Source organism: Streptomyces odontomachicola (assembly GCF_039605595.1).
Classification (GTDB): domain Bacteria; phylum Actinomycetota; class Actinomycetes; order Streptomycetales; family Streptomycetaceae; genus Streptomyces.
This window is the reverse complement of the sequence record NZ_JBCFOK010000010.1, coordinates 221,801-311,692: the sequence shown is the minus strand read 5'-3', so window position 1 is coordinate 311,692 and position 89,892 is coordinate 221,801. Positions and strand designations below refer to the sequence as shown.

Annotated in this window: 82 protein-coding genes (1 of these 82 running past the window's edge); 51 read left to right on the top strand and 31 right to left on the bottom strand. The window is 71.8% G+C overall.

The genetic code is table 11. From position 1 onward, the window contains the following. Positions 1 to 134: 134 nt before the first annotated feature. The 16 genes from ABEE00_RS20630 to ABEE00_RS20555 all read left to right on the top strand — a co-directional run bounded on the left by ABEE00_RS20630 (position 135) and on the right by ABEE00_RS20555 (position 16,659). A complete protein-coding gene (locus ABEE00_RS20630; protein ID WP_345747053.1) occupies positions 135 to 884 on the top strand; it encodes a CBS domain-containing protein in 750 nt (249 codons plus the stop codon). A 152-nt stretch (positions 885 to 1,036) separates the two neighbouring features. Further along, positions 1,037 to 2,200, top strand: a complete 1,164-nt coding sequence (locus tag ABEE00_RS20625; RefSeq protein WP_345747052.1) for a 4Fe-4S dicluster domain-containing protein — start codon at positions 1,037 to 1,039, stop codon at positions 2,198 to 2,200. After that, a complete protein-coding gene (locus tag ABEE00_RS20620) occupies positions 2,197 to 2,670 on the top strand; it encodes a cyclic nucleotide-binding domain-containing protein (protein WP_345747051.1) in 474 nt (157 codons plus the stop codon). The genes ABEE00_RS20625 and ABEE00_RS20620 overlap by 4 nt, the downstream gene beginning before the upstream one ends. Continuing rightward, a complete protein-coding gene (locus ABEE00_RS20615; RefSeq protein ID WP_345747050.1) occupies positions 2,667 to 3,524 on the top strand; it encodes an FAD/NAD(P)-binding protein in 858 nt (285 codons plus the stop codon). The genes ABEE00_RS20620 and ABEE00_RS20615 overlap by 4 nt, the downstream gene beginning before the upstream one ends. Further along, positions 3,525 to 4,313: an NADH-quinone oxidoreductase subunit B family protein gene (locus ABEE00_RS20610; protein ID WP_345747049.1), complete on the top strand. Its 789-nt coding sequence runs from the start codon at positions 3,525 to 3,527 to the stop codon at positions 4,311 to 4,313. It begins immediately after the preceding gene. Next, entirely contained in the window at positions 4,310 to 5,647 is a 1,338-nt protein-coding gene (locus ABEE00_RS20605; RefSeq protein ID WP_345747048.1) for a Ni/Fe hydrogenase subunit alpha, read from the top strand. Before ABEE00_RS20610 ends, ABEE00_RS20605 begins: the two co-directional genes overlap by 4 nt. Positions 5,648 to 5,689: 42 nt before the next feature. Next, complete coding sequence (locus ABEE00_RS20600) at positions 5,690 to 6,430, top strand: CBS domain-containing protein (protein ID WP_345747047.1); 741 nt, start codon at positions 5,690 to 5,692, stop codon at positions 6,428 to 6,430. Positions 6,431 to 6,434: 4 nt separating this feature from the next. Beyond that, positions 6,435 to 7,586: a hydrogenase formation protein HypD gene (hypD, locus tag ABEE00_RS20595; RefSeq protein ID WP_345747046.1), complete on the top strand. Its 1,152-nt coding sequence runs from the start codon at positions 6,435 to 6,437 to the stop codon at positions 7,584 to 7,586. A gap of 15 nt (positions 7,587 to 7,601) precedes the next feature. Beyond that, complete coding sequence (hypE, locus tag ABEE00_RS20590; RefSeq protein WP_345747045.1) at positions 7,602 to 8,636, top strand: hydrogenase expression/formation protein HypE; 1,035 nt, start codon at positions 7,602 to 7,604, stop codon at positions 8,634 to 8,636. Positions 8,637 to 9,321: 685 nt separating this feature from the next. After that, complete coding sequence (locus ABEE00_RS20585; protein WP_345747044.1) at positions 9,322 to 11,466, top strand: hypothetical protein; 2,145 nt, start codon at positions 9,322 to 9,324, stop codon at positions 11,464 to 11,466. Between the two features lie 329 nt (positions 11,467 to 11,795). Further along, positions 11,796 to 12,020 carry a hypothetical protein gene (locus ABEE00_RS20580; RefSeq protein WP_345747043.1) on the top strand — a complete coding sequence of 75 codons (225 nt, stop codon included), beginning with the start codon at positions 11,796 to 11,798 and terminating at the stop codon, positions 12,018 to 12,020. Positions 12,021 to 12,049: 29 nt separating this feature from the next. Continuing rightward, a complete protein-coding gene (locus ABEE00_RS20575) occupies positions 12,050 to 13,012 on the top strand; it encodes an ABC transporter ATP-binding protein (RefSeq protein WP_345747042.1) in 963 nt (320 codons plus the stop codon). A gap of 5 nt (positions 13,013 to 13,017) precedes the next feature. Further along, complete coding sequence (locus ABEE00_RS20570; protein ID WP_345747041.1) at positions 13,018 to 14,223, top strand: ABC transporter permease; 1,206 nt, start codon at positions 13,018 to 13,020, stop codon at positions 14,221 to 14,223. Then, positions 14,220 to 15,410 carry an ABC transporter permease gene (locus ABEE00_RS20565; RefSeq protein WP_345747040.1) on the top strand — a complete coding sequence of 397 codons (1,191 nt, stop codon included), beginning with the start codon at positions 14,220 to 14,222 and terminating at the stop codon, positions 15,408 to 15,410. The genes ABEE00_RS20570 and ABEE00_RS20565 overlap by 4 nt, the downstream gene beginning before the upstream one ends. A 154-nt stretch (positions 15,411 to 15,564) precedes the next feature. Beyond that, positions 15,565 to 16,050 carry a hypothetical protein gene (locus ABEE00_RS20560; RefSeq protein ID WP_345747039.1) on the top strand — a complete coding sequence of 162 codons (486 nt, stop codon included), beginning with the start codon at positions 15,565 to 15,567 and terminating at the stop codon, positions 16,048 to 16,050. A 189-nt stretch (positions 16,051 to 16,239) separates the two neighbouring features. Further along, positions 16,240 to 16,659, top strand: a complete 420-nt coding sequence (locus ABEE00_RS20555; protein WP_345747038.1) for a hypothetical protein — start codon at positions 16,240 to 16,242, stop codon at positions 16,657 to 16,659. A gap of 50 nt (positions 16,660 to 16,709) precedes the next feature. Here the strand turns inward: ABEE00_RS20555 and ABEE00_RS20550 are convergent, their stop codons facing one another. From ABEE00_RS20550 to ABEE00_RS20535, 4 genes are all read right to left on the bottom strand, one after another. Further along, the gene (locus ABEE00_RS20550; RefSeq protein ID WP_345747037.1) at positions 16,710 to 17,837 is read right to left on the bottom strand and encodes a three-Cys-motif partner protein TcmP; all 1,128 of its coding nucleotides are present in this window, start codon (positions 17,835 to 17,837) and stop codon (positions 16,710 to 16,712) included. A 103-nt stretch (positions 17,838 to 17,940) separates the two neighbouring features. Then, positions 17,941 to 18,696: a DUF5131 family protein gene (locus tag ABEE00_RS20545; RefSeq protein ID WP_345747036.1), complete on the bottom strand. Its 756-nt coding sequence runs from the start codon at positions 18,694 to 18,696 to the stop codon at positions 17,941 to 17,943. A gap of 480 nt (positions 18,697 to 19,176) precedes the next feature. Further along, positions 19,177 to 19,680 (bottom strand): flavodoxin domain-containing protein, encoded by a 504-nt coding sequence (locus ABEE00_RS20540; protein WP_345747035.1) that lies wholly within the window; start codon positions 19,678 to 19,680, stop codon positions 19,177 to 19,179. A gap of 56 nt (positions 19,681 to 19,736) precedes the next feature. Continuing rightward, on the bottom strand, positions 19,737 to 20,015 hold the full coding sequence (locus ABEE00_RS20535; protein ID WP_345747034.1) for a 2TM domain-containing protein: 279 nt from the start codon (positions 20,013 to 20,015) through the stop codon (positions 19,737 to 19,739). Positions 20,016 to 20,297: 282 nt separating this feature from the next. Between ABEE00_RS20535 and ABEE00_RS20530 the strand changes: the two genes are divergently transcribed. The 3 genes from ABEE00_RS20530 (at position 20,298) to ABEE00_RS20520 (ending at position 21,837) form a co-directional block, all read left to right on the top strand. Next, positions 20,298 to 20,567, top strand: a complete 270-nt coding sequence (locus tag ABEE00_RS20530; RefSeq protein ID WP_345747033.1) for an SHOCT domain-containing protein — start codon at positions 20,298 to 20,300, stop codon at positions 20,565 to 20,567. Positions 20,568 to 20,723: 156 nt separating this feature from the next. Next, on the top strand, positions 20,724 to 21,308 hold the full coding sequence (locus ABEE00_RS20525; protein ID WP_345747032.1) for an Rv1733c family protein: 585 nt from the start codon (positions 20,724 to 20,726) through the stop codon (positions 21,306 to 21,308). Positions 21,309 to 21,366: 58 nt separating this feature from the next. Continuing rightward, on the top strand, positions 21,367 to 21,837 hold the full coding sequence (locus tag ABEE00_RS20520; RefSeq protein WP_345747031.1) for a Crp/Fnr family transcriptional regulator: 471 nt from the start codon (positions 21,367 to 21,369) through the stop codon (positions 21,835 to 21,837). A gap of 40 nt (positions 21,838 to 21,877) precedes the next feature. On the opposite strand, the gene ABEE00_RS20515 is transcribed toward ABEE00_RS20520, so the two are convergent. From ABEE00_RS20515 to ABEE00_RS20505, 3 genes are all read right to left on the bottom strand, one after another. Further along, positions 21,878 to 22,138 carry a hypothetical protein gene (locus tag ABEE00_RS20515; RefSeq protein ID WP_345747030.1) on the bottom strand — a complete coding sequence of 87 codons (261 nt, stop codon included), beginning with the start codon at positions 22,136 to 22,138 and terminating at the stop codon, positions 21,878 to 21,880. A gap of 459 nt (positions 22,139 to 22,597) precedes the next feature. Then, positions 22,598 to 24,925, bottom strand: coding sequence for a heavy metal translocating P-type ATPase (locus ABEE00_RS20510; RefSeq protein WP_345747029.1), 2,328 nt, complete (start codon positions 24,923 to 24,925; stop codon positions 22,598 to 22,600). Between the two features lie 150 nt (positions 24,926 to 25,075). Next, positions 25,076 to 26,089: a zinc-binding dehydrogenase gene (locus ABEE00_RS20505; RefSeq protein WP_345747028.1), complete on the bottom strand. Its 1,014-nt coding sequence runs from the start codon at positions 26,087 to 26,089 to the stop codon at positions 25,076 to 25,078. 252 nt (positions 26,090 to 26,341) lie between these two features. Between ABEE00_RS20505 and ABEE00_RS20500 the strand changes: the two genes are divergently transcribed. Beyond that, on the top strand, positions 26,342 to 27,451 hold the full coding sequence (locus ABEE00_RS20500) for an SDH family Clp fold serine proteinase (protein ID WP_345747027.1): 1,110 nt from the start codon (positions 26,342 to 26,344) through the stop codon (positions 27,449 to 27,451). Between the two features lie 6 nt (positions 27,452 to 27,457). Further along, positions 27,458 to 28,504 carry a hypothetical protein gene (locus ABEE00_RS20495; protein WP_345747026.1) on the top strand — a complete coding sequence of 349 codons (1,047 nt, stop codon included), beginning with the start codon at positions 27,458 to 27,460 and terminating at the stop codon, positions 28,502 to 28,504. Between the two features lie 542 nt (positions 28,505 to 29,046). Here ABEE00_RS20495 and ABEE00_RS20490 read toward each other — a convergent pair. Genes ABEE00_RS20490 through ABEE00_RS20480 form a run of 3 tightly spaced genes read right to left on the bottom strand, consistent with a single transcriptional unit; the run spans position 29,047 to position 31,631 of the window. Continuing rightward, positions 29,047 to 29,820 carry an FAD:protein FMN transferase gene (locus ABEE00_RS20490; RefSeq protein ID WP_345747025.1) on the bottom strand — a complete coding sequence of 258 codons (774 nt, stop codon included), beginning with the start codon at positions 29,818 to 29,820 and terminating at the stop codon, positions 29,047 to 29,049. Beyond that, the gene (locus ABEE00_RS20485) at positions 29,813 to 30,265 is read right to left on the bottom strand and encodes an FMN-binding protein (protein ID WP_345747024.1); all 453 of its coding nucleotides are present in this window, start codon (positions 30,263 to 30,265) and stop codon (positions 29,813 to 29,815) included. Before ABEE00_RS20485 ends, ABEE00_RS20490 begins: the two co-directional genes overlap by 8 nt. A gap of 43 nt (positions 30,266 to 30,308) precedes the next feature. Next, a complete protein-coding gene (locus tag ABEE00_RS20480) occupies positions 30,309 to 31,631 on the bottom strand; it encodes a ferredoxin reductase family protein (RefSeq protein WP_345747067.1) in 1,323 nt (440 codons plus the stop codon). A 238-nt stretch (positions 31,632 to 31,869) separates the two neighbouring features. Here ABEE00_RS20480 and ABEE00_RS20475 point away from each other — a divergent pair, with 238 nt between their 5' ends. From ABEE00_RS20475 to ABEE00_RS20445, 7 genes are all read left to right on the top strand, one after another. Beyond that, positions 31,870 to 32,739 carry a response regulator transcription factor gene (locus tag ABEE00_RS20475; RefSeq protein ID WP_345747023.1) on the top strand — a complete coding sequence of 290 codons (870 nt, stop codon included), beginning with the start codon at positions 31,870 to 31,872 and terminating at the stop codon, positions 32,737 to 32,739. Next, entirely contained in the window at positions 32,736 to 34,160 is a 1,425-nt protein-coding gene (locus tag ABEE00_RS20470; RefSeq protein WP_345747022.1) for a sensor histidine kinase, read from the top strand. The genes ABEE00_RS20475 and ABEE00_RS20470 overlap by 4 nt, the downstream gene beginning before the upstream one ends. A gap of 288 nt (positions 34,161 to 34,448) precedes the next feature. Beyond that, positions 34,449 to 35,801 carry an HAD-IC family P-type ATPase gene (locus tag ABEE00_RS20465; protein ID WP_345747021.1) on the top strand — a complete coding sequence of 451 codons (1,353 nt, stop codon included), beginning with the start codon at positions 34,449 to 34,451 and terminating at the stop codon, positions 35,799 to 35,801. After that, complete coding sequence (locus ABEE00_RS20460) at positions 35,708 to 37,258, top strand: cation-translocating P-type ATPase (protein ID WP_345747020.1); 1,551 nt, start codon at positions 35,708 to 35,710, stop codon at positions 37,256 to 37,258. Before ABEE00_RS20465 ends, ABEE00_RS20460 begins: the two co-directional genes overlap by 94 nt. Further along, on the top strand, positions 37,255 to 37,914 hold the full coding sequence (locus ABEE00_RS20455) for a potassium channel family protein (protein WP_345747019.1): 660 nt from the start codon (positions 37,255 to 37,257) through the stop codon (positions 37,912 to 37,914). The genes ABEE00_RS20460 and ABEE00_RS20455 overlap by 4 nt, the downstream gene beginning before the upstream one ends. A 40-nt stretch (positions 37,915 to 37,954) precedes the next feature. Further along, entirely contained in the window at positions 37,955 to 38,611 is a 657-nt protein-coding gene (locus ABEE00_RS20450; RefSeq protein WP_345747018.1) for a potassium channel family protein, read from the top strand. A 188-nt stretch (positions 38,612 to 38,799) separates the two neighbouring features. Beyond that, positions 38,800 to 39,093 carry a dsRBD fold-containing protein gene (locus ABEE00_RS20445; RefSeq protein ID WP_345747017.1) on the top strand — a complete coding sequence of 98 codons (294 nt, stop codon included), beginning with the start codon at positions 38,800 to 38,802 and terminating at the stop codon, positions 39,091 to 39,093. Positions 39,094 to 39,148: 55 nt separating this feature from the next. On the opposite strand, the gene ABEE00_RS20440 is transcribed toward ABEE00_RS20445, so the two are convergent. Then, positions 39,149 to 40,078 carry a universal stress protein gene (locus ABEE00_RS20440; protein WP_345747016.1) on the bottom strand — a complete coding sequence of 310 codons (930 nt, stop codon included), beginning with the start codon at positions 40,076 to 40,078 and terminating at the stop codon, positions 39,149 to 39,151. Between the two features lie 373 nt (positions 40,079 to 40,451). Between ABEE00_RS20440 and ABEE00_RS20435 the strand changes: the two genes are divergently transcribed. The 5 genes from ABEE00_RS20435 to ABEE00_RS20415 all read left to right on the top strand — a co-directional run bounded on the left by ABEE00_RS20435 (position 40,452) and on the right by ABEE00_RS20415 (position 45,594). Further along, positions 40,452 to 41,669 (top strand): globin domain-containing protein, encoded by a 1,218-nt coding sequence (locus ABEE00_RS20435; RefSeq protein WP_345747015.1) that lies wholly within the window; start codon positions 40,452 to 40,454, stop codon positions 41,667 to 41,669. A gap of 156 nt (positions 41,670 to 41,825) precedes the next feature. Beyond that, on the top strand, positions 41,826 to 42,317 hold the full coding sequence (locus ABEE00_RS20430; protein WP_345747014.1) for a Gmad2 immunoglobulin-like domain-containing protein: 492 nt from the start codon (positions 41,826 to 41,828) through the stop codon (positions 42,315 to 42,317). A 192-nt stretch (positions 42,318 to 42,509) separates the two neighbouring features. Continuing rightward, the gene (locus ABEE00_RS20425) at positions 42,510 to 43,241 is read left to right on the top strand and encodes a response regulator transcription factor (RefSeq protein WP_345747013.1); all 732 of its coding nucleotides are present in this window, start codon (positions 42,510 to 42,512) and stop codon (positions 43,239 to 43,241) included. Between the two features lie 175 nt (positions 43,242 to 43,416). Continuing rightward, a complete protein-coding gene (locus tag ABEE00_RS20420; RefSeq protein ID WP_345747012.1) occupies positions 43,417 to 44,412 on the top strand; it encodes an Acg family FMN-binding oxidoreductase in 996 nt (331 codons plus the stop codon). A 585-nt stretch (positions 44,413 to 44,997) separates the two neighbouring features. Further along, positions 44,998 to 45,594 (top strand): response regulator transcription factor, encoded by a 597-nt coding sequence (locus ABEE00_RS20415; RefSeq protein ID WP_345747011.1) that lies wholly within the window; start codon positions 44,998 to 45,000, stop codon positions 45,592 to 45,594. A gap of 563 nt (positions 45,595 to 46,157) precedes the next feature. Here the strand turns inward: ABEE00_RS20415 and ABEE00_RS20410 are convergent. After that, positions 46,158 to 47,135 carry a pirin family protein gene (locus tag ABEE00_RS20410; protein WP_345747010.1) on the bottom strand — a complete coding sequence of 326 codons (978 nt, stop codon included), beginning with the start codon at positions 47,133 to 47,135 and terminating at the stop codon, positions 46,158 to 46,160. A 125-nt stretch (positions 47,136 to 47,260) separates the two neighbouring features. On the opposite strand from ABEE00_RS20410, the gene ABEE00_RS20405 reads away from it, so the two are divergent. From ABEE00_RS20405 to ABEE00_RS20395, 3 genes are all read left to right on the top strand, one after another. Next, positions 47,261 to 48,076, top strand: a complete 816-nt coding sequence (locus ABEE00_RS20405) for a FadR/GntR family transcriptional regulator (RefSeq protein WP_345747009.1) — start codon at positions 47,261 to 47,263, stop codon at positions 48,074 to 48,076. 269 nt (positions 48,077 to 48,345) lie between these two features. Further along, the gene (locus tag ABEE00_RS20400) at positions 48,346 to 49,305 is read left to right on the top strand and encodes a dihydrodipicolinate synthase family protein (protein WP_345747008.1); all 960 of its coding nucleotides are present in this window, start codon (positions 48,346 to 48,348) and stop codon (positions 49,303 to 49,305) included. An 83-nt stretch (positions 49,306 to 49,388) separates the two neighbouring features. Then, the gene (locus tag ABEE00_RS20395; protein ID WP_345747007.1) at positions 49,389 to 50,888 is read left to right on the top strand and encodes a sialate:H+ symport family MFS transporter; all 1,500 of its coding nucleotides are present in this window, start codon (positions 49,389 to 49,391) and stop codon (positions 50,886 to 50,888) included. A gap of 96 nt (positions 50,889 to 50,984) precedes the next feature. On the opposite strand, the gene ABEE00_RS20390 is transcribed toward ABEE00_RS20395, so the two are convergent. Continuing rightward, positions 50,985 to 52,034 carry a zinc-binding dehydrogenase gene (locus tag ABEE00_RS20390; protein WP_345747066.1) on the bottom strand — a complete coding sequence of 350 codons (1,050 nt, stop codon included), beginning with the start codon at positions 52,032 to 52,034 and terminating at the stop codon, positions 50,985 to 50,987. Positions 52,035 to 52,210: 176 nt separating this feature from the next. Here ABEE00_RS20390 and ABEE00_RS20385 point away from each other — a divergent pair, with 176 nt between their 5' ends. Further along, positions 52,211 to 52,759 carry a TetR/AcrR family transcriptional regulator gene (locus ABEE00_RS20385; protein ID WP_345747065.1) on the top strand — a complete coding sequence of 183 codons (549 nt, stop codon included), beginning with the start codon at positions 52,211 to 52,213 and terminating at the stop codon, positions 52,757 to 52,759. A gap of 152 nt (positions 52,760 to 52,911) precedes the next feature. On the opposite strand, the gene ABEE00_RS20380 is transcribed toward ABEE00_RS20385, so the two are convergent. Continuing rightward, positions 52,912 to 53,385: a winged helix-turn-helix transcriptional regulator gene (locus ABEE00_RS20380; RefSeq protein WP_345747006.1), complete on the bottom strand. Its 474-nt coding sequence runs from the start codon at positions 53,383 to 53,385 to the stop codon at positions 52,912 to 52,914. A 113-nt stretch (positions 53,386 to 53,498) separates the two neighbouring features. Here ABEE00_RS20380 and ABEE00_RS20375 point away from each other — a divergent pair, with 113 nt between their 5' ends. Then, entirely contained in the window at positions 53,499 to 54,785 is a 1,287-nt protein-coding gene (locus ABEE00_RS20375) for an MFS transporter (protein WP_345747005.1), read from the top strand. An 81-nt stretch (positions 54,786 to 54,866) separates the two neighbouring features. On the opposite strand, the gene ABEE00_RS20370 is transcribed toward ABEE00_RS20375, so the two are convergent. From ABEE00_RS20370 to ABEE00_RS20335, 8 genes are all read right to left on the bottom strand, one after another. Continuing rightward, on the bottom strand, positions 54,867 to 55,610 hold the full coding sequence (locus ABEE00_RS20370; protein WP_345747004.1) for an enoyl-CoA hydratase/isomerase family protein: 744 nt from the start codon (positions 55,608 to 55,610) through the stop codon (positions 54,867 to 54,869). A 175-nt stretch (positions 55,611 to 55,785) separates the two neighbouring features. Next, complete coding sequence (locus tag ABEE00_RS20365; protein WP_345747003.1) at positions 55,786 to 56,247, bottom strand: PaaI family thioesterase; 462 nt, start codon at positions 56,245 to 56,247, stop codon at positions 55,786 to 55,788. Positions 56,248 to 56,336: 89 nt separating this feature from the next. Continuing rightward, the gene (locus ABEE00_RS20360) at positions 56,337 to 57,749 is read right to left on the bottom strand and encodes a beta-ketoacyl-[acyl-carrier-protein] synthase family protein (protein ID WP_345747002.1); all 1,413 of its coding nucleotides are present in this window, start codon (positions 57,747 to 57,749) and stop codon (positions 56,337 to 56,339) included. Beyond that, complete coding sequence (locus tag ABEE00_RS20355) at positions 57,727 to 58,017, bottom strand: acyl carrier protein (RefSeq protein WP_345747001.1); 291 nt, start codon at positions 58,015 to 58,017, stop codon at positions 57,727 to 57,729. Before ABEE00_RS20355 ends, ABEE00_RS20360 begins: the two co-directional genes overlap by 23 nt. Positions 58,018 to 58,033: 16 nt before the next feature. Beyond that, positions 58,034 to 59,779 carry an AMP-binding protein gene (locus ABEE00_RS20350; RefSeq protein WP_345747000.1) on the bottom strand — a complete coding sequence of 582 codons (1,746 nt, stop codon included), beginning with the start codon at positions 59,777 to 59,779 and terminating at the stop codon, positions 58,034 to 58,036. Beyond that, positions 59,776 to 61,359 carry a B12-binding domain-containing radical SAM protein gene (locus tag ABEE00_RS20345; protein WP_345746999.1) on the bottom strand — a complete coding sequence of 528 codons (1,584 nt, stop codon included), beginning with the start codon at positions 61,357 to 61,359 and terminating at the stop codon, positions 59,776 to 59,778. Before ABEE00_RS20345 ends, ABEE00_RS20350 begins: the two co-directional genes overlap by 4 nt. Further along, entirely contained in the window at positions 61,356 to 62,714 is a 1,359-nt protein-coding gene (locus ABEE00_RS20340; RefSeq protein ID WP_345746998.1) for a B12-binding domain-containing radical SAM protein, read from the bottom strand. Before ABEE00_RS20340 ends, ABEE00_RS20345 begins: the two co-directional genes overlap by 4 nt. 263 nt (positions 62,715 to 62,977) lie before the next feature. Next, positions 62,978 to 63,517 (bottom strand): heme-binding beta-barrel domain-containing protein, encoded by a 540-nt coding sequence (locus ABEE00_RS20335; RefSeq protein WP_345746997.1) that lies wholly within the window; start codon positions 63,515 to 63,517, stop codon positions 62,978 to 62,980. Between the two features lie 223 nt (positions 63,518 to 63,740). Between ABEE00_RS20335 and ABEE00_RS20330 the strand changes: the two genes are divergently transcribed. Further along, positions 63,741 to 64,982, top strand: a complete 1,242-nt coding sequence (locus tag ABEE00_RS20330) for a cytochrome P450 family protein (RefSeq protein WP_345746996.1) — start codon at positions 63,741 to 63,743, stop codon at positions 64,980 to 64,982. Positions 64,983 to 65,071: 89 nt separating this feature from the next. Here ABEE00_RS20330 and ABEE00_RS20325 read toward each other — a convergent pair whose 3' ends face one another. Next, positions 65,072 to 65,542: a MarR family winged helix-turn-helix transcriptional regulator gene (locus ABEE00_RS20325; protein ID WP_345746995.1), complete on the bottom strand. Its 471-nt coding sequence runs from the start codon at positions 65,540 to 65,542 to the stop codon at positions 65,072 to 65,074. 278 nt (positions 65,543 to 65,820) lie between these two features. On the opposite strand from ABEE00_RS20325, the gene ABEE00_RS20320 reads away from it, so the two are divergent. From ABEE00_RS20320 to ABEE00_RS20305, 4 genes are all read left to right on the top strand, one after another. Continuing rightward, on the top strand, positions 65,821 to 67,122 hold the full coding sequence (locus tag ABEE00_RS20320) for a cytochrome P450 (protein ID WP_345747064.1): 1,302 nt from the start codon (positions 65,821 to 65,823) through the stop codon (positions 67,120 to 67,122). Between the two features lie 97 nt (positions 67,123 to 67,219). Then, the gene (locus ABEE00_RS20315; protein WP_345747063.1) at positions 67,220 to 67,420 is read left to right on the top strand and encodes a ferredoxin; all 201 of its coding nucleotides are present in this window, start codon (positions 67,220 to 67,222) and stop codon (positions 67,418 to 67,420) included. A gap of 20 nt (positions 67,421 to 67,440) precedes the next feature. Next, entirely contained in the window at positions 67,441 to 68,034 is a 594-nt protein-coding gene (locus ABEE00_RS20310) for a pyridoxamine 5'-phosphate oxidase family protein (RefSeq protein ID WP_345746994.1), read from the top strand. Between the two features lie 121 nt (positions 68,035 to 68,155). Then, positions 68,156 to 69,304, top strand: a complete 1,149-nt coding sequence (locus ABEE00_RS20305) for an NAD(P)/FAD-dependent oxidoreductase (RefSeq protein WP_345746993.1) — start codon at positions 68,156 to 68,158, stop codon at positions 69,302 to 69,304. Between the two features lie 89 nt (positions 69,305 to 69,393). On the opposite strand, the gene ABEE00_RS20300 is transcribed toward ABEE00_RS20305, so the two are convergent. Next, positions 69,394 to 69,615, bottom strand: a complete 222-nt coding sequence (locus ABEE00_RS20300) for a hypothetical protein (RefSeq protein ID WP_345746992.1) — start codon at positions 69,613 to 69,615, stop codon at positions 69,394 to 69,396. A gap of 112 nt (positions 69,616 to 69,727) precedes the next feature. On the opposite strand from ABEE00_RS20300, the gene ABEE00_RS20295 reads away from it, so the two are divergent. Together ABEE00_RS20295 and ABEE00_RS20290 are read left to right on the top strand one after the other, a co-directional pair. Continuing rightward, the gene (locus tag ABEE00_RS20295; RefSeq protein WP_345746991.1) at positions 69,728 to 70,570 is read left to right on the top strand and encodes a TetR/AcrR family transcriptional regulator; all 843 of its coding nucleotides are present in this window, start codon (positions 69,728 to 69,730) and stop codon (positions 70,568 to 70,570) included. Between the two features lie 90 nt (positions 70,571 to 70,660). Beyond that, positions 70,661 to 71,305: a dihydrofolate reductase family protein gene (locus ABEE00_RS20290; RefSeq protein ID WP_345746990.1), complete on the top strand. Its 645-nt coding sequence runs from the start codon at positions 70,661 to 70,663 to the stop codon at positions 71,303 to 71,305. Positions 71,306 to 71,311: 6 nt separating this feature from the next. Here the strand turns inward: ABEE00_RS20290 and ABEE00_RS20285 are convergent, their stop codons facing one another. Next, positions 71,312 to 71,974 (bottom strand): hypothetical protein, encoded by a 663-nt coding sequence (locus tag ABEE00_RS20285; RefSeq protein WP_345746989.1) that lies wholly within the window; start codon positions 71,972 to 71,974, stop codon positions 71,312 to 71,314. Between the two features lie 442 nt (positions 71,975 to 72,416). On the opposite strand from ABEE00_RS20285, the gene ABEE00_RS20280 reads away from it, so the two are divergent. Continuing rightward, on the top strand, positions 72,417 to 74,003 hold the full coding sequence (locus ABEE00_RS20280) for a M1 family metallopeptidase (protein WP_345746988.1): 1,587 nt from the start codon (positions 72,417 to 72,419) through the stop codon (positions 74,001 to 74,003). An 85-nt stretch (positions 74,004 to 74,088) separates the two neighbouring features. On the opposite strand, the gene ABEE00_RS20275 is transcribed toward ABEE00_RS20280, so the two are convergent. From ABEE00_RS20275 to ABEE00_RS20265, 3 genes are all read right to left on the bottom strand, one after another. After that, a complete protein-coding gene (locus tag ABEE00_RS20275) occupies positions 74,089 to 75,303 on the bottom strand; it encodes an acyltransferase family protein (protein ID WP_345746987.1) in 1,215 nt (404 codons plus the stop codon). Positions 75,304 to 75,325: 22 nt separating this feature from the next. After that, positions 75,326 to 76,012, bottom strand: a complete 687-nt coding sequence (locus tag ABEE00_RS20270; RefSeq protein WP_345746986.1) for a TetR/AcrR family transcriptional regulator — start codon at positions 76,010 to 76,012, stop codon at positions 75,326 to 75,328. A gap of 211 nt (positions 76,013 to 76,223) precedes the next feature. Continuing rightward, positions 76,224 to 77,201, bottom strand: coding sequence for a LysR family transcriptional regulator (locus ABEE00_RS20265; protein ID WP_345746985.1), 978 nt, complete (start codon positions 77,199 to 77,201; stop codon positions 76,224 to 76,226). A gap of 116 nt (positions 77,202 to 77,317) precedes the next feature. On the opposite strand from ABEE00_RS20265, the gene ABEE00_RS20260 reads away from it, so the two are divergent. After that, positions 77,318 to 78,079: a sulfite exporter TauE/SafE family protein gene (locus ABEE00_RS20260; RefSeq protein ID WP_345746984.1), complete on the top strand. Its 762-nt coding sequence runs from the start codon at positions 77,318 to 77,320 to the stop codon at positions 78,077 to 78,079. 299 nt (positions 78,080 to 78,378) lie between these two features. Here the strand turns inward: ABEE00_RS20260 and ABEE00_RS20255 are convergent, their stop codons facing one another. After that, the gene (locus ABEE00_RS20255) at positions 78,379 to 81,753 is read right to left on the bottom strand and encodes a pyruvate carboxylase (RefSeq protein WP_345746983.1); all 3,375 of its coding nucleotides are present in this window, start codon (positions 81,751 to 81,753) and stop codon (positions 78,379 to 78,381) included. 570 nt (positions 81,754 to 82,323) lie between these two features. Here ABEE00_RS20255 and ABEE00_RS20250 point away from each other — a divergent pair. Together ABEE00_RS20250 and ABEE00_RS20245 are read left to right on the top strand one after the other, a co-directional pair. Continuing rightward, positions 82,324 to 83,721, top strand: coding sequence for an FAD-dependent oxidoreductase (locus tag ABEE00_RS20250; protein WP_345746982.1), 1,398 nt, complete (start codon positions 82,324 to 82,326; stop codon positions 83,719 to 83,721). An 82-nt stretch (positions 83,722 to 83,803) separates the two neighbouring features. Then, positions 83,804 to 85,165, top strand: a complete 1,362-nt coding sequence (locus ABEE00_RS20245; protein WP_345746981.1) for a cytochrome P450 — start codon at positions 83,804 to 83,806, stop codon at positions 85,163 to 85,165. 135 nt (positions 85,166 to 85,300) lie between these two features. On the opposite strand, the gene ABEE00_RS20240 is transcribed toward ABEE00_RS20245, so the two are convergent. Then, on the bottom strand, positions 85,301 to 86,383 hold the full coding sequence (locus ABEE00_RS20240; RefSeq protein WP_345746980.1) for a terpene synthase family protein: 1,083 nt from the start codon (positions 86,381 to 86,383) through the stop codon (positions 85,301 to 85,303). 456 nt (positions 86,384 to 86,839) lie between these two features. On the opposite strand from ABEE00_RS20240, the gene ABEE00_RS20235 reads away from it, so the two are divergent. Beyond that, entirely contained in the window at positions 86,840 to 89,227 is a 2,388-nt protein-coding gene (locus ABEE00_RS20235; RefSeq protein ID WP_345746979.1) for a xanthine dehydrogenase family protein molybdopterin-binding subunit, read from the top strand. Positions 89,228 to 89,276: 49 nt separating this feature from the next. Further along, positions 89,277 to 89,753, top strand: a complete 477-nt coding sequence (locus tag ABEE00_RS20230; protein ID WP_345746978.1) for a (2Fe-2S)-binding protein — start codon at positions 89,277 to 89,279, stop codon at positions 89,751 to 89,753. Here ABEE00_RS20230 and ABEE00_RS20225 read toward each other — a convergent pair. Further along, positions 89,728 to 89,892, bottom strand: the end of a protein-coding gene (locus ABEE00_RS20225) for a serine hydrolase domain-containing protein (protein ID WP_345746977.1). It continues 927 nt past the right edge of the window; 165 of the gene's 1,092 nt are visible here — the last part of the coding sequence; the start codon falls outside the window, past its right edge — the gene reads right to left on this strand; its stop codon occupies positions 89,728 to 89,730. The two genes, ABEE00_RS20230 and ABEE00_RS20225, sit on opposite strands and share 26 nt — an antisense overlap.

The window sequence follows — 89,892 nt, the reverse complement described above, 5'->3', positions numbered from 1 at the left end:
ACTCGCCCTCGACGCCCGCGTCCGCCTGATGCCGCGCGCCCACCGCGACCCGCACCTGCGCAAGCTCCGCTCCGCGCCCAAGCCCCGCTGAACGCGCAGCCCCACCGAGGAGATTCCGCCGAGGAGACCCCGCCATGAAGCACCGCACGATCCAGAACGTCATGACCTCCGACGTCGTACACGCCACTCCCGGCACCCCCTTCAAGGAGGTCGCGGAACTGCTCGCCGTCAACCGCATCAGCGGACTGCCCGTCATCAACGAGAACAAGCGAGTCGTCGGCGTCGTCTCCGAAACCGACCTGATGGAGCGACAGGCCGCGCAGAGCAACCGCGAGGAGCGCGACCGCAAGCACGTCCGCTCCTCCTGGCTCGGCCGCCCCCTGCGCCGCCACCTGCCCCAGCGCGCCAACGCCAAGGCCCACGCGATCACCGCCAACCAGCTCATGTCCGCACCGCCGGTGACCGTGCGCCCCTCCCAGACCGTGACGGAGGCGGCACGCATCATGTCCGAACACGGCGTAGAGCGTCTCCCCGTGATCGACGACGACGGCCGCCTCCTGGGCATCGTCACCCGGCACGACCTGCTGCGGGTCTTCCTGCGCCGGGACGAGGAGATCCGCGCCGAAGTCGTCAACGAGGTGCTCATCCGCACTCTCTGGCTGACCAGCAGGTCGCTGGAGGTCACCGTCCACAAAGGCGTGGTCACCCTGGAGGGGCAGCTGGAGCGCAGCAGCGAGATCCCCATCGCCCTGCGCATGACCGCCCGCATCGACGGCGTCGTCTCCGTGGTCGACAAGCTCACCTACCGCCTCGACGACAGCCACACCCAGCCCACCGAACAGGCGCTGCAAGGCATCGCCGACGACTGGCTGCGCAAGCTGTGAGAAGGGGAGCCCCGGCCTCAACGGCCCTGCCGCGTACCGGAGATGTGCCCCGGGCGGCTCCGCCGAAAGGGCCGGACGGCCCCGCTCCCCCGCCGCGGCGCGCACTGAGGATGAAACGGGTACGAAGCGCCACCCGCCCGGGAGGGACAGCGATGACGGACTCCGCGCCCCATGAGGCCGTGCTCGACACGGCAGGGCTGGAAACGCTGGTGCGGGAACTCGCGGCGCGCGGCCGTACCGTGGTCGGGCCGACCGTGCGCGACGGCGCCATCGTGCTCGCGGAGCTGGAGTCGGCGGCCCAATTGCCCTACGGCTGGGGCGTGGAGCTGGAGGCCGGGCACTACCGGCTGCGGCGGCGCGAGGACGGCGCGGCCTTCGCGCACAGCGCGGGCCCGCAGTCGTGGAAGACCTTCCTGCACCCCGAGCGGGTGCGCCAGTGGAGCGCGGAGCGGGACGCGGACGGCGCCATGACGGTGACCCCCGAGCGCGCCGAGCAGCCCCGCTACGCCTTCCTCGGCGTACGGCCCTGCGACCTGCGGGCCATCGCCATCCAGGACCGCGTGCTGGCAGGGGGCCGGTACGCGGATGACGGCTACCGGGAGCGCAGGAGGGGGGCGTTCCTGGTAGCCGTCGAATGCACCGAGTCCGGGGCCACCTGCTTCTGCGTCTCCATGGGCACGGGACCGGGTACGGACGCCGGTTTCGACCTCGCCCTGACCGAGGTGATCGACGCGGACGGGCACCGCTTCCTGGTACGCGCCGGCAGCGCGGAGGGCGCCGACGTACTCGCCGCCCTCCCGCAACGGCAGGCCGACGCGGCCACCCGCGACGGCGCGCAGGCCGCGGTGGCTGCCGCCGCCGAGCGCATGGGCCGCTCCATGCCGCCGGTGAGCCTGCGCGCGCTGATGGGCGAAAGCCTGGAGGCCGAGCGCTGGAACGACGTGGCCGCGCGCTGCCTGACCTGCGGCAACTGCACCATGGTGTGCCCCACCTGCTTCTGCACCACCACCGAGGACGTCACCGACCTGACCGGCGACCACGCCGAGCGCTGGCGGCGCTGGGACTCCTGCTTCGACCTGGACTTCTCCTATCTGCACGGCGGGCCCGTACGCGCCTCGGGACGCAGCCGCTACCGCCAGTGGCTCACCCACAAACTCGGCACCTGGCACGAGCAGTTCGGCAGCTCGGGCTGCGTGGGCTGCGGTCGCTGCATCGTGTGGTGCCCGGTCGGCATCGACATCACCGAGGAGGCGTGGGCCCTGCACGCGGAGAACCCACAGAACGCGGAGAACCCACACAGCGAGGGACCCCGATGAGCCACACCTCGGCGTTGCTCGCCGAACTGCCGCCCCACCGGGCCGAGCAGTTGATGCGGGCCGCCCGCGAGGTGACCTTCCCCGCGGGCACCCGCATCTTCGCCGAGGGCCACCGTGCCCAGCGCTTCTGGGTGCTGCGCAGCGGCACGGTCGCCCTCGACTCACACGTGCCCGGCCGCCGCGCCCCCGTCGTCGAGACACTGAGCCACGGCGACCTGCTCGGCTGGTCCTGGCTCTTCCCGCCCTACACCTGGCACCTGGGCGCCAGAGCGGTCACGGAGGTGCGCGCGTACGAGTTCGACGCAGGGGCCGTACGGGTGCTGATGCGGGACGATCCGGGGCTGGACGCCGCGGTCACGCGCTACGTGGCCGAGGTCGTCGCGGAGCGGCTGAAGGCCACCCGGATGCGGCTGCTCGACCTGTACGGGCCGCACGGCAGCGGACCGCACGGCAGCGGAACCGCGATATGACCGGCGTCGCAGGCCCAGCCACGGGCTCCGCCGCCCCACGCTCGGAGGCCGGAGCCGCCCTCCCCCTGCCGCACCGTGTCCTGTGGTCGCGGCAGGAGAGCGCGGACACCGTCTCCTTCCGGCTGGAGCCCGTGGCCGAGACGCTTCCGGCCTTCGCGCCGGGGCAGTTCGCGATGGTGTACGCGTTCGGCGTCGGCGAGATCCCGGTGTCCGTGTCCGGCATCGCGGGCCCCGGCGTGATCCACACGGTGCGGGGCGTGGGCGCCGTCTCGGAAGCACTGTGCCGGCTGCGGGCGGGGGACGTCGTGGGGCTGCGCGGTCCTTTCGGTACCGACTGGGGACTGGATAGGGCCGCGGGACACGACCTGCTGATCCTCGCCGGAGGAATCGGCCTGGCCCCGCTGCGCCCCCTGGTACAGGCCGTGCTCGACAGCCCCCGCCGCTACGGCCGCGCGCACCTCCTCATCGGCGCCCGCACACCAGCCGATCTGCTCTACCGCGAAGAGCTGCACCGCTGGCGCACCGCACACCCCCGGGTCACCGTCGACCGGCCCGACGCGCACTGGAGCGGGCATGTCGGGGTGGTCACCGGTCTCCTCGCCCTCGCCGACTTCGCCCCGCACAACACCACCGCTTTCGTCTGCGGCCCCGAGGCCATGATCCGCGCCAGCGCGAACGCGCTGATCCAGGGCGGGGTGCCCGCACACCGCGTCCGCGTCTCCCTGGAGCGCAACATGCGCTGCGCCACCGGCCATTGCGGCCACTGCCAGCTCGGCCCGCTCCTGCTGTGCCGCGACGGCCCGGTCATCGGCTGGGACCGCGCGCAACCCCTGCTGACCGTACGGGAGCTGTAGATGAGCGAGCACGCACGACCCACCTTGGCCGTCTTCAAGTTCGCCTCCTGCGACGGCTGCCAGCTCACCCTCCTGGACTGCGAGGACGAACTCCTCCCCCTAGCCGAGCAGATCGACATCGCGCACTTCACCGAGGCCACCAGCGCCAGCCGCCCTGGCCCGTACGACCTGGCCCTGGTCGAGGGCTCGGTGACCACCGCGGCCGACGCCGAGCGCATCCGCGTCGTACGGGAGCAGGCCCGGCATCTGGTGACCATCGGCGCCTGCGCCACCGCCGGCGGCATCCAGGCCCTGCGCGACTTCGCCGACATCGAGGAGTTCCGCAACGTCGTATACGCACGCCCTGACTACATCGACAGCCTCGCCACCTCCACTCCCGTCTCCGCCCACGTCGAGGTGGACTTCGAGCTGCGCGGATGCCCCATCGACCGCGGCCAGCTCCTGGAGGTGATCACCGCGTTCCTGGCGGGCCGCAGGCCCGGCATCCCCGACCACAGCGTCTGCTTCGCCTGCAAGCGGCGCGGCACCGTGTGCGTCACCGTCGCCCACGGCACGCCCTGCCTGGGCCCGGTCACCCACGCCGGGTGCGGCGCGATCTGCCCCGCCTATGGACGCGGCTGCTACGGCTGCTTCGGCCCCTCCGGGTCGGTCAACCTCCCCGCACAGATCCCCCTCTTGCGCCGCGACGGCATGTCGGAGCGGGACGTGGAGCGCTTCCTGCACACCTTCAACGCCGCCGCCTTCGCCCGCTACGACACCGGCGACGGGGTGCGGGAGGAGCGGCCATGACCCACCGAGGCTCACGCGTGCTGCACGTCGGCTCCCTCGCCCGCGTCGAGGGCGAGGGGTCGCTGAACCTGCGCGTCCACGACGGCACCGTCACCGAGGCGCAGTTGGCGATCTACGAACCGCCCCGCTTCTTCGAGGCGCTCCTGCGCGGCCGCGCCCACACCGAGCCGCCCGACATCACCGCCCGCATCTGCGGCATCTGCCCCGTCGCCTACCAGATGAGCGCCTGCGCCGCGGTCGAGGACGCCTGCGGCGTCGAGGTCGGCGGGCAACTGGCGGCGCTGCGCCGCCTGCTGTACTGCGGCGAGTGGATCGAAAGCCACGCCCTGCACCTGTACCTGCTACACGCCCCCGACTTCCTCGGCCGCGACAGCGCCGTCGAGCTGGCCCGCACCCACCGCGCCGAGGTCGAACGCGGCCTGCGCCTCAAGCAGGCCGGCAACGCCCTCATGGAGCTGCTGGGTGGCCGCGCCATCCACCCCGTGAACGTGTGCTTGGGCGGCTTCCACCGCGTACCCGCCCCCGATGAACTGCGCCCGCTGGCCGAGCAGTTGCGCCGCGCGGAAGAGGACGCCTGGGAGACGGTGCGCTGGGTCGCCGGTTTCGAGGTCCCGTACGCGCGCTGCGATGCCGATCTGCTGGCGCTGACCTGCCCGGATACGTACGCGATCGAGGCGGGCACCCCGACCGTGCTGCCCGCGGACGACGGGCCCCGGCGCACCTTCCCCACCGCCGAGTTCTCCCAGCACGTGGTGGAGGAGCAGGTGCCGCACTCCACCGCGCTGCAATCACGTCTGGACGGACGGCTGCATCTGACGGGGCCGCTGGCCCGCTTCGCCCTCAGCGGCCACCTCCTGCCCGACACCGCGCGGGAGGCCGCCCGCGCCGCCGGCATCGGCGATCCCCGCGAGGGCGCGGTGTGCCGCAACCCCTACCGCAGCGCGGCCATCCGCGCGGTCGAGGTCTTCTACGCCGTCGGCGAGGCGCGGCGCCTCATCGAGGCCTACGAGCGGCCCTCCCCCGCCCGGCTGGAGGTACCGCCGCGTGCCGCCACAGGGCACGGCGCCACCGAGGCACCGCGCGGGCTGCTCTACCACCGCTACGCGCTGACGGCCGAGGGCACCGTGGCCGACGCCGTCATCGTCCCGCCCACCGCGCAGAACCAGGCCGCCATCGAGGAGGACCTGCGCCAACACGTGCAGGCGGCGCTGGACGCCCACTCCCCTGCCACCGACGCGGAGTTGTCCGCCCTGTGCGAGCGGGCGATCCGCAACTACGACCCGTGCATCTCCTGCTCCACCCACTTCCTCGACCTGACGGTCGAGCGCACCTGAGAGCAGCCGCATACATGGAGTGGCCGCCCCGAGGAGGCCCCGATGGAACACACGCCGCACACCGTCAACGATGTCATGACGCACACCGTCATCGCCGTGGGCCGGCACGCCGCCTTCAAGGAGATCGTGCGGACCATGGAGCAGTGGAAGGTCAGCGCTCTCCCCGTCCTGGCCGGCGACGGGCGGGTCATCGGCGTCGTCTCCGAGGCCGACCTGCTGCACAAGGAGGAATTCCACGACCGCGAACCGGAACGGATAGAGACCAACCGCCGCCTCGCCGCCCTGGGCAAGTCCGGCGGCATGACGGCCTGGGAGCTGATGACGGCGCCCGCCGTGTGCGTGCACGCCGACGCCGCCCTGCCCGAGGCTGCCCGGATCATGGCGCTCCAGGAGGTCAAACGCCTGCCGGTGGTCAATGACGAAGGGGCGCTGGAGGGCATCGTGAGCCGCAGCGACCTGCTGAAGGTCTTCCTGCGCGGCGACGACGAACTCGCCCACGAGGTGCGGGAGCATCTGCACCGCCTCTTTCCCGGCCCCCTCGACCCGCTCGACGTCACCGTCGAGGAAGGTGTCGTCACCGTGACCGGCGTCGTACGCGATGCGTCCTTCATCCCCGTGGCCGGGCGCCTGATCCGCGGCGTCGAGGGCGTCGTCGGTGTCCACTGCCGGCTGGCCGGCGCCCATGACGCTGCCGCTGCAGCCACGGCCAGGGCCGCCGTCGCCGAATCCACCTCCGCTTCCGCCTCCGACCCCGGCGAAGGGCAGGAGCCGAAGGGGACGTGACCGGATGAAGTACCTCGACGAATACCGCGATCCCGCCCTCGCCCGCACGCTCCTGGAGGAGCTGGGCCGCACCGCCACCCACCCCTGGCAGATCATGGAGGTGTGCGGCGGTCAGACGCACACCCTGGTCAAGCAGGGCATCGACGAACTGCTGCCCTCGGGCGTCCGCATGGTGCACGGCCCCGGCTGCCCCGTGTGCGTCACCCCGCTGGAAACCCTGGACCGCGCCCTCGCCCTCGCCGCACGCCCCGAAGTCACCCTCACCAGCTTCGGCGACATGCTGCGCGTCCCCGGCTCGGACTGCGACCTGCTCGCCCTGCGGGCCAGGGGCGCCGACGTACGGGTCGTCTACTCCCCCATGGAGGCGGTGCGCCTGGCCGCCGAACATCCCGAGCGCGACGTGGTGTTCCTCGCGGTGGGCTTCGAGACCACCGCACCCGCCAACGCCATGGCCGTGCTGCACGCCGAGCACCTGGGCCTGCCCAACTTCAGCCTGCTGGTCAGCCACGTCCTGGTGCCGCCCGCCATGACCGCGCTGCTGGAGTCCCCGGAGTGCGCGGTCCAGGCGTTCCTGGCTGCGGGGCACGTGTGCACGGTCATGGGCTGGACCGAGTACGAGCCGCTGGCCGCCCGCTACCGCGTGCCCATCGTGGTCACCGGCTTCGAGCCGCTGGACCTGCTGGAGGGCATCCTCCTCGCCGTCCGGCAGCTGGAGCAGGGCAGGGCCGAGGTGGAGAACCAGTACGCCCGCGCGGTCCGCCGCACCGGCAACCGGCAGGCCCGCTCGGTCGTGGAACGGGTCTTCACCGTCACCGACCGGCCCTGGCGCGGCCTGGGCACGCTCCCCGCCAGCGGGCTCCAACTGCGCCCCGAATACGCCGCGTTCGACGCCGCCCGCCGCTACGACATCGGCGGCCTGCACCCCGCCGAGCACCCGGAGTGCATCGCCGGGGACATCCTCACCGGCGCCCGGCTGCCCACCGACTGCACCGCCTACGGCACCCGCTGCACGCCCCGCACACCGCTCGGCGCGCCCATGGTCTCGGCCGAGGGCACCTGCGCCGCCTTCCACAGCGCGGGCCGCGCTCCCTCGGCCGCTCCGGTCCCTCGGGCGCACGAAGTGCGAGCCCACCGGGCGGACGAGGCCCGCCACTGACCCCAGGAGCCCGTCATGACCACCGACTGCCCCCTCCCCCACACCGAGAGCGAGCGCACCCTGCTCGGTCACGGCGCCGGGGGACGCCTCGGCGCCGAGCTGCTGGAGGCACTGGTACTGCCGGCCCTGGGCGGCCCGCAAGGACCGCTGGAGGACGCCGCGTTACTGCCGGGGCACCCTCAACTCGTCGTCTCCACGGACAGCTTCGTGGTCAGCCCCCTCTTCTACCCCGGCGGGGACATCGGCTCCCTCGCCGTGCACGGCACCGTGAACGACCTGGCCATGCGCGGCGCCCAGCCACTCGCCCTCTCCCTGGCGCTGATCATCGAGGAGGGCCTGCCGCTGGCCGAGCTCCGCGCGGTCCTGGACTCGGCGGGCAAGGCCGCGCACGAGGTGGGCGTCCCCGTCATCACCGGGGACACCAAGGTGGTGGGCCGCGGCGCAGCCGACCGGCTCTTCCTCAACACCACCGGGATCGGCCACCGCACCGACGGCCTGCGCCCCTCAGCCGCCCGCGCACAACCGGGCGACGCGGTCCTGCTCTCCGGCCCCCTCGGCCTGCACGGCACCGCCGTTCTCAGCACCCGCGAGGGGCTCGGCTTCGAGACCGACATCGCCTCCGACAGCCGCCCCCTGCACCGCCTCGTACGGGCGATGTCCCCCCTCGGCGGCGACCTGCACACCCTGCGCGACCCCACTCGCGGCGGGCTCGCCGCGGCCCTCAACGAAATCTCCCGCGACGCCGGTGTGGCCGTACGCATCGAGGAGAGCGCCCTGCCCGTCCCCGCCCCCGTGGCCGCCGCCTGCGAACTTTTGGGCCTGGATGTGCTGCACGTGGCCAACGAGGGCTGCCTCGTCGCCTTCGTACCCGAGCAGTACGCCGGGACCGCGCTGACCGCGATGCGCGCTCTCCCCGAAGGGGCGGGCGCGGTACGCATCGGAGAGGTGCTCCCCGCCGAAGGGCCCTGCCGGGTCACCCTGCGCACCACGATCGGCGCCACCCGTGTCCTGGACATGCCGCTCGGGGAGCTCCTCCCGCGCATCTGCTGATCGTGATCCGGATACTTCCGGTGCACGATGCGGAGCTCCTCAGGTGCGGACTGGCAGCGCTGATCAAGAGTGCACTCGATATGACCAGCACGGCACTGCCCCGGCGCGAAGCACTTCGCCACTTTGGTACGGCCTCAGCAGACATCTACGTGGACCGCATCGACGCCACCCGCATCGCCCGGGAGCGAGCAGGTTGGCACTATGCGCCCTGCAGGCGTGCGCTGGATGCAGTAGTTCTGGGTCCGCTGGTTCCCCTGTTCGGAGGCGAACCAGCTGCACCTGGGTCGGCGGGCGGGACAGTCCAGCACCCAGTATCAAATGAGGGGGCATCGCCACCCGAGGCTTGGCCCGGCAGGCTCCGGCGGAGTGCTCGACTGCTGACACAGCACCGCAGAACAGCGGCGGAGGAAGGGGGCTCATCGTGGTGAACTTGGTCCTGCGGCTGACAGAACACGCTCGGCGTGGCCGGTGGTTGGACTTGGCCGGCGATGAGGTGGTTACCGAAGCTGCGATGCGTACCTGGCGCCGCTCCCGCACGCTCCGAGCCTCGGCGATCAGAGACCTCCTGCGGGGTCGACACCCCGTTTCGGGTGACGAGCTTTCCCTCGACCCCCATGGGGTGCGCCTCCGCGGCGCGCGCATCACAGGCTGCATTGACCTGGACGGTCTCACGGGTGAGCGCCGCTTGGAGCTGAACGCTTGCTGGCTGACGGACGGCCTGACCGCTCAAGGCGTCAAGCTCCCGGAAATCAGCCTGGACGAATGCCTCATCGAACGGGCGCAGGCAGCGCCCGTGAACTGCCAGCGCGCATGCGTCTCAAGGCTCAGCATGTCCGGGACAACAGTGATCGGCACGTGTGAAGACGGCGCGGTCTGGTTGGAAGACGCCGAAATGTCCCGGATGAGCCTTGAGAAGGCCCGGCTCCGCAACACCACTGGACCTGCCCTCGATGCAGACGGCGCACACATCACCGGCAACGCCTACCTCGACGATCTCAAGGCCACCAGCGAGAGCAGTGTGGGGACGGTCCTACTGTGCAGGGTTTGCATCGGCGGCGTACTCGATTGCAGCGAAGCCCGTCTGCGCAATACATCCACCGGCCCAGCCCTCGCGGCCGACGGCGCCAGCATCACTGACAACATCTACCTGAGCAGGCTCAAGGCATCCAGTGCGAGCAGTCGGGGAACAATCCGGCTAATAGGCACTCAAGTCGGCGGCCAACTCTCCTGCCAGGAATCCAGGCTCCGCAACGCCGACGGGCCCGCCCTCCAGGCCGACGGGCTAAAGATCGAACACAACATGTGGCTCACGGGGCTCAAGGCATGGAGTAAGAGCAGCGAGGGCACCATCCGACTGCGGAGCGCTCGGGTCGGTGGCCAATTCGGCTGCGAAAACGCCAGGTTCCACAGCACCGCCGGATCCGCTCTCGACGCCCCCTACCTCAATGTCGGCGGTACCGCCTTCTCCCAAGGGCTCAGAGCGACCAGCAAAGGCAGAAAACACTCTGCCGATTTAGAAATGGCCCGCATCGCGGAAACCTTCGACTGCCGCGAATCCCGACTACGCAACACCACCGGCTCAGCACTCAATGCGGAAGGACTGGAAGTCGGCCAGGACTTCCTGTTCAACGGCTCAGTAGCGACCAGCAGAGGCGAGTACGGCACGGTGCGGTTGCTAGGGGCCCGTATCGGTCACCAGCTCCACTTCTTCCGAGCTCGCCTGCACAACACCTCCACCGGCCCCGCCCTTACCGCCGATGGTCTGCGCGTTACAGGGAAAGCGAGTTTCGACAGCATCGTAGCGAGCAGCAAGAGCGAGCACGGAACGCTCCGGCTGGCCGGAGCCCGCTTGGGCGGTCAACTGGTGTGCGTCGACGCACGGTTACGCTGCTCCTCCGGACCAGCAGTGATGGGACAAGACCTTCACGTCACTCAAAGCTTCTTCCTCAGAGGAAAATTCACGGCAGCATGCGCCGACGACGGCACCATGAATTTGAATGGCGCGAGCATCACCGGCCGCCTTTCCTGTAACAGCGTCCAATTGCGCAATTCATCGGGACCGGCACTGGTCGCCATAAGCATGTGCGTCGGTAAGGACCTCATACTGGCAGGCGATTTTGAGGCACGCGGCAGCGGCGAAGCGTGGGAGACTCTGGTTCTGCGGGGAGCATGCATCACCGGCCGTCTGGAGTTCGCACCTGCGCGCCTGGAGAACACTGCATCCAGCAGGCACCTCCTCGATATCGACGGAATGACCTATACAGGTCTCCCCCTCAGCGCTCCCCTGCACCGATGGCTGGACTGGCTGCGGCGGGGCACCGGCGAGTACGCCGCCCAGCCGTATCAACAGTTGGCCGCAGTCCACCGGGCGGCCGGCCACGACCACGACGTACGGCGCATTCTGATGACCCAGCGTGAGGACCAACTGGCCCGCGGACGGGCGCTGTCGGGGAGATGGGATCGGGCGTGGGGACGGCTGACCGGGCTTACGCTCGGCTACGGCTACCAGCCCTGGCGGGCCCTGCTGTTCCTGCTGGCCGTGGCCCTCATAGCCCTGACGCTGGCACTGTCCCTGGGCACGCACGGCGCACTGGTCCGGGCTGCCGGGCCCGGGAAAGGCACGGTGGAGTGTTCAACGGTGCAGCAGGTATCGGTCGGACTGGAACTCGGGCTGCCGCTGGTGAAGGCAGGCATCCGACGCTGCGTCGTCACCGACAGTGGTACAGGGCAGGCTCTGGCCGCTAGTGGCTTGGCGCTCCAAGGGCTGTCCTGGGCGTTCGCGACCCTGTTCGTAGCCGGCTTCACCGGGGCAGTCCGCAAGTCACCCTGAACCGCTAGCTCGAGCGCGGCTTTGCGGCATGCCCGTCTACGGGGACGAGAGGCTTCCTTCCCACCCCTTCCGCTGGATGACGAGAGCACCGGGGCACCGCTCTCCAGGCTGGCCAGGAGGCCCTTTTGTTGCTGTGCGCGCTTCCTCTGACCCGGCGCCGCAACCTGTCCGCAGCCGCATGGAGTTGCGAAGGCGGCCTCCCATGTGCAGCGGCTGCTGCCGCGGGACCCTCGGCCCCACTGTGCCCCGCTCGGCCCGCAGCGCTCCGGGCGCGGGCGCGGCAGCATGCCCCCAAGGACACGGGATGCTCTCCGCGGGAGGTGGGCCCGATGATCCCCCTGGTTCTCCTCGCCGCCGCCGTCATCGGGGCGGTGCTCATCTTCGGCCCCAGCAGCTTCGTCGTCGGGGTCATGCTGCTGGGCGGCGGCCTGCTGGGACTGATGGTCTTCGTCGCCACCACGAGCGCGCACGGCCGCCCCGGCGAGACCGGCTCCGTGGTCGAGGAGCGGCACTACATCGGCAACGTCCCCGAGCGCGAGCGGCGCCGGCGGTGACCGCTCCCGGGTCCGCGGACCGCACGGCGGTGCGGGCGGACTCTGACGGGGAACTCCTGCGCTGCGACGGCTTGGTGCGCCGCTTCGGCGAGCGGGTGGCGGTGGACGGCGTGAGCCTGACCGTCGCGCCGGGCGAGACCTACGGCCTGCTCGGCCCCAACGGCGCGGGCAAGACCACCGCCATCCGCATGGTGTGCGGACTGCTGCGCCCGGACGGCGGGGAGGTGCGCGTCTCCGGGCACCGCGTCGGCACGGGCGCCGGGCCGGCCAAGCGGCTGATCGGCTACGTGCCGCAGGACGTGGCCCTCTACCCGGACCTGACGGTGCGTGAGAACCTGCGCTTCTTCGGCCGCCTGCACTCCCTCCCCCGCCGCCGCCTGGAACAGCGCGTGCACGAGGTACTGGACCTCATCGAGCTCGCCGACCGGGCGGGAGACCGGGTCGAGTCGCTGTCCGGCGGCATGCGCAGGCGGCTCAACATCGGCGCCGCGCTGGTGCATTCGCCCGCGCTGCTGGTGCTGGACGAACCCACCGTCGGCGTCGACCCGCAAAGCCGCCACGCGATCCTGGGCAGCGTGCGCCGCTTCGGCGCCGAGGGCATGGCCGTGCTCTACACCACGCACTACATGGAGGAGGCCGAGCGGCTGTGCGACCGCATCGGCATCATCGACCACGGAAAGCTGATCGCGGAGGGCACCTCGCGTGAGCTGGTGGCACTGGTGGGCGAGCGCGACCGGGTGCTGCTGACCGCCGCCGGAGACCTGAGCGGCTACGCGGCCGCATGCCGTCAACTGCCCCGCGTGGACAGGGCGGACGTGGGCGGCGAGCGGCACGACACCGTACAGGCCCTTGTGCGTGACGCGCGCAGCCTCCTGCCCGACCTCCTCGACCTGGCCCGCCGCGACGGGCTGCAGATCCGCGGCGTACGCATCGAAGAGCCCGACCTGGAGGCGGTCTTCCTCCACCTGACCGGCACCGCGCTGCGGGAGTGAGCTCCATGTACGCGGCCCTGCGCTCCACCGTTCCCGCCGCCCTGCGCGCCGCCCTCGCCATCGCGCTGAAGGACCTGCGCCAACGGGTGCGCGACCGCTCCGCGTTCATCCTCTTCCTGCTCGCCCCCGTCCTCGTGTCCGGCCTGATGGCGATGGCCTTCTCCCGTACCGACCTGCACGCGGACGTGGGCGTGGTCAACCTCGACCACGGACCGGCGGCCACCGGGCTGGTGCGGGTCCTGAACGGGCGCGAGCTGCGGAACCTGGTGGACGTGCGCCCCTACGCAGACCGTACGGAAGCAGCACGGGCCGTCGAGGGCGAAAAGGTGGACGCCGCCGTGGTCATCCCCGCCGGATTCACCTCCGCGCTGGGCGGCCGCGGCAGCCCGCCCCCACTCACCGTCCTCGACCACGTGGACCAGCCGCTGGCCGCGCAGATCGTGCGCGCCGTGAGCCAGTCCTACGTGGCCCAGGTCAACGCCGACCGGCTCTCGGTGCGTACCGCCCTCGCCGCAGGCGCGCCCGCCGACCGCACCGCCCGGCTCGCCGCGGCGACGGGCAGGCTGGCGGTGCCCGAGCGCGTACGGGCGCTCGGGCTGAGCGACCACCGGCTGGAGACCATCAGCTACTTCGCCCCGGGAATGGGGATGTTCTTCGTGCTGTTCATGGTCGGCTTCGGCGCCCGCGGCTACTTCACCGAGCAGCGCCAGGGCACCCTGGACCGGATCGCGGCGGCTCCGGTGGGCCACCGCACGGTGCTGCTCGGCAAGTCCCTGAGCACCTTCGCCTACAGCCTGGCCTGCCTCTCTGCCGTGCTGGCCATCTCCTGGCTCGCCTTCGGCGCCCACTTCTCCGACCTCTGGGCCGTGGGCGCGCTGTGCGTCGCGATGGCCGTGGCGGTGGTGTGCCTGACCGCGCTGGTCATCACCCTGGCCCGCACCGAGCGGCAGGCGGACGCCATCGGCTCGCTGCTCACCTTCGTACTGGCGCTGATGGGCGGCAACTTCATCTTCGCCGCAGCCGGCCCTCCCCTGCTGCGGAAGCTGGCACTCTTCACCCCCAACGGCTGGGCCCTGCGCGGCTTCACCGACCTGGGCACCGGCGTACGCGGGCTGGCGGCCGTGGGAGCGCCGCTGATGGGCATCGGGATCTTCTGCCTGGGGGTGACCGCGGTGACGCTCGCGGTCAGCGGCCTGAGGAGGGCGCCGTGAACATCCCACGGCGGCCCGCGCCGCCTCCCGCGCTCGCGGTCACCCGTGCCAGCCTGACGCGGATGCTGCGCGACCGCACCGCGCTGTTCTTCATGGTGCTGCTCCCGGTCGCCGTCATCCTCGTCATCGGCGCCACCGTCAGCGACTTCGACCGCTTCCGCGTCGGCGTCGTCTCCGCTCCCTCCGGCCCCGTGGCGGCCGAGCTCACCGCGGCGCTCGACGCCTCCCCGGGCCTCAAGACCCGCCACTACGCCGACACCGGCGCGGCGCGCACCGCCCTGCGCCGCGTGGAACTCGACGCCGTCGTGGTCGTCCCGCGCCACCTGGACGCGGCGGTACGCGGCGGACGCGAGGTCACCGTCCCGGTCCTGGTCGAGCCGCACGGCAGCGCGGGCCCGGCCGCCGTCTCCTCGGTCTCCGCCGCCATCGCCCAGCACGCCGGGCGCCTGCAGGCCGCCCGCTTCGCCGTACGGGAGACGGGCGGAAGCTTCCAGGAGCGGCTGGCGACGGCACACCAAGCCCAGCGGCACACCGACCCGGTGCGGGTGGTCACGCACACGGCGGGTGGCAGCAGCAGGTTCCTGCCCCTCGGCTACAGCTACAGCACCCCCACCATGCTGGTGCTGTTCGTGTTCATCAACGCCCTCGCCTTCGGCTCGGCCCTCGTACAGACCCGCCAACTCGGCGTCCACGCACGCGCCCTGGCCGCACCGCTCGGCGCGCGCTCGATCGTCCTCGGCGAGACCCTGGCCTACGCCGCCCTCGCCCTCCTCCAGTCCCTGCTCATCGTCGCCGTCGGCACCCTGGTCTTCGGCATCTCCTGGGGCGACCCGCTCGCCGCCGGCGCGCTCCTGCTGGTGTGGGCGCTGGTGGGCACCGGTGCCGGGATGCTCTCCGGCGCCGCCTTCCGCACCCCCGAACAGGCCGGCGCGATCGGCCCCGCGCTCGGCATCGGCCTGGGGATGCTCGGCGGCTGCATGTGGCCGCTGGCCGTGGTGCCCGGCTGGCTGCGCGCCGCCGGCCACGCGGCCCCGCACGCGTGGGCCGTCGACGGCTGGACCGAGATCCTCTCGCACGGCGCCGGGCTCTCGGGCGTCGCGCACCAGTTGGGTGTCCTGGCCGCCTTCGCCGCTGGCCTTCTGTCGCTCGCTGCCGTACTGCTCCACCGCAGGCTCACCCGGGCGTGACACGGGGAAGTGGCGCATCACCGCTGCCGCGGGAGGACCCCGATCGGCCCTCCAGCACGGCCAGTTGACCCACCTCTCCTCCACCCTCGATGCGCTGTACTGGGAGAACGAGGCACATTCCCGCGCTTCTTCACAGCGAAAGGAGAAGAAGACCATGGGCACCTCTCGCACCCTGCGATACACCGCACTGGGCGCCCTCGCCCTCCTCGCCGCCCTGCCGGTCACCACGACCGGCAGTCGTGTCGCGGACGCCGCATCACGCTCCGCCACTCCGGCCCGCAGCGGCGCTCCCCAGTCCACACTCGACCGGGTCGCCGACTTCTACGGCTCCTACGTCGACGGCCTGTACGACTCCGGCCGCAGCCCTCTCACCCACGCTCTGCGTCGGCACTATCTGACGGCTGACCTACGCCGTGACCTGGCCCGCTGGGAGGCGACCCACCACCAGGACGGCGTGGTACGCGGCGAGGGCGTCCCCGTGCGGTGGTCCGTCGTCTACAACGACAGCGGCACGGGCCACACGTGGAGCCGCGTCACCCTCACCTGGGAGGATGCCGAGCACCGGACCCGCACCAGCCGTCTGCTGGTCCAGTCCGACCTGGAGACCAAGCTCATCTCCGGCATCGAGACCATCACCTAGCCGCTCCCTCGCACCGGTGGAGACCGGCCGGGCCGACAACGGCTCACCGGCCCCTGCCGGAAGCGCGACAGCCAGCCGGCGCGCCGCCCTTGCCGCTCTGCGGATACGACCCGACGCTGGCGGCTCCCACGACTACGGCGAGAGAATCGCCGGTGCGACGGTTTCCGCACTCCACTCAAGGAGGGTGCCGTGCACGTCACCACCATCACGGCCACCGTGTCCACGGCGGACAGAGAGGGCGCCGACACGCACGGCGGCGTGCATCTGGGCATCTGCGGGCGCGAGTTCACGCTGGAGAGCGGGGTGGACGACTTCGCGCGCGGGATGACCCGCACGTTCGTCCTCGGCGCGGGCTCCAACGCGCTCAACCCGGCGGGCAACGACCCCCGCACGCCGCCGCTGAGCACCGGCGACCTGGCGCACTTCCCGGTCTACCTACGCTTCGGCCCGCGCGACCCCCGGGACACCTGGTGCCTGGAGAACGTCACCGTGGCCGTCAACCCCGGTTCGGGCGACCTCGGTTACGGCAACGTGCCCCTGCTGGGCGGCGACAAGCGCCTGTGGCTCGCGGACGACAGCGGCCGCACGGTGTACCTCAAGGAGCAGTAGGAGCCCGGGAATCACGGATCACCCGACTATGCGGTGATCCACTCCGGAACTCACCAGATGGTTTCCTGTTCGCCCGTGCTGGGCGGCGCCGACGACTCGTCGGCGACCTTCACCTGCGTCCCATTGGCAACTGCCCAGGGCTCCGTCGACACCGTTCCGGCGTCCCTCATTCGGCGAATTACCCTGATCACTTGGGTGGGGCGGTATACGGTCTCCAGGAGTGTGTAACGCTTCAGTTCCGCTACGGAAAGGCCCTTGGGCGACTCTGTGATACAGCCGTGCAAGATCCGCCGCAGTGGTGCCGTATCCGGTTCGAGCTGCAGGTCAAGCATCTGCTGCTGCGAGTCTTTGGGGTCTCGGTATCGGATGCCGTATGCGGGATCGACCATCCACATGGCTTCCTTCATCTTCTCCAGGCCGCGTTCATGCTGGGTCCCGTAGATCAGGTAGAGCATCCTGCCGCCCTCATCGACCATCTCGAAGTAGAGCGTGTGGGTGAAGCCAGCGCGGTGCAGGGTCTCTCGGTACTGCTCGCGGAGGAAGGCGAACTTCGTTGACGAAGGCTGTTGGAAGACCGACTGCCAGTCCTGGCTGCCAAATGCCTCGTCACCGCGTTGTCGGTGTCCGTCATGGCTCTCGGCGAACCGGCTGAGGAAGCTGGGCTCAAAGGTCACCATGACTTCGGTGCTGCGGCACCGTCCAAGCTCGAGCAACAGCGAATAGGGAATGTCAGGCCCACCGAAGCTGTCCAGGAGCACGAAGAGAGGCTTCCCCAGAGCCCCGGCACTCTGCAGTCGTTGAAAGAGGGCCGGATGGAAACTCCCCAGCGCCGTGTCCACCGAGATGCGCTCGGCGATGTACTGTCCGTGCTTGGAGCTCACGCCCGCCATCTGATGCTCCAACTCGCGGACTCGCCTGGGGTCTTCCTCCATGAGGACCATGCGTATGCGCTTCGGAGTTTTGTGGAGCGCCCCTGCGAAGACGTCGTAGGCGATGACGGGAGAGCCGGGTTCGCCTCCCTTGTAGACACCGGCTCCCGCGAACCCCTCGGCGTAGGTGATCACTTCGTGCCGGGACAGGAGAATCGGGGCCCAGGCAGCCAAGTACCGCTTGAGTAAGTCGTGTTTCGCCGCTGTGTGCGGATCACGCTTCCACACGGCTTCCTTCGGCACAGCCATGACCGCTCCCCCTGATCCCTCCACGACCCGCCAAGGGTGAGGATCACACAAGGTGGTCACGTATGACCAGTATGCGAACAAGGCTCGCCGGAAGTTGTCTCGGCTACAGCGCCGGCACCGGCCGCCTGGGCGGCATCTCGTCCCACGTGGCCCCTTCGAGCTCCCGCCCACCGGTCTTGGGGGTACGTCCCCCCCATTGCTTGAAGAAGAACGGTACGTCAGCTTCGTTGCATACGTCGCGGAGCTCGAGCAGCCACTCTTCGCGCACTGGGCGGTGCCGCGGCCCGGACTCCCCGCCTGCGATGACCCAATTGACGCCCTCAAGGCGCAAGTTTGTCAGCGGCCCCAGGAGCGGTTCGCAGGACAGAAAGCGCACCGCTGCAGGGACGCGGCGGAGGTCATCAACGCGATCGAGCTGACCGGCGTCTTCGACTGAAACTCCCATCCACAGATTGGAAGGCCAGTCAAGGTCTCCCGCAACCCGTCGAAGCCTCCTCGCCCTCTTGGTCAGCAACTGATACGTATGCTGAGGCGTATCGGCGATCACTTGGAATACTTGCTGCACAAAGTCCAACGGGACCTTCGCGTGGAAAAGGTCGCTCATGGAGTTGACGAAGACCATTCGAGGAGCCTTCCACTGATGCGGAACATCGAGAGCGTCCGGGTGCACGGTCAGCCCGAACCCCGGCCCGGAGGTCCTGGGATCCCCATCCACCTGGTACTTCTCAGCCCCCATGGCCTTCAGGCGTCTCGATAAGGCCAAGGCGTAACAGTTGTCGCAACCAGAGGTAACTCGGTCACATCCTGTCGTAGGGTTCCAAGTCGCCTCAGTCCACTCAATTGTGCTGCGATCGCCCATGAATACCCTCCTGAGATGCGCGTACAAGGGAGCAAACCTGCTACTCACGCGACGCTTAAGCTCTACTGCATAACGAGCGGTGCGCCGAACTGATGCGTGATCCCTCACATCCTTCATGTCGAACACTTGTTCTGTGAAGGGGGTGTGCCACATGAAATTGAGGGTCTGATCCGCTGAGGTAGCGAGCGTAAGGGGCAATCTTTTGCTGTGTGCCCGGAGCCGCCGGCAGAGCTTGCTACTACCTGCCAAGGTCAAAGTCGTCGATGTTTTGGGGCTTTTGCCAACTCCGCCGCCTGCGGTTGCGCATGGGGATACAGAGGCTGCTGGTGGGTCACGCTCCTGCCCAGCGCGCTCCGAGGTTGAGCGGCCGGCGTCCGAGGCTGGGTGCGGGACGGTCGGCGGTCGCCGGGCCATGCGGCGGTGTGACCGCCGAGGCTCGCGGCTGCGGGCCACGCCTGCGGCGAAGGCGCGGGCTCAGGCTCACTGCATCTGCCGCGCGATCCGCACTCCCCACGCGTCGATCTCCCCCTCGTCGCGGAAATCGCCGTAACGGCAGCCGAGCAGGCGGAAGATGACGCGCCCGGTGCGGTTGAGGTGTGCGGGGCGTATGGCGCCCGAGAAGCGGTGGTAGTCCCTCGGGTCCAGGGTCTCCCGCAGGCGCGCGATCGCGGGCTGCTCGCTGCGGGAGGCGAGGCGACGCAGGGGCCGGGGCAGCGCGGCGGTCATTCCGACGCTGAACATCCACACCGGGCGGGAGCCGAGCGCGTCCCGGTACCGCCGCACGAACTCCGCGGCGGGCGGCAGCCACGCCCCGCTGTGCACCGCGCTGCCGAGCACCACCGCCGGATACTCCTCGGCGGAGGGCCGTGTCTCCAGGCTCCTCAAGTCCACGGAGTGGCCGCGCTCTTGAAGGCGGGCCGCGAGGCGTTCGGCGATCTGCCTCGTGGAGCCGTGCTCACTGGCGTACCCGAGCAGAATCTCCATGCCACCGGCCCTCCTTCACCGCCACGGGGTGCATCCGCTGTGCGCGGTACGCGTCGTCAGCCGCTCTTGCGCAGCGCGCGGTCCACGTCCTCCTCGGTGACCGGCCCGTGGACGCTCAGGGCCTGGATGATCAGCAGCACGCCCCAGCCGGCCAGCACCCAGCCGGGCCAGAAGTAACCGGACCCGGTTGCGAGCCAGATGACGATCAGCACCGCGTTCACGAAGAGGTATCCCGATACGGAACCCATCAACTGCCGCCTGCGCTCCAGCCTCTTGCGCACCACTGCCCGCCTCGTGTCCGCAGACGGGTAGTCGTGCCCGGGCGGGACAGTCATCACGCACCTCCTCGTGGGAGCCTCCTGGTCCTTCGCCCTTCATCCTGCTGCGCCCCGCGGCACGGGCCCACGGGCCGACAGGTCCCCGCACAAGTGCCGGACGCCTCTGCTCGCCCCACGGGGCACTTCCCCCTTCGGACTCGTACGGAGGCGGTATGGCCCGGGGCCGGGCCCCGGCCATCCCCTGGGCGTCCGCATACCGATGAGCAATAGTGCGGAAGACGAAACGTCCAGCGCGGCGGTGGCCGCCGCTGCCGGAGCCGACCGAGGAAGTGACCCACCATGTACTGGCACGACAACGGCATGAACGGCTGGGGCTGGTTCGGCATGATCCTGAGCACCGTCCTGGTGCTGGTGGTGATCATCGGTGTCGTGGTGCTGTTGGCCCGCGCGTCCGGCTGGAGCCGCGGGGACGACTCCGGTACGCGGCCCGCCCCGTCGCCGGAGCAGCTGCTGGCCGAGCGGTTCGCTCGGGGAGAGATCGACGAGGAGGAGTACCAGCGGCGGCTGACCACGCTGCGGGCCACGGCTCCGCCCACCTCCAGGCGGTAACCCCGTCCACCCGCCTCGATGCGGTGACGTACCGGGGGCGGCGGGGGCTCAACAGCCCTGCCGTTCCTGCCCCGAACCGCCCTGCGCAGCAGCCGTTGGGCCCCTCCTGCCGGGCACGTCGCGAGAGCAGCGTGGTGAGGAGAAGGGAGCGTCCTCGTGCGCGGTACCGGATGGCGGTGGCGGTGGCGGCGCAGTCCGCTGCGGCGCCGTTGGGATGTGCGCGATGCCTGGCTGGGGCTGCTGGCCGCGTTGGCCCTGCTCCTCGGCGCTCCCGCGGCGGGCGCCGCCGCGGGCATGTTCATGTATGAGGCCAAGAGCGACGCCCGGCAAGTCCAGCTGTACGAGCGCCACCGGGTGGACGGCGTACTCCTGGAGGCCGTCCCCCGCAGTCCGCTGCGACAGGCCGACGGAACGGTCGACGATCCCACGGCCCATGTGCGGTGGAGGACCGCCCGCGGGCAGGTGCACACGGCCACCGTCCGGGTCACGGCGGACCAGCCCAAGGGGGCTTCCGTCCCCGTGTGGCTCGACCGTGAAGGCCGCCCGGCAGAAGCGCCGTTGACGCGGCAAGAGGTGCAGGACGCCGCCGTCACCAGTGGCCTGGCCACCGGGGTCGCGGCGATGGGCGCGCTGTTCGTCGTCCGCTGGGTGCTGCGCCGTTCCCTGGACCGCGCGCGGCTGGCGGCATGGGAGCAGGAGTGGGCCGTGGTGGGGCCGCAGTGGGGGCGGCGGCACATATGACGCCGTTCGCGCACCACAACAGCGCGTCACCAGAGGTTGAGAACGGGAGGGAGTAGCCATGCGCACAAGCACTGGTTTTCTGGGAGCACTTCCGGACGACCATCAGGCACGGTTGAAGGCGGTCGCCAAGGACGTCGGCTTCCCTTCCGGCACCCGAATCTTCGAGGAGGGTGAACCGGCCGACCGCTTCTGGGTCATCCGCACGGGTGCGGTCACTCTCGACATGAAGGTGCCGGGACACCGGCTGCTCTCCCAGGTCCCCATTGCCATCGAGAGCGTCGGGCCGGGACAGCTGCTGGGCTGGTCCTGGCTGTTCCCGCCGTACGTGTGCCGCCTGGGCGCCGAGACGGTCAGCCCCGTGCGCGCGCTGGAGTTCGACGCCGAGACGGTGCGGGTGCTGTGCGATGAGGACCACCGGCTGGGCCATGCGCTGACGCTGTCCGTCGCCCAGATCATCGGGCATCGGCTCCAGGCGTCGCGGGTCCGCCTGCTCGACACCTGCGCCCCGCCGACCGCGGCTCCCCGGTGAATAGGGCGCTGCAGGACGAGCGTCTCCATGAGTACGCCGGTTACGGTGGCGCGCTGATCAGCGAAGCCCGGTTGGCGAGGTAGGTCTCGTTCCATTCGCTGTCGCGTGCGGCCAACTCGCCGTAGGTGGTGGGCTTCGGGGGCTGTGCACGCAGACGCTCGGCGTCTTCGAGCAGGATGCCGGCGAGCTGGGCGCAGCGCCCGATTCCGGCAGCCCGTCTGCCGTGGTCCGCTGGGTGGATGGAAGTCGTACTGGCTGCCGCCGTGGCGGTGTTCGGGACCTTGATGGGTTCAGTGATCACACACCTGCTCCAAGCGCGCTCCGCTGCGCACGCTGAACGAAGCCGCAGCAGGGAAGTGCTCAGACAAGAGCAACTCGCAGCGTTCTGCGCTGTCGCGGACGCCTTGCACAGCGTTCGCCGCGCGGAACACGACCGGTGGAGACACGAGCGGGAGAGTCCCGAGGGAGCCGAGGCCGTCGCGGCGCGGGAGAGGTCGATCCAGGTTCGCCCCGGTGCCTGGTCCGCACTCACCCGCCTGCAACTGCTGGTGAACACACCCGAGTTGGTGCAGTCTGCCCGGAGCGCGTACCAGACCGTCAGGGCCATCCACTGGGCCCAGGACGAAGATGACCTGTGGGCCAGAGACCAGACCTCCCTCACTGCCATCGATACGTTCCTGTCGGCTGGGGCGGAGTACATGCACGGATCCACGGTCTGGTGGCCCGGGAACGGCAAGTAGCGGCGGCGCGGCAGGCCGGGCTAAGGCGCGAGGGAGAAGTAGTTCTCTTCTTCCTGGGTGAAGTGCAGGCGCAGGACGGTGTTCAGGCCGTAGAGGCTGGAGCGCAGGTCATCGAGCTGTTCGGGAGCCAAGACGCCCGCGGCGCGGGCCAGTTGCAGGTGGGTGGCGATGCGACGGGAGAGGCGCTCGATCTCAGTGTGGGCGCGGCTCATGGTGGCAGTAGCTTCGGGGCCGCCGAGCGAGGGAGCCAGGGCCGGATACAGCTGGTGCTCCTCCGCGTACTCGTGGGGCAGCAGCCGCTCGGTCAGCAGCCGGTGCGTCTCCTCGACGGACGACAGAGCGTCGGGGCCAGGGGCGCCGCACAGGCGGTCGGCGGAATCGCGCACCGCGTCCAGGACGTCCTGGAGGTCGTCGTGCTCGGCGGCGAAACGGTGGACGAGCGCCTCGGCAGCGGGACTGAGGGCGGGACGCGCAGCCCGGCTCAGGCGCAGGGCGCGCAGGGCGTTGAGGAGGACCGCCACGTCGATGCCCTCCTGAAGCAGCGCCCCGGCGGCGGGCGGCAGCAGCCCGAAGGCGGCGGCGACCATGGCGGCCAGCGACAACAGCATGCCGCCGAGGGCGCTTTGCACGGCGATACGGCGGGCGCGGCGGGCGATGGTGACGGCGTCGGCGAGGCGGTCGACGCGGTCGTCGGTCACCACGATGCCGGCCGCCTCGGAGGCCGCGGTGGAGCCGCGCGCTCCCATGGCCACGCCCACGTCGGCGGCGGCGAGGGCCGGGGCGTCGTTGACGCCGTCGCCGACCATGACGGTCACGGCGCGTTCGCGCTCGGCGCGCACGGCGGCGACCTTGCCCGCCGGGTCGAGTCCGGTGTGTACGTCGTCCAGGCCGAGGACGGCGGCGACCTCACGGGCGGGTGCCGCGCGGTCGCCGGTGAGCATCAGCAGCCGCTCGAAACCCACCGCACGCAGGTGGCGCAGGGTGCGCGGGGCGTCGGGACGCAGCGGGTCGTGCAGCAGCACGGCCCCCGACAGGCGCCCATCGAGTGTGAGCCAGGCGATCGCCGCGCCGTCGAGCAGCGCGCGGTTCTCTGCCGAGCGGGCCCAGGCAGGCCGCGCGAGGGAGGCCTCGGCGCGACCGATGCGGACCTGGCATCCGTCCACGGTGCCGGAGGCGCCCCGGCCAGGTTCTTCGGTGACATCGGTGGGGGTGGAGAGCTCCAGCTTGCGCTCGTGCGCGGTCTCGACGATCGCCTGCGCCAGAACGTGGGGCGAGTACTGGTCCAACGAGGCGGCCAGGCGCAGCACTTCGGCGGCCGTGACATTCCCGGCGGAGATCACGTCCAGGACGCGGGGACGGCCCCGGGTCAGGGTGCCGGTCTTGTCCAGCAGGAGGGTGCGGGCGCGGCCCAGGCTCTCCAGCGCGCCGCCGTCGCGCACGACCACGCCCAGGCGCAGGGCGCGGGAGAGGCCGGAGACGATGGCGACCGGAGCCGCCAGCAGCAGGGGGCAGGGCGTGGCGACCACCAGCACCGCGACAGCGCGCACCGCGGAGCCGCTGATCAGCCACGCCAGTCCCGCCACGGCCAGCGACAGGGGCAGGAACCAGGCCGCGTACCGGTCGGCCAGGCGCACCACCGGCGCGGACTCGGCCCCCGCCTCACGGGCCAGCCGCACGATCCCCGCGTAGGTGCTCTCCTGCTCGGTGGCGGTAGCGCGCAGCTCGAAGGCACCGCCGGCGTTCACTGCGCCGCTGCGCACCGGATCGCCCCGTGGGCGCTCGATGTGGAGGGATTCCCCGGTGAGCACCGACTCGTCCAGGACCGCGGCGGTGTCCTCCACCCGCCCGTCCACGGGGACGACCTCTCCGGGGCCGACGACCAGTAGGTCGCCCACGGTGACCTCCCCCAGCGACACGGTCGCCACTCCCTCCCGCGTACGACGTCGTGCCGAGCGCGGCGCGTGCTCCAGCACGGCGCGCAGGTCGTGGGAGGCGCGCCGCCGGGCGACGGCCTCCAGGGCGCGTCCGGTGGCGAGCATCAGCGCGATCAGCGCGCCCGCCAGGTACTCGCTCACGGCCAGGGTGCCGCCGAGCGCGAGGACGGCGATCACGTCCACGCCCGCCTGCCCGCGCCGCAACGCGGCCAGCACCCACACCACGGCGGGGATGGCAGCACCCACGGTCCCCAGGCCCCACAACAGGTCGGCGATGTCAGGGGAGTCGGCGAGCCAGGCGAAACCGCCACCGGCCAGAGCCGCTCCGGTCACGGCCAGGAGGACCGGCTCAAGCCGGAGCGAAGCCGGCGCGGGGAGACGGCGAAACCATGCGGTGAAGGCGGAGCGGTTCATGACGCACCTCGGTCACACATCGAGTCCGGCGGGACCCGTCCGGTCCCCGCCCATCGCATCGCGGCACGCCGCCCCGCGGCAGGGGACGACCGGTCCACACCGAAGCCCGATGGCCGGGCGCGTACGGGCAGTTCAGCGGGGGTGCGTCACTCAGGGCAGGAGTACGAGCTTGCCCCGGGCAGCGGTGCTCTCCAGCATCTCGTGGGCCCTGCGCGCGTCGGTCAAGGGCATCCGCTCGGCGATCACCGGCCGCACGGTGCCCTCCCGCAGCAGGCGGATCAGTTCGCGCAGATCCTCCCGGAACCACTCCGGGTGGCGGTCGCGCATCTGCACAACCCGGTAGCCGAGCACCTTCCGCCGTGGCGCGAGCAGTCCGGCCGCCTCCACGGCCGCGGCTGCCGCGTACCACTCCAGCCATCCGCGCGGGCTGCGGCGACCGCCGGAGAGGGTGGAGAGATGCCCGTAGAGGACCAGCCGCCCGCCGGGACCCAGCGCGCGATAGGAGCGCAGGGATACCGCGCCGCCGATGCCGTCGAGTGCGATGTCCACGCCGGCCGGGCTCAGTTCGCGCACCCGCCGCGCCATGCCCCGGCTCCGGTAGTCGAGGGCGAGCGCGCCCGCGCGTTCGACGCGGGCGCGGTCCTCGGCCGAGGCAGTGCCGATCACGCGCAGCCCGGCCGGGCCGGCGAGCTCCAGCACAGCGCTGCCCACGCGCCCCGCCGCCCCGTGCAGCAGGACCGTCTCCCCCTTGTTTGCTCCCGCCGCACGGTGGAGTAGCTGATACGCCGTCATATACGGCAGGAGGAGGCCGACCAGCTGTGCGGCGTCCAGGTCTTCCGGCACGGGTACGGCCGACTGCTCGGCGAGGCAGACCTGTTCCGCGTACCCGCCCCACACGATCAGCGCCGCGACCCGCTCCCCCACGCGCAGCGCTTCGCACCCGGGGCCCGTCTCCCGCACCGTGCCGACGATCTCATACCCGGGAGTGCACGGCGCCTTCGGCCCGCCGAGGTAGCTTCCGGCCCGCACCAGCGCATCGGTGAACGAGGCCCCCGCCGCCTCCACTTCGACGCACGCCTGCCCCGGCCCCGGCCGCGGAGCGGGCTCCTCGATCACACGCAGGACCTCCGGACCGCCGAAGCGATCCGCGACGACGCGCTTCATGCCTCCAGAGTAGGAAGCGCGCCGTCCACCTCAATACGCCGTACAAAACAGACGCCTGCACGCGCCGCAGGGAGCGTGGCCCGACGGCCCCGTCAGCGGGGCCCGTTCGGCCCCTGCCCGGTGTGCGCGGGCCCTGGTCACGCTGGTGGAAAACACCACGCCCCGGAGGCACCGCAAGGCGCCGCCGCACAGGCCCAGGCGGACGGTGGCGCGTGCGCCGCCCCCTGCGCGCAGCGGTTGAAGGGGACTCCGATGACCGGATACAGGGACCGTGAGCGGCTGTTCGCGAACGAGACGGCGAACGCGCTCGACATCAGTTCGCACCTGAGCGACAGGGAGATGACGGCGGCCGAACGCGAGGTGGTGGAGGCGCTGGGCGCCGAGTTCTCCGAGCAGGTCGGCGGCGTGTGGCTGCTGGCCTCCGGTCGCTTCACGGCGAACAACGGCAACGGGATGGAATCCCTCATCAAGCGCAAGCTCCACGACGTCTTCGGCTACCCGCCTCCGGAACGGCCCGAGAGGCCGCTACACCTCCTGCTCGACTCCCCCGGCGGGAGCCTGGACAGCGCGTACACCACCGTGCTCTACCTCTCCGCGTACACCGCCGATCTGCGGGTCTACGTGCCCGACCGGGCCAAGAGCGCCGCGACGCTGGTGGCCGTGGGCGCGGACAGGCTCTACCTGTCGGCCTTCGGCGAACTGGGGCCGCTCGACACGCAGATACCCGATCCGCGCAACCCGGCGAACACGCTCTCAGCCCTCGACTGCTACCAAAGCGTGGACTACGTACGGGACTTCGGCATCAAGACGATCTCCGCCACGCTCCCGAAGCTGGTCAACTCCACCGAACGGCAGATCCCGATCAGCACACTGCTCGACAGCGCCACCTCCTTCGCCCTGGGCGCGATCGCCCCCATGCTCCACAGCGTCACCGCGCTGGACTTCGGGGGCTGGGGCCGCAGCCTCATGATCGGGGAGCACTACGCGCGCAAGCTCCTGGAGTCCAAGGCCGAGGACGTCCACCGGCCCGGCGTGGAGGGCATCGCCTGGCAGCTCGTCTACGGCTACACCCACCACCTCTTCCCGATCGACTTCCACGAGGCGCAGCGGATCGGCCTGGGAGTCGAGCTGATGGACCAGCAGACCTACGAGGGAGCCAGCAAGGTGGTCGGGGCCTGCCGCGGAAAGAGCTTCGCCGGATTCCTCAGCAAGGACGAGGCGAAGCTGGAGAAGGAGGCCGAGGCCCGCCGGGCGGCCGAGGCGCTCCCCGAGGCGCAGCAGGCGCGCGCCGACGGTGCCGGGACCGACCGCGCTCAAGCGGAGGCGGACCGGGTCAGGGAGATCGACTACGAGGAGAAGTAGCCCGCCATGCGGCTGCGCACTCCCCGCTTCGTGCGCGGGGTGGGCCGCAACTGGCCCTACTTGCTGTTCCTCGTCTTCATCGTCATCCCGCTGTGGTGGATGGCGGCGACCCTGGCCATACGCAGCGGGGTGTACGGCTTCTCCGGGCGCCCCGACCCGGCGCAGGTGAAGACGTTCCTGACGTTCGTCGGCGGTGGCCTGGCCACGGCGGCGACCCTGTTCGGCGCCTTGATCACGCGGGAGCACAACGCCCGTGAACGGCGGCGCCTGGGGCTGGACACCTTGCTGAAGAGCCTGGACTCCTTCTCCCCCGGCACGCCCCAGCGGGTCGCCGCTGTCCTCTCGACGATGATCCTGCTCGGGCATCCCCGCGTCGTCCTGCGCGTCCTCGAACCCGCCTGGAAGGCAGAGGAAGTGGACCATGCGACGGCCACCTGGTGCATCGGCCAGGTGCTCGCCGGCGCGGAAACGTCCTCCACCGGCAGGCGGGACGCCCGCGCCGATCCCGTCATCAACGAGGCCACGGTGCTGCTGCGATCCCACACACACCAACTGACCGACCGCGCCACAGGCGGCCTCTTCTTTCCCGGCGACTTCCTGTCGGGCTGGCGCGGCGACCTGCCGCACACAGCGAAGAACGACTTGCTACTGGCCATGGGCGAAACGTTGCTCTCCCAGGACAAGAGGTGGTGGTGCCCTGGCGGCGCCCCTCCCCACTGGCCGACCCGAGTCTGGATGAAGTGCGCCGAGCAGGACCCGGACCCCGACATCCGGCTGTCGGCTGCCGTACTGGTGGACGCTCTGTGCTCGTGCTTCCCGCAGCAGATGACGGCGCATCCGGCGTTCAGGGACAGGGTCGCGCGCCTTCTCCGGCAGGCCGAGACGGTGACGGGAAGGCCGCACGGGAGCATCCCGGGGGACTGCGCGCTGCTCGCACACAAAATCACCGAGGAGTGGGGCCGCCACCCAGCACCCGTCTCCATCCCCTCACACCGGAGGTGGCTCCCCGGACGACGCCGGCCTGGAGCCCTCCGCGCCGACTGCTCCTCCTGACAGCCGCACGGCGGAGGCCCGCTGGAGCCGCATCACCGACCCACGCGGCTCCAGCCATGTCCTCCCGGCTGTCCCAGAGCGGAGGCACGCCCAGCACCTCCCTGCCGGTGAGGCCCCTGCGCGAGGAGCCGGGGGGAGCCTGCGGCTCCTCGCGTCCCCCTGGCTGCCCCCGTCCGAAAGGGCGGCCGTCTCCTTCCCGAACCCGAGATGACAGCGCGGACCTGTTCCGCCGCACATCGGCTCGCGGGGAACCCCGTTACGTACCGGATGGCACAAGAACTGCACAGTCCGGCTCAGGGATACAGGACGGTGACGGGACCATGGCGCCCCCTCTGAACCCACGGCATCACGGTCGGTCCGAATGGCCCGGCCGCCCGGGTGCGGGCCGCCTGTGACGCAGGCGGTCTCACACCCTCGGCATATCGCATCGCCAGAGTGCCAGGCAGGGCCTGACGGCCCGTTCAGGGACGCTGTCCGGCCTCTTCTGCGGGGTCGTTCGGGGCGCCGGGCCGTCCCGAACGCGGCGCACCGCTCCCGTTCCCTCACTCCCCGAACCCCGGTGTGCGCCGCACCCGCCCCTCGGGCAGGACCGCCAGCCCCTCGTACCCCTCCAAGGTCTCCAGCCACTCCAGCGCGCTCTCGCCCCGCGCGAAGGCGGCGGTCGCGTAGGCGTCGGTCAGGGCCAGTCGGGGGCCGGTCACGGTGAGCGAGGCGAGGCCCTGGGCCGGAGCGCCGGAGTCGGGGTGCAGGATGTGCGCGCCGCGCTCGGCGGTACCCGAGGTCGCGACAGCCAGGTCTTCGGCTGCGGTGGCGGTGGCGGCCAGGTGTCCGGGGCGCAGCGGGTGGGCGATGCCGACGCGCCAGGGCGTATCGGGGGCCGCACGGCCGCGCACGCGCAGGTCGCCGGCGCCGTTGACGCAGGTGTTGCGGGCTCCCGCGGCGTGCAGCAGGTCGGAGGCGGCGTCCACGGACCAGCCCTTGACCAGCCCGGAGGGGTCGAGGAAGCCGCCGGCGGTGATGCTGAACCAGCCCTCGCTGACCCGGGCGGCGTGCGCGCACAGCGACAGCACCTCCTCGACCTCTGGCGGACACAGGGCGATGGGCAGTTCGCCGCGGCCGAGTCGGCTGATGGCGCTGTCGGTCCTGTAGGTGGAGAAGACGGCGTCCACCCGGTGCAACAGCCGTGCCGCCTCGGCGAGGGCGCGCCGGATGGCGGGTGTGGGCTCATCGCGGATGTCGAAGGAGAAGACGGTGCCCATGACGGGTTCGGTGTGGCGCAGGCCCGGCTCCGACACCGGCGCCGGGCCGTCAGCCATGGGAGCGGTCCAGGGCGCTCTGGAGGGAGCGGGTGTAGCCGTCGCTGGTGTAACTGGCGCCGGAGACCGTGTGGATGTGGGCGCTCTGGGCTGTCATGGCCTCCTGATTGAGGCTCGGCAGGGACTGCGCGGCGATCTCGCGGGACCTGCCGTTGTCGTGGGGAGCCTGGAGGACCTTCACTCCGGTGAGGCGGCCCCGGTTGAGGGTGGCGGCCACCTGCACGGTGCCGTACTGCGTGGCGATGGGGTCCCCGGTGAAGGTGCCCGTGCCGGAGTGGGATCGCGGGGAGGCGTGCGCGCTCGTACTCGGCGAGGGGGAGGCAGCCGAGCCCCCCGGTGCCGAGCCCGGAAGGCCGCCCTGCGACGGAAGTTGATGGGGTTTCAGGGCGAGCAGGGCGACGATCAGCGCGGTGATCGAGGCGGAGGCGGCGAAGGCTCGGCGCACGGCGGGAATCTCCTCGGGGCTGGTCGGCCGTCGGCCGGCGGGGTCAGAGTGCGAAGGTCTCGTGGTGGATGCGGCGTCCGGGTACGCCCGCCGCGCGCAGGGCCCGTCGCACGGCCTCCGTCATCGCCGGTGGGCCGCACACGTACACGTCGTGCTCCGCCAGTTCCGGCACCAGGCGGCGCAGCTCGGGCGCGGTGAGCGGCGAGAAGTGCTGGGCGGGCTCGTCCACCACGTAGTGCACGATCGCGTGGCGGCGATGGGCGATCGCCTCGATCTCCCGCCACAGGGCGAGGTCTTCGGCGCGTCGGGCGCGGTAGATCAGCGTCACCTGGCCCTTCAGCGTCTCGAAGAGGGAGCGCAGGGGCGTGATGCCGATGCCGCCCGCCAGGAGCAGCACCTTGGGCGCCGTACGGCGGTTGGCGGTGAAGCCACCGTAGGGGCCCTCGGCCCACACCCGGGTGCCGGGGGCGAGGCGGGCGAGCGCGGCGCTGTGCCGTCCGGCCGCCTTCACGGTGATGCGCAGCTGCCGCGGATGGGCGGGCGCGGACAGCGAGTACGGGTTGGCGGTCCACCACAGGCCGCGGGTGAGGAAGCGCCAGCGCAGGAACTGCCCGGGCACGCCGCCCAGTTCGTCCAAGTGCTCACCGCTGAGGTGGACTGAGACGACACCCGGGGCTTCGGGCACGACGGCGGCCACCCGCAGCCGGTGCCGCAGGCCGCGTCGTACGGGGGTGAGGAAGCGGTACCAGGCGAGCAGTGCGGCGACCGTTCCGTACAGCGTGTACCAGGCGGCCTGCGCATACGGGTGACCCACGAAGTCGGCGCCGTTGGAGAGCTGGTGGCTGAAGGCCAGAAAGATCGCCAGGTACGTGGCGAAGTGCAGGTAGTGCCAGGTCTCGTAGCTCAGCCTGCGGCGCGCGGCGCGGGCGGAGAGTACGGCGGTGGCGAGGAAGAGGAGGAAGCCGGCCGTACCCGCGAGGAGGTCGGGATAGTGGAAGACCAGCGTGCCGGTCTGCTGGACCACGGTGGTGTGGGAGGTCAGCGAGTAGCCCCAGATGATCAGCAGGGCGTGGGCCAGGATCAGCGAGATGGTGCAGCGCCCGCCCCAGGCGTGCCAGCGCGCGAGCCGGTCGCTGCCGACGCTGTGGTCCAGCAGCGGCATGCGGGCCATGAGCGCGAGCAGCACGGCGCAGGCGTAACCGGCGAGCAGCCCCGTGATGCGCCCGGCGCCGGTCAGCCAGTCCGCCGGCCCGACCACGGCGGCGGTGTCGCTCCACCACAGGGCCAGCACGCCCGCGGCGCCCGCCCAGATGACCAGTGGGAGGAGGCGCGGGAGGAGGGCATGGTGCGCCCGGCGGTAGCGCATGCCGCGGGCGGCGTAGGTCGTGGTGGCGTGGATCGTGGAGGTGGAAGTGGTTGTCACGGCGCCCTCCTCGGCGGCCGGTCCGGCGGTCGGTTCCCCGGTGAGCGGCCCACCGTCACAGCCGAACCTCTGCGGACCTTCTGAAACCGCCTCCGGAAGGCCGCCGCAGACCGGATTCAGAGGAAACTCAGAGCTGCCGCAGAGGTCCGCAGGACCCGCGGGGCGCGATGCTGGAGGGGCTATGGAAGAGCAGCGCAGCACTCCCGCACCGCACCGGCCCGACGCAGGGCCTGTACCGCACCACCCCGGCACAGGCCCCGTACCGCACCGCCCCGCCACGGAACCCGTGCTGCACCGCCCCGGCGGAGACCCCGTGCGGATCCTGGTGGTGGACGACGAGCCCGATGTCACCGAGGTCCTGGCCGGAGTGCTGGCCAAGGAGGGCTGGGAGGTGCGCACGGCCGCCGACGGAGCCTCGGCGCTGGAGACGGCGCGCGCCTTCCGCCCCGACGCGGTCGTCCTGGACTGGATGCTGCCCGACGCCGACGGGCTGTGGGTGCTGGCCGCGCTGCGGCGCGAGGCGCAGCGCGTGTGCGTGCTGTTCCTGACCGCGCGCGATGCGGTGGAGGACCGGATCGCGGGCATCACGGCGGGCGGCGACGACTACGTCACCAAGCCCTACAGCCTCGAAGAGGTCCTGGCCCGGCTGCGCGGGCTGCTGCGCCGTGCCGGGATGACCGCGCAGGCGGGCGCCGACCTGCTGAGCGTCGGCGATCTGACGATGGACGAGGAGGCGCGCGAGGTACGGCGGGCAGGGAGCGTGGTGGAGCTCTCGCGCACCGAGTTCGAGCTGCTGCGCTTCCTGATGCGCAATCCGCGCCGCGTGCTGTCCAAGGACCAGATCCTCGACCGGGTGTGGTCCTACGACTTCGGCGGTCGGGCCCACATCGTCGAGCTCTACATCAGCTACCTGCGCAAGAAGATCGACGCTGGCCGCCCGCCGATGATCCACACGGTGCGCGGAGTGGGCTACGTCCTCAAACCGGCGGCCCCGCGTGGTCCGGCGGCCCCGCGCGGCCCGGCGGATCCGCGCGCCCCGGCGGCCCCGTGAGGCGCCCGCCGCCGCGCACGCTGCGCGGCCAGCTCACCGCCGGGCTCCTCGTGCTGCTGGCCCTGGCCTGCCTGACGGTCGGCCTCACCACCGTACTGGCGCTCAGGGGCTTCCTGGTGGGGCGGCTGGACTCCCAACTCGCCGCGACCGGCGGCCGGTTCGCTTCCAGCCTGGAGTACGAGGACCACCCCGACGCCGACAACCGCCCCGACACCCGCGGACAGGCCGAGTACACCTTCGGCGCCCGCCGGATGCACGGCACCGTCACCCGCGCGGCCACCGTCGACGAAGCCGGATATCGCCGACTCCCCCTCACCGAGGGCGACCGCAGGGCCCTGGCCGCCGTGCCCTCCAACCAGCGCGGACACAGCGTCTCCCTCTCAGGGCTGGGCGCCTACCGGGTGCTCGCCGTCCCGGGCGACGACGGGGACACGCTGCTCACCGGGCTCCCGCTGCGCCCCGTCGAGGAGACCGTGCACCGCCTGGAGGCCGTCGAGGCCGCGGTCTTCGGCACCGCCCTCCTGCTCACCGGCGTGGCCGGCGCACTGTGGGTACACCTCTCCCTGCGCCCGCTGCGGCGGGTCACCGCGCACGCGATGGGCGTCGCGCGCCTCCCGCTGGCCGACGGGGAGATCGCCATGCCCCGGCCGCTGCCGGACACCGACCCGCGCACCGAGGTCGGCCAGGTCGGCACCGCGCTCAACCGCATGCTCGGCCACGTCGAGGACGCCCTGGTGCGCCGCCAGGCCAGCGAGGAGCGGCTGCGGCACTTCGCCGCCGACGCCAGCCACGAACTGCGCACCCCCGTCGCCAACATCCGCGGCCACGCCGAACTCGCGCTGCGCCACGAGGGGCCCGTCCCCACCGGCATCCACCACGCGCTGGAGCGCATCCAGGCCGAGTCGCACCGCATGACGCACCTGGTAGACGACCTGCTCCTGCTCGCCCGGCTGGACGCGGGCCGCCCCCTCGAACACGAGCCGGTCGACCTGACGTTGCTCGTCCTCAACGCCACGGCCGACGCGCGCGCCGCAGGCCCGCACCACCGCTGGCTCCTGGAACTGCCCGAGGAACCGGTCACCATCACCGGCGACGCCCACCGCCTCCACCAGGCCGTCGGCAACCTCCTCGCCAACGCCCGCACCCACACCCCGCCCGGCACCGAGGTCACCGTCTCCCTCACCGCGGAGGACGCCGCGACCCGGCTGACCGTCGCCGACAACGGCCCCGGCATCCCCTCCGACCTCCAGCCCGAGATCTTCACCCGCTTCGTACGCGCCGACCGGGCCCGCACGCGCGGCACCGGCGGTACGGGGCTGGGGCTCGCGATCGTGCACGCGGTGGTCACCGCGCACGGCGGCACCGTCGGCCTCGACAGCCGGCCCGGACACACCTGCTTCACCCTCACCCTCCCCGCCTGAGCGCCCACCACGGCCGCGCGCAGACCCCCACCGCCCCTGCGCGCCCGCCCGTCGCGCGCCGCGCGCACCAACGAGCCTGCAGGCCGCGGGCGGGGAGCCGTCCGGCCGCACCGAGGGCCGTTCGGCCCCCACCGGGCGCGGCCCGCGCTGCGTACCTTCTCCCCCGTAGCCGCTCCCGGCGCGCCGCGGCGCACCTGCCAGGACGCCCGGGGCGAAGGCCCCGACGAGGAGGCCCACCATGACCGGGATGCCCGGCACCGGGCCGCAGGCGCGCACCACGGCGGCGCCGTGACCCGCCCGGTTCTCGAAGCTCCCGCCGCCGCCCCGGTCTGGCGCCTGCCCGCCGAGGCGACGTATGCGGCGCTGGAGTCCTCACCGCGGGGGCTGACGGCCGAGGCGGTGGGCGAGCGGACACGGCGCCACGGTCCCAACACGCTGCCGCCGCCGCGCCGCATACGCCCCTGGCGGCGCCTGCTCGCGCAGTTCACCGACCTGTTCGCGCTCGTGCTGCTGGTCGCCTCGGCTCTGACCTTCGTGGCGTACGCGCTCCAGGAACCGCGCGATACCGGCACCCTCCAACTGGCCTTCGCCATCTGCGGCGTGGTGGTGCTCAACGCCGTGATCGGCTTCGTCCAGGAGTACTCGGCCGAGCGCACAGCGCAGGCGCTCCAGCAGATGGTGCCGCACCTGTGCCGGGTGCTGCGGGACGGAGCGCGCCAAGAGCTGCCCTCGGGTGCGCTCGTGCCCGGGGATCTGGTGCTGCTGGAGGCGGGCGACGCGGTGCCCGCCGACTGCCGGCTGACCGAGGCGCACGCGCTGACCGTCAACAACGCGGCGCTGACCGGCGAGAGCGGCCCGGTGGGCAGGACCGCGGATCCCTCCGCCGAGGAGAAGGCGCTGACCTCACGCAACTGCGTGTTCATGGGCACCACGGTGCTCGGCGGCTCCGGCAGGGCGGTGGCGTACGCGACCGGCGCGCACACCGAGTTCGGCAAGGTCTACCGGCTCACCCAGCAGGCGCCGCGGCAGAAGACGCCGCTGCAGCGCGAAGTGGCCGCCATGGCACGGCGGGTGGCGGGCCTGGCCCTGGCGGGCGGCGCCCTCGTCTTCGCCGTGCGCCTGCCCGCCGGCAACGATCTGGTCTCCGCCTTCGTCTTCGCGCTCGGGGTGATGGTGGCGCTGGTGCCCGAGGGCCTCCCGGCGACCCTGTCGGTCTCCCTGGCCATCGGCGTACGGCGCATGGCACGCCGCCAGGCGCTGATCAAACGGCTGCTGGCGGTCGAGGCCCTGGGCTCCGCGACGGTGGTGTGCACCGACAAGACCGGCACCCTCACGCAGGCGGAGATGACGGTGACCCGGCTGTGGGCCGATGGAGAGGAGCATCCCGTATCCGGCGTGGGCTACACCCCCACCGGCACGGTCACCTCCCCCGAAGCGGTGCGCGCCCTGCTGGTCTCCGCCGCGCTGTGCTCCAACTCCCGTCTGCGCCCGCCCTCCGAGGGCCGGGGCTGGCAGGTGATCGGCGACACGACCGAGGCGCCGTGCTGGTGGCCGCGGCCAAGGCGGGCGTGGACACGGCGGCGGAGGAGACCGCAGCCTCGCGCCGCGCGGAGTTCCCCTTCGACCCCGTACGCAAGCTGATGAGCACCGTGCACGACGACCCTCACCAGGGCTGCTGGATCCATGCCAAGGGCGCGCCCGCCGAACTCCTCGCCCGCTGCGCGCACATCGACCGCTCCGGAAGGGCCCTGCCGCTCACCGAGGCTGACCGCACGCAGGTCACCGCCGCCGCAGATGCCATGGCCACCCAGGGTCTGCGGGTGCTGGCCGCCGCCCGGCGCCACGCCGATCACGTCCCCCGCGTACGGGAGGAGGCGGAGAGCGCGCTGACGTTCCTCGGTCTGATCGGCATGCTCGACCCGCCGCGCCCGGAGGTGAGCGAGGCGGTCCGCGCCTGCCGCCGCGCCGGCATCCGCATCGTCATGCTCACCGGGGACCATCCGCTCACGGCCGAGGCCGTGGCACGCCGCGTCGGGATCGTCAGCGGCGGGCGGCCCGAAGTCCTCACCGGCCGGCAGGTGGACGCCATGGACGACAGCGCGCTCGACACCCTCCTGGCCGCGCCCCGTGAACTGCTGCTGTGCCGCGTCAGCCCCGAGCACAAGATGCGCGTGGTCGCGGCCCTGCAGCGGCGCGGCGAGGTGATGGCGGTCACCGGCGACGGCGCCAACGACGCGCCCGCGCTCAAGCACGCGGACATCGGCGTCGCCATGGGTGTCACCGGCACCGACGTGGCCCGCGAGGCCGCGGACATGGTGCTGCTGGACGACTCCTTCGCCTCCATCGCCGCAGCCGTCGAACTCGGCCGGTCGGTCTACCGCAACATTCGCAAGTTCCTCGTCTACCTCTTCAGCCACAACATCGCCGAGCTGGCGCCGATTCTGGCGGCGGCCTTCGCCGGGTTCCCGCTCGTTCCGCTCACGGCCGTGCAGATCCTCGCCATCGACCTGGGCTCGGACGTGCTGCCCGCGCTCGCGCTGGGCGCCGAGCCGCCGGAGTCCGACACGATGCGCCGCCCGCCCCGCTCCCGGCGCGAACGCCTCTTCAACGCGGCCCTCGTGCGGCGCTTCCTCTTCCTGGGCACCGTCCAGTCCCTCGGCGTGTGCACCGTCTTCTTCTGGCACATCCACTCCTCGGGGATCGCCTACGACGCCTTCACCGAGGACACCCCCGTCTACCGGGAGGCGATCACCATGGCCCAGGCCGCCATCGTGGTGGGGCAGTTCTTCAACGCGCTGGCCGTGCGCACCGACCGGCAGAGCGTGCTGCGCGCCGGGCTCTTCTCCAACCCCGCGCTGCTGGCCGCCGGTTGTGGCGGCCTGGCGCTGATGGCGGCAATCAGTTACGCGCCGCCACTCCAGGCCGTCTTCCACACCGCGCCGCTGACCTGGACGGACTGGGCGGCGGTCACCGGTTTCGGGGTTCTGCTGCTGGGCGCGGAGGAGGCGCGCAAGGCCCGGCTGCGCGCACGGGACGCGCGGAGGGCGGCAGGAGACCGCAAACCGGTACGGGTCCGAGGGGAGGCGACCGCGCGATGAGGGTCATCCTGGCGGGCTGCGGACGCGTGGGCTCAGCCCTCGCCGCCCAACTGGCCAACGAGGGACACGACATCCGCGTCATCGACCGCGACCCGCGCACCGCCCGGCTGCTGCCCGCCGGCTTCCCCGGACAGGTCCTGCACGGCAACGCCTACAGCCGCACCCTGCTGGACGCCGCCGGCGCCGAGCACGCCGACGCCTTCGTCGCCGTCACCTCCGGGGACAACAGCAACATCGTCAGCGCCCGTACAGCGAAGGAGGTCTACCGCGTACCCCTCGTCTTCGCGCGCATCTACGATCCACTCCGCGCCGACATCTACCGCGACCTCGGCATCCCCACCATCACCAGCGTGCGCTGGACCGTCCACCAGCTCCACCAGATGCTGCTGCACCGGCACCTGACCCCCGAACTCGACTTCGGCAACGGCGAGACGCTGCTGCTGCGCTCCGGACTGCCCGCCTACCTCACCGGGCGGCGGCTGGGCGAACTGGAGCTGAACGGGGAGATCCGGCTGATCGAAGTGACCCGCGGAGGCCGCTCGTTCCTGCCCACCGCGCACACCCCGGCCGAGCCGGGAGACCTGGTCACCTTCGCGGTGGCCGCCGCCTCCCTGGGACGGCTGCGCGCCTTCCTGGACAAGGAGTTGGGGACGTGATCCTGAACGGGTACGTGATCTGGAGCAGGGAGCCGCGGACATGAGAGTGCTCATCGCCGGCGCCGGACGGCTCGGCACGCAGATCGCCCAGGTGCTCGGGGCGGCCCACAACCAGGTCACCCTGCTCGAACGCGACGAGGACCGGGCCGCGCACCTCGCGGATACGCTGCCCGCCCGTCTGGAGACGGGCGACGCCTGCGAGCCCTCCGTGCTGGAGCGCGCCGGGGCGCTCACCGCCGACCTCGTGATCGCCACCACCGGCGAGGACGAGGACAACCTCGTCATCAGCCTCCTCGCCAAGCGCCAGTGCGCGGTGGAACGGGTAGTGGCACGCGTCAACGACGCGGAGAACGCCTGGCTCTTCGACCACCGCTGGGGCGTGGACGCCGCCGTACCCGCCGCCACGCCCCTGGTCTCCCTCATCGAGGAGGCCACCAGTACCGCGGACACCGTGGCCCTCCTCCGGCTCAGCAAGGCCGGGGTCGATGTGATCGAGACCAGCATCACCCCGCACTCGCGGGCGGTCGGACGCACTCTCGCCGACCTGCCCGTGCCCGAGGGCACCGTGGTCGCCGCGGTCATCCGGGAGGGGCAGCCCACAGCCCCGCAGCCCAGCCTTCGCCTCGCGGCGGGCGACGAAATCCTCGTAGTCTCCCACTCCGCCACGGAACGGGAAGTGCGCGAGGTCTTCCAATGACCTCCACGAGCGGAGCCTCGTACGGCACCGCCCGCCCGTACGAAGGCCGGTCGCCGCGTGAAGAGGCCCGCTCGGCCCCATGCACCACCACCCCGGCAGCACGACAGTGAATCCGTGCGGTGAGGAAACCCCCGAGACGACCCACGGATCCCTCTTCGTCGGCAGAAGACCGACTCAGGAGGAGGCGAATGATGAAGGAAACCACTAGCGCCGAACGCGCCTCCGTCAAAGACTGGAAGCTGCAGATCCACCTGTTCGAGCAAGGTCCGGTGACCTCTGCACACGTCGTGCTGGACACCGGCGACAACGTGCTGGAGAAGCGCGCCGAGGCCCATCGCAACCCGCACGACGCCTCGGTGCCCGAAATCGGTGACGAACTGGCCGTGGGGCGCGCATTGATGTCCCTCGCACAGGAGCTGCTGAACACCGCGGTGGAGGACGTCGAGGGAATGACCTCGATGCACGGGGCCGACAGGCTCTGAGGCCCGGCCGCCCGACACGGGTCGGGCGGCCCGTGAGGCGCCGGCTCTTTCGCCATCAGTGATGCGGCACCACCGCGACCGGTGCGCCCGCGTGGTGCAGTGCCGCGTGGGTGACCGGGCCGATATGGCTGCCGAGCGGCGACTTGCGGATCCTGCGGCCGACGACGACGAGCGCCGCGTCCCGCGAGGCGTCCGCGAGCGCGGGGCCCGCGCCGCCGACCGCGGTCCCGGTCCGCACCGTGACGTCGGGGAACTTCTCCTGCCACGTCCGCAGCACTTCGGTCATCATCCGCCGTACCCGCGCGGCCACTTCGGCGTTCGCACCCGTCTCGAGGATGCCTCCGTAGCCGAAGGAGGGCGGCAGGCTCCAGCCGTGGACCACCCGCAGGAGAGCGGCGCGACGCAGAGCCTCCTCGAAGGCGAACTCCAGGACGGCGTCGTGCGGGTTGTCCAGGTCCAGCCCCAGCACGATGCTGCCACCGCGGATCCCGGGTGAGATGACCTCTTCCTCGGCCAACGGGTGGGTGCCCTCGCTCCGTTCACCACTCCGTTCGTCGCCTCGTACGAGAACGACGGGACGTTCGGTGCGGGAGACCACGCCCAGTGCCACGGAGCCGAGCAGGAAGCCGGTGAGCCGGGCGAGCCCCCTGGAGCCGAGGACCAGGAGCTCGGCGTCCTCGGCCGCGCCCAGCAGCACCTGCACCGGGTCGTCCGCGTACTGGTGCGCGCTGACCCGCAGCCCGGGGTGGCGCCGCGCGAGCCGGGACGCCGCTTCATCCAGCCTGAGCTCGGCGTCTTCGCGCTGGGCTTCGAGCTCCTGCTGCGACCAGACGGCTCCGGCGAGCGAGGCGTAGTACGGACCCGGGTTCCAGGCGTGCAGGAGCCGCAGGGGCACCTCGCGCAGCAGCGCTTCACCGGCGGCCCAGTCGGCCGCGGCAAGGCTGGCGGGGGAACCGTCGAGACCGACGGTGAGGGCACAGGGCATGAGGGCCTCCTTCAGACATGTGCCGCCAGTCTTGGCACTGCACATCCACCGCAGGAGGGGCCTCACGTCCCTGCCGGTGGGCCGAGAGGACCAGCCCGCGGCTGAGGACTGCGCGAGGCTCCACCAGCCGACCGCAACCCGGCCGCGAGAGCGCAAGTGGGAATCCACGCCTCGCCGTTGGGCCCTCTCCGCTTCCGGATTCCGGGGCCGTGGTGACCGACTTGGTGGGCCGATCAGCCCTGCTTCGCTCCGGGCGAGGATTCGGCGCCGAAGTATCGCCCGAATCCTGGTACATACACCTCGTCGCGTATCTCGTCGCGCCCGATGCATCGCGGCGCTCTTCATCCCTCTCCCCCCTGTCCTGGGAGGCGTCATGCTGTCCGCCGAATCCGCCGCCGTCGTCCGTGCCACCCTGCCCGCCGTCTCGGCGGCGCTCGATGAGATCACCACGCGCTTCTACGCCGCGATGTTCCGCGACCGGCCGGAACTCTTGGACGGGATGTTCAACCGCGGCAACCAGGCCGACGGCAGCCAGCGCCGCGCCCTGGCCGGCTCGATCACCGCCTTCGCCGGCGCGCTGCTGGAGAACCCTCACGCGCGCCCCGACACCCTGCTCGTGCGCATCGCCCACAAGCACGCGGCGGTCGGGGTCACCGACGACCAGTACACCGTCGTGCACAAATACCTCTTCGGCGCGATGGCCGAGGTCCTCGGCGAGGCCGTCACCCCGCAGGTGGCCGCGGGGTGGGACGAGGTGTACTGGCTGATGGCCGGCGCCCTGATCGGCCAGGAGGCCCGCCTCTACCAGGCAGCGGGCGTACAGCCCGGGCAGGTGTGGCGGCAGTGGGAGGTCATCGAGCGCCGCACCGAGACGCCGGAAGCGGTCTCCTTCCTGCTCCGCCCGGCCGACGGCGAACCGGCCCCGCCCGCACGCGCTGGCCAGTACGTGAGCGTGCGCGTGCGCATGCCCGACGGGGTGCGGCAGGCCCGCCAGTACAGCCTGTCCTCGGAACCCGGCGGGCAGCTGCGGCGCATCACCGTGAAGCGGGAGGCGGGTACGGCCGCCACCCCGCCGGGCGAGGTCTCCACCCTCTTGCACGACCGGGTGGAGGCGGGCGACGAAATGACCCTCTCCGCGCCCTTCGGCGACGTCGTCCTCGACGATCCTGCGGACGCCGCCGCCCCGCTCGTCCTGATCTCAGCGGGCATCGGCTGCACCCCCATGGCCGGCATGCTCGCCCATCTCGCCGCCCTCGACTCGTCCCGCCCCGTCCTGGTCCTGCACGCCGACCGCTCCCCCGCCCTGCACGCCCTGCGCGCCGAGACCCGGCGGCTGGTACGGGAGCTGCCGGACGCCCGCGCCGTGTTCTGGTACGAGCGCCCCGGTCCGCAGGAGCCCGCGGCCCACACCGGGCTGATGGACCTGGGCGCGATCGGCGAATTGCCCGAGGAGGCCACGGTGTTCCTGTGCGGCCCGCTGCCGTTCATGCGCCACGTACGCGCACAGTTACTGGGCGCCGGAGTGCCCGCACGGCGCATCCGGTACGAGGTCTTCGGCCCCGACCTGTGGCTGCCCGCCGCGACGGACTGAACCGCCCTGCACGGCTGGGGCCCGGCTCGCTCCGAAGGACCGCTGTGGAGCGGGTACGAACGGCCCACCACTCTGCCCCAACGGCCTGCTCTCCCGCGCCCGGGAGGGGAGTTGAGTGAGGGCCGACAGCGCACCCCTTCTGTGGCAGGAGGAGCCATGACGAACCGTATCGACCAGCCGCGCCCGCTCGACCTCGTCGGCAATCCGGTCCAGGTGGGCGGAGTGGGCACCGGCTACGAGGCCACGCTGTACTACCGCATCGGCGAGGGACACGACGAGCTGACCGGCCACTTCCAGGCCGGCGGAGGCAGCGGCGAGCACGGCCAGTTCCAGATCCAGGTCGACACCGGGCACGCGGCGTTCAAGGCCGAACGGCTCCTCGTGCAGGTCTTCGAGGTGGACCAGAAGGACGGCAGCGAGATCCACATGGTGACCGTGCCCTGCCTCTACGGGCCGCTGATCGTGCCCGGCTACTACGGCTACCGGGAGCACAAGGTCCTCAAGGGCGACACCCTCTCGGCCCTGGCCAAGACGTACTACGGGGACGCCTCCCTGTACACGCGCATCGTCCGCGCCAACCCGGACCAGATCACCGACCCCGGCAAGATCTTCCCCGGGCAGGTGCTGCGCATCCCCATCGGCTCCTGACACCGCGGCAGCGGGCTACCGGACCGGACGCGCTCCGGCCGTACGGTGGTCGTCGGGGTCAGGTGGAGCAACAGCACGGGGCCGCACGCCCAACCTCCGTACCAGTAAGGACCGTTCGGCCCTGGTACACACGGCCCGCTTCCCGGGAAGCTCAGGCACACCACCGGTGGACGAGGTTTCAGGGGAAGCAGAATGACGAGCATGCGGGAGTTCTCGGCTCAGGATCCCATCAGGGTCTTCCTGCTGGACGACCACGAGGTCGTACGGCGCGGGCTCGCCGACCTCCTCGGCACCGAGCAGGGCATCGAGGTGGTGGGCGAAGCCGCCACCGCCGCACAGGCATTGGCGCGCGTACCCGCCTTGCAGCCTCACGTCGCCGTACTGGATGTGCGCCTTCCGGACGGGGACGGGATCAGCGTGTGCCGAGATATCCGCTCCCGACTGCCCGGCACCGTCTGCCTGATGCTCACCTCTTTCGACGAGGAGGACGCCCTGCTGGACGCGATCATGGCGGGCGCCGCGGGCTACGTGCTCAAACAGATCGAGGGCGCGGACATCGTCGCCGCCGTACGCACCGTCGCCGCAGGACGTTCCCTCCTCGATCCGGCCACCACCGCCCGCCTGATGAACTCCCTGCGCGAGGAACCCGCCTCCCCCGCGCCGCAAGACCCGCGCCTGGAGCAGCTCTCCCCGCGTGAGCGCGACATCCTGACGCTGATCGGCGAAGGACTGACGAACCAGCAGATCGGGCGGCGCCTCTACCTCTCCGAGAAGACCGTCAAGAACAGCATCTCCCGCATCCTCAGCAAGCTGGGCGTACAGCGGCGGGTACAGGCCGCTGTCCTGGCGGGCCGCATGGACCAGCCCGCGGACGAGGGGAGCGGACACACCGGGACGGCCGGTAACCGGCATGGTCACCGCTGAGGAAGGGGTGGTCAGGACGCCGTACGGGGCAGCCCTACGACGACGCCGGCCGCACTTCGTGACAGCAACCGCGTGAACCGCGTGCAGTGGTCGCCTCGCAGGCACACAGGTGCGCACACGGCCTCCGCGGGTACACGGCGCAAAGCCGGTCGGCAAGCGGCAAGGAGGGACGACAGTGCCCCCGCAACAACTCGACGCCACGACGGTGACCGCGTTGGTTCGCGAAGCCACGGCGGCTCCGTCCATGCACAATGCACAGCCCTGGCGCTTCCGTTTCCTCACCGGCGAGCACCGTCTGCTGCTGCGCGGCGATCCGCAGCGGGCCATGTCCCACTCCGACCCCGCGGACCGTGCCCTGCACATCGGCTGCGGGGCCGCCCTGTTCACCCTGCGCGTCGCCGCCGCACACACGGGCGTGGCCGCCCGGACCCGCCTCCTGCCCGACCCGCACGACCCGCTGCTGCTCGCGGCCGTCGAATTGACCGTCGCCTCGGGCCCTCACTCCGATGAAGCTTCCCTTCTGCATCTCCACCCCGCCATCCCCCAGCGGCACAGCAGCCGCTACCCCTTCGCCGACCAGCAGATTCCCGAACAGGTACAGGCCACCTTGCGGGCCGCGGCCGCGCGGGAGGGAGCCTTCCTCGCCACCCCCGGCGCCTGGCACGCCGAGGCCGTGGTGGAACTGGTCCGCGACGCGGAGAGCCGGGACGCCGTCTCCCCCGCCGCCCGTGAGGACCTGGAGCGCTGGACCCGGCTGGGTCCGGAGGCCGACACCGCGGTCGACGGCGTTCCCGAGTACGCCTTCGGGCCGCGCCGGCGAGGGGGCAAGGCGCCCCAGCGGGACTTCGCCGGGCGCAGTCCTGTGGCCGATCGCGGCACCACCGCCTTCGAACACATCCCGCACCTGGCCCTGTTGAGCACTCCCGGGGACACCCCGGCCCACTGGCTGCGCGCGGGCCAGGCCATGCAGCGCGTCCTGCTGGAGGCCACCCTGGCCGACCTGGCCACCTCCCTGACCTCCCATCCGCTGGAGAACGCCGATCTGCGGCCGCTGCTCCGCGACCCGCTCTCGGGCCCCGGCCATGTGCAGATGGTGCTGCGCCTGGGCTACGGCCCGCGCGGCCCGGCTACCCCTCGCCGCCCCGTACGAGACGTCCTGGACATCGTGTGACCGGGCACGCAGCCGTACGAGGCCTCGCATCACGTCCGCACTGCCCATCGCTCCCCGGCGAGGGGAGAGCAAGCGCTGCTGAAAAGACCCCGCCAAGAGAACCAGCCTCCCCGCTCTCCTGACCCCGCGATTCCGGTGGCCGGGATCGGACCGTTGCCGCACCGGCAAATCCCCGGCCCCACAGGCACAGGCCGGCAAAGGGTCTGCTGACAGGCCCCAGGAGGTCGTCGAGGATGGACTGGTGCGGGGCGAACCAGCCAGCCAAGAACGGCCGGTACTCTCATTCTTTGCATGTGCAGCGCCTACCTTCTTCGCATAACCGATTCGCGGCACGGGTAGAGCGCGTCAGGTACAGGGGAAAGCGCCGGGCAACGGCAGGTACGCAGAGCGACCGATACGCACGACCTATCCGATGCGGTATGGGGAACGCTCCTGCAGCGACCATGAGTTAACCCAGCCGGTTCCAGGCCATCCCCATGCCTTCATGCGCTTCGACAGAGTGGCGCACTCTCCGGCCTCCGCGACGCACGCGTCGGAACATCGCTGCGGTAATCAAGCAAACCCGGGCACAGGGAGGGGCGATAGGTGATCCAGGTACTCCTGGTACACGATGTGGGACTTCTCAGGTGCGGGCTGGCCGCGCTGATCAACGGTGCGCCCGACATGGCCAGCACGGCGATCCCTTGGCATGAAGCACTGCACCACCCCGGAACTCCTTCGGCAGACGTATACGTGGTCGACGCAGACACTGCGACAACGAGCACCCCGCACAGCCTGGCCGCACTTCACCACGGCACTGGAGGCAGGATATTGGCGCTGGCCGGCCAGGACCGGCCTGGAGCACTGCGGCGCGCCTTGGACGCCCGAGCGCTCGGCCTGATAGCCACGAGTGCCGGTCCTGAACTGTTGCTGACCGCGATACGAGAGGTCGCTGCCGGCAGGCAGTTCGTTGACCAGTCGCTCGCCGTTACGCTGCTGCACGCTGACGAAGCTCCCCTGACTCAGCGGGAGTTGGCGGTCCTCCGGGCCGCGGCCCAGGGAGCCTCGATTCCCGAGATCGCCCAGCACCTGAGCCTGGCCCAGGGCACGGTGCGCAACTACATCTCCGCCGTCACCCGCAAGACCGGCGCCCGCAACCGCGTCGACGCCATCCGCATCGCCCAGGGAACGGGGTGGCTGTGAGCAGTCATGCCCACCCATCGGGCCGGTAGCGACGCGGGGACGGTGGGCACAGACACCTCGGGCCATCCCGGTACTGCCGCAGAGGGGGCGACCGACGGGCGGCCTGAAGAACCCACGGCGAAGACCGCAAACGTCGAGAGCCGCGGCACCAGCGAATGTCCCGCGCTCCTGGGGTGCGCCGAAGAAGGCGCAGATTTGTCGAGCCCCCACAAGGACAGAGCGCCAGAGAGCAAGCGCGGGCCACTCCCGGCACCTAGCTCGCTGAGCCCGTTTCGTCGCCTACAAAGCACGCGTCCACCTCCAGTCGACGCTCGGTCACAGCTCTGGCATCGCCCGGGCACGTTCGGGCAAGAGCACCGACGGCTAGAGCTGACGCACCGTCACGAAAGTCAGCATTAGGTCAGCATCAGGATGACCAGACCCGGCCACGGGTGGCGACACATGCACATCGTCTCCGTAGCGCATCACGTCTCTGCGAGCAGTTCGCAGACGGAATTGCACGAACGTGAGCGCGTACTTGCCCGCCCCGCTAAGAAGTCACCGCATCAGCAGAAAACCGCTGATCAACGCGCCCCACCCCGGGGTTTGAGCGGCACATTCGGCAACTCAGGGGCGGGCAGTGGCTCGCCGTCGTACCCCTTTACTTCGCCAAACCTGCGGCCGGACATCCAGTCCTCGCGGGCCCGCTTGATATCGTCGTGCGAACCGCCGACGAAGTTCCACCACATCACGATCTCCTCCCCGAACGGCTCTCCGCCCAGGAGGATCAGGCGGGACTCCTCGTCGCTGTCGTTCGTGAGGGTCAAGTGGTGTTCGCCTACCGGGACATAGCCCAGGTCGGCTCGGGCCACCGGGGTGTTCTGGACGGTGATGTCGCCCTTGTCGACCAGTACGCCGTGCTCGTACGTCGGGTCGACGTCCAGCGAGACCGTGGCGTGCGGGGCCAGGTGGATCTCCGCGCCGAGGAGCGGGGTGTAGACGCGTACCGGTGAAGTCTGGCCGCACAGGCTGCCGATGAAGACGCGTACCGTCGCGGACCCGCAGGTCACCGGCTCGGGGACGTGGCCCTCGAAGCCGCGGGGCACGTCGCGGTCCCGCGCGGGCAGGGCCACCCACAGCTGCACCCCGTGCAGAACGGTGGTGTCGGAGGTCGAGACCTCGGAGTGGCAGATGCCGTGCCCCGCGGTCATCAGGTTGATCTCCCCTGGCCGCACCATGGCGTGCACGCCCGAGCTGTCGCGGTGCTCGATCTCCCCCGCGAACAGCCAACTCACCGTCTGCAGGCCGATGTGCGGGTGCGGGGCCACGTCCATGCCGCCGCTCACGGCGACGTCGTCGGGCCCGTAGTGGTCGGCGAAGCACCAGGCGCCGACGAGGGAGCGGGCGCGCTGCGGGAGCGTGCGGCGCACGTTCATCGCGCGCGGGCCGCCGAGCGGCACGTCACGCGCGGTGAGCACCTGCACCGCTGAGGGCTCGGGCGTCTCGGGCGCGTGGCCGCTCGCGCAGCGCAGCTCCTGCGGGCGGGTCTCGGCGTTGCTCATCGCGTGCGGTCTCGCTCTCCTCGTAAAGGGGCAGGTCAGATCAGGGTAGTCACAGGCCCGGGATCCGCGGGGCGATGGCCCGTAGGATGCGGGGCGTACGAGGTCAAGACGTGAGGAGTGGGCGCGTGCCGGAGAATCGGCCCGGCAGGCAGCTGCTGCGGCAGCGGGTCACCGAGCGGATCAAGCGCTACATCCTCGACGAGGGACTGCGCCCCGGAGATCCGCTGCCCACCGAGGGCGAGCTGTGCGAGACGCTGGGCACGAGCCGTTCCAGTGTGCGCGAGGCGATGAAGATCCTGCACGCGCTGGACATCGTGGAGGTGCGGCACGGTTACGGCAGTTACGTCGGCCGGCTGAGCCTGTCCTCGGTCGTCGAGTCCCTCACCTTCCGCGGCATGCTCAGCACCAGCGACGACCTGCGGGTGATGGCCGACCTCATCGAGGCGCGGGAGCTGTTCGAGCGCGGCATGGCCGAGCGCATCGTCTCCGCGCTGGACGACAAGCGGCTGGCCGCGCTGGACGGCCTGGTCGAGGACATGCGCGCGAGCTCCGGCCAGGCGAACGGCCCCGACTTCGTCGCCGCCGAGCGCGGCTTCCACGCACACCTCGCCGACGCCTCGGGCAACGAGCTGATCGGCCAGCTCTCCCTGGCCTTCTGGGATGTGTACGCGGTGGTCGCCCCGCACCTCGACCTCGCGACGGCCGACGACCGGCAGGAGACGGTGGCCGCGCACCAGCGCATCGTGGACGCGGCCCGCGCCGGTGACGCCGGGGACTTCGCCACCGCCGTCACCGACCACTACGCGCCCGTACGCCGCCGCCTGCGCGAAGCACGATCGCAAAGCCCCGAGAGCCAACAGAGCGCGCAGGGCCCGCAGGGCCCGCAGAGCCCGCAGAGCCCGCAGAGCCCGCAGAGCACCGAGGACGCGGAGACCCCGTAGAGCGCGCGAAGCCGGAGAACGCGCGAACGCCGCAGAACGCGCAGAACACGCAGAGCCCACAGCGCCCGCGAAAAGCGCAGGGCACGCGAAACGCGCACACCCCGCACACCTCCGACGCGCTCTGAACACCCGCACGCCCGCAGACCCTTGACCTCCCCGCCCTCGGTCGGCATCGTGACTCGTGAGGTAGGACATCTGATGTCTTACGTCCCGGCCACCCGCCCGCACCCGGCCCTGGAGCCCTGGAAAGCCCTGGAGGAAGAAGCCGCATGCCTCTCACCACACCCCTGCGCGGGGTCGTCCCGCCCGTCTGCACACCGCTCGACGCCGAGGGCGAGGTGGACACCGGCTCGCTCGCGCGGCTCGTGGAGCATCTGCTCGACGGTGGGGTGCACGGGCTGTTCGCACTGGGGTCGACCAGCGAGGTCGCGTACCTCGGCGACGCGCAGCGCGCCACCGCGCTGGACACCGTCGTCCGCACGGTGGCCGGGCGGGTTCCCGTGCTGGCAGGTGTCATCGACACCACCACCCCGCGCGTGCTCGACCACGCGCACGAGGCCGCCGCACTCGGCGCCGACGGCCTCGTGGCCACCGCGCCCTTCTACACCCGCACCCACCCGCTGGAGACCGCCCGGCACTTCCGGCGCCTGCGCGAGCGCACCGCGCTGCCGGTGTACGCCTACGACCTGCCGGTATCGGTGCACAGCAAGCTCTCCCCCGCACTCGTACGGGAGTTGGCCGAGAACGGCACGCTCGCCGGGCTCAAGGACAGCAGCGGCGACGAGGGCGGGCTGCGGCGCCTGCTCGTCGAGCTGGGCGGACGCGAGGGGCGCGGGAGCGGCCCGGCGCCCGGCTTCAGCGTGCTCACCGGTTCCGAACTGACCGTGGACGCCGCACTGTTGGCGGGCTGCGACGGCGTCGTGCCGGGCCTCGGGAACGTCGACCCCTCCGGCTATGTCCGGCTGTACGAGGCCGCCGCGGCCGGCGAGTGGGCGCAGGCCGCCAAGGAACAGGAGCGGCTCGTGGACCTCTTCGGCCTGGTGGACGCGGGCCCGGAGGCGGAGATGGGGCGCAGTTCCTCGGCTCTCGGCGCGTTCAAGGCGGCGCTGCGGCTGCTCGGCGTGATCGAGTGCGGCGACACCGCGTTCCCGCAGGTCCAACTGGGCGCGGAGGCGATCGACTTCGTCGCCGGCCGGCTGCGCGCCGCGGGGCTCAAGCCGCGCGCGTAAGCGCCCCGGAGAGCTTCACCTTCACCCCCGTACGACCCGAAGAAGGCCCCCACGCGAACCCCTCCGTCCACCCTGGAGTCGACGTGACCAAAGACGCTCACCCACCACTCCCGCCACAGCAGCGCTGGTATCGCGAGATCAGCCGCACCCAGTGGAAGTCGTTCTTCGCCGCCTGGGTCGGCTATGTGCTGGACGGGTTCGACTTCGTCCTCATCACGCTCGTGCTCACCGAGATCAGCGGCGAGTTCCACCTGAGCACGGTGGAGGGGGCGAGCCTGATCTCGGCCGCGTTCATCACGCGGTGGCTGGGCGGGGCCGCGCTCGGCGCGCTCGGCGACCGCTACGGGCGCAAGCTGTCGATGGTGGTGAGCATCCTGCTCTACTCCCTCGGCACCTTCTTCTGCGGCTTCGCCTGGGACTACACGAGCCTGTTCGTCGCGCGGCTGGCGATCGGCATGGGCATGGCCGGTGAATACAGCGCGAGCGCCACATACGCCATGGAGAGCTGGCCCGCGCGGCTGCGCAACCGCGCGAGCGGCTTTCTGATCAGCGGTTTCTCGGTCGGTTCCGCGCTGGCGGCCGAGGTGTACCAGTGGGTGGTGCCCGCGCTCGGCTGGCGGTGGATGTTCTACATCGGGCTGCTGCCGATCGTCGTCGCGCTGTGGCTGCGGCGCGCGCTGCCGGAGGCCGCCGAGTGGCGCGAGGCGGTCAAGGAGGCGACCGAGGAAGGGGAGAAGAAGCCCAATCCCTTCCGCCCGCTCTTCGCCACTCCGGCGCGCTCAACGGCCAACGTGGTGCTGACGGTTGCGGGAACGATGGCGCTGTTCGGCGCGTTCACCCCACTGGGCGGCGACCTCGTACCGCTGCTCTCGGTCGTGGCGGGCCTGAGCCTGGCCGCGCTCGCCGTCCAGCTCGGCGGGCGGCGCGGCTGGCTCCTCTACCTCGCGATGACCGTCACCGTCTTCTTCGCCTTCCTCTACACCTGGCCCATCCAGTCCCTCCTCCCGACCTACCTCAAGTCCGAACTGCACTACTCCCCCGGCCAGGTCGGCGACGCCATGTTCTTCGCCGGCTTCGGCACGATGGCGGGCTGCTGGCTGGCCGGATTCGTGGGCGACTGGATCGGTACGAGGAAGGCGTACGCGTTCACGCTGCTGGCGTCCCTGGCCTTCGTCTTCCCGGTGTTCGCCGTACGGGACAGCCTGCTGCTGCTCGGTGTGCTGCTGTTCGTGCTCCAGGGCCTCAGCTTCGGCATCTCGGGGCTGCTGCCGCGCTACATCGGCGGCCACTTCCCCACGCACAGCCGCGCGGCGGCGCTCGGCTTCACATACAACGTGGGCGCGCTGGGCGGCGCGGTGGCGCCCGTGCTCGGCGCGCACCTGGCCTCGGGCATGCCGCTGGGCCGCGCCCTCGCGGTCCTCACCTTCGCCGGCACGATCCTGGTCGTCGCCCTGGTCGGCCTCGACGTACCGGCCCGCCTGAACCGGCTGACCGACCCGGGCGCGACGCACGACCATCTGGCGGCGGAACTGCCGGACGGGGGCGGGCCGTTGGAACGTACGGATGAGGCCGCGCGAGCCTAGGGGGTGGGCCTCGGGCGGACCTCGGACGGGCCTAGGGGCGCAGATCAGGGGCGCCCGTCAGCGGTGCAGGCCAGCGGTGCAGGTCAGCGGTGCGGGTCAGGGGCGCAGGACGATCTTGCCTACGTGTTCCCTCTGGGCGAGGGCCTTCTGCGCCTGGGCCGCCTCCTCCAAGGGGTGGCTCGCGGCGATCACCGGCTCGACCGCGGCCTGCCGTGCCAGGTCCATCAGGAGGGCGAAGTGTGCGGGCGTGTGCATCGCCGAGCCGATGACCTGCGCGTTGTGGAGGTAGAGGCGGCGTACGTCGAAGGCCACCTCGTAGCCGCCGAGCGCGCCGGCGATCACCCACCGGCCGCCCTCGCGCAGCAACGGCAGGCCGTCGCCGACCAGTTCACCGGCGACGACATCGAGCCCTACGTCGATGCCCTCGGGGGCGGCGGCGCGCACCTGTTCGGCGATGTCCCGCGCGCGGTCGAGGACTTCGTGCGCTCCCGCTTCGCGCACGGCCTCGATCTTCGTACCGCTGCTGATGGCGAGCACCTTCGCGCCGCGCGCACGGGCGAGCTGCACCAGCGCGAGGCCGACGCCGCCGGAAGCGCCCGAGACCAGGACGGTCTCCCCCTCGCGCAGCCGACCGCGCTCGATCATGCCCAGCGCCGTTCCGTACGCGGTCGGCAGGCTCGCGAGCTGCTCGTCCGTGAGCGGGGACGCGGTCACGTCGTGCACGCGGTCGGCCAGGGCGGTCACGTACTCGGCGTACCCGCCGTCGCGTTCGCTGCCCATCAGGCCCACGGGGTGCGCGTCGGGTCCGTCGGCGTCGTAGATCGCCGGGTCGACGACTACGCGGCGGCCGACGAGATCGCCGTCCACGCCGCGGCCGACCATGGCGACCGTCCCCGCGACGTCCGCGCCCTGGATGCGCGGGAAGTCGATCGGCCCGCGCCAGCCCGACAGCGCCTGCGGATCTCCCGGGCGCCCGTACGCGCCCTCCCGGGTCCACAGGTCGGTGTTGTTCAGCGCCACGGCGCTGACCTGCACCAACACCTCTCCCGCTCGCGGCGCCTGCACGGCCGTCTCCGTCACGCGAAGGACCTCGGGACCTCCGTGCTCCTCGATCCGCACCGCACGCATGGTCTCCGGCACGCTCATGGTCTCGGACACGCTCATCGCTGAACCTCCTCGCAGGTATACTGATCTGTGAACCTCGGACGTGAGCCAGAGTACACCGATCGGTGAAGGAGTGCAGGGTGCGGGATACGCGGGAGCGGGAAGCCGATTCTCAGGAGGCCGGGGCGCCGGAAGCCGAGGCCCGCGGCGCACGCGTCATGACGCCCGCCGGGCGGCGCATCGTGGAGGCCGCCGAGGAGCTGTTCTACGAGCGCGGCATCACCGCGGTCGGCGTGGACCTGATCGCCGAGCACTCGGGCGTGACGAAACGGACCCTCTACAACAGGTTCGGCTCGAAGGACCAGCTCGTCGCCGCGTACCTCGCGGAACGCGACCGGCGCTGGCGCGCGTACGTACGCGAGGCCGTCGACGCCTGCGCCGACCCCCTCGACGCCGTGACCGCGCCGCTCGACGCGCTGCGGACCTGGAGCGAGGGCAACGCCCGCGGCTGCGCGTTCATCAACGCCCTGGCCGAACTCCCCGACCCCGCGCACCCCGCGCACCGCATCGCCGCCGACCAGAAGCTCTGGCTGCGCGACCTGTTCGAGGAACTCGCCACCACGGCCGGCTGCCCCGACCCCAGCACCCTCGCCACCCGGCTCCTCACCCTGCACGAGGGCGCCTTGGCCACCCAGCCGCTACCCCTCGACACGCTCGCGGCCAGTACGGAGCTGGCCCGGGCCCTGGTGCGGGGGTGCGCCGGCTAACTCCCGTACGCCGCCGCCCGGGAAGCCGCGCGGCGGACACGGCGAGGACGACGACAGCATCCAACTCGGCCCGCCGGAGGCCGGGTTCAGGAGCATGCAGCACTCAGCGAGGCCACCAACACGGCCTGCGCCGCGACCCTCCCCCGAAGCGTTCAGCCCTCCCCGGCCTCGGCCCGCCCCGCGTCGAGTTTCTCGACCCTCGTCTCGTCCGGGCCGATGGCGCGGCCGTCGGCGGAGCGGGGCTCCAGGGGGCTCAGCGGTTCGCCGTTGCGGCGGTCGAGGAGGCGTGAGTGCTCCTCACCGGGGGCGAAGCAGTGGGACTCGCCCCACTGGCGCAGGGCCACGATGACGGGGAAGAGCGCCCGGCCCTTCTCCGTCAGTGCGTACTCCTGGTAGCGGCTGCCGTCCGCGGCGGGCACGGTCTCCATCACCCCGGCATCCTCCAGCGCGCGCAAGCGGCTGGTCAGGATGTTCTTGGCGATGCCCAGGCTCCGCCTGAACTCGCCGAAGCGCCGGCTCCCGTCGAAAGCGTCGCGCACGATCAGCAGCGACCACCAGTCGCCGATCGCGTCGATCGACCGGGCGACGGGACAGGGCTCGGCGTCGAACCGCGTACGCGCGACCATCGCGACTCCTCCTCGTGCACACCGCGTTCAGCCTCTCTGGTTGCAACATGCTACCTCGCTGCCCTACCGTCCAGCAGGTGGCAACTTGCAACCACTTACGAGGGGGACGCCGCATGTCCGCACACTGCTCGAAGGCCGACGACCGAATCGACGACGGGACCGGCGACGAGACAGACGGCCGGCCACCCGCGGACGCCCGACTCGCCCCGCCCGACGGCCCACCGCCCACACGCCTGGTCCTGCTCTTCGCCGTCGCCTGCGGCAGCGCCGTCGCCAACGTCTACTTCGCCCAGCCGCTGCTGGTCACGCTCGGCGAACAGTTCGCGCTCGGCCCCGGCCTGCTCGGCGCCATCGTCACGGTGACCCAACTCGGGTACGCCGTCGGCCTGTTGCTGCTCGTTCCGCTCGGCGACCTGCTGGACCGACGGAAGCTGATCACCGCCCAACTCGGCCTGCTCGCCGTCGCTTTGCTCCTCGCGGGGCTGGCGCCCGGTGCCGCCCTGCTGTTCGCCGCCCTCGCAGCGGTCGGCGCGCTCGCCGTCGTCGCCCAGACGATGGTGGCAGCGGCGGCCCATCTCGCCGCGCCCGCGTTCCGCGGACGGGTCGTGGGCGCGGTCACCAGCGGGGTGATCACCGGCATCCTGCTGGCCCGCACGGTGGCGGGCGTACTGGCCGACCTCGCGGGATGGCGCGCGGTCTACCTCCTCTCGGCGGCGGCGACCGCGCTGCTCGCCGTGCTCCTGCGCCGGGCCCTCCCGTACGGGCGGCCGCCGAAGACCACCATGTCGTACGCGCGTTTGCTGACCTCAACAGTCGCCCTGTTCGCCCGCCACCCGCTGCTCCGCGTGCGCGGCGTGCTCGCGCTGCTGGTCTTCGCGGCGTTCAGCACGCTGTGGAGCAGCGTCGCGCAACCGCTCAGCGCCCCGCCCTGGTCGCTGTCGCACACCGCGATCGGCGCGTTCGGGCTGGCCGGAGCCGCCGGGGCCGCGGCAGCGGGGGCGGCAGGGCGCTGGAACGACAGGGGGCTCGCGCAGCGGACCACGGGTACGGCGCTGGTCCTGCTCGCCGCGTCGTGGCTCCCGCTGGCCTTCACCGGGCGCTCGCTCTGGGCCCTGGCGGCAGGGGCGCTCCTGCTCGACTTCGCCGTCCAGGCCGTGCACGTCACCAACCAGTCCCTGATCTACGCGGCCCGGCCGGAAGCGGGCAGCAGGATCATCGGCGGCTACATGGTCTTCTACTCGGCGGGCAGCGCCCTCGGCGCGATCGGTTCCTCGGCGGCGTACGCGGCGGCCGGCTGGACGGCGGTGTCCGCACTGGGAGCGGCGTTCAGCATCGCGGCCTTGCTGCTGTGGGCGACCACGCGGCGGCTGCCCGGGGCGACGGACGGCACCGTGAGGTGACCCCCAACTCGCTTTACGGAGAACCACATTCGGCTCGGGCGCCTGCACCCTGGTGGCCTTTGCCCTGCCTACGGGGCCCCCTCACCCCTTCCCCAACCCCGCCAAATACCCCCGCAGCACCCCCGCCGTCTCCTCCGCGCTCCACAGGTCCGCTACGCGCGGGTCGTCCACGGGGCGGTCGGCGGTGATGCGTTCCGTTGCTGGGCGGTGCAGTTGGTGTTTGGAGAGGGCGTAGACCTCGGGTGGGACGGCACGCAACGCTTCCGCCGTACGGAACGCGGCCGACATCAGGGACTCGGGCTCGGTGAGTTTGTGGATCAGGTTGTTCGCCGCCGCCTGGTGCGGGGTCAGGCGCGGGGCCGCGAGGACCATGGCGTCAAGACCGGGGCCGACCGCGTGCCGCATGATCTCCAGCGGAACGGTGGGGAAGGGCAGGCCCGCGGCCAGCTCGGTCAGCCCGATGGTGCCCTCCGACTCCGGCATCAGCCGCGCGTCGCACGCAGCCGCCAGCACGCAGCCGCCGGCCAGCGCATGCCCGTTGACCGCGGCGACCACGGGCTTGGGGTGGCCGAACACGGCCAGCAGCGCGCGGCTCAGCGCGGGCAGGAACTCCTCCACGTACGGCGCTCCCCCGTCGGCCAGCCGCTTCAGGTCCACTCCGGCGGAGAAGCAGCGGCCCGAGCCGGTGAGGACTACGGCCGGCGCCTCGGCGACGGCGGCGAAGGCGTCCGGCAGGGCGGTGAGGAGTTCCAGGTCCAGCGCGTTCACCGGCCCGTGGCGCAGCGTCAGTACGGCGGTGCCGTCGTGCTCGGCTGTCTCGATCACCCGGCAATGCTGGCGGGTGCGGGGACGGCACGCCAGGCGGAAACCGGCCGCACGGAGCACCGCAGCACCGGAACGCCGGAATGCCGGAATGCCGGAATGCCGGAATGCCGGAATGCCGGAATGCCGGAGGACAGGCGCCCCCCGAACCCGCACCCCGCACCCGCTCGGAGCGCCGTCAGTCCTCGTACCCCTCCAGGTCGGCGAGGAGGAGCGTGGAGACCGTGTACGTGCCCTGACCTGCGGCGGCGAGTTTTCCGCTGTCGGTGTAGATGTTGCTGCGCGTGACGTAGAGGGTCTTGCCCGCGGTGACCACCTCGCCGATGGCGTAGATGCCCTCGCCGCGTACGGGCCGGATGAGGTTGATGTGGTAGTCGACGGTCAGCACGCTGTAGGTCTCCTCCAGCGAATTGGCCGCCATGAAGCCGGCGGTGTCGCCCACCTCGAAGAGCAGGGCGGCGTGCAGGAAGTCGGCGTTCTGGGTGAGTTCGCTGTGGAAGGGCATGGCCACTCGTGCCAGCCCCGCCTTCTCGATGGTGATCTCGCTGCCCAGTGTCCGGGAGATCTTGCAGTTCATGCAGCAGCGGACGAGCTTCTCGAAGTGGGTGGGAGCGGGGGTGGGGGTGGAGGAAGGGGCCATGGCCGGTGCTCCTTGCGCCTCTGCGGAAAGGGACGAGGGGGAAAACACGGGAGAAGCACGGACAGCATGGCGCACCCGGCCGCCCCGCCCTAGCCGCGCGACACGACGAGCCCGGCGTTGATCCCGCCGAAGCCGAAGGTGTTGATCAGGCAGTGCTCCACCGCCGCTTCGCGTGTCTCGCGTACGAGGTCGAGGCCGGCGAAGTCCGGGTCGGGCTCCTCCAGATGCAGGGTCGGCGGCACCGCGCCGTGGCGCAGGGCCAGCAGCGCGGCGGCGAGGCTGAGCGGCCCGTTCGCGGCGAAGGCGTGCCCGGTGTGGCCCTTGACCGAGGTGATGGCGGGAGCACGGCGCACGCGAGACGTAACCGCGCGTATCGCCTCCAGCTCCGCCGCATCGCCCTGGATCATGCCGCTGGCCTGCGCGAACACACAGTCGATCGCTTCGGGGCCGAGCCCGGCGTCGGCCAGCGCGGAGGCCATGCAGCGCGCCGCGTGGCCGGCGGACACGCCCGCGATGCCCTCCGAACCGCTGTTGCCGGCGAAGCCGCTCAGCTCCCCGTGGATCCGCGCGCCCCGCGCCTCGGCGTGCGCGCGGTCCTCCAGGACGAACACGGCCGCCGCCTCCCCCACCACCATGCCGTCCCTGGTGCGATCGAACGGCCGGGGCGTGCGCCCGGGGTCGGCGCCGCGGCTGAGCACCCGCATGGCCTCGAACCCGGAGTACGTGATGGGCGTGGTCACCGCCTCGGCCCCGCCCGCCAGGGCCCAGGTGCGCGCGCCCGAACGGATCGCGCGCATCGCCTGCCCGAGCGCCTGGCAGCCGCTCGCGCACGCCCCCGCGACCGTCGTCTGCTCGTCCTCGATGCCGTGGTGCAGAGCGACGGCGCTGGCGGCCATGTTGGGGATGAGGGAGGGGATCAGGTACGGGCTCGTCTTGCGCACGCCGCGCCGCTCCTGCCGCAGGACCCCGGCCTCGACGCTGGGCAGCCCGCCCATGGCCACGCCGAGGACGACGGCACCGTCGGGCGGGTAACGGGGCGGCACGGCACGGGAGTTGGCGCCCTCCTCGTACGACCGGTCCTCGGCCCCGTACGACCGCGCCTCGCCCGCGTACCGCTGCCCCTCGTACGACCGCCCCTCGCCCCCGTACGGCTGCCCCTCGTACGACCCGATCCCGCTGTCCTCCAGCGCGCGCCCTGCCGCGAACAGCGCGTACCGCACGAACGCGCTCATCCGCTTGGCCTCGAAGTCCAGCGCACCGGGGCCGATGACCACGGCGGAGTCGTCGATCTCGCCCGCGTACCCGCTCTGGAAGCGGGCCGGGTCGAAGCGGGTCAGCGGGCCGACGCCGGAGCGGCCGCCGATCAGGCCGCTCCACAGGTCGCCGGGGCTCGCGCCGAGCGGGCACAGCACGCCGATGCCGGTCACCGCGACCCGGCGCGGCCCCGCCGGTGAGGCAGGGCCCGCCGGGGCCTCGCGGTCACGCGGGCTGCTGCTCCGCATCCTGCAAGTCGCGTACGTAGTCGACGAGATCCTGCATGGTCTCCAGGCGCCCGATGGCGGTCTCCTCGAAGTCGAGCTGGAAGCAGTCCTCCATGTAGAGCAGCATCTCGACCATCTTGAGCGAGCTCATGCCCGCGATGGAGGTGGCGAGCGGGGACTGCGGGCTGAGGTGCGAGACGTCCGCCTCGACGAACTCGCCGATGTGCGTGACGATCTCCTCGAACAGCTTCCGGTCGCGCTCCTGGTCCGGCGTCACTTGGTCTGGCATCGCGTCCACCTCTCCCTCACGGTGACTTCTCCGTCGGTACGGCGGCGGCGTACCGCTCCTCGATCAGCCGCCTGCACAGATGGCGCTGGATCTTTCCGCTGGTGGTGCGCGGGAGTTCGGACCTGCGCACCCAGTGGTACGTGACGCCGCCGAGGCCGAAGACCTCGGCCAGCGCCTCGCTCACCGCGCCGGTGATCTCCCGCCGGTCGCGGCCCTCCGCCATCCGCTCGTCGAGCAGGAGGTGGAGCTGTTCGGTGCCCAGCGCGGGGTCGGGCACGCCGACCGCGACGACGGCCGCGCGTCGCGGGCCTCCGGCGGCGGCCTCGACGAAGCTCTCGATCTGCTCGGGTACGCAGTTGCGGCCCGCGATGATCACGAGATCCTTGCTGCGGCCCGTCACATACAGCTCGTCATCGGCGAGATAGCCCAGGTCACCGGTGCGCAGCCAGCCGTCGGGGCGCTTGAGCTCAGGACCCGCCGCGCCCGGTTCGGCGCTCGCCCCACCGAGATACCCCTCGATCACGCTCGGCCCGCTCACCTCCACTTCGCCGATCCACCGCTCGGGCAGGGGGCTCCCTTCGGCGTCGGTCACCCGCAGTCCGTGGCCCGGCAGCACGCGGCCCACGCACATCACGCTCGTGCCGCGCGGGCCGCCGTCGGAGACGCGGGGCACCACCGCGCGGCCGCGCGCCGCGACGGACTCCGCGTCGACGTGGTCGGCGGCGTACGGGCGTGTGACGTCGGAGATCGTGACGGCCAGGGTGGCCTCGGCGAGCCCGTACACCGGGCGCAGCGTCGTCTCCGGCAGCCCGAACGGGCCGAAGGCCTCCTGGAATTCGCGCATCGTCCCCTCGCGCACCGGCTCGGCCCCGCACAGCGCCACGCGCCAGCAGGACAGGTCCAGGTCCCGCGGCGGGCGCCGGCCCGCGACCCGCGCGCAGATGTGGAACGCCGAGCTGGGCGCCGGTGAGAGCGTGCCGCGGAAGCGGTGGATCCACCCCGGCCACGCGAGGGGGTTGCGCAGGAAGTTCACCGGGTCGGACAGCACCATCGGGATGCCGGACCACAGCGCGTACGAGATGCCGACCAGGCCCATGTCGTGGAACAAGGGAAGCCAGCTGACCAGCACGTCGTCGGGGCGCGCCCGGATGGCCTCGGCGATCGCGCCCACGTTGGCCGTCAGGTTGCCGTGCCGCACGGCGGCCAGCCTCGGCGTGCCGGTCGAGCCCGAGGTGGCCTGGAGCTGCGCGAGGGTGTCGGGGCGCGCGTACGGCTTGTCCAACTCGGCCGGCGCGCCCCTGAGGTGACCCGGAGTGAGGACCCGTAAGGGCACCAGTGGGGCGAGCGCGGCCGCCCGCTCCGGGGTCGTGATCAAGTGCCGCGCCCCGGCGAGCTCCGCGGTGCGCCGTACGTGCTCCGCGTACTGCGCCGTACGCCCGTCCAGCGGCTCGGCCAGCACGAGCGGCGCGGCGCCCGCGTACAGGCAGCCGAGGTAGGCGGCGAGGAAGTCGCGGGAGGTGGGGAGGATGAGGAGGACGCGTTCGCCCGCGCCGATGCCGTGTTCGGCGAGGCCGCCGACGGAGCGCGCGAGGAGGCCGCGTACGTCGGCGTGGCTGAGCGCGTGCTCCTCGCCCGCCTCCGCCTCGGAGCGCTCGATCACATGGAAGGCGAGGCGGTCGGGGGCGCGGTCCGCGCTGTCGAGGAACGCCTCGACCACCGTCTGCGCGCCCGCTCCCGCACCAGCGCCTCCCGTCCGCCTCACCGCGCGTACCCCTTCACGAACTGCGCGTCGGCGCGCTTGGACGAGCGCTCCAGCCAACTGCGCAACTCCCCGTGGCGGGCGTCGAAATGGTCCTTGAGCAGGCTTTCGCGCAGCGTCCCCGCCGGGGTGTAGTACGGCTTCTCCAGCTCCTCCAGAAAGCCGACGTGGTGCTCCATCCCGGCGCGGCCGCGCTCGACGCTCTTCGCGTACGACTTGAGGCGCGCGCGGCGCTGCGGGCGCTGCTCGATCTCGAAGGCACGCCGGAAGAAGACGTCGTAGCTGTCGAGGATGCCGCGCTGGAGCTCGCTGGGGCGCATGTGCCGCGGGAAGATCCCGACGAAGGAATAGTGCTGGTAGGTGGGCACCTCCATGATGATGCGGTGGTCCTCGACGTCCTGCCGTGAGCCGTACAGCAGGTTCTGGAAGGGGTATTCCGCCAGGCACACGAAGACCGGGTGCATGATGCGGGCCTCCGCGCACCAGCGCGCCGTGGCCTCGATGGCCGGGCGGTCCTGCACGTCGAGGCCGTAGATGATCGCGGAGTGGATGGCGATGTCGTTCTCCGCGAAGCGCAGCAGCCGCCGGGTCTGTTCGGAGGCGTCGACCTTCTTGTTGAACGCCTTCAGGACGCTGGGGTCCTCCGACTCCACGCCGAGGCAGTACTCCTCGAAGCCCGAGCGCTTGAGGTCGAGGACGAGGTCCATGTCGTCGGCGTGGTTGACCCTGCTCATCGCGATGAACTTGTAGTCGCGGTCGCGGAAGGTCTCGGCGATCTCGCGGCAGTAGTCCTTGCGCGTGGTGAAGTTGAGGTCGGTGACGTAGAAGCGGCTGCACCCGGTCTGCTCGTACAGGGCGTCCAGCTCGGCGCGCACGTCCTCCGCGGTCTTGGTGCGGAAGCGCCGGCCCAGCAGCCTGATCGCGTAGCAGAAGGAGCAGTCGAAGGGGCAGCCGCGGGACATCGAGACCGTCGCCCAGTGCAGCTTCGGGGCGCGGGCCAGGAACTTCGGGTTGATCGCGTTGAGGATGTTGCCGTACCTGGCGATCTTGTTGACCACCAGGTCGCCGTCGTCGCCGATGTACGCCAGGTTGTCGACCTCGGTGACCGGCTCGCCCGCCTCCAGCGCGCGGATGAGCTGGACGGCCGGCACCTCGCCCTCCGCGATCACCGCGTAGTCGGCGTACCGCAGCGCCTCGTACGGGGCGAAGGCGGCGTGCGGGCCGCCCATGATCACCACGCTGCCGGGGCGCCTGGCGCGCCGAATGGCCTCCAGGGTCTCGAGGTTGGACCAGAAGTGCGTGGCCAGCGCGGAGATCAGGATGTAGTCGTAGCGCCCGAGCGGGAAGTCCTCGGGCTTCTCGCCCCAGAACATCTGGCACATCTCGACGTCCGCCTCCGGATACTCCTGCTGGATGAAGGAGGCCACGTAGTAGATGCCGTCGTTGTACGTGGTCGCCAGCGTGGAGGCGTCGGGATAGGCCTCGTGGAAGCCGAGTTGGACGCACAGGATGCGCAGGTGCCTGCGGCCGGCGCCGAGGAACCTGGGGGTGGGCAGGGGTACGGGCGCGTAGGTGCCGCTCATGCGGGGCCGCCAGCGCTCACGCCGGCCCGCGGGGTGGTGGCTCGCGCGGCGCCGGCCCGTGGCGCGCCGGGTTCGGCCGTGACGCCGTGTCGCCTCGCCATCTCCCTGCGCACCTTCACCTTCATCTCCCGCTTGAGCTGCCGCGCGATGCGGTCCGGGTCGTTGACCTTGCGCTGCGCCCAGGCGAGCAGGTCGCGCGCCTCGCTGCGGGACATCTTCGGGTGCTTCCAGACCAGGTTGTACAGGTCGTGCTTGCTCAGGTCGGGCTCGTCGATGAGGTGTTCCATCTGCCGGTAGAGCCGGGTGCCGTGGAACGGGGTCAGCAGCGTGAGCTGGCAGGCGAACAGCCCCTCCTGGTCGAGCTGTTCGATGTCGTACTTCATGTCCTCGATGCTGTCCTCGGCGAATCCGATCATGAAGGTGCCGAGCGCCCTGCGGCCGTTGGCGAGCAGCTCGCGCACCGTCTGCCGCACGTTGTAGACGTCGTCGCGCTTCTTCACGTCGGCGACGTTCTTGTCCCGGTACGATTCGATGCCGACGATCGCGCCGTCCATATAGCGGTCGGTGAGTTCGGGAATCCTGCCGCGGATCAGATCGGCGCGGGTGAGGCAGATCCAGGGCAGTTCGCGTTCGGCGAGGGCGTCCACCACCTGTTCGGCGAGATGATTCGTGAGGAAGAAGCTCTCGTCGTAGATGATGACGTGCGCGACGTTCGCCTCACGATAGGCGTCCAGCGCCGCGTACATGTCCTCCATGAAGATGGCTTCTTCTTTGGGGTTGAAGATCGGCGTGGAGCAGAACGTGCAGCCGATATTGCAGCCGCGCTTGGAGTAGAGATAGCCGACCGGCGAGTTCATCCCGCGGAATCCGCTCTCGCCGAGCATCGCGGGATGCCGTACGCGCGGCAGCTCGGTCCCGTAGACGTACTGGTGGAGCGGGAACTCCCCCGCCCCCTTCACCAGCCGCGTGAAATAGCGGTCGATGCCCGGGGAGAGCACGCCGTAGTTGCCGGCCCAGAGCTCCCGCACCCCCGCGTCCCTGGCGACCTGCGCCATCTCGCAGGCGACCGGGGTGGACCAGGTGTAGAAGCTGATCCCCACCATGTCCCAGTCCTCGGCGGCCAGCGCGTCGCGGTATTCCTGCCAGGTCGGATACTCGAGGATTTCGATGTCCGGCACATTGTGCTTCAGGAAACGCAGCCCGGTGGGCGGGCAGGTGACCGTCAGCCGGTCCTCGACGTCCACCGCACACGTCCACGCCATATAGGTGTCGGTGCGGTCGTACCAGTTTCCCCCGACCCCGTCCTCTTCGACCAGGGCCTCTATCGGGGCCGTACTGAGGAGAACCTTCTTCATTGCCGCCCCTCCGCTCGACGGTGTCGTTCAACGGACATCCATCCCGCGCGGCCGCACCCCGTTTTTGACCCTCGGAGCGAGACACTAGGAGCGGCGCTTCCAGCACGTCAACCAGCGCACTGCGTTCCGATTATGGAGATCTAGAATGCGCGCCGCGCAATTCCGGGCGGCGGTCGCGGTGCTGACCTAGGCCGGAATTGCGCGGCGCGTACGGTGGTTTGAGTTGCGGTTGAGGCCCGCGGAAAGGGAATTGCCGCGCGGGATTATTCCGTACGTTCGAGACGCGCCGCGAGATGGTGCTGCAACGGCTGCCCCACGGCGGCGAGTTCGTGCGCGAAGGTGAGGGTGTCGCCGTCGAGGGTGTAGAGGCGGCGGGTGGCGTCCACCCGTTTCGCCGTCCCGGTACGCGCCACCTCGCTGCTGGCCAGATCGACCACCTTGCCGTCCGCGTGGCCGGCCGCGAGCTCCGCGATGCCGGTGGGCTGGGTGATCAGCGCCTCGACCCGGCCCTCGGGCTGCATCCGCCACCAGCCGCTCTCGCGCGCGGAGGGGCGCAGCGGTTCGCCCTGCGCGTCGAGCAGCCAGGCGCGGGACTCGAAGTGCAGGAAGGGGCGGCCGTCGTGGCTGAAGACGACCTCCTGCGCATAGGTGAAGTCCTCTTCCAGCGTGGGGTATTCGCCGCTCCCCCGGCCGCGCCAGGTGCCCAGCAGACCGAGCACCGGAGCGAGCAGCGCGTGCGGCGCGGGCTCGGCCTCCGGCCGGCGGGCGTCGGGGAAGGGGTACGCGGCTGAGGGGTCGGACACGGTGCGCTCCTGGGTCGTCGCGGGAAACGGGAAGGCGACCAGGGTGTCACCTCCGCCCGGGCCAACCCGCGCCCACGCCGTCCGCGCCCGCCCGTGCCGCCGCCTCCCCCGCATGCCGCCTCATCGACAGCCCCGCCCCCGCGGCCTCAAGCTGAACCAGAACCGAACCCCGGCGGAACCACCACGCGCGCGGCACCCGACCCCGCCCCCTCCGGAGGCCCCCATGGACACGCCCGCCCCTCCCGCCCCGATACGCCTCGACGCGACGGCGGCCGACCTGCACGGCGAGGCCGCACGGCTGCGGGCCCTGGGCCCCGTCGTACGCGTCGAGCTGCCCGACCGCGTACCGGCCTGGGCCGTCACCGGCTACTTGGAGCTGCGCGAACTCCTCGCCGACCCGCGCGTGTCCAAGGACGCGCGGCACTGGCGCGACCTGGCCGAGGGCGCCGTGCCCGAGGGCTGGCCCCTGATCGACTTCGTCGCCAACCCCGGCATGAACACCTCCGACGGCGACGACCACAGGAGGCTGCGCGCGCTGGTCACCCAGGCGTTCACCCCGCGGCGCATCGCGGCGATGCGGCCGGAGGTCGAGGCGGTCACCGCGGGTCTGCTCGACGCCCTCGCCGCCCGGGCCTCGGGCCCCGAGGGGCGGGTGGATCTGCGGCAGCACTTCGCGTACCCGCTGCCGATGCGGGTGATCGGCGGGCTGCTGGGCGTGCCCGAGGAGCGGCACGCCGAGTTCCGCGCGCTCTCGCAGAGCCTGGTCGACAGCGGCACCACAGCGGAGGAGGGCCTGAGCACCCGTACGCGTCTGCTGGGCCTGCTCACCGACCTCGTACGGGAGAGGCGCGCGCATCCCGGCGACGACCTGGCGAGCGCACTCGTCACGGCGCGCGAGGACGGGGACCGGCTCTCCGAGGAGGAACTGCTGGGCACGCTGGTCGAGTTGATGGTCGCCGGGCACGGCACCACGCTCAACCTGATCACCAACGCGGTGCGCGCCCTCCTCGCACGCCCCGGCCAACTGGCGGCGGCCATGTCCGGCGCGCTCCCGTGGAGTGCGGTGATCGAGGAGACGCTGCGCTGGGACTCGCCGGTGGCGCACTTCCCGCTGCGATACGCGACCGAGGACATCGAGCTGGGCGGCGTGACGATACGCGAGGGCGACGCGATCCTCGCCTCGTACGCGGCGACCGGCCGTGACGGCGGGCAGTTCGGTCCCGGGGCCGGGGAGTTCGACGCCGCGCGAGGCCCCATACGGCATCTGGCCTTCGGCCACGGCGCCCACTACTGCATCGGCGCCGCGCTGGCCAGGCTCGAAGCGGAGGTCGCGCTGCCCGCGCTCTTCGCCCGCTTCCCCGCACTGACCCTCGGAGTGCCGGAGGAGCGCCTGGTGCCGCTCCGCTCCCTGGTCAGCAACAGCGTCGCGGAGCTGCCCGTCGTGCTCACGGGCGCGCAACGGTGAACCGGCGGCGACGCGCGGGCGGTTGAGGGCCGCGGGCAGTCGAGGGGCGGCTCAGCGCTGAATCGTGTCGGCTGCCTCATGGGGCGACATCACGCGCCGCCTCGGCGCGGCCAGGGGCGCCCCGTGCGCTCCTCGATGTCCGTGTTGAACTGCTGCAGATCCTCGATGAACCGCTTCAGCCGCTCGGCCGGCCAGTCGCGGAAGACGTCGGCCAGTCCGCTGACCACCGCGTCGCGGTCCTCGCGCAGGCGCTTGAGTCCCTCGTCGGTGATGCGGAACTTGCGCGCGATGCTCCCGTTCGGGTCCAGGGTTCGCTCCACCAGGCCCTCCCGCAGCAGCGCCCCGGTCTGCCGGGTGAAGGTGGACGGGGCGAGCCCGAAGGCGTCCACGAGATCGGGGATGGACATCGCCCCCTCGGCCTCCAGGCGGCTGAGCAGCACATACGCGCTGCGGTCCAGGGCGCCGCCGCTGCGCACCCGGCGCGGCGAGGTCATCTCCATGTGCCGCGTGAGGATGAGCAGTTCACGCTCGATGCGGCCGCCCGCCCGCCGTGCGTCCACGCCGCCTCCTCCGGTTCGCGATGCCTCGTACGTGGCTACTGCGCCACACCCTATGCGCGCGTACGCAGCGGTTCCGCACCCTCACGCGCTCCTCCGCACACGCCCCGCACACCCCCGTACGCCCCCGTGCTCCGCGGCGCCCGGCGGCTCACCCGATCGTGCATCGTGCACCTCTCGTGCATCATGCACTGCACATGTACGGTGCACAGTACGAGCGCTCGCGCGGGCCCACCTCCCGCGCCCACACCCCGCCGCCCCACCTCGTACTGGAGGAACCCATGAGCGAGCAGGTCGCACGCCTCCCGCTGGCCACCGAAGGGCCGCTCGAACCGCCCGCGGAATGGGAGCGGTTCCGGCGCGAGTGCCCCGTCGCGCACGTCGGGCTGCCCAGCGGGGACAGCGCCGTCTACCTGACCCGCTACGAGCACGTGAAGAGCCTGCTGGCCGACCCGCGCTTCGTGCGGCCCACCGCCGAGGACGGCGCGGCGCGCATCGCGCCCGAGGGCGTCGGAGGCGCCGCGGCCACCGGGAACACCACCTACCGGACGCCCGACAGGGGCGAGCCGCACCGGCGGTGGCGCCGCCGGGTCGGCCGGTACTTCACCGCCAAGCGCATGGCCGCGCTGCGCCCCGGCATGGAGCGCACAGCCAACGAACTGATCGACGCCATGGTCCGCGAGGGCGCGCCGGCCGATCTGCGCGCGCACCTCGGGTTCCCGCTGCCGGTCTACATCATCTGCGATCTGCTGGGCGTGCCGGCCGAGGACCGCGACCGGTTCTCGCACTGGTCGGACGCGTTCTTGAGCGTGACCCGCTACACCGCGGAGGAGATCGGGGCGGCGCAGGCGGAGTTCGTCGCGTACATGGACGCGCACATCCGCGCCAAGCGCGAGGCCCCGGCCGACGACCTGCTCAGCACGCTGATCACGGACGCCGGGGACGGCTCGTACGGAGAAGGCCCGTACGGAGACGGCTCGTACGGAGACAGCTCGTACGGCGAAGGCCCGCACGGCCCGCGCGGCGAAGAGGAAGCGGAACAGGGGCTGAGCGACGACGAGTTGCTGGCCACCGGGATGGGGCTGCTCGTCGCGGGCCACGAGACCACCGCCAACATGATCGGCAAGATGGTCTGCATGCTGCTCGGCGACCGCACGCGCTGGGAACGGCTGCTCGCCGACCCCTCGCTGGTGCGCACCGCCGTCGAGGAGTCGCTGCGCTTCGACGCCAACCTCGGCTTCGGCATCCGCCGCTTCATCACCGAGGACATCGAGATCGACGGGCAGTTGGTGCCCGAGGGCAGCACGGTGGTGTGCAGCATGCCGGCGGCCAACCGCGACGAGTCGGCCTTCGCCGGCGCCGACGACATGGACCTGGACCGCTCCCCCAACCCGCACCTGACCTTCGGGGCCGGCCCGCACTCCTGCCTCGGGCAGGCGCTCGCCCGCACCGAGCTCCAGGTCGTACTGGAGACCCTGCTCAAGCGGCTCCCCACCCTGCGCCTCGCGGTGCCGGCCGCGGAGCTCGAGAAGACGGAGGGCCTGCTGGTCGGCGGGCTGCGCACGGTCCCCGTCACCTGGTGAGCCCCCGAGAAATCCCCACCCCCTACGAGAGGCGAAGCCCATGCCCGCGAACACGAACGCGGACACGAACACGAACATGAACACGAACGCGAACACCCTGAACATCAGCGTCGACGAGGAAAAGTGCTGCGGCGCGGGACAGTGCGTGCTGGTCGCGCCCGAGGTCTTCGACCAGCGCGAGGAGGACGGCATCGTGCTGCTGCTCGCGCAGAGCCCCGCCCGCGACACCCACGAGGCGGTGCGGGAGGCGGCGGCCGTCTGCCCGACCGGTGCGATCACCCTGGACGAGAAGGGCTGATCGCACCTCATAATCGGACGATGGGGAAGAGCTATGAGCGAATAGAGGGAAGGCTGCGGCGCTTCATCGAGGCGCAGCACATCTTCTTCACCGCGACCGCGCCGCTGGACGGCGACGGCACCGTGAACCTTTCACCGAAGGGTCTGAACGGCTCGTTCGCCGTGATCGACGAACACACCGTGGCCTACCTCGACTTCGCGGGCAGCAACGCCGAGACCATCGCCCACCTGCGGGAGAACGGCCGCATCACGCTGATGTGGTGCGCCTTCGAGGGACCGCCCAACATCGTGCGCGTACACGGCAGCGGAGAGCCGGTCTTCCGCGACGACGCGCGCTGGCCATCGCTGATGGCACACTTCCCGGGCATCGACCCGGCGCTCAACGGCCTGCGCGCGATCATCGTGGTGACCGCCGAGAAGATCCGCGACACCTGCGGGTACGCGGTCCCCTTCATGACCTACGAGGAGGACCGCCCGCTGCACACCTCGCGGTTCGCGCGCGAGACGGACGAGTCGCTCGACATGTACTTCCAGAAGAAGGACCACGTCGCGACCAGCATCGACGGCCTGCCCGGGCTCCCGCTGCCCCTGCCGCCGCTGCCGCCGACCGGCTAGCCGCGCGGCCGCTCCCTTCCTGGCTCACGTGGCGCGCATGTCACGGCCGGCATGTCACGGACCGAACCCGCCACTCCGTCCCCTCCGGGAGATCGCTGCAAACGAGCGGAGGGAGAGGGAGATGACCGTGCACGTCCTCGTCCTGGGAGCGGGCTATTCGGGGCTGGTCGCGGCCAAGCTGATCGCGCGGCGGCCGGGGACCCGGGTCACGCTGGTGAACGCCGGGGACCGGTTCGTGGAACGGGTGCGGCTGCACCAGGTCGCCGCCGGGCAGCCCGTACGGCAGCGGACCGTCGCCGAGCTGCTGGCCGGCGATCCCGTGGAGTTCGTCGTCGGCCGGGTCGAGAGGATCGACGCCGAGGGGCGCAAGGCCGAGCTCGCCGACGGGACGCGGCTCGGCTACGACGTACTGGTCTACGCGCTGGGCAGCGCGGCCGCTACGCACGCCGTGCCGGGCGCGGCGGAACACGCGTACGCGGTGGCCACGGCGGAGGATGCGCGCCGGCTGCGCGCACGGCTGGCTGAGGGCGGCGGCAGCAGCGTCGCGGTCGTCGGCGGCGGCCTCACCGGCATCGAGGCGGCCGCCGAACTGGCCGAGTCCCGGCCGGATGTGACCGTACGTCTCCTCCCCGGCGGCACGCTGGGCGCCGGCCTCTCGGCGCGCGGCCGACGGCACCTACGGCGCGTGTTCGCGCGCCTCGGGGTAGAGGTCAGGGACGGCGTACGGGTCACCGAGGTCGGCCCCTCGGGAGCGCTGCTGGACGACGGGACGCGGCTCGACGCCGACACCGTGGTGTGGGCGGCCGGTTTCCGGGTGCCCGAGCTGGCGCGGACCGCGGGCTTCGCGGTGGACGGGCACGGGCGCATGGTGGTCGACGCGGCCCTGCGGTCGGTGTCGCATCCGGAGGTGTACGCGATCGGCGACGCGGCGGCCGCGCGCCGCCCCGACGGCCAGGAGCTGCGCATGGCATGCGCGACGGGCCTGCCGGCCGCGGCGCACGTGGCCCGTTCCCTGGACGACCGCCTCGCCGGCCGGCCCGCGCGCGGGCTGCGCTTCCGCTACCTGAACCAGTGCATCAGCCTGGGGCGGCGCGACGCGCTGGTGCAGTACGTGCGCGCCGACGACAGCCCGGTGGAGTACGTCCTGACCGGCCGCTTGGCCGTCCTCTACAAGGAGACGATCGTCCGCGGCGCCCTGACGGCCCAACGCCACCCCGGCCTGGTCAACCTGACGCCGGGAGGGCGGAGTTCGCGCCCGGCGGAGGACTAGGGCCTGCCCTGACCCGTACACAGCCGTCTTCCTCGCGGCATCGGACTATGGCGTCGGCATGCGCATAGCCTCGGCGAGCTCCCGTCGCCCTACTTGCGGCGTCCGAGTGCCTTTGCCTGGTCGTGGGACCAGCCCGTGAGGAGGACGGCGAGTGTCGTGAGGGCCGCGTACAGGAGGAGGGTCGGGGTGAAGCCCAGGGCCAGCGGGGCGAGCAGGCCCCCGTCGTGGTGGTCGATCAGGATGCGGATCAGCGACTGGCCGAAGGTCACCACGGCGGCGGCGCCGATGATCTGCAGGACGTCGTACTTCACTGCTCCCCCTCGCAACGTTACGTGTGTACCTCCAGAGAAGCGCGCCAACGGGCGTTCCCGCCAGCTCGGATGACCCTTTTCGTCACACTCGTTTCCGGGCTACCGTGCAGGAGTGCGTGACGAAAAGGGAGCCGGCTGCCGGATGTGCGGGGCGGCGACGGCGGTGGCGGGGCGCGGGCGTCCCGCTCGGTACTGCTCGCGGAGTTGCCAGGCGCGGGCGTACCGGCGCCGCAAGCAGCCCCCTCCCCCGGCGCCCCCGCCCACCACGTCGCCCACCGCGCCGCACGCGCCGGCCGGGCGGCCGATCACGGAGGTGCGGGAGCGCAAGCGGCGGCTGATCGCGGAGGCGGTCTGGCGCATCGCCGCCGAGGACGGGCTGGGCGCGGCGAGCATGCGCCGGATCGCCGCGGAGGCCGGGCTGTCGCTGCGTACGGTCCAGTACCACTTCCCCGGCAAGCACGCGCTGCTCATCGACGCGCTGCACCTGCTGCACGCGGAGAACGAGCGGATCGCCGCGGCGCGCATCGCGCCGCGGCCGGGGGACCCGGGCGCGGTGGTACGGGCGGTGCTGGAGGAGTTCCTGCCGGTGGACGCGCAACGGGACTTCGCGCTGCGGGTGTTCGCCGCGTACTACGCGTGCAGCCTCACCGATCCGGAGCTCGCCGCGGTCTTCCTGGCGGCCGAGGACCCGCTGGAACGGCTCGTCGCCGACCTCGTCGGCGCGGCCCAGGCCGAGGGGAGCGTGCCGCCGGACGTCGTACCGCGGTACGAGGCCGACCTGCTGGTGTCGGGCGCGACCGGTCTCGGCGTGGACATCCTGCACGGGCGCCGCACGCCGGCGGACGCGCGGGCGGTGCTGGACTACCACCTCGCGCGGATCTTCCCGGCGCGGGACCGGACACGTCCCGAGGCGGCATCCGGGGAGACATCCACGGAGGCATCCGGCGAGCGATGAGTGGGAGCGATGAGTATTCCTCGCTCCCCCGGTCACCCCTTATGACACGGGCCGGCACCCGGGGCTCGGCCCGCTCATCGGGAGGACACCATGAGGAAGATCATCGCGGGGCTATTCATCGCGCTCGACGGCGTGGTGGAGGCGCCCGACCAGTGGCACTTCCCGTACTTCAACGACGAGATGGGCGAGGCCGTGGGCGCGACGCTCGGCCAGGCGGACACGCTCCTTCTCGGGCGCAAGACGTACGACAGCTTCGCGGGGGCGTGGCCGGACCGCGAGGCGGCGGGGGGCGAGGACGCCGGGTTCGCCAAGACGCTGGGCGACGCGCGCAAGATCGTGGTCTCGCGCCAGAGGCTGGAGTTCACCTGGCGCAACTCCGAGCAGCTCGCGGGCGACGACCTGGTGGGGGCCGTGACCGCGCTCAAGAACGAGCCGGGCGGCCTCATCGCCATGAGCGGTTCGGTCTCCGTCGTACGCCAGCTCCTGTCCGCCGGCCTGCTGGACGAGCTGCACCTGCTGGTGCATCCGATCGCCGTGCGCAGCGGCATGCGCCTCTTCGAGGACGCCCACACACCCCTCCCCCTGAAGCTCATCGCCTCCGAGACCTTCAGCACGGGAGTCCTGAACCTCGTCTACGGCCCGGCCGAGCCGACGGCGGACGCCGGGAACGACGGCGCGGAGTACGAGGCGGGGTACGAGGAGGCCAAGGGACACCTGCCGCGCGACGAACGCTGAGCACCCTCACCGGGCCCCTCGCGAAGCACCCCCGTTCCGCTCGGGGCGCAGCAGCACCTCGCTGCCGACGGGCGTGAACCCGCAGGCGAGGAAGGCGCGCAGGGAGCGGGCGTTGCCCGGCGAGACGGCGGCGAAGACCGGTTCGCCCTCCGGGACGAGGGACAGCGCGTCGGCGATGAGCGACCGCCCACGGCCCCGGGTGCCGTCCTCGGCGCGGTGGAGCTCGACGCTCAGCTCGCGCCGCCCGGCGAGGCCGTCGGCCAGGATGACGAGGCCCCGTTCGTCGCCGTGGACCCGGACGCCGGTCCGCAGCCACCGGGCGTGGCGGACCCGTGCGTGGCCGTCCGCCCCGCTCAGCTCCGCCAGGCGCGGAGCACCGCCGGTACCGCGCGCCGTCAACGTCGCGTCGATGACGCCGATCCAGCCCTTGGGTCCGGCGAGGTGGCGCAGGAAGTCCGGGGCGAGCGAACCGCCGAAGCCGTCGGGGTTCCGCGCGTACACGGCCCGCCCAGGCATGGCGGTGGCGACGACGGCGTGCCCGGTGAAGGCGACGGAGCACTCCAACTCCCGTGGCAGGGGCGGCAGGAGCGTCACCCGGCCGTCGGCCGCCGGAAAGCGCCCGTCGGCGGCGTCCAGGAAGAAGGCGAGCAGCGGGTGCGCTTCACGCACGGTTGGCCACCAGTGAGTTGAGGACAGGGAGCACGCGCATCACCTTCCAGCGCACGGAGGGATGCACACCCCGGTCCGGCTCAGACGGAAGATGCCCAACGCCTCAGCATGCGCCTCGACTTCGAGGACGTGGCCCTGCCCCGGCCACCCCTTCTGCCTCTACCAGGACGGCAGCACCGCAGACAGCCAGCCCACGCTCGCCCCGCGTACCTCTCGGGGACCACGCGTGGTCAGTCTCCGGGCTTACGGGGTTGTCATGCTCCGGTCTGACGGTGGGGCGCGAGATGTGCCTCCCGAAGGGGACGTGCCGGTTCCCCTCCGCTGCATAGCCTCTGTGGCGCAGGAGGCAGGCCGGTCCCGGCGCAGGCCCCCTGCCAGGGAAGCACCCCCCACGCACCGTCTCCGTACCGGCGTCCCGGGCGGGGAGGAAGGAGCCCCCACCATGCCCTCCACACCGCCCCGGTCCGTGACGAAGAGAGCGTCGGTCGCGAGCCTCGCGCTGCTCGTGCCGCTCGCGGCCACCGGCTGTTCCGTGGCCGACGCCGGACCGGTGCGCACCGAGGGCGCCAAGGGAGGCGCGGCGGCGAATCCGGCGAAGGCGCGCCCCGGCGCCGACAAGGCCGGCGACCGCCTCTTCCCCGGCCTGGGGAACGGCGGCTACGACGCCCGGAGTTACGACGTCCACTTCGACTACCGCTCCGGCACGCACCGGATGCCGGCCCGCGTCGTGATGAACGCCCGCGCCACGCAGGACCTGTCCAGGTTCAGCCTCGACTCGGCGGCAAAGGACATCAAGAAGGTCACCGTCAACGGCCACCCCGCGCGCTTCCAGAAGAAGGACAAGAAGGAGAAGCTGTACGTCACACCCGCGAAGCCGGTGTCGAACGGCAGCACGTTCAACGTCAGGATCGATTACACAGCCGACCGTTCGCACGACCCGGTCTCGCCCGCGTACAAGCTGCCCCCGGGCACGAAGTGGCCGGTCAAGAGCTGGATCAACACCAAGGACGGATTCGCCCTCATGGGGCAGCCCGACCGCGCGCACCTCTTCTACCCCTCCAACGACGTGCCGGGCGACAAGGCCCGCGTGACCTTCGACGTCACCGTGCCGCGCGGCACGAAGGCCGTGGCCAACGGCGATCTGATACGGCATAGGCAACTCACCGGCAGCCGCGACCAGTTCACGTACGCCAGCCGCTCGGAGATCCCCACGCACGTGTCGCAGCTCGCGGTGGGCAGGTTCCGCGCCGTCGACCAGAAGGGCCCGCACGGTCTGCCCATCCGCTCGTGGGTGCCGGAGAAGCAGTACGCCAAGACCGTCGCGAACGCGAAGCGCACCGCCGGCCACGTCGCCTGGCTGGAGAAGAAGCTCGACCAGCCCTACCCCTTCAGCCGGTACGGGGTCCTCGGCGTCGACAGCGACTACGACGGCGTGGCGCTGGAGACCGCGACCCTCTCCAGCTACTCGGCGCACGCCCTGACGGTCGACCCGAAGAAGCTCACCCCGATCATGGTCCACGAGCTCACGCACCAGTGGTTCGGCGACGCCGTCTCGGTGGGCAGGTGGGACGACATGTGGATCAGCGAGGGCCACGCGACCTACTACCAGATGCTCTACTCCTCCTCCCACGGCGGCCAGAAGCTCGACGCCGCCATGAAGAAGCAGTACGAGGCGGACGCGGACCAGCGCGCCTCGGGCGGGCCGCCGGCCAAGCTGAAGCGGGCGGCGAGCCTGCTCTTCAACACGGACATGCCCGGCGCGCTGATGCTGTACGGCCTGCACCACAAGGTCGGCGACGAGACCTTCCAGCAGATCGAGAGCACCTTCTACCGCACCTACAAGGGCCGTTCGGCCGGCACACAGGACTACATCGACATCGCCAACCGCGTCTCGGGCAAGGACCTCACCCCGTACTTCAAGAGCTGGCTGTACGGGAAGACCACGCCGCCCATGCCGGGGCACCCCGACTGGAAGTCGGGCAAGGCGGGCAAGCCCGGCAAGCAGGAGGGCGTGGGCACGGCCGGCTAGAGCGCTTCTCGCACCCCCGTCCCCATCCCCACAAGGACCGGGCGCGCCGCACTTCGTGGCGCGCCCGGTCCTTGTGCGGCGCGCCCTACAACACCCGCGACACCCCGGGTATGCGGCGTACCGCACCCGCCAACGCCCAGCACAGAGGCAGCGCCAGGGCCGCGACCAGCGCGAACTTGGCCAGGGCCGGGGCCTGGAGCCACCGCAGCGCGAGGGCGAGGCCCACCAGGAGCGGGGCGTGGACGAGGTAGACGGCGAAGGCGTTGCGGGAGAGGCAGGCGGCCAGCCTGCCCTGCCGGTTGAGGCGTTCGCGGAACAGCACGGTGAGCCCGCACACCGTCCCGATCGCGAACGCCGCCTCCCAGCAGGCCGTCGCGGCAGAGCCCCAGCCGCCGGGCCGGAACAGTTCCTCACCCGGGACCGTGAGCACGAGGGGCACGTACGCGAGGGTGGCGACGGCGGCGGCCGCGAAGCCCAGCCGCCCGGCCCGGCGGGAGAGCGTGTGCGCCCAGCCGCGCCGCCAGGCCAGCACGCCCACGGCGAAGAAACCCGCGTACTGCGGCAGGAAGTCGGGCGTGGGCAGCCCCAGCACGGGCACGTACGTGCCGGTCGGGCACACGGTCCGCCACGCGTACGTGACCGCCGCCAGACCCGCGCCGAACGCGAGCACGGGAAGGGCCCCGAGCCGCGCCGGACCGCCGTACGCGGCAGCGCCCGCTCCCCCGCGCCGCCTCCGTACCAGCACATACACGAGTATGAACACGAGCAGCACCTCGACGAACCACAGCGGCCCCGGGTCCCAGCTGAGCACGTAGAACAGCCCGTACGAGAGGCCGTGCCCCTGCTCGGCCGCCGCCTCCCGGGCCGCGGGGAACGCGGTGACGTTGGCCAGCGGGCGCAGCAGGAGCAGGAACGCGAGCAGCGGGATGCCGAGCCGCACGAGCCGGTCGCGCACGAAGGGCCGCGGCCCCTTCCTCGCGTACGAGGCCGGGGTGAAGAACCCGGCGATGAGGAAGAAGAAGCCCATGAAGAACGCCTGGTCGGCCATGACGAGCAGGTCGAGCGCGCCGCCCGAGGCGTCCTTGGCGGGCTCGGTGTAGTACCAGGCGGGGATGTTGCCGTACGTGACGGCCGTGTGGTGCAGGACGACCAGCGCGGTCAGGGCGATGCGCAGGTTGTCGATGTAGTGCAGGCGGCGGCCGGTGCCGGTGCTGGGCTGTGGGGCCGCGGCCGGTGTGGCGGGTGCGGTGGGTGCGGTTGTTGGGCCGTCGGGTACGCCGGTGCGGGCGTCCTGCGCCATGTGGTCTCCCCCGTGTGGATGGTCATTGCGTTCGGTCGGGCGCCGCCGTCGCGTGGACGTACAGGTCGGCCAGCTCGCGGGCGTGCGCGGCGAGGTCGTGCTCCGGGTACGCGCTCCAGTAGCCGAACATCGCGTCGATCGACGCCTGGAGGCTGACGGCCATCACGCGGGTGTCGAACGGGCGGAAGGCGCCGCTCTCCTGGCCCGCGCGGAACACCTCCTCCAGCCGTTGGTAGAGAGGTTCGCTGGTCACGGCCCCATAGCGCGGCTCGCCCTCGCTCGTGCGGTGGTTGGTGAAGATCTCACCGAGCGCGCGGAGTTCGGTGCGGTGATCCTGCATGTAGGCGGCGACCGCGGTGACGTACACCCGGATCCACCGGGCCGTTCCCGGCTCCGCCTCCTGCTGGAGCCGGGCGCCGACGTGCTCGCCGATCCGCTCGTAGACCTGCTCCACGAGGCGTTCGATCAGCTCGCCCTTGCCCGCGAAGTGGTACGAGATGACGCCCTTGCTCACCCCGGCGCGCTCGGCGATCTGCGCCAGCGAGGCCCTCGCGTACCCCCGTGCCGCGAGGACCTCGACCGCGGCCTCCACGATCTGGGCACGCCGCGCCCGCTCGATGAACGAACGCCGCCCGCCCCTGCCGGACTTCGCCTCCGCCTGGCCCTCCGTGCGTGGCGGCTGACCGCCCGGCTCGTTTTCTGACCGCATGGCCAAGAATTGAACCATGCGGCCAGGAGGGGGTCGAGGGGGTTTCGCGGCGGGGCTCAACTGGCCGGGGGAGGGCGGCACTTGGGCCCCCGCGCCGCACCTCCCGCATGCCGGGCGCCCGGTGAGCGGCTCGGGGCGGCCGGCTATGCGGGGGACGCCTGGTGCCGGTATCCGCAGCACCCGGCGGCCGCTCCGGGCTGAGCGCCCCGGCTCACGTCTCCTCCCCGAGCCCGGGCCCCACGCCGGGCCCGGGCTCGACCCCGACTCCGGACCCGAACTCGGCCTCGTACAGCCCGGGTTCGACACCCGCCGCCCTCCGCAGATGCGCCGCAAGCGCCACCGCCGCCTCCGACCGCGCCTCCTCCCCCGCGCCCCAGGCCAGCAGGTGCGCGCGGCGCGCCCACGGCTCGTCCAACGCGCAGACCTCCAGCGGGCGTTGGGGGTCGAGCGCGCGGTGCGGTACGACGGCGAGGCCCGCGCCCGCGGCGGCGAGCGCGATCACCACATTGAGGTCGGCGGCGGTGGTGCGGTGGCGCGCCAGCGGGGCGTGCGGGCCCAGCCGCTTCTCGATCCAGCGGCGCAGCGAGGAGCCGGGGTCGAGCCCGACGAGCGGGTGCTCGGCGACCTCCGCGTACGACATCGCGCGGCGCCCGGCCAGCACGCCGCCGCGCCCGCCGATCACCACCAGCGAGTCGTCGCCCAGCGGTTCGCACTCCAGGTCGCTGCCGCGCGCCTCGCCGTCGATGACCACGCCCAGGTCCGCTTCTCCCGCGGCGAGCCGGCGTACGGTCCGCGGCGTGCGGCTCTCCTCGACGGCGACGTCCGCCTCCGGGTGCTCGCGGAGAAAGGTGACCAGCGCCTGCGGCACCAGCCTGTGCATCGCGGAACCGCCGACGAGCAGCGTCAGCGGTGCGGCCGTTGCCCCCGCGTAACTGGCGACCGCGCTCTCCAGCCGCGCGGTCTGGGCGAGCACTTCGCGTGCGTGGCGGGCCAGCGCCGTGCCGGCCGGGGTGGGCCGCACGCCGCGGCGTTCGCGGAGGAGGAGGTCCACGCCCGCGTTCCGCTCCAGGGAACGCACCCGCGCACTCGCCGACGGGAGGCTCAGATGCGTCCGGCGGGCGCCCGCCGTGATCGAACCCTCCGCCACGATGTGCTGGAACAGCCGCAGATCGTCCAGGTCATAGCGCACCGCCCGAGGCTATGCCGTCGCCGCAGGCTCTGTCTGCTTCTGCCTCTGTCTGTGCCTTAGGCCGGGTACGGGGATCGCGCATTGTCGGTCACCCGGCAGCGGGCGATGCTCGGCGCGTGACCGACACTCTCCTCATCCTGCTGACCGGCGTCGCGGCCGGTGCGCTCAACGCCGCCGGCGGCGGGGGCACCTTCGTGGCGCTGCCCGCCCTGGTCGCCTTCGGCCTCCCGCCCGTCACCGCGAACGCGCTCTCCCGCATCGCCCTGGTGCCCGGCGCGCTCACCAGTGCGTGGGTGTGCCGGCGCGAAATCACGCAGGTCGGGGCCGCTTCCACCCGGGCCCTCACGACCGTCAGCGTGCTCGGCGGCGGGGTCGGCGCCGTGCTGCTCCTGGTGCTGCCCGAGGCGTCCTTCGACGCGGCGGCGCCCTGGCTGCTCGCCTTCGCCACGCTGCTCCTCGCGCTCGGGCCGCGCCTGTCCCGGGTACTGAGCACGGCGCTGGGGCGCCAGGCGGCGATGGGGCCGCGCGCCGTTCTGGGCGGCCAGTTCGTGCTTGCCGTGTACGGCGGATACTTCGGCGGAGCCGTAGGCATCCTGATGCTGGCCCTGTGGAGCATCGGCCTCGGCCTCGACGCGGCGGCCGGCAACCCGATGCGCGTCGCACAGCTCGCCGCCGTCTTCGCCAGCGCCTCCGTACTCCTCCTCTTCGCCTCGGACGCCCTCCGCACCCCGCTGGCCCTCACGTCCCTCCTGACAGGCGCCATCGTGGGCGGCTACGCAGGCGCCCACATGACCCGCCGCCTCCCTTCCGTACTGCTCCGCTGGATCATCCTGGCCACGGCCGTGACGTCGACTGTGCTGTATTTCCTGCGGAGTTGACCCCGGCGTGCGGTACCTGGCGTACGGCGCCCGGCGTGCGAACCACGGCGTGCGGCCTCCCACGAGACGCCCCCCACACCCGTCCCCAGACGGCGGGTGCGGTCTCTGGCACCACCGCAGGCCCCGGACCGCACCCGCCCCACCGGAACCCCCCATAGAGCCCCGGGCTGCGTACGACTTCCCCGTCGGGGCGTTCTGACACCCGGCGTTCACCTGCCGGAAGGGCGCCCCTCGGCGCGGCCCCGTACAGGCCGCACCAGAGGGGCGCCGCGGTCACCTGCGTACCCTCCGTATCCGGGTCAGCGGACCTCCAGCAGCAGGTCACCGCCCTCCACCTGCTGGATGTTGGTGATCGCGAGGCGGGTGACGGTGCCGCCCTGGGGCGCGGTGATGGCGGCCTCCATCTTCATCGCCTCGATGGTGGCCACGGTCGCGCCGGGCTCGACCTTCTCGCCCTCGGCGACCGCCAGGGTGACCACGCCCGTGAACGGGGCCGCCACATGCGACGGGTTCGACTTGTCCGCCTTCTCCGTGACCGGCACGTCGGAGGCCACCGCCCTGTCTCGTACCTGGATGGGGCGCAGTTGGCCGTTGAGGGTGGACATGACCGTGCGTACGCCCCGGTCGTCGGCCTCGCCGATCGCCTCCAGCTCGATCAGGAGCCGCACGCCCTGCTCCAGGTCGACGGCGTGCTCCTGGTCAGGCCGCAGCCCGTAGAAGAAGTCGGCGCTGTCCAGCACGCTGGTGTCGCCGTACTGCTCGCGGTGCGCGGTGAACTCCTTCGTGGGCCCGGGGAAGAGCAGCCGGTTCAGCGCGGCCCGCCGGTCCTTCTCCAACTGCTCGTGGTCCTCGGCGCTCAGCTCTTGCACGGGCTTGGCCGCGCTCCGGCCCTCCAGCGCCTTCGTGCGGAAGGGCTCGGGCCACCCGGCGGGCGGCTGCCCCAGCTCGCCGCGCAGGAAGCCGATCACCGAGTCCGGGATGTCGAAGCGCGCCGGGTCGGCCTCGAACTCCTCCGGCGTGACACCCGTTCCGACCAGGTGCAACGCCAGGTCACCCACGACCTTGGAGGACGGCGTGACCTTGACCAGGTGGCCCAGAATGCGGTCGGCCGCCGCGTACATCGCCTCGATGTCCTCGAAGCGGTCGCCGAGGCCGAGCGCCACTGCCTGGGTACGCAGGTTCGAGAGCTGTCCGCCGGGGATCTCGTGGTGGTAGACCCGCCCGGTCGGCGAATCGAGCCCGGCCTCGAAGGGCGCGTACACCTTGCGCACGCTCTCCCAGTACGGCTCCAGCTCCCCGATCGCCTGGAGGTCCAGGCCCGTCGGCCGCTCGGAGTGGTCGGTCGCGGCCACGATCGCGGAGAGCGAGGGCTGCGAGGTGGTGCCCGCCATGGAGGCCACCGCGCCGTCCACCGCGTCCGCTCCGGCCTGGATCGCCGCGAGGTACGTGGCGAGCTGCCCGCCCGCCGTGTCGTGGGTGTGCAGATGCACCGGCAGCCCGAACTCCGAGCGCAGCGCCGAGACCAGCTTGGCCGCGGCCGGTGCGCGGAGCAGTCCCGCCATGTCCTTGACGGCCAGGATGTGCGCGCCGGATTCGACGATCTGCTCGGCGAGCTTGAGGTAGTAGTCGAGGGTGTACGTGGTCTCGCGCGGGTCCGACAGGTCCGAGGTGTAGCAGAGCGCCACCTCGGCGACCGCGCTGCCGGTCCCGCGTACGGCCTCGATGGCGGGCCGCATCTGCGAGACGTCGTTGAGCGCGTCGAAGATGCGGAAGATGTCGATGCCGGTACGGGTGGCCTCCTGCACGAAGGCGTCCGTGACCTCGGTCGGGTACGGGGTGTAGCCCACGGTGTTGCGCCCGCGCAGCAGCATCTGGAGGCAGATGTTGGGCACCGCCTCGCGCAGCGCGGCCAGCCGCTCCCAGGGGTCCTCGGCCAGGAACCGCAGCGCGACGTCGTACGTGGCACCGCCCCAGCACTCCAGGGACAGCAGCTCGGGGACGGTGTGCGCGACCGTCGGCGCGACCGCGAGCAGGTCCTTGGTGCGCACGCGGGTCGCCAGCAGCGACTGGTGCGCGTCGCGGAAGGTGGTGTCGGTGACGCCGATGGTCGGCGCGTCGCGCAGCCAGTTCGCGAAGCCCTCGGGCCCGAGTTCGGTCAGCTTCTGCTTGGACCCGGCGGGCGGGGCGCCCTCGGGCAGCCGGTTCAGCTTGGTGGCCGGGTCGATGAGCCGGGGCCGCTCGCCGTTGGGCCGGTTGACCGTGACGTCCGCGAGATAGGTCAGCAGCTTCGTGCCGCGGTCGGCCGAGGGCCGCGCGGTCAGCAGGTGCGGGCGCTGCTCGATGAACGAGGTGGTGATGCGGCCCGCGCGGAAGTCGGGGTCGTCCAACACCGCCTGCAGGAACGGGATGTTGGTGGCCACGCCGCGGATGCGGAACTCGGCCACCGCGCGCCGCGCCCGCCCGATCGCGGTGTCCAGGTTCCGGCCCCGGCAGGTGAGCTTGACCAGCATCGAGTCGAAGTGCGCGCTGATCTCCGTACCGGCGCTGACCGTGCCGCCGTCCAGCCGGATGCCGGAGCCGCCGGGCGCGCGGTACGCGGAGATCATGCCGGTGTCCGGGCGGAAGCCGTTGGCCGGGTCCTCGGTGGTGATGCGGCACTGGAGCGCGGCGCCGCGCAGATACACGTCCTCCTGGCTCAGGCCCAGGTCGGCCAGCGTGGCTCCGGAGGCGATCCGCATCTGGGACTGCACCAGGTCGACGTCGGTGACCTCCTCGGTCACGGTGTGCTCGACCTGGATGCGCGGGTTCATCTCGATGAACACATGGCGCCCGTCGCGGTCGAGCAGGAACTCCACGGTGCCCGCGTTGCGGTAGCCGATCTGCCGCGCGAACTTCACCGCGTCGGCGCAGATCCGCTCGCGCACCTCGGGGTCCAGGTTGGGCGCGGGGGCCAGCTCCACGACCTTCTGGTGGCGGCGCTGGAGCGAACAGTCCCGCTCGTAGAGGTGGATCACGTTGCCCTCGCCGTCCGCGAGGATCTGCACCTCGATGTGGCGCGGCTCCACGACGGCCTGCTCCAGGAAGACCGTCGGGTCGCCGAAGGCCGACTCCGCCTCGCGCGAGGCGGCCTCGATCGACTCGCGCAGCGCCGCGGGTTCCTCCACGCGCCGCATGCCGCGCCCGCCGCCGCCCGCGACGGCCTTCACGAAGACGGGGAAGCCCAGCTCCTCGGCCGCGCGCGTGAGTTCGTCCACGTCGGTCGAGGGCTGCGAGGAGCCGAGCACCGGCACGCCGGCCTCGCGTGCCGCAGCGACCGCGCGCGCCTTGTTGCCGGTCAGCTCCAGCGTCTCGGCGCTCGGGCCCACGAAGGTGATGCCCGCCTCTTCGCAGGCGCGCGCGAGGTGCGGGTTCTCCGACAGGAACCCGTACCCGGGGTAGATCGCGTCCGCCTCCGCGTCCCGCGCTGCCCGCACGACCTCCTCGACGGAGAGGTAGGCGCGCACCGGGTGCCCCTCTTCACCGATCTGGTACGCCTCGTCCGCCTTCTGCCGGTGCAGGGAGTTGCGGTCCTCGTGCGGGAAGACGGCCACGGTCCCGGCCCCGAGCTCGTAGCCCGCGCGGAACGCGCGGATGGCGATCTCACCGCGGTTGGCGATCAATACCTTGCGAAACATGGCTCTGCGCTCCTTCACGCCCCGACGGCTCCAAAGGACCCGCCCGCTGCGGCAGGTCGTATACGAGGTGGTGTGGTCGCATCCCACTACCCCTGGCGCTCCTGAACATGTGCCCACCCGCGTGCGATTCGTCACCCCGTGCCACCCGCAGACCTCCGACCGGCCCATCGCCGCCCTCGAAGCCACCCCCGGAATGCGCTCTGACCGGTACGGATGTGCTCTCCGGGCACGGTGGTACGGGGACGTCCCCCAGTGCCGTGTGACGTAGCGAACGTGGGGGCGCAAGGGGAGATACGGGGTGGGTCGGATGTGCGGGAGTTGGGCCCTTGTGGGGCGTTTTCCGCCCTGGTGCTCGCATGGCGGCCCGCCCTCGGGACGCCACAGGGAGACTCACGTCACACATGTTCGCCAACTACCCCTGTGCGCAGGCGTGTTGACAGAGCGTGGCGAAATGGAACATCAACTTCCGCCGCTTTCCCGCGCATTGATCGCCTATTGCCTGGGCAATGAATGATCTTCAGCGGGACGACCGGGCCCGCCAGCAGGATGAGCGGAAGGGCGTGGTGGCAGATGCCGCAGCAAGGTCGGAACCGTGCGCTGGTCATAGGCGCCGGTATCTGCGGACTGACGGCGGCGAGGGTTCTCACCGACCACTTCGACGAGGTCGTCCTCGTCGAGCGCAACACGCTGCCCGAGGACGACGGCCACCGCAGCGGCGTACCGCAGGCCCACCACGTGCACGGTCTCCTGGCTCTGGGCGCCGAGCACCTGGAGCGGCTGTTCCCCGGGCTGAGCGGCGAGCTCGGCGAGGGCGGCGCCCCGGTCTTCGACCACGGCGCGGGTGCCCGCACCCAGGTGTGGGCCGGGACCCTGCCGCCGCTGGAGGCCGGGGTCGAGGTGCAGACCTTCCACCGCGCCGCGCTGGAGGGGGCCATGCGGCGCCGGGTGACCGCGCTGCCGAAGGTCACCGTGCGCGACGGCAACCGCGTCGTCGCCCTGCGCGTGGACAAGACGAACAACCGCGTCGACGGGCTGGTACTGGAGGGAGAGGACGGCCAACAGGAGGACCTGGCAGGGCAGTTGGTCGTCGACGCCTCGGGGCGCTTCTCGCGGCTGCCGGACTGGCTGGAACAGGCCGGTTATCCGCGCCCCGCGGAGACCGTGGTGGACGGCGGCCTCGCGTACGCCACCCGCGTCGTGGAGGTCGCCGAGCGGCCCGAGGGCATACACGGCCTCCAGCAGATGAACCAGGCGCCCGACAAGCCCGGCGGCGTCTACGCGGCCGACATCGGCGAGGGCCGCTGGATCGTCACGCTCTTCGGCGCCGGGGGCAGCCACCCGCCGGCCGACGAGGCGGGCTGGCAGAAGTACGCGACCGAGCTGGGCAACCCGCACCTGGACAAGCTGCTGGACGGCGCCACCCCGGTCACCGAGGTGCGGACCTTCAAGCAGACCCGCAACCAGCGGCGCGACTACGCGAAGATGACGCGCAGGCCCGACCGGCTCGTCGCGCTCGGCGACTCCTTCTGCAGCTTCAACCCCGTCTTCGGCCAGGGCATGACCGTGGCCGTGCTCCAGGCCGCCGCACTCGGCGAGGAACTGGGCGAGGGCGGCGACCTGTCGGGGCTCTCCGGGCGCTTCCAGCGCCGCATCGCCCGCGACGTGCGCAACCCGTGGCTGATGGCCACCAGCGAGGACGGCATGTGGTCGCACGCGATGCGGGGCACCCGCCCGCCGCTGCCGCTGCGCGTGACCGCCTGGTACAAGCAGCGGCTGCTCCACCTCGCCGTGCACGAGCGCGATCCGCATGTGCTGCGCACCTTCATGCGCGTGTACCACATGCTCACCGCGCCGACCGCCATGGGAGGACCGCGAATTCTGGCCAAGGTGCTCACCCGCGCACGGAGTCCACGCGCCTCCTCCTCTCCCATCGGCGCCGCGAAGTCCCCTGCGGGCAGCGGGGGTTGAGCCCGAGCGGGCCGCGCGGCGGATGATCACAAGGGGTTAGGGTGGCCGTCTGATCAGCGCTCTGACCCGTGAGGGAGACTTCGTGACCACCCCGCCCGAGGACTCGGACCCCACACGCACCTCCTCGCACCCGGTGCCGCCGCCGGAATGCCCCGCGCACGCCGCGGGCTCCGGCGGCGTGCGGCGGCTCTACGGCCCCGAGGCGGAGGCCGACTTCGCCGCGCTGGAGGAGCGGCTGCGTTCCCAGTACGGCCCGGTGGCGCCGGTGCTGCTGCACGGGGACGTGCCGGCCTGGCTGATCCTCGGCTTCGAGGAGAACCTCGCGGTCATGCGCAACGCCATCCTCTACTCGCGCGACCCGAGGAACTGGAGCGTGCGCCTGGACGCCTCCAGCCCGCTGGCCCCGCTCACCGCGTGGGAGCCGCTGTGCAACCTCACCGACGGCGAGGAGCACGCGCGGCTGCGCGGGGCCGTGACCGCCAGCCTGGGCGGGTTCGAGCGCGGCGGTGTGCGCCGGTATGCATCCCGCACCTCGCGGCTGCTGATCGACGAGTTCGCCGAGCGGGGCACGGCCGACCTGGTCACCGAGTTCGCCGAGCACCTGCCGCTGCGCGTGGTGGCCCGGCTGCTCGGCCTGTCCGAGGACCACATGCCGGTCCTGGTCAACGCCGTACGCGACATGATCACCGGCTCCGCCACGGCGGTGCAGAGCAACGAGCAGGTCACCCGCATCCTCCAGGACCTGGTGGAGGAGAAGCGGCAGCACCCCGGCCACGACATCGCCTCCTGGCTCATCGGCCACAAGGCCGGCCAGGTGGACGAGGCCACGCTGCAGCAGGAGGTGCGCGAGCACCTGCGCCTGCTGCTGACGGCCACCCACACCACCACCGCGAGCCTGCTGGCCAGCACCCTGCGGCTGATCTTCACCGACGTGCGCTTCCGCGGTTCGCTCAACGGCGGGCGGCTGACCGTGCTCAACGCCGTCGAGCAGGTGCTCTGGGACGAGCCGCCCTTCCCCCGGCTCGTGGGCCGCTGGGCCACCGCCGACCACATGCTGGCCGAGCAGCCCATCAGGAAGGGCGACCTGCTGGTGCACGCGCTCTCCGCGGCCAACCGCGACCCGGCGATCCGGCCCGACCCCGCGGCCCCGGTGCACGAGAACAGCGCCCACCTCTCCTTCAGCGCGGGCGAACACGCCTGCCCCGGACAGGACTTGGCGCGCGGCATCGCCGAGGCGGGCATCGACGTACTGCTGGAGCGCCTTCCCGACATGCAGCTCGCCGTCGGCCTCGACCAGGTGCAGGAGGCGCAGGCGCTGATGTCCCGCCGGCTGGACAGCCTGCCGGTCACCTTCACGCCCGTACGGCGCCACTTCGGCCGGCCCGAGAAGACGCGCGCGGCGACTCCGGCGGCCCCGGCGGCTCCGGCGGTCGCGGCCCGCTAGCAACGGCCCTCTCCACTGCGACGCCGGGCCACAGCGGCACCCGGCCCACCGGTACGCCCGGGCGTGACTGCTCACGCCCGGGCGCGGTCACATAAGGACCCGGTCACGTCAGGCCCCAGTCACCTCACGTCCGCATCACGCCCCCTGCGGCTCCAGTTGGTCCCACCACCAGGCGATGGAGGCGACCGGCACGGGCTCGTTCAGCGCGTCGTCGGGGGCGGATTTCCACCAGCCCTCCGTCGTGCCGTCCGCTGCCTCGCGGCGCCCGGCCTTGTAGCGCGCACAGGCCGAGGCCCAGTCCAGGTGGCCCCGGACGAACTGGGCCAAGCCGTCCAGATACGCGCGCAGTTGGGGCCCAGCGGTGGCCGCGGTCTGCTCGCGCAGGCGCAGGAAGAGCGCCTGCACGCGGTCCCTGAGCGCCACCGCTTCGAGCTGGGCCTGCTCCAGGGAGCAGTTCCGCTCGTGCGCCAGGACGTCGATGAGGTTGAGGGTGTCACCGGCCCGCTCGATCTCCTTCGCCCTGCTGTAGAGGTCGTTGTCCCAGGCCACGAGCGTCCAGGTCATCTCGGTCAGCGCCCGTACCCGCGGCCGCTCCAGGTCCTCGGGGGAGACCTCGTACCCTGCCGTGATCGGGATGAGGGCCGTGGAGGGTGCCATGCCGATGGCGCCCATCCACATCGGCACGTACTCCTCCAGGCTGGGCAGTCCCGGCGCGCGGCGCTGCTCGGCCTCGGTGACCAGGGAGGTCAGATAGCGCTCCATGGAGCGCACCCAGTACCGCAGCTGGTCTTCCGAGGCGTAGGGCTCCAGGCCCACGCGGATCTCGCGCAGCGCCCGGGCGAAGACCGAGTCCTCGGGGCCCGGCGGGTCGGCGGACTCCAGGAGGCGCAGTATCCGGGAGGTCTGGGCCGCCAGTTCGCCCGGCGGCACCTGGCCCTCGTCGCACACGCCGTCGTCGAAGGCGAAGAGGGTGGCGTGCAGCGAGGCCATCATGCGCAGCGGTTCGTAGTGGCCCTCCGGCATGGTCAGTGCCGTCAGGCCGCCGAAGTCCGCCTGTTCCAGGCGGCGGAGCTGGTCGGGGTCGTCTTCGAGGCCGTATCTCCCGACCCATTTCAGCGCCACGTCGCCCAGATCGGACGCGCGGGGGTGTTCGGCAGGGTCGATCGGGCACCAGAAGGCGGCGGGGGGCAGGGTCGTGCGGACGTCGGTCTGGGTCACGGGCGCACCGTCCCGTGGCCTCGGTGGAGCGGCTGCAGGCGTATTCGGAACGGCTCGTCACTGCGGCAGGCAGGGCCCGCGGTCCTGGCATGTGCCGGAACCGCGGCGGGGGAACTGCCGAGAGGCATGCTGGTCACTCCTGGTCGCTCGGGGTCACGGCGGCCGCCGTGATCATTCTGAAGCGGCCGATCTCTGCCCAAGGCTTGCCCCCGGCAACCACGAAGCGGAGTGAAGGCGCTACAGCTCACACGATCTTGACGTCGCGTCAGGAGCCGCGGCCCGCGCCCGGGTGACCGACTCAGGAGCCAACTGTGGTCGCCGTGTGGAACTTTGGACGCAGCCGGCTCTCTCGCCTCACACAGCCTCTAAGCTGCGCTTTTGATCGACGGGCCGCAGCGGGGCCGGGCAACGGGTGCCCCGCGAGGCGGCGTTCGGGCCCGTTCCGGGAGGAACCACATGGCGGAAGGCAGCCGTTCGCACGCGCGAGACGCGGAGGCAGCACACGACAGAACCGGAGCCGCGCCCCAGGAGGAGCCGGCCCCCGCGCGCCGGAGGGTGCTCGCGTACCTGCTCGCGGCCCCGACGCTGGCCGTCGGCGCGCGGCTGGCCGGTGACGCGACGTCCGAGGCGGCGGCGGCCCCCGCGCCGAAGGGGGCCGGCGGCGGCATACCCTCGCTCCCCCAGCCCGAGGAGATCCTGGACCTCGGCGACCTGCAGAATCTCGCGGCCGCCCCGACCGCGGGGCTGATCGCGGTGCAGGTGCACAAGGACGGCACCGCCTCGTTCGCCGTGCCGCGCGCCGAGGTGGGGCAGGGCATGACCACCGCGGTCGCCATGATGATCGCCGAGGAGCTGGACCTCCCGCTGGAGAAGGTGTCGGTCACCCTGGCCGACGCACGCCCCGAGCTGCTGATGAACCAGCTCACCGGCGGCTCCAACTCCATGCGCAGCATCTACCTGCCGGTGCGCACCGCGGCGGCCCTCGCCCGGCACCAGCTCCTGGCCACCGCCGCGGCACGCTGGAACGTTCCCGTCTCCCACCTCACCGCCGAGAAGGGCGTGATCCGCCACGGGTCGGGGCGCGAGACGACGTACGGCGCCCTGGCGGAGGCCGCTGCCGCCCCGCGCAACAAGAGGATCGAGGCGCCCGGTCTCAAGTCCCGCGAGGACTTCACCGTGTTGGGCACCCCGCAGAACAGGGTGGACGCGCTGGCGGCGGTGACCGGGCGCAAACGGTTCGGGATGGACCTCCGCGTACCGGACGCGCAGCCGACGATGGTGCGCAGGCCGCCCACGATCAACGGCACCGTCCAGAAGGTGCACAACGCCGACGCGGTACGGAAGATGCCCGGCATCACCGATGTCGCGACCGTGAAGCACGGCGTGGCCGTGCGCGGCGCCACCTTCGGCCAGTGCATCGACGCGCTGCGGAAGCTGGAGGTGAGCTGGGGCCCCGGCACCGTGGACGGCGAGTCCGACGCGACGGTGCTGGCCAAGCTGCGGAAGGCGGCGATTCCCCCGGCGATTCCGAAGGTGCCGGGCGGGACGGTGGACGCCGAGTTCACCTTCGCGTTCGCCAGCAACAGCCCGCTGGAGCCGGACAACGCGATCGCGGACGTACGGGAGGACCGCGCGGAGATCTGGTCGAGCCTCAAGGTGCCGATCGTGGCGCAGCGCGAGATCGCCACCCGGCTCGGGCTCCCGCAGAAGGCCGTGACGGTGCATGTGGTGGAGGGCGGCGGCTCGTTCGGGCGGCACCTGTTCCACGACGTGGCCGCCGAGGCCGCGGAGATCTCCCAGAAGATGGGCAAGCCGGTCAAGCTGGCCTGGTCGCGCACCGACAGCGTGCGCCAGGGCCGCACGCACCCGGCGTGCGTCTCGCGGGTGCGCGCGACGCACACGGGCGGCAAGGTCCTCGCGTACGAGCAGCGGCACACCAGCGCGCGGACCGACTTCGGGCACGGGCTCGGCGAGATGATCACCTCTACGGCCGCGAAGCTGCCGGTGGCGGGCAACGCCACCTTCGCGCAGACCATCTTCCAGCTCACGCAGTCCACGCCGTACGACTTCGGCGCCACGACCGCGCTGCTCAACGAGGTCCCGCTGGGCTTCAACACCGGCAGCATGCGCAACATCTACTCGCCCAACGTGGCCTGCGCGCGCGAACTCATCGTCGATCAGCTCGCGGAGAAGACGGGGCGCGATCCGGTCGAGTTCCGCCGCGAATTCCTCAAGGACGAGCGGCTGCGCGCCGTGCTGGACAAGGCCGTCGAGGAGGGCGAGTGGGGCAGGGAGCTGCCCGCGAAGGCCGGTCAGGGCATCGCGCTGCACACCGAATACCGCGGCGCCGTCGCCACCCTGGTCGAGCTGGACTGCCGCCCGGAGACGGTGAACCGCAAGGTGCGGAACGGGGTCACGGGCCCGCGCGTCACCCGCGCCCTGACCGTCGTGGACGCGGGCTTCGCGATCAACCCGCGCGGTCTGGAGGCGCAGATGATGGGCGCCTTCAGCGACGGCCTGGCCATGGCGCTGACCTCCAGCCTGCACATCGACGACGGGCTGCCGCTGGAGGGCAGTTGGGACAACTACTTCTACACGCGGCAGTGGAACGCCCCGCTCGACTTCCGCGTCGTCGTGCTGCCCAGCACCTCGGAACAGCCCTCGGGCGCGGGTGAGTTGGGAGTCGCGCCCGCCTTCGCGGCCGTGGCCTGCGCCTATGCGCGGGCGACCGGCAGGATGCCGACCAGCTTCCCGCTCAACCACGGCACGCTGGGCTTCGACCCGATGCCGCGCCAGCCCTCCACGCCGCAGTCGCCGACCGACGGCCTCGACCGCGCGTACTGATCCCCGCTGACCCCGCTGATCACCGCCCCATTCTTTGTGAGGAGACCCCTTGTCCACGCACACCTTCACGCTCAACGGCAGAAAGACCACGGTCGAGGCCGAGGACGACGTACGGCTGCTGTGGGTGCTGCGCGACCTGCTGGGGGTGACCGGGCCCAAGTACGGCTGCGGCATCGGGGTGTGCCAGGCGTGCACCTCGCACCTCAACGGCAAGGCGATCAACCCCTGTTCGGTCCCGGTCTCCAAGATCAAACCGGACGACGAGATCACCACCATCGAGGGGCTGCCCGACACCGTGGGCAAGGAGCTGCACCCGATGCAGGAGGCGTGGCTGGAGCGCGACGTCTCGCAGTGCGGCTACTGCCAGCCGGGCCAGATCATGGCCGCCGTCGCCAAGGTGCGCCAGGCGGCGGAGGCGGGCCGCGAGATCGGCGACGACGAGCTCGACGAGATCCGCAACATCTGCCGCTGCGGCACGTACGCGCGCATCCGCGAGGCGGTCAGGTCGGGGGCCGAGCGGATGTGAGCCGCGGGGTGCAGGCGCTCAGCAGCGCGTCGCTGACCGCGCTCTGGTGCCGCACCCCGGCCTCGTCCGTCAGCAGGTCGGTGACGTAGGCGACGGCGAGCCCCCGTGCCGGATCGCCCCAGCCCAGGCAGCAGTTGGC

Bases quoted from the DNA above. Each gene is read 5' to 3' on its own strand.
- ABEE00_RS20490 (WP_345747025.1), bottom strand. From the start codon at position 29,820: ATGGCTGACGGCCCGGCGCCGGTGTCGGAGCCGGGCCTGCGCCACACC.
- ABEE00_RS20600 (WP_345747047.1), top strand. From the start codon at position 5,690: ATGGAACACACGCCGCACACCGTCAACGATGTCATGACGCACACCGTC.
- ABEE00_RS20365 (WP_345747003.1), bottom strand. From the start codon at position 56,247: ATGGCCCCTTCCTCCACCCCCACCCCCGCTCCCACCCACTTCGAGAAG.
- ABEE00_RS20610 (WP_345747049.1), top strand. From the start codon at position 3,525: ATGAGCGAGCACGCACGACCCACCTTGGCCGTCTTCAAGTTCGCCTCC.
- ABEE00_RS20235 (WP_345746979.1), top strand. From the start codon at position 86,840: ATGGCGGAAGGCAGCCGTTCGCACGCGCGAGACGCGGAGGCAGCACAC.
- ABEE00_RS20495 (WP_345747026.1), top strand. From the start codon at position 27,458: ATGCGGCTGCGCACTCCCCGCTTCGTGCGCGGGGTGGGCCGCAACTGG.
- ABEE00_RS20445 (WP_345747017.1), top strand. From the start codon at position 38,800: ATGATGAAGGAAACCACTAGCGCCGAACGCGCCTCCGTCAAAGACTGG.
- ABEE00_RS20270 (WP_345746986.1), bottom strand. From the start codon at position 76,012: ATGCGGTCAGAAAACGAGCCGGGCGGTCAGCCGCCACGCACGGAGGGC.
- ABEE00_RS20435 (WP_345747015.1), top strand. From the start codon at position 40,452: ATGCTGTCCGCCGAATCCGCCGCCGTCGTCCGTGCCACCCTGCCCGCC.
- ABEE00_RS20620 (WP_345747051.1), top strand. From the start codon at position 2,197: ATGAGCCACACCTCGGCGTTGCTCGCCGAACTGCCGCCCCACCGGGCC.
- ABEE00_RS20520 (WP_345747031.1), top strand. From the start codon at position 21,367: ATGCGCACAAGCACTGGTTTTCTGGGAGCACTTCCGGACGACCATCAG.
- ABEE00_RS20535 (WP_345747034.1), bottom strand. From the start codon at position 20,015: ATGACTGTCCCGCCCGGGCACGACTACCCGTCTGCGGACACGAGGCGG.
- ABEE00_RS20530 (WP_345747033.1), top strand. From the start codon at position 20,298: ATGTACTGGCACGACAACGGCATGAACGGCTGGGGCTGGTTCGGCATG.
- ABEE00_RS20505 (WP_345747028.1), bottom strand. From the start codon at position 26,089: ATGAAGCGCGTCGTCGCGGATCGCTTCGGCGGTCCGGAGGTCCTGCGT.
- ABEE00_RS20615 (WP_345747050.1), top strand. From the start codon at position 2,667: ATGACCGGCGTCGCAGGCCCAGCCACGGGCTCCGCCGCCCCACGCTCG.
- ABEE00_RS20385 (WP_345747065.1), top strand. From the start codon at position 52,211: ATGACGCCCGCCGGGCGGCGCATCGTGGAGGCCGCCGAGGAGCTGTTC.
- ABEE00_RS20250 (WP_345746982.1), top strand. From the start codon at position 82,324: ATGCCGCAGCAAGGTCGGAACCGTGCGCTGGTCATAGGCGCCGGTATC.
- ABEE00_RS20340 (WP_345746998.1), bottom strand. From the start codon at position 62,714: ATGAAGAAGGTTCTCCTCAGTACGGCCCCGATAGAGGCCCTGGTCGAA.
- ABEE00_RS20545 (WP_345747036.1), bottom strand. From the start codon at position 18,696: ATGGGCGATCGCAGCACAATTGAGTGGACTGAGGCGACTTGGAACCCT.
- ABEE00_RS20305 (WP_345746993.1), top strand. From the start codon at position 68,156: ATGACCGTGCACGTCCTCGTCCTGGGAGCGGGCTATTCGGGGCTGGTC.
- ABEE00_RS20440 (WP_345747016.1), bottom strand. From the start codon at position 40,078: ATGCCCTGTGCCCTCACCGTCGGTCTCGACGGTTCCCCCGCCAGCCTT.
- ABEE00_RS20605 (WP_345747048.1), top strand. From the start codon at position 4,310: ATGACCCACCGAGGCTCACGCGTGCTGCACGTCGGCTCCCTCGCCCGC.
- ABEE00_RS20570 (WP_345747041.1), top strand. From the start codon at position 13,018: ATGTACGCGGCCCTGCGCTCCACCGTTCCCGCCGCCCTGCGCGCCGCC.
- ABEE00_RS20400 (WP_345747008.1), top strand. From the start codon at position 48,346: ATGCCTCTCACCACACCCCTGCGCGGGGTCGTCCCGCCCGTCTGCACA.
- ABEE00_RS20280 (WP_345746988.1), top strand. From the start codon at position 72,417: ATGCCCTCCACACCGCCCCGGTCCGTGACGAAGAGAGCGTCGGTCGCG.
- ABEE00_RS20380 (WP_345747006.1), bottom strand. From the start codon at position 53,385: ATGGTCGCGCGTACGCGGTTCGACGCCGAGCCCTGTCCCGTCGCCCGG.
- ABEE00_RS20630 (WP_345747053.1), top strand. From the start codon at position 135: ATGAAGCACCGCACGATCCAGAACGTCATGACCTCCGACGTCGTACAC.
- hypD (WP_345747046.1), top strand. From the start codon at position 6,435: ATGAAGTACCTCGACGAATACCGCGATCCCGCCCTCGCCCGCACGCTC.
- ABEE00_RS20455 (WP_345747019.1), top strand. From the start codon at position 37,255: ATGAGGGTCATCCTGGCGGGCTGCGGACGCGTGGGCTCAGCCCTCGCC.
- ABEE00_RS20360 (WP_345747002.1), bottom strand. From the start codon at position 57,749: ATGCGGAGCAGCAGCCCGCGTGACCGCGAGGCCCCGGCGGGCCCTGCC.
- ABEE00_RS20510 (WP_345747029.1), bottom strand. From the start codon at position 24,925: ATGAACCGCTCCGCCTTCACCGCATGGTTTCGCCGTCTCCCCGCGCCG.
- ABEE00_RS20255 (WP_345746983.1), bottom strand. From the start codon at position 81,753: ATGTTTCGCAAGGTATTGATCGCCAACCGCGGTGAGATCGCCATCCGC.
- ABEE00_RS20275 (WP_345746987.1), bottom strand. From the start codon at position 75,303: ATGGCGCAGGACGCCCGCACCGGCGTACCCGACGGCCCAACAACCGCA.
- ABEE00_RS20320 (WP_345747064.1), top strand. From the start codon at position 65,821: ATGAGCGAGCAGGTCGCACGCCTCCCGCTGGCCACCGAAGGGCCGCTC.
- ABEE00_RS20345 (WP_345746999.1), bottom strand. From the start codon at position 61,359: ATGAGCGGCACCTACGCGCCCGTACCCCTGCCCACCCCCAGGTTCCTC.
- ABEE00_RS20550 (WP_345747037.1), bottom strand. From the start codon at position 17,837: ATGGCTGTGCCGAAGGAAGCCGTGTGGAAGCGTGATCCGCACACAGCG.
- ABEE00_RS20580 (WP_345747043.1), top strand. From the start codon at position 11,796: ATGATCCCCCTGGTTCTCCTCGCCGCCGCCGTCATCGGGGCGGTGCTC.
- ABEE00_RS20410 (WP_345747010.1), bottom strand. From the start codon at position 47,135: ATGAGCAACGCCGAGACCCGCCCGCAGGAGCTGCGCTGCGCGAGCGGC.
- ABEE00_RS20375 (WP_345747005.1), top strand. From the start codon at position 53,499: ATGTCCGCACACTGCTCGAAGGCCGACGACCGAATCGACGACGGGACC.
- hypE (WP_345747045.1), top strand. From the start codon at position 7,602: ATGACCACCGACTGCCCCCTCCCCCACACCGAGAGCGAGCGCACCCTG.
- ABEE00_RS20290 (WP_345746990.1), top strand. From the start codon at position 70,661: ATGAGGAAGATCATCGCGGGGCTATTCATCGCGCTCGACGGCGTGGTG.
- ABEE00_RS20450 (WP_345747018.1), top strand. From the start codon at position 37,955: ATGAGAGTGCTCATCGCCGGCGCCGGACGGCTCGGCACGCAGATCGCC.
- ABEE00_RS20475 (WP_345747023.1), top strand. From the start codon at position 31,870: ATGGAAGAGCAGCGCAGCACTCCCGCACCGCACCGGCCCGACGCAGGG.
- ABEE00_RS20625 (WP_345747052.1), top strand. From the start codon at position 1,037: ATGACGGACTCCGCGCCCCATGAGGCCGTGCTCGACACGGCAGGGCTG.
- ABEE00_RS20390 (WP_345747066.1), bottom strand. From the start codon at position 52,034: ATGAGCGTGCCGGAGACCATGCGTGCGGTGCGGATCGAGGAGCACGGA.
- ABEE00_RS20430 (WP_345747014.1), top strand. From the start codon at position 41,826: ATGACGAACCGTATCGACCAGCCGCGCCCGCTCGACCTCGTCGGCAAT.
- ABEE00_RS20355 (WP_345747001.1), bottom strand. From the start codon at position 58,017: ATGCCAGACCAAGTGACGCCGGACCAGGAGCGCGACCGGAAGCTGTTC.
- ABEE00_RS20330 (WP_345746996.1), top strand. From the start codon at position 63,741: ATGGACACGCCCGCCCCTCCCGCCCCGATACGCCTCGACGCGACGGCG.
- ABEE00_RS20560 (WP_345747039.1), top strand. From the start codon at position 15,565: ATGGGCACCTCTCGCACCCTGCGATACACCGCACTGGGCGCCCTCGCC.
- ABEE00_RS20500 (WP_345747027.1), top strand. From the start codon at position 26,342: ATGACCGGATACAGGGACCGTGAGCGGCTGTTCGCGAACGAGACGGCG.
- ABEE00_RS20480 (WP_345747067.1), bottom strand. From the start codon at position 31,631: ATGCGCTACCGCCGGGCGCACCATGCCCTCCTCCCGCGCCTCCTCCCA.
- ABEE00_RS20425 (WP_345747013.1), top strand. From the start codon at position 42,510: ATGACGAGCATGCGGGAGTTCTCGGCTCAGGATCCCATCAGGGTCTTC.
- ABEE00_RS20540 (WP_345747035.1), bottom strand. From the start codon at position 19,680: ATGGAGATTCTGCTCGGGTACGCCAGTGAGCACGGCTCCACGAGGCAG.
- ABEE00_RS20310 (WP_345746994.1), top strand. From the start codon at position 67,441: ATGGGGAAGAGCTATGAGCGAATAGAGGGAAGGCTGCGGCGCTTCATC.